This window comes from Bacillus mesophilum, assembly GCF_008923265.1.
In the GTDB taxonomy this organism is placed as follows: Bacteria; Bacillota; Bacilli; order Bacillales; family Cytobacillaceae; genus Cytobacillus; species Cytobacillus mesophilum.
Genome location: NZ_WBOT01000003.1, coordinates 346,029 through 461,371, shown reverse-complemented (window position 1 = coordinate 461,371; position 115,343 = coordinate 346,029). Strand labels below are relative to the sequence as shown.

Sequence of the window (115,343 nt, the reverse complement as noted above, 5' to 3'; positions counted from 1 at the left end):
CAATTGAGATGATTGGGAATTCGTTAACAAGCTCTTCGTAGAAGTTAACCATATCTTCAGAAGATAAACCTGTACGGCCTTCGCCTGCAAGATCATATTTGCTTGTTTCTTTGTTATAGAACTCAGAAGAAGCAACGTCCATTGCAAGGTAGATGTCCTTACCAGCTTCGTAACCAGCGTTTGTGATTGCTTCGATGATTACTTCAAGAGCTTCACGGTTAGAACCAAGGTTTGGAGCGAATCCGCCTTCGTCACCAACAGCTGTGTTTAAGCCTTTGCCAGAAAGAACTTTTTTCAGGCTGTGGAATACTTCAGCACCCATACGGATTGCTTCTTTGAATGTTGGAGCTCCAACAGGCATGATCATGAATTCTTGGAAGTCAACGTTGTTATCAGCATGAGAACCACCGTTGATGATGTTCATCATTGGAGTTGGAAGCTGCTTCGCGTTGAAACCGCCAAGGTAACGGTATAAAGGAAGTCCTACAGACTCAGCAGCAGCATGTGCAGCAGCCATAGAAACACCTAGGATAGCGTTAGCGCCTAGTTTGCCTTTGTTTTCAGTACCGTCTAGTTCGATCATTGTGCGATCGATGCCCACTTGATCTGTTACATCTAAGCCGATTACTGCTTCAGCGATAAGGTTGTTTACGTTATCTACTGCTTTTTGAACACCTTTTCCAAGGTAGCGAGAATTGTCGCCATCGCGAAGTTCTACAGCTTCGTGCTCACCAGTTGATGCACCAGATGGCACCATTGCACGGCCGAAAAAGCCTGATTCTGTTAACACTTCTACTTCGATTGTTGGGTTACCGCGAGAGTCTAATACTTCACGAGCATATACATGTTGGATAAATGGCATAATAATTCTCTCCTTTTTATATGAAAAATTAGTTTGGAAATACGTTTTATTTTTTAATAATGGTAGTGCCTGTCATTTCTGTTGGCTTCTCAAGACCTAATAGATCCAAAACTGTTGGTGCAAGGTCTCCAAGAATTCCATCCTCACGCAAAGTGACGCCTTCTTTAGTCACAATGACAGGAACCGGATTTGTCGTATGAGCGGTCATTGGATTGCCGTCCAATGTCACAACTTCATCGGCATTTCCGTGGTCAGCAGTGATGATTGCATGTCCGCCCTTAGCTACAAGAGCATCAACGATTTTGCCAAGACATTCATCAACTGTTTCTACAGCTTTGATTGTCGGCTCCAGCATGCCAGAGTGTCCAACCATATCCGGATTGGCAAAGTTTAAAATGATTGTATCGAAATTGTCGGCTTCAATCTCTTTTAACAGAGCATCCGTTAATTCATATGCACTCATTTCCGGCTGTAAATCATACGTTGCAACTTTTGGAGAATTAATCAGGATTCGTTCTTCACCAGGGAATTTATCCTCACGTCCACCGCTCATAAAGAAGGTAACATGTGGATATTTCTCTGTTTCAGCAATTCGAAGCTGTCTTAATTTGTTTTGCGATAATACCTCTCCTAAAGTATTATCCAAGTTTGTTGGTTTAAACGCAACAAATCCGTCAACTGTTTCACTAAAATGTGTCAAACAAACGAAATATAGGCTATTCGGATGCTTTGGACCTCTGTCGAACGATCTGAAATCCTTATTCGTAAATGTGTTGGAAATCTGGATCGCACGGTCAGGACGGAAGTTATAGAAAATAACTGCATCCTCGTCTTCGATGGCTCCTACAGGTGTTCCGTCTTCTTTTGTAATGACAGACGGAATCACGAACTCATCAAAGATTCCGTTGCGATAATTATCTTCTACTAAATCAAGGGCAGAAGAATAAGAAGGGCCTTCACCGTATACCATCGAGCGATAAGACTTTTCCACACGCTCCCAGCGTTTGTCGCGGTCCATAGAGTAATAGCGTCCAGAAATGGTTGCGAATTGTCCGACACCATATTCTTTCATCTTTTCCTCAGCAGCTTTAATGTATTTCTCAGCTGTTTTTGGACCTACATCACGTCCATCAAGGAAGCCATGCACATATACATTCTTTACGCCTTCTTCAGCAGCTAAACGAAGAAGTGCATATAAGTGTTCAATATGGCTATGAACACCGCCGTCAGAAAGCAAGCCCATTAAGTGAAGGTTCTTGCCCGTCTTTTTAACATGTTCAATTGCTGAAAGGAATGTTTCGTTTTTCTCAAAATTTCCTTCACGAATTGCAACGTTCACTCTTGTTAAGCTTTGATAAACAACACGCCCAGCACCAATATTCAAATGGCCAACTTCAGAGTTCCCCATTTGTCCATCCGGAAGTCCTACCGCTTCACCACTTGCAACAAGCTGTGCATGCGGATATTGATTCCAAAAACGGTCAAAGTTTGGCTTTTTAGCTTGAGCAACCGCATTACCCATTGTTTCGCCTCTTAACGCGAATCCATCCAGGATAATCAGTGCTACTGGTGATTTAGTCATTCTTGCCTGCCTCCAATAATTGCAGGAATGATTGTGCTTCTAAGCTAGCACCGCCAACAAGAGCACCATCAATATCAGATTCGCTCATGTATTCTTTAATGTTAGCAGGCTTTACACTGCCGCCATATTGAATGCGGACTGCATCAGCAGCTGTTTGAGAGAATTGTTTTGCTACTACTTGGCGAATGTGCGCACATACTTCATTAGCATCTGCTGCTGTAGAAGATTTGCCTGTGCCGATTGCCCAGATTGGTTCGTAAGCAATAACTGTTTCTTTTACTTGATCTTCAGTTAATCCAGCAAGAGCTTTTTCAACTTGATCACCAACAAGCTGATTTGTTTCTCCGTTTTCACGCTGTTCAAGCGATTCACCAACACACACAATTGGAGTTAGACCATGAGCAAATGCTGCCAATGTCTTTTTGTTAACAGACTCGTCTGTTTCGTTAAACATTTCACGGCGCTCAGAGTGGCCTAAAATGACATATTTTACACCAAGATCTTCAAGTGCAACTGGGCTTGTTTCACCAGTAAAAGCACCAGAGTTTTCAAAGTGCATGTTTTGTGCACCGATTTGTACAGCTGTACCTTTAGTGCTTTCAACTAAACGCTCTAAAAATAGTGCAGGTGCACATACAACTGTTTCAACCTTTTCTTGATCAGGAACTAGTCCGTTTACTTCTTCAATAAATGATTTTGCCTCGGAAAGTGTTTTATGCATTTTCCAGTTTCCTGCGATAATAGGTTTACGCATGGTGGGCACATCCTTTCATTCTATTTCAAGCTATTAATTGTTCACTACAGATTGTTTCCCGCTTCATGGCGATCTTCTACCTGGGGCAGGCGGTAAGCCTTTTGGCGCCTTACAGGCTCACCTTCTCCAATACCCGCAGGATCAGATCCAGTCTGCGAAAAAAATATATCTATATGAAACAGTCTTATTTATCGTTTAACGCTACTACTCCAGGAAGTTCTTTTCCTTCGATAAATTCAAGGGAAGCACCGCCGCCTGTAGAGATGTGGCTCATTCTGTCTGCTAAGTGGAACTTTTCAACTGCAGCTGCAGAGTCTCCGCCGCCGATGACTGAATATGTATCGTTTGCTTCAGCAAGTGCTTCTGCAACAGCTTTTGTTCCGCCAGCGAATTTGTTTAGTTCAAACACACCCATTGGTCCGTTCCAGATAACAAGTTTTGAATTTTGGATGACTTCGCTGTAAATTTCAGCTGTTTTCGGTCCAATATCTAACGCTTCCCAATCTGCAGGGATTTCTTCAATGGATACTACTTTTGTATTTGCATCTTCTGAGAAATCATCAGAAACAATTACATCAACTGGCATATAGAATTTAACGCCTTTTTCTTTCGCTTTTGCAATAAAAGAAAGAGCTAAATCCATTTTGTCTTCTTCCAAAAGGGATTTTCCGATTTCATGGCCTTGTGCTTTTACAAATGTGTATGCAAGTCCGCCGCCGATGATTAGGTTATCTACTTTATCAAGAAGGTTTTCAATAACACCGATTTTATCTTTTACTTTTGCTCCGCCAATGATTGCAGTGAAAGGACGCTCAGGATTGGACATTGCTTTTCCTAGTACAGCTAATTCTTTCTCCATTAGCAATCCGGAAACAGCTGGAAGATGATGTGCAATTCCTTCTGTTGAAGCGTGTGCACGGTGTGCTGCTCCAAATGCATCGTTTACATATACATCTGCGAGTTCAGCAAAAGCTTTTGCTAATTGAGGATCATTCTTTTCTTCACCAGCATAAAAACGAACGTTTTCTAATAATAAAACATCGCCTTCATTCATTGTTCCTACTAATTCTTTCACAGAATCGCCATATGCCTCATCTGCCTTTTTCACTTCTTTGCCAAGAAGCTCTGAAAGACGTTTTGCAACAGGAGTTAAACGAAGTTCTTCAACAACGGCTCCTTTTGGACGGCCAAGGTGGCTTGCAAGAATAACTTTTGCTCCTTGCTCTGTTAAATAATTAATCGTTGACAATGCTGCACGGATACGTGTTTCGTCTGTAACTTGACCGTCCTTCATTGGAACGTTAAAGTCTACACGGCAAAATACGCGTTTGCCTTTTAAATCAACATCTTTCACGCTTTTCTTGTTCATAGCAAAAGAACCTCCTATTAGAAGATTTAATAATCTTCTAAATATAATATTTGCTTTGCCAATAAGAAACTCGTACACCGGCAAGCCTAAAAAGCATGCCTGGGACGCAGTTTGCGCTAACTGCTTTTCATAGCCATATGCCCATGAAAAGACAACGGGGGAGAGGGATATGTTCCCTGCTCCCCCGTTCCCATTTATCATTATAGACATTCACATATGTTATATCCATTATGATGAGGTTAAATTAGCGTTAATATCGGTAAAATTAAAGACCTTTTTGAGCGATATAATCAACTAGGTCAACTACACGGTTAGAGTAGCCAGACTCGTTATCATACCAAGAGATAACTTTTACCATGCTGTCTTCTAGAACCATTGTAGATAATGCATCGATTGTAGAAGAAGCTGGGTTACCGTTGTAGTCGCTAGATACTAATGGCTCTTCGCTGTAAGCAAGAATGCCTTTAAGATCGCCTTCAGCAGCTTCTTTAAGTGCAGCATTTACTTCTTCAGCTGTAACGTTTTGATCAAGCTCAGCAACTAAGTCAACTAGTGAAACGTTTGGAGTTGGAACACGCATTGCTCCACCGTTTAATTTACCTTTAAGTTCAGGTAAAACTAGAGAAACTGCTTTTGCAGCACCAGTTGTTGTAGGAATGATGTTTTCAGCTGCTGCACGTGCACGGCGATAGTCTTTGTGCGGCAAGTCAAGGATTTGCTGATCATTTGTGTATGAGTGAACTGTTGTCATCATACCGCGTTTGATTCCGAACTTGTCGTTTAATACTTTAGCAAAAGGAGCTAAGCAGTTTGTCGTACAAGAAGCGTTAGAGATAACATCATGTTGTGCTGGATCATATTTATCATGGTTAACACCCATAACAACTGTGATATCTTCGTCAGTTGCAGGAGCAGAGATGATTACTTTTTTAGCGCCAGCTTCTAAGTGTTTAGCAGCGTCAGAACGCTTAGTGAAACGTCCAGTAGATTCTACTACTACTTCTACGCCAAGGTCTCCCCAGCCAAGTTGAGCAGGATCGCGCTCTGCGATAACTTTTACGCGTTGTCCGCCAACTACTAGATATTCACCATCAACTGTAACTTCTTCGTTTACTGTTCCGTGAACAGTATCATATTTTAAAAGGTGTGCAAGCATGTTTGCATCTGTAAGGTCATTTACTGCAACAACCTCTACATTAGGATTTTTTAAAGCTGCACGGAAAACCACACGCCCGATTCTACCAAAACCATTAATACCAACTTTTACTGCCATGAATAACTTCCTCCTTTGAAAGGATCATTTTTTATTTAAAGGTTTTACCCTTTTAACAACTGATTTGCAGCACCTTCATCCGTGATCAAAATAGTGGATTTCGGAGCTCTTTTCATATAAGCTGCAATGGCTTTTGCCTTTGAGCCTCCACCGGCAACAGCAAGGACATGCTGAATAGCAGTCAAGTCTGCGAGCTGCAGGCCGACCGTTTGAATTTTATGAACGATCTCACCGGCTTCATTGAAATAATAACCAAACGCTTCGCCAACTGCGTTTGCCGCAATAAGCTTTTTTACATTCTCACTGCTGGTTTTACGGCGTTCCGCCATTGTAATAGCATCTCCAATTCCGTGGAGAACCATGCATGCAGACTTAATCAAATGAAGAACCTCAGTGAAGTTTGGATCCTTAATCATAGACTCATACATTTCCTTGCTCACTTCGTCTGGCGCGTATAAGACTCGATGTTTTGAATCTGTATTTTCTGCCATTTGTGAACAAATCGTGTTTGCCTGATTTTTGACATCCTCTCCAATACCGCCTCTAGCCGGTACAAACAGCCAATTCTGGTCAGGTTTCGTCGGCGTCAGCATTTTTGCCACAGTTGACATGGTTGTTCCACCAGTCACACCGATGATATTCTCTCCATGCAAGGAGGATTTCATCCACTGTGCCGTCGCTCTGCCAAGTTCATTTTTAACCCAAGGAGCTTCGTCCGCGTTTCCGGAAACGATAATGGCTCTTTGAATGCCCAATTTATCGGCCAGCTGCTGTTCCATTTTCACTATACCCGAAATTTCTCTCATTATGCTGCGAAGTTCGACAAGTAATTTCCGACCATCTTCCGTAACGCTCATTCCTAAGCTGGCAACGGTAATCAAGTCCTGTGTTTTCAGGAAATCTACTTCACTGCGAAGTACTCGTTCAGTAAGCCCAAGACTCACTGCCAAGCTCCTTCTGCCCACAGGCTGCATTTGGTTTATGTACTCAAGAATGTGGTAGCGTTTCTGCATAACAGCAAGCAAATCTGGCAATAATTTTTTCTGGATATCAATTAGTGAGTACATCTCGCAGCTCCTTACAATCACCTGTTGGTCAATTTTAGTCCCGCATAGACATATTATGTCCCACCGACTGAAAAAAAAATCACGCTTGCTACAATTTGAATTTTAGCAAGAATGATTCTTGAATGCAACTAATATTGTCTTATTTTCTAGCCTATTTTTTAAAAATAACGTTTGTTCCAATTTTTGTTATAGCAGTTATAGCCTCTGTCTATTTAATTAGAGCTTCCTCTACTGTAAAACGATCCACTTGGCCATACTGAATCTCTTCTCCATCGACATAGACAACTGGAATCATTAAGCCGTATCGTTCTGTCAGCTCATCACTATTATCAATATCATATTCAATATATTGAAAGTTGAATTTTTCTTTTAATTCGATAATGATTTGTTTCGCTTTATCGCATAGCGGACATTTGTTTCGAGTGTATAAGGTTAACGTCTTATTCATAAGCAGTCTCCTTTCAATCATATCTCTTTCGTTTAGAAGAGGACGGAATCCCAAGCTGTTCGCGATATTTAGCTGCTGTCCTTCGGGAAATAACAAAGCCAGCCTCTGTTTTCAGCAAATTGGCAATCTCCTGATCTGAAAGTGGTTTTTGTTTATTTTCTGAGGAGATGAGCTTGTGAATCGCCGCTTTCGCCTCTTTAGATGAAGCATCAGCATTGCCTGCCGTCTTAATCATACTGACAAAAAAGCTACGCAGTTCAAATGTTCCAAACGGAGTCTGCATATATTTGCCTCTAACCGCCCTGCTCACCGTTGATTCATGGATTTCAAGTTCATCCGCAATTTCCTTCATCGTCATAGGCTTTAAAAAAGCTGATCCTTTTAGAAAGAATTGAGGCTGGCGCTCTGCGATCTTTCTTGTAACTTTTAAGATCGTTTCTTTCCTTTGTTCGATTGAGCGTTTGATCCATTGGTAATCCTGCTGCCGGTTCTGCAGGTAACGACCCACCTGCTGATCACCTGCACTATGAAGTTTCTTTGCATATCCTTCATTATAGGAAATACTAGGTACATTTTCATCATATAGCTGGATGTGAAGGCCGTTTTGTTCTGTATACACGATGACATCAGGTATGATATATGCTGGCTTTTCGGAAGCAAAGCTTGCTCCCGGTTTAGGATTTAACGTCTGCACGAGATCATAGACTGCTTGAATCTCTTTTACATCTGCTTTGATTTCCCTCGCTAACTGTTTCCATTTTTTATCTGCAAACAATTGAAAGTGCTGACGGATAATTTCTTCAGCCATTTCGTTGACTGGCACCAGACGCTCCAGCTGCAATAATAAACATTCCTGCAAACTGCGTGCACCAATCCCTGCCGGTTCTAAGTGCTGCAAGAGATCGAGCTGCTCTCGCACAGTTTCTCCATCAGCATCATAAAGCTCGGCAACCTGCGGCAAATTAATATTATATAAGTAACCGTTTTCATCAAGACTGTATATAAAATGAAGAATGATTTTTTTTTCCAGTTCTGTCAGATTGGCTGGAAGCTGCTGAATCAGATAATCATCCAATTGCTGAACATTTACAGCAAGCTGTTCAATCCATTTCTCTTTATCTTGATTTTGTTTAAGCTTTGATTTTTTAATTCGCTGTGCACGGGGATCCATTGTTTTCACAAAATTTGAGTTTAGCTCCATCAGGGGATTTTCCAGAGCCTTCTCTTCCAAAAAAGCAGTGAGCTCCTGGGAATTAAATTGCAATAGCTCAATAGACTGCTTTAACTCCTGGGTCATCGCTAACTTCAAGGTTTGCTGCTGCCATAAACCTGCTTTTAAATCCATTCTGCTTCCCCCTTCATTCCTATTTTACAGGAAGAAGCCCTATAATTGTATGGATAATTACTGACAGAGAAAAAGACCCAGAGAAACCGTTTCCAAAAAAACTCTATATTTCTATTTTGTTACAAATCAAAATTTTACAATGATTTATCTTTCATTTTATGGTATTATTCCATTGGGCAAATTTTACGAAAGTAAAAGACGCAAAGCCACGGGCCTAAAGTATGTGCTTGTACACATGCCATGGCAGCCGGGTTGCATATAAGTCGATCATTCCTTTTTAATTTGCCTAATACTGCTTTAAGAAGGGTGAACAATGATTTTTCCAACAGTACTCAGCAAGGACAAAGAAATTAGACACGTCGTCAAGGACCAGCACACATGCTTATGCGGACACAAGTACAATGTCTTTACGACTTTCACCAAGAACGATTTCAAGAAGATTCAGTTCAGAAAGAATGAAGTTATCACCTGTCCAGCATGCCGATCCATCATTGAATGATGGACCGGCATTTTTGATTTCTGCCCCTCTCTCTCGAAGCAATTTCAGCAAACTCATAGACATGCTAAAAGAATGTTGCAATGTTGTTCATATTATCCTATAATTAGTATTCGTAACGCTTAAGGAATTTGAGTGTTTACAGTACTTGATAATCTGCCCTCGTGGTGCAACGGATAGCACGTAAGATTCCGGTTCTTGAGATGGGGGTTCGATTCCCTCCGAGGGTGTATGAAAAGGCCATTGCTGAATAAAGCAATGGCCTTTTCTTGTTTAGAAGGATCGTTCTATTTTCTTCTTTACTCCTCTGAAAACAGGCAAGCAATTTTTTATTTTCCCACAAGGTGTTAAAAATATACAGGTTGGGTAAAATATAAAGTGGAATGTTCACAAAAAGTATTTAGAAATAGGTCAATCAAAATCTGTCGAACGATTTCGCTTTCCTAAAGGTGCGATTCTTTTGACCTTTATTGACCATTAGTGTATGATGAAACTACATAAAAATGGTGTATGTCTTACAGAATTAAGTCTGCACTATCCCTTAATTTTAAAGGAGGAATTAGAATGAATTTAATCCCTACAGTTATCGAACAAACAAACCGCGGGGAACGTGCTTATGATATTTACTCCCGCCTTTTAAAAGACCGTATTATTATGCTTGGCAGTGCAATCGATGATAATGTTGCCAACTCCATTGTAGCTCAATTGCTATTCTTAGAGGCTGAAAATCCTGAAAAAGATATTACATTATACATCAACTCTCCAGGCGGAAGCATCACGGCTGGCATGGCGATTTACGATACTATGCAATACATCAAGCCAAGCGTTTCTACGATCTGCACAGGTATGGCTGCTTCAATGGGTGCCTTCCTTCTTGCTGCCGGTGAAAAAGGAAAACGCTTCGCACTTCCAAATAGTGAAGTGATGATTCACCAGCCACTTGGAGGTGCTCAAGGTCAGGCAACTGAAATTGAAATTGCTGCAAAACGTATTCTTTTCCTTCGCGAAAAATTAAATACGATTCTTGCAGAGCGCACTGGACAGCCGCTTGAAGTGATTGCAAAGGATACAGACCGCGATAACTTTATGACAGCTGAAAGAGCATTAGAGTACGGCTTAATTGACAAAATCATTTCCCGCAATCCAAACGAAGCAAAATAATGGTTCAGAGTGAGGCACTAACATGTGCCTCACTTTTTTGTTCATGAAATTAGATTCAAAAAATTAGCAGCTGGACAAAATCTACTCCTCAGCTTCTAGTTCGCAAAATCTCCCACGAAAAAGGACACACTCCTAAGAATGTGCCCTTTCTTTCTATTGTTCTTGCTGAATGTATTTAGCCAATTGCTCTAGCGCTTCTTGTTCATCACTGCCGCTAGCCATTAATGTAATTGTGGCACCCGTGCTGACAGCCAGGCTCATCAAGCCCATTATACTTTTCGCGTTTACCTTTTTTCCATCTCGCTCCAGAAAAATATCAGCTGAAAAACGATTTGCTTCTTGAACGAATAATGCCGCTGGCCGTGCCTGTAAACCTGTTTTTAATTTTACCTCAACCTGTTTTTCCACCATAAAAAAATCAATCCTCCTATTGCTCGCTACTGGGGGATTGTAATATCACCCGCTTTTAGCTTTTCTGCAATTTCATCAATTTTACGAAGTCGGTGATTAATGCCTGATTTGCTGATATTTCCGCCAGACACCATTTCCCCAAGCTCTTTTAGTGTTACATCCTGATAAGCTACACGCAGTTCTGCAATTTCCCGTAATTTATCTGGAAGGATTTGCAGCCCTACCGTTTGTTCAATATATTTTATGTTTTCGACTTGGCGCAGTGCTGCACCAATCGTTTTGTTCAAGTTCGCAGTTTCACAATTTACAAGACGGTTAACCGAGTTTCGCATATCACGGACAATCCTGATATCCTCAAACCGCAGCAAAGCAGCATGAGCGCCAACAATATTTAAGAATTCGGTTATTTTTTCTGCTTCTTTTAAATACGTAATAAAGCCTTTTTTTCGTTCCAGTGTTTTACTGTTTAAGCCAAATGTGTTCATAAGCTCGCATAATGCATCATTGTGTTCCTTATATAAAGAGGCAATTTCAAGGTGATACGACGATGTTTCCGGATTGTTGACAGAGCCTCCGGCAAGAAAAGCTCCGCGAAGGTAAGAACGCTTACAGCATTTCTTTTTAACAAGCTCCTGGGCGATATCATGTGTAAAAACAAAGCCCTCACTTAAGATCTTCAAATCATCCAGGATTGTACTTGCCCCTTCAGCAAGACGGACAATATAGACATTGTTTTTCTTTAATCTCATTTTTTTACGAACAAGTAGCTCTACCTGTACACTATAATTCTTTTTAATTAGCGTATAGATTCTTCTGGCAATCGCTGCATTTTCCGTTTGTATGTCAACAACCAATTTACGATTGGAAAAGGATAAAGAACCATTCATCCGGATTAAGGCAGAGAGTTCAGATATACTGCAGCAGTCCTTTGTTTCAATATTGGTCAGTTCTTTTTTTGTTTCTGAAGCGAAAGACATTCCTCCACCCCCTACCTGGCACAATGTTTTAGATTAAAAACATTGGCACTGTATATACTACGCTTCAAAACGCTTTTTGGTTTCAGCTAAAAGCAAATGATAAAGAATATCTGCCACTTCCTGTGTATCATGGCGGATGATTCCGCCTTCATAGCTGACGATCTCACCTGGTATTACCTCAAGTCCTAACTCATGAAGCCGATCTACATCGTAAAAAACAGGCTTCGCCATTTCTTCAATATATTTTTCCTGCACGTGTGCAGGTATATTCTCCTTGTTAACGAGAATGGTATTCATAAATGCTGAATTCATATGATCATATATGGCTTTAACATGATCACTTGCCGTGTAATTATGAGTTTCACCAGCCTGAGTCATCAAATTGCATATATAGACTTTTTTTGCTCGTGAACGGCGTACCTCATTGCCTAGCTTCGGCACAAGCAGATTAGGCAGGATGCTTGTATATAGACTGCCTGGACCAATAATAATCATGTCAGCCTGTCTTATAGCATGGACCGTTTCAGGTAAAGGCTGGATTTGTTCAGGCTCAAGAAAAACCCGCTTAATTCTCTTTCCAGAGTACGGTATTTTGGACTCACCCGACACAATTGTGCCGTCCTCCATCTCCGCTTTCAAAATGACACTCTGATTAGCCGCCGGAAGCACTTTGCCTCGTACATTTAAAACTTTGCTCATCTCTTGAATGGCATGAACAAAATTCCCTGTAATCGATGTCATGGCAGCCAATATTAAATTCCCTAATGAATGACCTGCAAGTTCATTGCTTGTTGAAAATCGGTGCTGAAACATTTCCTCAATCAGCGGTTCAACATCAGAAAGCGCCGCTAACACATTGCGAATATCACCAGGAGGCGGAATATTTAAATCATCTCTCAGCCTGCCTGAACTGCCGCCATCATCAGCTACGGTTACAATAGCTGTAATATCAACAGGATACTTTTTCAGTCCTCTTAAGAGGACTGGCAGTCCTGTGCCGCCGCCAATGATGACAATCCTCGGCTGTCTGTTCATTTTGTCTTTTCCTTTCTCCTCTCAATGTCACGATGCGTAATTTTCGTATGATAATCCTCTTGAAAGAAGTGGCCCAAATATTCAGCAAGCGCAACAGAACGGTGCTGGCCGCCTGTACAGCCAATGGCAATGACAAGCTGTGATTTTCCTTCTCTTTTATAATGAGGAAGCATGAAACTCAGCAATTCAGTCACTTTTTCAAGAAATTTTGTTGTTTCAGTCCATTTCAGCACGTAGCTTGAAACCTCTTCATCTAACCCCGTTTTGGGACGCATATGGTCGATATAATGCGGGTTAGGCAAAAAGCGAACATCAAACACAAGATCCGCATCGATTGGAAGGCCATATTTAAAGCCAAAAGACATGACATTGACAGTAAAGATGGTTTTTTTATTCACTGAAAATTCCATTAGTATTTTTTCACGAAGTTCCCTTGGCTTCATAGAAGAGGTCTTATAAATAAGCTGTGCTCTTCCCTTCAGTTCTTCAAGCAGTTCGCGCTCAAGCTTAATGCCTTCAAGAGGCAGCCCTGATGGCGCCAATGGGTGAGACCTTCTTGTTTCCTTATACCTGCTTACGAGCGTCGAATCGTCAGCGTCTAAAAAAAGAATCTTAGGTGTGACCCATGATTTTTCAGCCAGCTCGTCTAACGCTTTAAAAAGGTGATCAAAAAACTCACGGCCGCGAAGGTCCATTACCAGCGCAACCTTATTCATCTTATTCCCGGATTCCTTCATCAGTTCAAGAAATTTTGGCAGAAGAGTTGGGGGCAAGTTATCAACACAGAAAAAACCGAGATCTTCAAAACTTTGAATTGCTACTGTTTTTCCTGCTCCAGACATACCTGTAATAATAACCATTTGTGTTTCATTTATTGAACCCGTACTCATCATTATTCCCCCCCGAAACTGCTTCGATTTTTATAGAACATTAACTAGGATCGAGCCTATAACTGATCAGTTCAAAATCTGGTGTATACGTAAATGTCCCGTAAATCATACCATTTCCATGAATCATGTAGTCCAAAATGTGATAATCACCAGCTGCCATCGGCAAATCTTTTATATCCTCCAGCTTATGCCATGAAAGCTTTCCTTCCTCAGACTCATCCACATTAAGTCCATCAGATTCCTGCGCCATAAAGGTGAACATCATCCATTCAGACAGCACCTTATCGCCATCCTTCATAATAAAAGTGAAAATGCCTTTTATATTCGGATTGCGCAAGTAAATACCTGTTTCCTCCCGAAATTCTCTAATGCAAGAATCTCTAACCGATTCTCCCGGCTCCATTTTTCCGCCAGGCGCAACCCACCAGCCGCGTCTCGGTTTTTGAAGAAGCAACACTTTATTTTCTTTTAACAATACACAATTGGTGACCCTTTGCACTACTTTCACCTGACCTTTATGACCGGGCTGCATTACCCAAAGCCCACATTATGCCGTTTTTATATTCCTTTTATTATACTATGTTTGCAGGACAGCGACAACGATTGACTGCCGCTGCCACAGCTTTTATCCATTTTCAGCTAATCGGTCTTGTTCTAAAACAGACAGCTCTAGACGAAGGTTTCTTTTTATTTGTATTTTATACCAAGTTATTTGAACGCAAAAAAAAGGAGCCCAGCTCTCACTGTGCTCAACAAGATTTATATCTTAAAAAGGGGGTCAATTTCTATTCTTATATTACCCGAAATTTGTTTCACTAACGTTACAGCACAGTTAAAACATAATGACTTTTTGTAAAGTCTAATCTAACATTTGAGTTTATGCTTTAAAAAACGTGCTGATCAAAGTTCCACAGACTATTTTGCTTCTGCTTTAAAACTCTCCTGCAGCTCTTCAACATAATGCTGAACACTTTGAGCAGCGATGCTTCCATCACCTGTCGCTGTTACGATTTGACGCAATGTTTTCTCACGAATATCTCCTGCTGCAAAAATGCCAGGCATTTTTGTTTCCATTCGCTCGTTTGTTTCAATATAGCCATTTTCATTTGTAATGCCAAGGCTTTCAAATGGCTTTGATAAAGGCACCATACCGATATAAACGAAAACACCGTCTGCTTTAAATTCTTGTTCTTCGCCATTCACAGTGGAAACAAGTGTTGCACTGCCCACTTTACCGTCTTTTTCATTGATTTCTTTTACCGTATGATTCCAGATGAAATCAATCTTATCATTGTCAAATGCACGCTGCTGCAAGATAGCTTGTGCTCGAAGCTCATCACGGCGGTGAACAATTGTCACTTTGCTTGCGAAACGAGTTAAATAAACTCCCTCTTCAACAGCAGAGTCTCCTCCTCCGACAACAACTAGCTCTTTGTTTTTAAAGAATGCCCCGTCACATACTGCGCAATAAGAAACGCCGCGTCCGCCAAGCTCTTTTTCTCCAGGAATGCCAAGCTTTTTATACTCTGCACCAGTTGTGATAATCACAGCACGGGCTTTATATTGCTTTGAGCCTGCAATAACTGTTTTATATTCGCGTCCGTCAATAATTTCTTTAATATCGCCATATGCATATTCCGCACCAAATTTCTTCGCATGATCAAACATTTTTGTAGAAAGCTCAGGTCCAAGAATATGCTCAAATCCAGGATAGTTCTCTACTTCTTCAGTGTTTGCCATTTGCCCGCCAGGAACGCCGCGCTCTAACATTAAAGTCGTCAGGTTTGCACGAGATGTATAAACAGCTGCCGTCATTCCGGCAGGGCCAGCTCCAGCTATAATGACATCATAAATTTTTTCTTCCGCCACAATACTTCCTCCTTATATAAAATGTGCAGGAGATTACCCAGCCGCAGTTTATGCTGCGCTTCTTATTTCCATACCCATTTATTAGCTTCTCCATCTAGCATGATCCTATAAAAAATCGGTTTGCACGTTTCTTAATCAGCCTGAATGGCTGATGCCAAGCATTTTTCGGAAGCAAATTTCACTGCCGATTATTTTTCTTAATCATATAAAAATGAGCAGATTTCGTCCAAAAATCTGCTCATTAAAGGAAATTATTTACCAATTTAATGTATTTTCCTAAAGTAGAAACGGAAATGCCATACTGTCCAGCCAATTGTGCCTGTGAAACTTTTTCACTGCGCATCTTTTTCCAAACATACTCAAGCGCGGCTGCCCAGGCTAACTTATTTTTAATAAGCACACTGTTTTTTTCCATTTCAATAAATACAGTAAACCACAGCAGATAAAGACCAGCTTCCGTTGTGCCAATCGGATGATGATTTTCATATAGCAGCTGGGCAATTTCATGCGCGCCAACTGCTGAACTCTTCGCTGAACCTGTTGTAATGTAGGAAACATACTCTTGTTCAAGGGCAGATAATTTCTGGTTTTTCTTAATGCCTGCCGATAAAAGCAGTTCATCCCTCTTACTAGAAACCGAAATTAAGAATAGAGCAAACATTCTTTCCTCTTTGTAATCACTCTTCAGCTTTTTTTGAATAGAAGAAGGATGATCTTCAAATCCATTTTGCTCTTGTTTCTCTTCGTTCCACGGCTCAAAGCCCTCTTTATCAGGATTCATTTCGACTGCTTTTTTCCAAGTAGAGCGGGCAATATCCTCTCTCCCGGTAAAATAAGCCGCATAAGACAGCCAATAATAGAATGGCCCATCACCGTCAAAACCTGATTTTTGCAGCTTCCGAAGCCATTGAAACGCCGCTTCATACTCACCGGTCAACGCAAAGGTTGCTCCAAGCTTAAACTGATGCTCAGCAGACATCGGCTTAATTTTCTTTAATGTTTCTTTTAACAGCTTGATCTCTGCAAAACTGCGCTGATAAAAGGCAAAAACAAGCCTGTTGCATAAAGCATGCAAATTCCCTGGATTCTCTTCCAGCACTTTATTTAAAATTTCGGAAGCCTTCTGCACTTCCCCTAAATAAAAATACGCAAGCGCCAGATTATTATAAGCGGACCAATATTCCGGATAATCTTCAATGACAGACGTTAAGATTTCAACTGCCTTTGGAAAATGGCCTGATTCCAGCAATTCTCTAGCCTGCTCCTGCTTAATAATAAGGTCATCCTGCTCATACAGATCCTCATCAAGTTCCTCGGCCTCCAGTGTTAATAAATCAAGCAAATCCTCTGTATCATCAGAAAACTCCCCATCATCATTTAACTCCAGATAAAGATTCGCATGCTGATAAGCATCCTTAAAAAAGCCCATATGAGCATAATTGTTAGCTAAAAAATAATGACACTCACTCATGTTTTCATCCAGTTCTTCCAGAATCATATGAAGCAGACGATTCGATTGCTGATGCTCACCCATCTCTGAATAAACAATCGCAAGCTGACATACAATCATCGGCTCACCCGGCTCCAGCTGCATGGCACGCTGTAAATACTTTGTTGCTTTATAAAAATCCCTGCGATGATAAGCCTTTACTCCTTTTGAAAAGTAATACTCACCCGAAGGATTAAACGACAATAACTTTCCCATCTGATGTCTCGCTTTAGAGTCTTTACTCATGAAATCCTCCATCATACATATTAACTGTAGTAGTATATCATATGTACAAGCATTAGGAGAAGGGCTTGGGGGATGTAATTTGGTTTGGGGGATTAGAAAAGAATAATAACTGATTCAATTCAGTATAAACTATAGTACACACGACTTCTCCCATTACCAGAATGAGGAAGATTCATCTTTTTCAGAAGTCTACTTGCTGTCTGCTCCGAATCCATGTAAGTAAATTCACGAAATTTTTGATTTGTCAGTGGTGAATCGAATAATAGGAAATAATCCTCCACTGCTTTGACATGCGCGTTTATATCTATCTTGCAGCAATTCGGGCATTTCCATGTCCCATGCTTGCGCTGCATTGGCGTGTGACCACAATCAGTACAGCGTACGCCCTTCTGTACATCCTCTTGAGTGAGCTGATTGGCCTTTAAAACATCATATGTTTCCCGACAATGAAGTTTTAACAGCATTTTTGCCATTTTCTTCACTGCATTCTGTTCATGAATGACAATGTGATACTTCATATTGAGGCGTTCAATTTCTTCAATTAGATATTGTGCATGAATCATTTTTGAGATCGCATATTTGGAATTTGTTTTCAGAATAGTAGAGGGTTTGCTGATTGTTACGAGGTACTCGACCGGCAAGTGGATTACTTTAGTTTTAAATACTTTTTCTAAATCTTGCTTTTGATATTTCGCCTGCTGTACCGGGTTTTGATAGCCTTTCACTTCTCCATCCGGTGTTGTTTGAATCAGCTGATTGCAATTAACATCAATAAAAAGTTCACCTGCCAGATTTTTGACTTCAATAATTAAGGCATACTTATCTGTTAATAGCAGCGTGTCAATCTGAAAGTAATCGGAGTTCATTTTCAATCTTAAACTGTGGAGAATGCAGTAATCATTTTTGGGTAATTTCCTCAAATAATAATCAATCGCCTTTTCTCCATAATAACCAGCTAGCCTCGATTTCAACTCCCCTTCTAAAATAACTCTTTTCTCAGGGGGCAGGGTTACTCTGTCTAATAAGGTTTGAATTTTAAGAATCCGAATGGGTATTTCCCTTTCTTTTATAATCAATTCATCACTTCCTTTAAGGTTATATTTGCTTATTGGTTTGAAGTATCCTTCCTTTTGGATAAATCCTCACAGAAAGTTCAAAAATGAGTTAGTTTTAGAAGGTTTTTTAAAATCACAATTTGATTTCCGATCGTTTTTTGGAATTACTGATTAAAATGCGTGTGGATTCTTGTTAAAATGCTTTTTCCAGCTCTGGAATTGGTTTTCATGGACCAGATTTCTGCTTTTTTGCTTGAAAGCTGCACTATTTCGAGCTTTTTGCTCCTTTGTTTAGTCCGTTTCTTTCTTGGGATAGGGAGTTCCTATCAAATTTTCTGCGTTTCCTATCAAAATATTTCTTTTTCCTATCAAAATTGTATGGTTTCCTATCAAACTTCTGAAGTTTCCTATCAAAATTTCCGGTTTTCCTATCAAATCGAATTTCCAGACGGAAAATTACCTTTTTTAGTTCAAATTTCTTCCTTTCCACCTGGTAACTGCATAATTTCGAGCTTTTTGCTCCTTTATTTAGTCCTTTTCTTTCTTGGGATGGGGGATTCCTATCAAATTTTCTGCGTTTCCTATCAAAATTTATTGGTTTCCTATCAAATTTTTGAAGTTTCCTATCAATATTTCCGGTTTTCCTATCAAATCGAATTTTTAGACGCTAAATTAACTTTTTCTAGTTCAAAATCCCACTTTTCCCTATCAAACCGCATCTCCCCCCAACAAAAAAACCGCCCGCTCTACTCAGCGGCCGGTTTCTCGTGTCTTTTCTCCAATACCTTCAATACGTCTCCAAATGGGAGGTCCTGTTCACGCAATAGGACAAGCAGGTGGTACAGCAGATCTGCGGATTCCCATTTCAATTCTTCTTTGTCACGGTTTTTTGCAGCGATAATGACTTCGGAGGCTTCTTCGCCCACTTTTTTCAGAATCTTATCTACGCCTTTTTCAAATAAATACGTGGTATAAGCACCTTCCGGGCGTTCAGCTTCGCGATCACGAATCACTTTTTCAAGTTTTCCTAAAATGCTGTAATCTGCGGGGGCATCTCTCAAAGCTTCCCCCTTATAAACACTCTCCTCAAAGCAGCTCTCTGTCCCTTTATGACAAGCAGGTCCAGCAGGCTGAACAAGTACGACTAACGCATCACGGTCGCAATCGAGTTTCATTTCTACGATTTTTTGCGTATTTCCGCTTGTTGCGCCTTTGTGCCAAAGCTCTTGTCTTGAGCGGCTAAAGAACCAGGTTTCGCCCGTTTCAAGCGATTTCTCATAGGATTCTTCATTCATATATGCGAGGGTCAGCACTTCTTTTGTCTCGGCATGCTGAACGATTGCCGGGATGAGTCCATTGCCATCAAATTCAATATTCATCGGATACACACTCCTCTTTGTTTCACACTTTCCTTCACTTCTGCTACAGAGGTTTCTTTATAGTGAAAAATAGAAGCTGCCAGAGCGGCATCTGCCTTGCCGTCCAGGAATGCTTCCGCAAAATGGTCAGCGTTTCCTGCACCGCCTGAAGCGATAACCGGCACGGTAACAGCCTCGCTGACCGCTTTAGTTAAGTCAATGTTAAAGCCCTTCTTTTCTCCGTCTGCATCCATGCTTGTCAGCAGCAGTTCGCCGGCACCTCTTTCGACCGCTTCTTTTGCCCATGAGATGACATCTCGCTCTGTCGCTTTGCGGCCGCCGTGTGTGTACACCCGCCAAGTGCCAATTTCTTCATCATACTTCGCATCTATGGCAACGACGATGCATTGTGAACCGTAAAAGCTGGCTCCTTCAGTAATCAGCTCTGGACGCAGAACGGCTGCTGTGTTTAATGAAACCTTGTCAGCTCCTGCCCGTAAAATGCGCTTCATATCTTCAAGCGAGTTGATGCCGCCGCCGACGGTAAACGGAATGGCGAGTTCAGAAGCAACAGCCTTCACTACCTCCACCATTGTTTGACGCCCTTCATGTGAGGCTGAAATATCTAAAAACACAAGCTCATCGGCTCCCTGTTCATCGTAAAAACGAGCGAGTTCAACTGGATCGCCAGCATCGCGGAGCTCCACAAACTGAATTCCCTTTACGACTCTTCCTTCCTTTACATCAAGACAGGGAATGATTCTTTTCGTCAGCATAACGCCACCGCCTCTTTCACTGAGAACCGCCCTTCATATATGGCTTTCCCAACGATGGCACCAGCAACTCCCTGATCTGCATACTTCTTTAAAGCAGCAAGATCTGCAAGACTGCTGACACCGCCTGAAGCAATTACCTTCTTGCCTGTTTCCGCTGCAAGCTCACAAACAGCTTCCACATTTGGTCCAGACAGCATACCGTCAGTAGCGATATCAGTAAATATAAATGTTTCCGCTCCGGCATCAGCGAAGGTTTTTCCAAGCTCAACTGCTTTTACTTCTGAAGTTTGGAGCCAGCCATGTGTAGCTACAAAGCCATTTTTCGCATCAAGTCCAACAGCAATCTTCTCTCCATATTTACGGATCATTTCAATCGCAAACTCTGGGTTGCTGACAGCAATGCTCCCGATAATGACGCGGGAAATTCCGCGATCCAGATAATGAACGATGTCTTCCTCCGTGCGGATTCCGCCGCCAATTTGCACTTTCGCGTGCAGCTTCTGTGCCGCTTCCACAACAAAACGGTCATTGATTCTTTTGCCGTCTTTTGCTCCATCAAGATCGACCATGTGAATCCACTCTGCCCCCGCATCAGCAAATGCTTTCGCCATGTCAAAGGGTGAATCTCCGTATACCGTTTCCTGATCGTAGTCTCCTTGCAGCAGGCGCACACAATTGCCGGCACGCATATCAATTGCGGGATAGATTGTAAAACTCATCTGCGGTACTTCCCTTCTCTGTCAGCTTTGTAAAATTACGCAATAACTGCATGCCCATCGCACTGCTTTTCTCCGGATGGAACTGCATGCCGAATACATTTTTCTTGCCCACTACTGCGGCAACATTTACATCGTAGTTTGCTTCAGCAAGCACAACGTCTGACTGATCAGCATCCACATAAAAGGAATGCACAAAATAAACATAGTCTTCATCTACACCTTGCAAAAGCGGAGAACCTTGATCAAAACGAAGCTTATTCCAGCCCATGTGAGGCACTTTATAAGGTTCTCCTTTGCGATCTACACCTGAGAAACGGATGACTTTTCCCGGCAGCAGTGAAAGACCATTCGTTAATCCGTTCTCCTCGCTGCTCTCAAACAGCAGCTGCATGCCAAGGCAAATTCCTAAAAACGGCTTACCTGTTTGTACATACTCGTGGATCATTCTCGTTAATCCGTTTTCGTTCAGAAGGTCCATCGCATCTTTAAATGCACCGACACCAGGCAAAATGAGGCCATCCGCCTGCCTTAATCTCTCATGATCGTCTGAAATAAAAGTTTCAACACCTAACCGTTCCAGTGCTTTTTCGACGCTGAACAAATTGCCCATTCCATAATCAATGATGCCGATCATTTACAACATTCCTTTCGTGGATGGAACTCCTTTTATACGAGGATCGATGGTCGTTGCCTCATCAAGAGCACGTGCCAGTGCTTTAAAAATAGCTTCGATAATATGATGCGTGTTTTGCCCGTAGTGTACGATCACATGCAAATTCATTCTTGCCTCTAATGCAAGCTTCCAGAGAAATTCATGAACCAGTTCGGTATCAAATGTTCCAACCTTCTGGCTCGGAAATTCTGCTCGCATTTCTAAGTGAGGGCGGTTGCTCAAATCAACCACTACCTGTGCTAATGCTTCGTCCATTGGCACAAAAGCATTTCCGTAGCGCTTAATTCCTTTTTTATCACCTAGAGCTTCCTTCAGTACATGACCTAGGCAGATTCCTATGTCCTCTGTCGTATGGTGGTCGTCTACTTCGGTATCGCCGTCAGCATTGACAGTCAAGTCAAATTGGCCGTGTTTGGCAAAAAGGTCCAGCATGTGGGTTAAAAAAGGCACTCCTGTTTGTAAATCACTTCTGCCTTCTCCATCTATATTTAATGACAATTGAATTTTTGTTTCGTTTGTATTTCGAGTGATATCTGCTGTACGAGTCATGTTATTTTCCTCCTATTTAAGCCGCGATTCAACGGCACGAGCATGTGCTTCAAGGCCTTCCATTCTGGCAAAAGCAGCAATATCTTCAGCATTCTTCCGCAATGCTTTTTCACTGTAGTAGATAATACTCGATTTTTTCACAAAGTCATCGACACTTAATGGACTAGAGAAACGAGCTGTTCCATTTGTCGGCAGTACATGATTGGGTCCGGCAAAATAATCACCCACAGGCTCTGAGCTGTATCTTCCCATGAAAATGGCACCGGCATGGCGAATGCTTCCCAGCAGTGTCATCGGCTCTTCCGTCAGCAGTTCCAGATGCTCAGGAGCAAGCTGATTCACCAGATCTACTGCTTCATCCATTGAATCTGTTACATAAATGGCACCGTAGTTTTCAATCGATGATGCGGCGATTTCTTTGCGCGGCAGGGTTTCGAGCTGCTTTTCTACTTCCAGTTTTACGTTTTCCGCTAACGTCATGCTGTCTGTAACGAGAATGGCACAGGCGCGTTCATCGTGCTCAGCCTGTGATAAAAGATCTGCAGCCACTTCTTTTGGAAAAGCTGTTTCATCTGCAAGAACAACAATTTCACTCGGTCCGGCAATCATATCAATATCCACATCTCCGTAAACTTCCCGCTTGGCAAGAGCGACATAAATATTGCCTGGTCCTGTGATTTTATCAACGGCAGGAATAGTCTCTGTTCCGTACGCAAGTGCTGCAATGGCCTGTGCTCCGCCAACCTTGTAAATCTCCGTTACTCCTGCTTCATTGGCTGCGACTAAAACAGCTGGAGGCAGCTTGCCTGTCGTGCGATCAGGAGGAGAAGTAATCACAATCTTACTGACACCGGCAACCTGGGCAGGAATCACATTCATCAGCACCGAAGATGGGTAGGCTGCTGTTCCACCCGGCACGTATAAGCCAGCAGAATCCAGCGGTGTTACCTTTTGTCCAAGCGTCGTACCATCGGCATCTGTTGTGATCCATGATTGGATTCGCTGTTTCTCATGGAAAGCACGAATATTAGCTGCTGCCCGCTGGATGATCTCCTTTTGCTCTTTCTCCAGAAGAGTGTAGGCTTCTTCAATCTCTTCAGATGTTGCCAAAATAGAGGACAGCGCTATGCCATCAAATTTTTCCGTATACTTTAGGACAGCTGCATTCCCATTTTTCCGTACATCAGCTATGATGCTCTGAACGGCAGCACGCTGCTCGTCCGTTCCGCTATCAACAGAACGCTGAATAGAAAGGTTCGCCGTTGCTTTTAATAGTTTCATCATGCGGGCTCTCCTTTTTGCTTAATAACCTCGCTTAACTTTTCCACGATTTCTGTAATGCGCTCGTCCTTGATCCGATAGCTGACGCGGTTGACAATTAATCTCGATGTAATGTGCTCTATCACTTCGTACTCAACTAGACCATTTTCAACTAACGTACGGCCTGTGGAAACGATATCCACAATTCTGTCTGCAAGACCAATCAAGGGTGCAAGTTCAATCGAGCCGTTCAGCTTAATGATTTCAACCTGCTCTCCCTGCTGACGGAAATAGGCTGCGGCCACATGCGGATATTTTGTCGCTACCTTTGGCGCCACTTCGTTCATTTTGGTATTCGGCAGACCGGCTACAGCCAGGTGGCAGGCACTTATTTTCAAATCCAGCAGCTCATATACGTCACGCTCTTCTTCGAGCATAACATCCTTCCCAGCAATCCCAAGATCAGCCACGCCATGCTCCACATATGTCGCCACGTCCATTGGCTTTGCTAAAATAAAGCGGAATTGAGCCTCAGGAACATCGATAATGAGTTTTCTGGAATCATCAAACTCTGGCGGCAAAGGGAATCCTGCTTTTCTGAGGAGCTCTGCTGCTTCTGTAAAAATTCTCCCTTTTGGCATCGCAATCGTCAGCAGATTATTCATTGCATTGACTCCTTTCCGCTTTTTCCTAATAAATAAACTATATCTTCATATTGCTTTGTATTGGCATCCAGATCGTGAACACCGCTTATATCCTGCAGCACGACCTTTTTCCCGGAAGCTCTTTGTTCACCTGCAAGCTGAAAGGCTTCTTTTCTTCTTTCTGCACTAAAAAAGATGGCGTAAAGAGGTTCAGCCGCTTTTGTCTCTTCTAACGCTTCGAGCAGCCGATTGAAACGGATCGCAAACCCTGTTGCACCTGTATTTTTGCCGAACTTACCCAGCAGTCCATCGTATCGGCCGCCATTGCCAATCGGGAAGCCAACCTTTTCTGCGTAGGCTTCATAAACAATCCCTGTATAATAGCTCATATGACTGACTTGCGTTAAATCGAACTTAACGATATCCTCATAGCCATAATCAGCTATGATATCCCAAAGCTGGCGCAATTCTTCAACCTCTTCTGTTCCCTGCCCATTTTCGAGGATATCAAAAGCAGCAGGTATGGTCTCATCCTGCCCTTTTAGATGAAGGAAACGAAGCAGGCGCTGCTTATCGATCGATGATAGAGATAGATTTTCAACATGCATCTTAAAGCCCACATAGTTTTTCTCATATAGGAACCTGGTCAGTGCCTCAACTCTTTCCTCTGTACCTACAATTTGCTGAAACAGCTTACGGACAAATCCTATGTGTCCAACAGATAATTGGAATTCCTGCAATCCCGCTGCTTTAAGAGCAGAAATCATAAGGGCGATTCCTTCTCCATCCGCACTAATGGTAGAGTCTCCTATACACTCAACCCCGATTTGTTCAAATTCAGCCGGTCTGCCGCCCTCTCTTTGCTGTGCGCGGTAAACATTTTCCGAGTATGCCAGCCGAATCGGGATATTCCTTTTTAACAGTTTCGAAGCTGCTACTCTCGCAATTGGAGCGGTCATATCCGGACGCAGCACCAAGGTGCGCCCCTGCTGATCAAGAAGTTTAAACAGCTGCTGCTCCATAATTGCGGATGCAGCTCCTACAGTTTCATCATATTCCAGTGCTGGTGTAGCTATAAATTGATAGCCCCAGCTTCTCATTTCATTTTCAACTGATGCACGGACATTTCGTTTTATTTCATAAAGCTTAGGCAAGGTATCTCTCATGCCTAATGGCTTTTCAAACATATATAATGGACTCATTCTGTCGTCACCTCTGCCAAATCCTTTAGTTCGCTACCATGCTAATAAAGTGAAGTTATTAGTTAGTTTACATCTGATAGTGTGAAGCGTCAATGAAAAACTCTTTGTTTTCGGAAAAATAAGACTAGGAGTGAAAGGAATCTATTAGAATACGCAAAAGAACCCTCTCCCAAAAGGAAGAGGGTTTTAATCAAGATCCATTTCCATAAATCTCATCGTTTGCCCAGCGTTCTGCCAGTTGTTCTTTTGTGTAAATAATCCGCATCGGGTTGCCGCCGACAAATACGCCTGCCGGCACATCCTTATGAACAAGCGTACCGGCTGAGACGATAGCGCCATCCCCAATTTTCACTCCAGGGAGAATCGTTGTGTTGGCACCAATCATCACTTCATCACCAATGACGACTTCTCCCAATCTGTACTCTTTGATTAAATACTCATGTGCAAGAATGGTTGTATTGTAGCCAATCACGGTGTTTCGGCCAACGCTTATTTTTTCCGGAAACATCACATCAAGCATCACCATTAAGGCAAAGGATGTCTGGTCGCCAATTTTCATTCTTAAAAATGTGCGGTAAAGCCAGTTTTTCAAACCTAATATCGGTGTATATCGAGCAAGCTGAATGACGACAAAGTTTTTCACAACCTTGAGAAATGGCACGGTTTTGTATACATGCCAAAGTGAATTGCCTCCTGTTACAGGATACCTTGTCGTTCTTCTCATTTGTTTTCTGCCTCTAAAATATCCAGTAAGTCTGCCATATTTTCCAGCATATAGTCAGGTTGATAAGTCAAGAGATGGTCTTTGCCTTTCACAGACCATGCAACGGCTGCTGTTTTTGTTCCCGCATTTTTACCGCCTAAAATATCATGATGATTATCTCCCACCATGATGGCCTCTTCAGGCTTTGAATTCAGCTGATCTAATGCTTTCAGCAGCGGCTCTGGATCTGGTTTGGCATTTTCGACATGATCCAATGCTACCACGACATCAAAAAATTGATCGAGATTGGTTAAAACAAGTCCTTTCTTTACAACACTCAAGATCTTTGTTGTTACGATCGCCAGCTTATAGCCTGACTCTTTCAAGGTCCTAACTGTTTCAAAAACACCTTCAAACTCTGTCACGAGCAGATCATGATTGGCAATGTTATAGCTTCTATAGACAGCGATCATTTCGTCTGTTTTTTCAGGATTCAGTTTCTGAAATGTTTCATGCAGAGTCGGCCCTAAGAATGGCAGAACATCTTCACGGCTGTATTTTCCCGGATAATATTGTTCCAATGTATGCAAAAAGGTAGAAATAATTAGTTCATTTGTATTAATCAGTGTTCCATCTAAATCAAATAGAATGGTATTTATCTTAGTGTTCATAGGTTGCTTCCTTTCTTTTTGACAAGTCCGCTTTTCTCCAAAAATACCCTACAGCGAGTGTAAGCACAATGGCGACCCCAAGCCGGATAAGCAAGAGCGGCAGCACGGGGATTCCAAGCGGAATAAAGATCAATGTATCCTCAACAACAGCGTGACACGCAACCAGGAATATAAAGGCAAGGGTGACATCCTTTCTGCTGACGCCATCCTCTTTTACAGCTTGAATCATTACACCTGCACCGAATGCCAGACCAAACAGCAGACCTGCTGCAAGAGTTGTAGATGTGTTCTCTTTCATCCCTAACATTCTTGTCACAGGTGCCATCCATTTTGAAAAGACAGCAAGCCATTTTAAATCCTTTAAAATTTGAATAACAATCATTAGCGGAATAACGATTAATGCCAGCTGAAAAATCCCTAAAGCAGCCTTTTGCAGACCGTCCAGTAAAATGGCGCCCCAGCCGGTTAACTCGGTCTCTGTTTGGGGAATAAACCCATAACGGGCCATTTCCGAGCCGCCCTTCCAAACAAGATTGATAATCAGAGCTGAAAAAAACGCGAGGCCAATCCGGACAGTAAGAATGACCCACAGCTTAACACCAACCTTTAAAGCTACTCCTGATTCAATCAGAAGATTATGTGAAAAGGACAGCATCACAGCAATAATAAATACTTCTTTTACAGTGAGATCCAATGTTAAGATCGCACCGATTCCGGCATATAAATTCAGCAAATTTCCTAATACGATCGGAATCGCCGCATCACCTGATAATCCGATGATATTCATAAGCGGGGTAATCAATGAAATCACCCATGGAAGCACCGGGGTGTATTGCAGCAGTGAAACAATTAATGTGACTGGAAAGATGACCTTTCCTAATGTCCATGTTGTCTTTAAACCAACAAGCAAACCTTTTTGTACAGATTGCAGCATATGATTTTACACACCTTTGTCGAGATAGCGTGCGTTTGCATAGCCTTTAACTCTTCTAAAAATGATGAGCGCAATAGCACCAACGACTAGAGCAGCCGAAAGCAATTGAGCAGCACGCAAGAAATCGGTAACCATTAAACTGTCTGTTCGCATTCCTTCAATAAAGAATCTTCCGATGGAGTACCAAATGACATAGGTTAAGAACAGTTCACCGCGGCGAAGATTTATCCTTCTGAGCAAAATTAAAAGAATAAAGCCAGCAAAATTCCAGAGCGATTCATATAAGAATGTTGGATGATAATAAGTACCATTGATATACATTTGATTCACAATAAAATCAGGCAAATAAAGATTTTCCAAGAACTGACGAGTAACCTCTTCGCCATGTGCTTCCTGGTTCATAAAGTTCCCCCAGCGGCCGATGGCTTGCCCAAGAATGATGCTTGGAGCAGCAATATCAGCGATTTTCCAAAAAGAAACTTTCTTTATTCTTGTAAATATGTACGCTGTAATGACAGCTCCAATGAGGGCTCCGTGAATGGCAATACCGCCATTCCAGATCTTAATAATGTCACCTGGATTTTGTGAATAATAGTCCCATTGAAAAATCACATAATAAATTCTTGCTGAAATAATCGCAATTGGAATCGCCCATAACATTAAGTCGGCGAAGATCTCTTTATCCAATCCGCGGCGGTCAGATTCACGCATTGCGATCACTAACGCAAGGGCAATTCCAATACCAATAATTAAGCCATACCAATTGACCGTGAGCGGCCCTATTTCAAAGGCCACTCGATTAAGCGGTTCTATATTTCGCTCCACTCTGTATTCTCCTCCTCTTATCTGTTCCTGCTTTTTATGTAATGAGACCCTTAACGATCTTCATGGTCTCCATCTTCAATAACATCTGACAGTTTATCCGTAAATTGCTGTGCAGCATTTACCCCCATTTTTTTCAGACGGAAATTCATGGCTGCCACTTCGATAATAACAGCTAAATTTCGGCCTGGCCGAACAGGAACTGTTAACCTTGTCACTTCGGTATCGATAATTTTCATTTTTTCTTCATCGAGCCCTAAACGGTCGTATTGTTTTTTCGGATCCCATATCTCTAAATCCATGACAAGCGATATTTTTTTATAGCTGCGGATCGCACCAGCTCCAAATAAAGTCATGACATTAATGATCCCAAGTCCGCGAATCTCGAGTAAATGTTCAATTAGCTCAGGAGAACTGCCGACAAGTGTATCTTCATCCTCCTGGCGAATTTCCACACAGTCATCCGCAACAAGGCGATGGCCTCTTTTCACAAGCTCCAGGGCCGTTTCACTTTTTCCAACCCCACTTTTTCCAGTGATTAAGACACCTACACCATATATATCAACAAGCACTCCATGAATGGCTGTTGTTGGAGCAAGCTTACTTTCTAAGAAGTTCGTCAGCATACTGGAGAAACGTGTTGTTTTTTGCTTTGTCCGCAATAAAGGAACGGCTTCTTTCTCCGATGCCTCTATCAATTCTTCCGGAATCTCCATTTCTCTCGTTACAATGATTGCCGGTGTAATATCTGAACATAATCGTTCAAGTCTGCCTGCGCGTTCTGATTTATTCAGTTTCTTTGTAAACGTCAGTTCCGTTTTTCCAATCAGCTGAATTCTTTCAGCTGGATAGTAATCAAAAAATCCGGCAAGTTCAATTCCTGGTCTTGAAATATCAGTCGTCGTGATGGGTCTGTTGATGCCTTCCTCACCACTAATTAATTCTAAATTGAATTTTTCAATAACTTCTTTCGTGCGAACCTTTGGCATAAAAACGCCTCCTTTTATCTCGCTAGCCTTTAACACGTTCTTAACGGTTATTATGCATCAATCTATTTTAGCATTTTTTTCACAAGAACCAAATCGCTGAGATTGTTTTTTGGTGTTTTTGCATGCTTTGTTGCCTTAGTAAAGCAGAGAGAGTGATTTCCACTCCATGGTACTCGCTTTCCGCGAGAGTGCAGATCCATAGAGGCAAGAGATTTTAAATACACAAAAACCCGAACCATCAGGCAGATTAATGAAACTCTGCTAGCAGTTCGGGTTTATTATTGGCTGAAATGCCTCGTTTGTTAGTCTTTTGCAAATGTGCTTTGGATGATAATGTTTGCGATGGACATGATGATGCTGACGATAAAGGCGGTTCCGAAGCCTGCCAGTTCAAATGAGCTGCCCATAATGCCATCCGTTATAAGCAGTGTAACCGCATTGATGACAAATAGGAATAATCCAAGTGTGAGAAATGTAATCGGCAGTGTCAGGATAATTAGAATCGGCCTGACCAGAATATTTAGGATTGATAGTACCACACTTGCAATGACTGCCGCTCCAAATCCCGATAAATAAAAGGAATCTCCAAAAAAACCTCCCATCGCGATAAATAGAACTGCATTTATGAGAATTCCTACTAACCATTTCATTCGCTACACCTCTTTTAACAGCATTGCTGCAGACGAAAGCACTTATTCCAGCTGTCTTTTTATATAATTGCGGATTTTTTTACAGATATAGAGCCTGTTTTTGAATCAGCAAGGAGCCTTAATCCGCTGACAGGATCCTTCAATGAGCGAAAGCGCAGATTCTTTTGAATGACTTCGCTCTTCTCTTCTATGACTTCAATGCCATCCAGTTCTACATTGAAGCTGCCCAGATTTGTCTTTAACTCCCCATTTACAGCAGTAAATTCTGGAACAAATAACTCAATATTTCCTGTCGTTACTTTTGCCTCAAGCTGTTCACAGCCTGTTCCTTTTATTGTGCAATGAATATCTCCATGGAAGGTTTGAATGTCTGCCTTTTTGCAGCTTCCTTCAATATGAACCACTCCATTAATCGTTTCGATTTCGAATTCGTCTACTGTACTATTCGAAATATGGATTTGGCCATTAGCTGTTTCAACCTCTGCATATTTCCCCTGCAGACCTGCTACATTAATTTTACCATTTGCTGATTTTGCTTTAAAGCTTTCCGCATATAAGTTTTCACCATCTATCGGACCATTAAACATGCGCACTTTAATGTTTTCATATTGTGATTGAGGAACATAAATGGAAGCTTCAAGCTTCATCCATTTTTGCTGCGCTGAAAAACGGAGCTTCTCTCCTTCAACCGCAAATAGTACGTCTTTTAAGAATTTCTGGCGGGCTTCTTCCTGTGTTTCGACTCGATAAACCTTTGCGTTACACTCGATCCTAACATCCTGCTGCTCCCAAGGAATTAACTTAATTCCCCCGTTTGCTACATCGATGTCTATGTTCTTTAAATATACATTCGAATATTGAAAAATATGCGTAATATCAACGGACTGGCCAAAATTCAGATCAAAATCTGCATCCTTAATTTTCTTTAATGCTGAATCGACAAAATCAATGATTTTCACTTTTGCGCTATTAAACTTTTCATTTAATGGATCTTCTTTTTTCGCTTCTTCAAAATGGACTTTATTGCTTAATTCCGGAAACATGTTCTGTTCTTTCTCTTGTGCTGTTTTGCTTGATTTTTCTAGCTCTTCAAGAAGAATAAGTGCTTCATCAACCTTTAGCTTTCCATCCTCAACCATTTTTAATATACGTTTTCTTTCTTCTTGCATGGGAATCCCTCCATATTTTATAAACTTTTATTCTTTAAATAAGATTCGTGTGGTGTCCACTGCATGTTACTCTCTCTCAGTGCGGAGTCATGTACAATTTTGTTTCAATCACATTATTTCTCTAAAATGAGCTTTTATAAAATACGCTAAGCAGACAACAATCTTCTATATTATTAAACAGTAAAGACTTTAATTCCTTTAATAATATTCCAAATAACTACAATAAAAGATAATAAAAGACTTAGCAGCAGGGCTCCTAGAAAAAAGAACGGAATTTCATTTGCACCTGATGTAAACGTCGGCTCCATGAATACTGCAAAGAGTAAAAGCGGCAATGAGAGAAGCGGAATGATATGTGATATAAACGCTTTTTTGGCATGCTCTTTTACACTTTCGCTGTCTGTTGCAAAAAATAAAATGAGCGGAAAAATAAATCCAGCAAAGAAAATACTAAAATAGCCTAAGGCTGAAAGAATTTTATCGGTATCCATTACATTCATCTCCCTTTATCTCTTTGTACGGCATAAGTTCAAAAAAGTTTCAGTCATTTTCATTTCTATGACATTTTTCCTGTTTTCTACGAGTGACATTCTTAAAAACAGGGTAGGGTAAAAAGGTGTAATGACCTACTGGGACAGGGATCTGAAAGCGATTTATTTCTCGTTGACAAATCTGTATATACAAGTTAGAATGAAACCGTAATCATAATTTGTATATACAAGTTTAGTTTTTTAAGAGGGAAACATTTTGATAAAAAGTTAGGGGGATAAAAAATGAGCAAGTACAGCGAACCTGCTAAACGGCTGTTAGACGAAATCGGAGGAAGCGAAAACATCTCAGCTGTTACCCACTGCGCAACTCGGATGAGATTTGTGCTCGTTGATCCAAAGAAAGCTGATGTTGAAAAAATTGAAGCAATCCCAATTGTAAAAGGTACTTTTACACAAGCTGGTCAGTTCCAAGTTATCGTAGGTAATGAAGTTTCGACATTTTACAATGAGTTTGTGAAAATGGCGGGTGTTAGTGACACTTCGAAAGATGATGCCAAAGTAGCTGCAAAGAAAAATATGAACTTCCTGCAGCGAATGATCGCTCATTTAGCTGATATCTTTACTCCATTAATTCCAGCCCTTGTTGTTGGGGGATTAATCTTAGGTTTCCGTAATATTATTGGTGAAATAAAATTACTTGAAGACGGTACTCTGTCGCTTGTTGAGACATCACAATTTTGGGCAGGCGTGCACTCATTCCTTTGGTTAATTGGTGAAGCAATCTTTCATTTCCTTCCTGTTGGTATTACATGGGCTGTTGCCCGTAAAATGGGAGCATCCCAAATTCTCGGTATTGTGCTGGGGATTACGCTAGTATCTCCGCAGCTTCTTAATGCTTACGGTGTGGCAGGTGCAGAAACCGGGGATATACCTGTATGGGATTTCGGTTTTGCCCAAATTGAAATGATCGGTTATCAGGCTCAGGTCATTCCTGCGATCCTAGCAGGACTTCTTTTCTCCGTATTGGAAATTAACTTAAGAAAAGTAATACCAAATGCTATTTCAATGATTGTTGTGCCATTTTTATCATTAGTGCCGACTGTGTTACTTGCACATATCGTGTTAGGACCTATCGGCTGGCAGATTGGTACCTTTATTTCAGATGTCGTATACGCGGGATTAACATCCGCATTTGGCTGGCTGTTTGCTGCATTGTTTGGATTTGTTTATGCACCATTAGTTATTACAGGCTTGCATCATATGACAAATGCAATCGACCTTCAGCTAATGAGTGTGTTAGATGGTACACCATTATGGCCGATGATTGCACTATCTAATATTGCACAAGGTTCTGCTGTATTGGCAATGATCTATATTAACCGTAAAAACAAGGAAGAAAGACAGGTTTCCGTTCCAGCAGCGATCTCTTGTTATCTAGGTGTTACTGAACCTGCTATGTTCGGTATTAACTTAAAATACGGCTTCCCGTTCTTAGCGGCGATGATTGGTTCCATGGTAGCTGCAGTAATTTCCGTTGGAAGCGGCGTAATGGCAAATTCGATTGGTGTCGGCGGATTGCCTGGAATTCTTTCCATCCAGCCTGTACACATGGTGATGTTTGCAGTAGGAATGGTTGTCGCAATTGTTATTCCATTCCTGTTAACGGTCGTTTTCTCGAAAATGAACTTTGGAAAAATCCCTTTCCAAAAGAGAGCATAAGAAAGAAAAGTTTTGGCGGTTAACCCTAAAACCCAAACATATAAAAAATCAGCTAGGCTCTTATCGCCTAGCTGATTTTTTTATGCATTCGCTGCACTCGCTTCTTTTTCTTGTATTTCTTTTTTCATTCTCTCCCGATCACGTTCGAGGATTGGCTTTAAATATTTGCCTGTATAGGAACCAGGTGCTTCTGCTACTTTTTCCGGCGTTCCGGCAGCAACAATTGTACCGCCTTTGTCCCCGCCTTCTGGTCCGAGGTCAATGATATAATCAGTTGCTTTAATAACATCAAGATTGTGTTCAATGACTAAAACAGTGTCGCCATTTTCCACAAGACGCTGCAGGACGACTAGCAATCTGGAAATATCATCAACATGCAAACCTGTTGTTGGTTCATCTAAAATATAAAGAGATCTTCCCGTTGAGCGGCGATGCAGTTCCGATGCAAGCTTGACACGCTGTGCTTCCCCTCCTGAAAGGGTTGTTGCCGGCTGGCCAAGTTTGACGTACCCTAAGCCGACATCAAAAATGGTTTGCAGTTTCCTGCTGATTTTCGGAATATTTTCAAAGAATTCTAATGCATTTTCCACTGTCATATCAAGAATATCTGCAATGTTTTTGCCTTTATATGTGACTTCCAGCGTTTCACGGTTATATCGTTTGCCGTGGCACACTTCACATGGTACATACACATCAGGCAGGAAATGCATCTCAATTTTAATAATTCCATCTCCACGGCATGCTTCACAACGGCCGCCTTTGACATTGAAACTGAAGCGGCCCTTTTTATATCCGCGCACTTTCGCTTCATTTGTCGAAGCAAAAACATCACGAATATCATCAAAAACGCCCGTATAAGTGGCTGGATTGGACCTTGGTGTCCGGCCGATTGGCGACTGATCAATATCAATAACCTTATCCAAATATTCAACACCATTAATTTCTTTATGCTCACCAGGTTTGCTTTTCGCATTGTGAAGCTTCTGAGCAAGACTCTTATGAAGAATTTCATTGATCAGTGTACTTTTGCCTGACCCTGAAACCCCAGTAACAGCCACAAATGAGCCGAGTGGAAACTTAAAGTTTACGTTATTAAGGTTATTCGCCTTCGCACCCTTTACCTCAATGTATCTTCCATCATTTTTTCGTCTTTCAGCAGGCAGCGGTATGAACTTTTTTCCTGCTAGATATTGACCTGTCAGTGAATTGGGATCATCCATGACTTCTTGCGGTGTGCCGGCTGAGACAATTTGACCGCCGTGAACGCCAGCACCAGGGCCAACATCGATTAAATAGTCGGCCGCCATCATTGTATCCTCATCATGCTCCACAACAATCAGCGTATTCCCAATGTCACGCATATTTTTTAAGGTTTCAATTAGACGATCATTATCGCGCTGATGCAGGCCAATCGATGGCTCGTCCAATATATAAAGAACCCCTGTCAGTCTCGAGCCGATTTGAGTAGCGAGACGAATCCGCTGAGCTTCTCCGCCCGATAATGTTCCGGCCGCTCTGCTGAGTGTCAGGTAGTCTAGTCCAACATTGATTAAAAAGCCAATACGCTCTTTGATTTCTCTTAAAATCAAGTTAGCGATTGCCATCTCTTTTTCTGTTAAAGTGAGATGTTCAATGAAATGGTAGGCTTCTTGAATGGAGAGAGCCGTTACCTTTCCGACATGTTCCCCATTAATTAAGACAGCCAGGCTCTCAGGTTTTAGACGATAGCCTTGACATGAAGGACATGAATGCTGAGCCATATACTTTTCCATCTGCTCCCGGATGAAATCGGAGCTTGTTTCTTTGTAGCGGCGCTCAATATTGGGAATGACTCCTTCAAAATTGACATAGCCTTCACGGATTTGTCCGAAATCATTTTCATAGCGGAAATAGATTTTATCTTTCCCAGAACCATATAAAACCCGTTCAAGCTGATCTTTCGGCAAATCTTTTACAGGAATGCCCATATCAATTCCATAATGATTGCACACTGCTTCTAGAAGCTGCGGATAGTATTGTGAGCTTGTTGGCTCCCAAGGGGCAATTGCCCCTTTATTTAAAGGAAGATCCCAATTCGGAATGACAAGTTCTGGATCGACCTCAAGCTTAGATCCTAACCCATCACATTTCGGACAAGCACCAAAGGGACTGTTAAAGGAAAACATTCGAGGCTCAAGTTCGTCGATCGAGAAGCCGCAATGCGGACAAGCGTGGTTTTCACTGAAAAGCAATTCCTCTTCCCCAATGACATCTACAAGTACTTTCCCTGAACCAAGCTTTAAAGCAGTCTCCATTGAATCCGTTAAGCGGGCTGTTACGCCATCCTTCACCACGATTCGGTCAATCACAACTTCAATCGAGTGCTTTTTGTTCTTTTCAAGCTCGATCTCTTCCCCAAGGTCGCGCATTTCACCGTCAACACGAACACGGACAAATCCTTGTTTTTTCACTTCTTCTAAAATTTTTACATGTGTTCCTTTTCTTCCAGATACAAGTGGCGCCAAAACTTGGAGCTTCGTTCTCTCCGGATACTCCATAATGCGGTCAACCATCTGTTCAATGGTTTGCGAAGAAATTTCGATTCCGTGGATGGGACATGTCGGTCGGCCAACACGAGCGAACAGAAGCCGCAAGTAATCGTAAATTTCTGTAACTGTTCCGACCGTTGAACGCGGGTTTCGGCTAGTCGTTTTCTGATCAATTGAGATCGCTGGTGATAAACCATCAATCGCATCGACATCTGGTTTATCCATTTGCCCTAAAAATTGACGGGCATAAGCAGACAGCGACTCTACATAGCGGCGCTGTCCTTCTGCATAGATCGTATCAAAGGCGAGCGACGACTTTCCGGATCCTGAAAGTCCTGTTAAGACAACAAGCTTATCTCGCGGGATGGTGACATCAATATTTTTCAAATTATGTGCTCGGGCACCTTTTACAATCAGTTTATCCATTGCCATAGGGTCATCATCCTTCCGCCTTTAGTTCAAGTATTAGATCGCGAAGTTCAGCTGCACGCTCGAAATTGAGGTTCTTTGCTGCATCCTTCATCTCTTTCTCCATTTCGCTTAACAGCTTGTCGCGTTCTTTTTTGTTCATTTTGCCAAGCTTTGCCGGTGCATTATATTCTTCTGTTTCCTCTGCCGCATGTGTTGCTCGAATGACATCACGGATATCCTTCTGGATCGTCTGCGGAGTGATACCATGCTTTTCGTTGTATTCTTCCTGTATAGAACGGCGGCGCTTCGTTTCGTTTATGGCTATATCCATTGATTTCGTGATTTTATCAGCATACATAATAACATGGCCTGCTGAATTTCTCGCTGCACGGCCAATCGTTTGAATCAAAGATCTTTCTGAACGAAGGAAGCCTTCTTTGTCTGCATCTAAAATTGTCACTAATGATACTTCCGGAATATCCAATCCTTCTCTTAGGAGGTTGATACCTACAAGAACGTCGTATTTCCCTAGGCGAAGTTCACGAATAATCTCAATCCGTTCAAGGGTTTTTATTTCAGAATGCAGATACTGTACTTTAATGCCGATTTCCTTTAAATAATCAGTAAGGTCTTCTGACATTTTTTTCGTCAGCGTTGTGATTAAGACACGTTCATTGCGCTCGACTCGTTCATGAATCTCACCGATCAGATCATCAATCTGTCCTTCAATCGGACGGATATCAATTGTAGGATCGAGCAATCCGGTTGGACGGATAATCTGTTCAATCATCTCCGGTGTATGCTCCATTTCATATGGTCCAGGAGTTGCCGATACGTACACAATTTGACTGATATGCTCTTCAAATTCAGGGAAAGTCAATGGTCTGTTGTCCATCGCTGAAGGCAGACGGAAGCCATGCTCAACCAGAACGTTTTTACGGGCCTGGTCACCATTAAACATCCCGCGCACTTGAGGAATGGTTACATGAGATTCATCGACAACCAGAAGGAAATCCTTCGGGAAGTAATCGATTAATGTATATGGTGTTGAGCCTGGGGGCCTTAAAGTCAGATGACGGGAATAATTTTCAATTCCTGAGCAAAAGCCCATTTCTCTCATCATTTCTAAGTCATAACGAGTTCTCTGCTCGAGTCGCTGCGCTTCAAGCAAACGGTCATCTTCTCTTAAGACTTTTAGGCGCTCTTCCAGTTCTTTTTCAATATTCTCAATGGCTACGCGCATTTTTTCTTCACGCGTTACGAAGTGAGATGCCGGGAAGATGGCAACATGCTCGCGTTCACCGATAATTTCGCCAGTTAGCGCATCCACTTCACGAATCCGGTCAATCTCATCGCCAAAGAATTCAACGCGAATGCAATGTTCATCCTTTGATGCCGGGAAAATCTCAACTACGTCACCGCGCACGCGGAATGTACCGCGCTTAAAGTCAATATCATTGCGTTCGTACTGGATATCCACTAATCGATGAAGAAGCTGGTTTCTTTCGATTTCCATTCCTGTTCGCAAAGACAAAACAAGCTCCCTATACTCTTCCGGGGAACCTAAGCCATATATACATGATACACTCGCAATAATAATGACATCCTGTCTTTCAAAAAGGGATGAGGTTGCAGAGTGCCGAAGTTTATCTATTTCATCATTTATACTTGCATCTTTTTCAATAAATGTATCTGTTTGCGGAACATATGCTTCCGGCTGATAATAGTCATAATAGCTGACAAAATATTCTACCGCGTTATTCGGGAAAAAGTCTTTAAATTCGCTGTAAAGCTGTCCTGCTAATGTTTTATTATGAGCGATGACAAGCGTCGGTTTATTTACTTCTTTAATGACGTTTGAAATCGTAAATGTCTTTCCTGTACCTGTTGCTCCAAGCAGTGTTTGATGTTTCTTGCCAGCACGGATTCCTTCAACGATCTTTTGAATGGCTGCTGGCTGGTCTCCCTGTGGAGAATACTTGGATACTAATTCAAATTGGTCCTTCACTCAAAATCCTCCCGTTCAAATCCGTAATTGAAATCAGCTACTGTACAAATGCACATACTTTCAATTTGCATAAGGACCACGCTGCTGCATTTGTCAGTATTTAACTTCCATATCCATAACATCATTCTACCACAAACTCTCCTATACAAACCAACAATATGCGAACGGATATTCGTTTTTTTTATAATTCTTATGTTCTTTGATTCTTTTTGCCAATAAAAATACGAACAGAGCTCTTAATCAAATGATTGATTAGGCACTCTGTTCGCATGGAATGTTCAGGTAGTTGACTTTTTTAACTTGTTTTTCATCACTTGTGCATACCAAAATCCAACGGTCAGTGAAAATGCATCAATGACAATCAGCCAATAAGAGTCTGTATACCCTTTGTACACAGAAGCTGCAATTAAGGCCACAGTCAAGACTAGTCCGATGACGCGATTATATGTCACTCTTGTAAAAAATAAGACCAATAAGCCCGGCAGGATAAATGCTGATAAGTATTTTAATGCCATATATCTACACCTTCTTTGTTCACAAAATGTACACACTCTTACAATAGCTCTTGTTCTCTTTGAAAACAAGTATTTTATGGTGGTGTTGGAGATGCTAATAATGAAGAACATTTAGATGGAGGGTTATCTATGGCACGAAGACGACGCCCGCTCGTACCTGAAGCGAGGTCTGGACTTGATGAATTGAAGAGCAAACTGATGGGTACACAAACCGGAGAAGAAGCAAAATATGAAGCCGCAAAGGAAGTAGGTGTTCCTCTTCAAAAGGGCTATAATGGAAGACTTACATCTGTGGAAGCCGGACAGGTTGGCGGCAGACTCGGCGGCAGCATGGTAAAAGAACTCGTCCGTTTGGCGCAGGAGGAACTGAAGAAAAAGGAATGAGAAACTTTTAATAAGAAAGCTGCTGAATTTCCTCAGCAGCTTTCTTATTTTAAACCGGCAATTAGGCTGACCTAACCGCAGGCTCAGCTTTGACAAACTTAATAAAGATCAGACGAACGAGCGGCCCCATTATTAGAATCTGAAGCGGCAATGCCATCAGCAGATTTTTACCGAACACTGCTAGATATGACATAAAGATTTGATCAGAAATTCCGTTATGCAGACTGGACATAATCAAACCATAAATAGACATAAAAAACGCCATTCCTAAAACCATACAAACGGATATGGCCAGGACTTTGAAAATGGCCTTGTTTGTATTGGCCGTCAGTTTCATTGCAATTCTCTTCGCCATAGGACCTACTAAATATAAATCAAGGATAAGTGCAATGATAAAGCCAATGGCAAAGTTTGCTGCAGCATCCATAAACGTCATTTTTCCTAATGTGCCGTTCAGATAAAAATTATAAAATGTCATAACCAATACCATTCCAAAACACATCATTAAACCAAATTGTACACTTTCTTTTTTCGTTGTTGGCAATTCCATCATCCCTTCTTTTTAACACTTTCTGATTATACTTATAGGGAAATCCTCTTCGTAAGTGAACATTTTGTGAACAATTGGTTAGGACACTGTTTTTTTTACATGTTTTTATTGACATCATTTAAAACTCTAAGTAAAAAAAAAGAGCCCTGCATTCATGCAGAGGCTCCTTTAATCAAATAGGTGGTATTTCCGATTGGGCCAATTTTCTGGTCCTAAAAAATTTCACTGTATTAACGAAAATGGTTTTAGCGACAGCATACGTTGGCACTGCAAGAATCATACCGAGGATTCCGGCTAGATTACCTGCAACAAGCAACAAGATTATAATCGTTGCTGGATGCGTATTTAAGCTTTTTCCTAAGATTAAAGGTGAAAGGACATTTCCTTCAATTTGCTGTGCTACCACAATTACGATTACAACCAGAATTGCTTTACCAGGTGAGTCAAATAAGGCAACAATAACAGCTGGGGCTCCGCCTAAAAACGGTCCAACGTAAGGAATAATATTTGTTACAGCCACAATTAAGGCCATGACCAGCATATAAGGCAAATCAATAATCCAATAACCGATTAGAGAAAGTGTACCGACAAACAGTGCTACCGTAATCTGACCTTGGATATAAGAAGATAGTGTGTTAGCTGTTTCTTTTAACGTTTTAATTCCTTCTTCACGGTAGCCGGCAGGAAAGAATTTTGCAATAGCCGCAGGAAACTTCTCTCCGTCCTTCATCATATAAAATAGAAGGAAAGGAACCGTCACAATGGTAATCGCTATATTGGTGACTACACTGAAGATACCAGAAATCCCTGATGTAATTCGATCAGGAAGCGTATTGGCATATTCGGTAACTCTCCTAATGATTTCTTCTTGTGTAATATATTGCTGTGTTGTAATCCACTGGAATTCTTGTGTTTCGGATAGGGAGTCAAAGAATTCCTCCGTTTTTTCCACATAGGTTGGCATATCATTGACAAGTGCAGCGATCTGATTGGAGATCATAGGAACGAGGTTGCCAACTGCGAGCACGACAACACCGATCACCGCTGCATAGATAAGGAGAATTGCAACAACCTTTGGAATCTTCCACTTATGTAATCTCTGCACGAGCGGATTGAGCATAAAAAATAGAAAGCCAGAGATGATAATGGGGAAAAACAAGGTAGATACAAAGATTCCTACTGGCTGAAATAAAAAAGAAATCTTAGTTGAAACATAGATAATGGTTAAAATAATTAAAAACTGTAAAGCCCAAAACTGAAACTTCTTCTTTGGCACATTCTCACCTTTTTCTGCAGCATTTTGAACTATTATACCAAAATGCCAGTGAGAAGGCACTTTAAAGCATATGAAGAAAAGGTGTAAATATAGATTTGGTGTAAAGAACTGGTTCAACAATAAAAATAAGGACCTTTTTAAAAGGCCTTATCCCCTGAACACTTTATCATTCATTTCTACCTTAGTATTTCTTCTCCTCAAACCACTTCGCAGCCGCGAGCACTTCATCTAACGTTAGCTGATGGCCGCGATTTTCCCAATGCAGTTCAACAGAGGCGTTGGCTCCTTCGAGCAATGATTTAAGATCCTCTGATTCGCTTGATGGGCAAATCGGGTCATTTGTACCTGCTGCAATGAAAACGGAAGTTCCTGTTAGGTCAGGCAGCTGAATGCCTCTTCTCGGTACCATCGGGTGATGCAGAATGGCTCCCTTCAAGCTGTCAGCGTAATGGAACATTAAACTAGCGGCAATATTGGCTCCGTTTGAATAGCCTACAGCAATGATATTTTTGCGGTCGAATCCGTATTTTTGTGAGGCTTCATCCAGAAATTCATATAATTCTTTTGTACGGAATTGCAGATCCTCTTCATCAAATACCCCTTCAGCCAGGCGTCTAAAAAAGCGCGGCATGCCATTCTCCAGCACATTCCCCCGTACACTTAACACTGAAGCTTCTCCATCAATTTTTTCAGCAAGCGGCAATAGATCTAATTCATTCCCACCCGTGCCATGCAATAGCAGTAAAACGGGTTTAGTAGGATTGGTGCCTTTTTCAAAAATATGCTTCATAAACTTCTCCCCCATTCTATTGATCAAGATCTCTTATTTCAATCGGAATAAGTGATTGCTCTAGTTTGCTTCTATATTGTTCATATTGCTCAGGGAGCTTCAGTTCTGTTCCCATTGTTTCTAAAGATTCATCGTGTGCAAAGCCAGGCGGATCTGTAGCAATTTCAAAAAGAATCTCTCCATACTCACGGAAATAGATGGCATTAAAATAGTTGCGATCCTGAACAGGCGTCACTCCTAAGCCTTTGCTCTCAATATATTGTTTCCAGTCTAATTGATCCTCGTCATCCTGCGCACGCCAGGCAATATGATGGACCATCCCTACACCCATTCGCCCTTTACCGCTGGAAACCTTCTTAACATCGACAATATTTCCGATCGACGCACTTGATTGAAAACGGATATATTCATCATTTTCAGCGACCTTTTCCAGTCCCATGACTTCTTCAAGCACCTCAGCTGTTTTTAAAGGATATGCTGAAAAAAGAATTGCACCTGCAAAGCCTTTAATACCTTTATCTGCCGGAATGCCAGACTGTTCCCATTGATTCAGTTCACCGCTTGCCCGCTCAACCAGCTCAAGCTTCAGCCCATGCGGGTCCGTAAACGCTAATATCTCTTCACCAAAACGCTCTGTTTTTTCAAAGGAAATCCCCAAATGTACGAATCTTTCTTCCCAATACGGCAATGCCCCGGATGGAACAGCATAGCTGGTTACGCCAACCTGTCCGTCGCCAATTTTTCCCGGATATGCATTTGCCCATGGGAAAAATGTAATGATGGTGCCTGGATTGCCGTGTTGATCACCAAAATATAAATGATATGTGCCCGGATCATCAAAATTAATCGTCTTTTTAACAAGTCTAAGCCCTAATACACCATGATAGAAATCTACATTTTCCTGCGGATGCCCAACAATGGCCGTAATATGGTGAATGCCTGCTGTTGCTTTTTTCAAAGCTGCTCCCTCCTTTTTCTGTACAACTCTAGTTCTTATTTTGTTTTAAATTCTATTTTAGCTAAAGCAGAAGCGGTGCTGTTCATTTCACTTTCTGTCACTTCTTCAAATAACACTTTTATTGCTTTTTTATAGGAAGGATATATTTCGTTCATGAGCCGCTGCCCTTCTGCTGCCATTTCAACATGAACGACTCTGCGATCCTCTTTGCAATCACTGCGCATGACATATCCTTTTTCAACAAGCTTATCAATAACGTAGGTCATTGATCCGGCAGCAAGATACACGTTGCCGGCAATTTCATGTACGGTCTGTTTGCCATGCTCGTATAATACCTCAAGAACAGCAAATTCAGTCGTGGTAAGCGAGAATTCCCGCAAAAATTGCTTTAAAAAATCCTGAATCGCTTTAGATGTTTTTAAAATCGAGACAAAAACTTCATTCATTAAGCTTGCCTCCTTTATTACACTTAATTAAAATATCTTGAATATGAGATAATTATATTGCAGATAGTTGAAGCTGTCAATATAGTCGGTTTGTATGAGGTTGCTATGCGATTTTTGATGGGCGGGAGCAGAATTAGTTATGTAATCCGTTCTGAAAAAGTGTTTTTTGAAGGAATGACTCCAAAAAGGGAAATTTACTGCGATTTCTGTTGGAAACCTCACTAATTTTAGTCTGTAAAGTGTAAAATATCCGCGGTTATTTTCATTTATCCGCCGCTAAAAATTTTTAACCGCCGTTATTTTCATATATCCGCCAAAAACAGCATTTTATCCGCCAAACCCCTGCCACACGGCCAAATTAGCACGCAAAGTAAAAAGGACGGCCTCACAGCCGTCCTTCACCAAAGCCACATTATTTCACCTTAAATGCCAAAATCAGATTATTTAACTTAGCCGTGTTTCCTTCTAAAGTAGCGATGCTTCCAGCTACTTGTTCGATCGTACTGCTGGATTGCTGAGCTGTTGCGGCAACTTGTTCAATGCCTGCAGCAGATTCTTCTGAAATGGACGCGACCGATTCAATTGCTTCGTTAATTCCTCTCGAATGATCAAGAATTTCATATAAAACAGCAGACATTTCCGCAATTTGAACACCTGTGTTTTTAATAGATTCTTGAACAGCTGTAAAGGATTTACCTGTTTCAACAATGCCGCTTGTGCCGTCTGTTACAAGGTCATAACCTTCCTGCAGAGATGAAACGACAAGCTCTGATTCACTCTGTATGCCTGCAACGATTTCGGTAATATCGGCAATGGAATGTGAAACCTGTTCAGCAAGCTTACGCACTTCATCAGCAACCACAGCAAAGCCTCGGCCGCTTTCACCAGCCCGCGCCGCTTCAATGGCAGCATTTAATGCCAATAAATTTGTCTGCTCGGCAATTCCTTGAATCACATGAACAATTTGCGATATTTCCCTCGTGCGCTGATCTAAGCCTTGTACCATCGCCAAAGAGTTTAGCATTTTTTCATTTATTGCATTCATTTTGTTAATAGAATCGTCCATATATTCACTGCTTTTATCTGTGCTTTTAATGGTTTCATCTGTCAATATTCTTGCGTCCTCACCTTTTAAAGCCGCATTCATCAACTGTGTTGCAAAATGATTCATACTCTCACTAAGAGTGCTTGAAGAGTTCGCCTGTTCCTCAGCTCCTTTTGAGAGTTCCTCCATCGTCATCGCAATCTGCTGGCCACCAGCTTTAACTTCCTCTGAATAACGGCGCAGATCTTCACTTTGACTGGTCACCTGGTCGGACACGGATGCTATATTTCCAACAATCGAGCTCAGATTGTTGTTCATTTCATTAATTGACGCCACAAGCTGGCCGATCTCGCCTTTATCTCTCGTCAACATAGGCTCCGTTGAAAGCTCTCCACTTGCAATCGCCTTCATACGAGCCGCAACTCGTTTGATTGGGTTGGAAATATTCTGTGCAGTTACAATCGCAATAACAAGACCTAATATGATAATGAGTGCAGATACACCTAATCCAATCAAATTAATGGTTTCTCCATATGAGAGGAGAGTATCTCCACTTTCTAAAATTTCCGCTTCTCTGAGGGCAGCCAATTCTGTCAGCTGCTCTGTTAGTTCACGGGCTGCAGGCTGAACTTCCCCCACTAATAATTGTGTTGCACCATCTCTGTCACCAGAATCATATGTAGTAAACACTTCATTTTCAACCAGCGCTGTCCAATTCTGATAATCTGTCCTTAACTCTTCAATCTTGGGATTATTTGAGATTTGAAGAATTTTATCAAACTCCTCCATACTACTGTAGTGATAAGAAGAAAACTCCTCCTTATGCACACTATCTCCATATAGCACGTACCCTCTTACGGCTGAAACACCTTGCGCAATATTTGTTAAAAGAGTTTCATCAGCAATTAATAACGGAAGGTCTTCTGAGACGACCTCTTCAGTTCGATCGTTCATAGAAGATACGGTCCAAAAATTATAAACAGACTGTGCGATACTCAGCACAATAACCACTAAAAATCCTAGTATTAACTTCCCTCGTATCGTTTTCATAGTTTCTCCTTTAATGAAAAATGAATAAATTTCTCCACCTTTATTATCGGCAGAAAGCGGAAACAATTGAGTAATATTTTGAAGAGAAAGGAAATTTTCCAAGGAACAGAATAGCTTTCATTCTAACGCAAAAAAGCTAGTATTCTTGAAAGAATACTAGCTCAGTAAGCACAGGGAAATTTATGATCGATGCAGCTGCATTAAACGACTGATATTATTATTCACCGGCTGCTCTGAGTTCAAAACTTCTATGACTTTTCCTTCCTTCATAAAAAGAATTTCACTGCCGATTTCTGCAGCAACATCCATCATATGTGTTGAAAAGATAATAATCGTACCGTTTCTTTTAAGCTCAGTGAGGACTGCTAAAAATTGATCTACCCAATATGGATCAAGCCCATTTGTTGGTTCATCCATAATGAGTAATTTAGGATTGGAAAGCAATGACTGGCCAAATAGAAGTCTTTGCTTCATTCCTTTTGAGAGACTCTTAACAAGCATGGAACTTTTATTGGATAATCCAATCTTTTCAAGCACCTCACCAACCCGATCCTTATGAATGCGTCGGATGGAGGCATAAAATTGGAGAAATTCTTTTACAGAAAGCGTATCTTGTGCCCGATAATCATCCGGCATAAAACCGATTTGCTGTAAATATTCTTTTCTCTTCGATTTGGGATTCACATCCCCAAGATACACATTCCCTTCTTCAGGGACTGAGATCCCTGCCAGAATGTTAATCATCGTGCTTTTTCCGGCTCCGTTGCCTCCGCACAGGACGATACAGCTTCCCGGTTCAGCCTGGAAAGAGGTTGTATGAAGGGCCACTTTTTCTTTATACACTTTGCTGATGCCATCCACAATGAACTGACTCATGCCTGCCTCCTCCGCTTTAAAACAAATGCAGATGTAAAAACACATGCTGCAGATAAAACAATTAAGTAGTTAAATAACATAAAAAGCGAAAACGGAGATTCCCAAAATTTCACGAGACCGTCATATGGCTGCCCAAATACAGCTCCTCCATCTAAAGTAATCACATAGATGACGCGGAGCAATTCGGCCGGATTTAGAAACAATGAAATCTTCATCAGCGGCGAAATCCATGGATAGGGAAATAAACTTAACACGTTGATCCAAGCGATGGGCCACACCATGATCAGGAAAAACCAAATCCCTACAGATATCGATAATGATTGCCACCTTGTTGAGACAAAGGAACCGACCGTAAATCCAATTACCAGAAAGATATACATTAATAGAGCGGAAAATACATAGAGCAGCATAACCCACTTTAGCGTAATTCCCCCGCCCGTCAGCAGCGAGATGACAATACTGACGCCAAAACTGAACGTAAAAACAGTGATCTGAGAGATAAACTGTCCGGCAATTTTCCCCAGTACATATTCCAGCGTATTAATAGGATAGGTGCTAAGCAGGCGCCACTGTCCATTTTCCATCTCAGCTGAGATGGAAAATGAACCGGCTAATAGCATAAACAGCGGAATAATATATAAAGCTATATTCATGACCGTGCCCGTCATATTCGTATATAACGTGAGGGCAGGTACACTTTTCTGCAGCATAAATAATAACGTCAGCACAGCAATCCACAAAATACTAAAAGAATAATAGGAACGCTGCCTGATTGTCGTATAGATTTCGGATAAACAGAAATTCTGCATCAAGACCATCCTTTGTTTAGGTTAACCGGGAAAATTAATGAGTGGATTCTCCCTCTTCCGTATGGCTGTCTGAATCCATTTCACCATGTCCGTGATCACCTTCATGATCATGACCATGACCTTCCATCATTTCATGATTCATCTGCCAATCATGATCAGCAAGTGCATCTGCTGCAATTAATTCTCCAGCATTTTCAGCGATAAATTCATCTGCGGAAGCTTGATCTTCAAATGAGATCATATTATAAGCCATTGGTGTCTTCACATCCATGTTGTACACATAGTAAGCGTCCTCAGATTGAATCCATTCCTCATTGTTATAATCTCTTACAAATGTTGCTGCAATTTCTTCATCTGGGTTTTCATCCAGCCACACATACATACAGCCAATATCATCAAATACATGTGATAAACCATCTTCCATAACAACTTGTGTTGCGAACTGGTTATCCATTACCGACATATTGCAGACTGGGCATTTATCTGTTTCCTCATTAATGGCTCTAGGCTGAACCTCATCACTTCCGCAGCCCATCAGCAACACGCCAATAACAACACTTAATAGTGAAAAATAGATTACTTTCTTCATAAACTTCTCCTCCATTTTTGTATAAATATGAAACTAACTAGGATAAAAACAACACCGACAAACCACAAAATGATTTGTTTATCATTTTTTTGACCATCTTCAGAGCCTGAATAAACCATTGAAGGCTCCAAATCCCTTAATAATTCATCTTCTGGTCCATTAAATACTTGTTTTAACAAAGTAATGCCTGGATGCTGGAAAAACAATTGGTACTCTGGAATTCTTTGAACAAGCGCCATGAAGTATGGGTCCGCCGCATGCGGAAGTTCACTCACCCCATCTCCGTCTATATCTAATTTAAGGGCAGCATTCCAGTAATTATTTTTAATAATATTATTAGCGCTCTCATTCGCTTGGGTATCATTCACATTTCCACTAAAGGTATTTGAGACTAATGAATTGTCGCTGGAATTCTTCCACTGCGCGCCAATCGTATTAGATTGAAAAATGTTATTCGCTATAGTTGCATTTGAGGAATCCTCAATGAAAGCTCCTACCCTATTCGAAGCAAATAGATTATTCTCTGCCACTACATCCGAAGTTAAGTACAGCAATAATCCCTGTGAATTGACATTTTGGTTATTAAAGGAGAAATCATTGTTCTTGATCAGCACATTCTGAGCCTCCATCACCATGGCTCCTGTAAAGTTATGCTGCGATTGATTCTGTTCAATAGTTGTATCATCTGTGAACATTAAGTGAATACCATAACGCGCATTCTCAATGACATTTTGAATAATCGTATTTCGATGACTTTGCTCCATATAGATTCCATCTAAAATAGTGTCGATTTTCATTTCTCTGATGGTGCTATCATTTGTTTTCCAGAGGTCAATGCCATTTTCCTTCCTCGTGCCCATAATAGCACTATCTTCAACGACAATCTGATTTGCCTCAAAGAGCTGGATACCCATTTGTGATGACTGGATCTCTAAATTGCTCAAGTGATGCTGTCCTCCCGTGACATATACAGCAGCCAGATCTCCATTGTCTTCATTGCACTGTTCAACCAAGACGTTGCTTAATTGGACTCCCTCACTTTTTATTGTTACAACGGGAGCATTTTCGCATGAATTAATTGTTACATCGCGCTCGCCGATTAAACTCAATGGTTTATCAATGGTAATGTTTTCTTCATAATACCCTGGTGGAATCATAACAGTGCCGCCAGCTTCCGCCTCATCAATCATTGCTTGTAAAGATGGTCTTTCTGCTAAGATGGAATATGGGAATAGCAGTATACATAACGCTATGAAAAGTATGTAGGTGATCTTCATTTATAACCCCCTTTTCAATTCTATTGCATTATTGACAAGAGAATCCTTATCAAAACATGATTTTTATCCATTATAATCTGGAAAAGTGAAGAAATAATGAAGTTATCTTGAAGACTTTTAAAATTTGAAGGGTTATAAAACTTCTCTTTATAGGGGTTAGTAAGGATTAAGAAGCTTAGATACTATACAGTACTACTTTAGTTATCAAAACAAGTCCGTTCCATTGCGCTGCAGACCCTCGCTTTCCGCGGGGAGAAAGCTGAGCCTCCTCGTAGCTATCGCTCCTGTAGGGTCTCAGCCTTTCCTCTACGGCCCGCAGGAGTCGAGGGTCCTCCGCTCCATTTCACTCATGTTTAAAAATTGTGGTTTTCAAAGAAAAATAAAATTACTTTTCTAACATTCTCTCTTTCCTTCTACTATCAGCCATCGTCTGCTCATGCTTCAATAGCCATTCTTTTCTCCACAAGCCGCCTGCATAGCCTGTGAGCTTTCCGCTGCTGCCGATGATTCGATGGCAAGGAACTGCGATGCTGATTGGATTTTTGCTGTTAGCCATCCCTACCGCTCGCACAGCTTTTTCGTTGCCGATTGCAACCGCAATTTGTTTATAGGAACCTGTCTTACCATAAGGTATTGTTGTCAGCGCATTCCACACCTTCTTTTGAAATTCAGTACCGGCAAAATCAAATGGAAATGAGAATTCCATTCTTTCTCCTTTAAAGTATTCATCCAGCTGCTGCAAGCATTGTTCCATTGCTGCTGGAACAGTTTCTGAATCCACTGGATTTCCTGCTTGCTCCTCAGAGAATAAAATGGAGACAATCCCCTGCTCTGTTCCAGTAATTTCAATCAATCCAAGCGGTGATTGGTACGTGATCATTTTCGTTTCCATCCTTATGTCCTCCCAAATATTTGACTTCCTATTTATTAATAACAATCGATACTTTATATCCCGCATGTTTGCTCAAGCTTATTAAAAATTCATCTAGACTAGTGTTGGATGAAAATTTGCATTCTAGAATATAGCAGCTTTCTCCACTTGTTTTGTAGTTGTTTAAGACAAATTCCTTCTGCTCTTTCACAAAATCAAGGTAAGCCTGGTGGTGTGGACTGCTCATAAAAATATGTATAATTGCATGTACTGAATTGCCCAGCTTCTCTTCATTTATTTTAATCGTATAACCTTCAATCACGCCAAGATCCTCCAGCTTTGCAACCCTGGCAGAGGCAGCCTGACCCGTTAAGTGGACTTTCTCCCCTAACTCTTTCATTTTAATTCGGCTATTCTTAGCTAGTTCCTCAATGATTTTAAAATCCGTGTGATCTAACATCTATTCAAATCCTTTCAATAATCAAGTGAAATGGCAAAAAGACTTGATTTTTTCTCTGTATGTCAGAAGTGTCCACATTATAAACTATAAGTACATTATATAAAAAGGAGAATGATCATGAATATAAAACAAATTCGAAATGCAACCATTGTTGTTGAATATGCTGGCAAGAAATTTTTAATCGATCCATTTTTAGGCGAAAAAGGGGCATACCCGCCGTTCCCAAATTCGGCAAGACAGGATCAGAATAATCCGTTAGTGGATTTACCATTTTCCATTGAAGAATTGCTGGATCAGACAGATGCTGTTATTGTAACTCATTTGCACCTTGATCACTATGACCCTGCTGCAAAAGAAGCTTTGCCTAAGGACATAAAAATGTTTGTGCAAAATGAAGAAGATGCAGAAGTAATGAAAAGTGACGGCTTTCAAAATGTAGATGTATTAACGGAAAGCACAACATTTGAGGGCATTTCATTAATTAAAACAAAAGGGGAACATGGCAGAGGCGAGATTTTAAAAATGGCCGGCCTTGTATGCGGAGTTGTATTTAGCAACCAAAGTGAAAAAACATTATATGTAGCTGGAGACACTGTTTGGTATGAAGGAGTCAAGGAGACCATTGATACACACAAACCTGAAATTATTGTAGTAAACGCTGGGGACAATCAATTCCTTCAGGGCGGATCACTCGTCATGAGCAAAGAAGATGTGTACGAAGTGCATAAGGCAGCTCCAAGCAGCAAAATTATCGCAAGCCATATGGAAGCCGTAAACCATTGGGCACTATCAAGAGAAGAATTAAAAAGCTTTGTAAGAGAAAAAGGTATCTCTGATCTAGTATTTGTTCCTGATGACGGTGAGGCATATACATTTTAATATTTCAAGGCTGGGACATAAACCCGAACAATTAGCAGATATGTAAATTGTTCGGGTCTTTTTGCTGCTTTTAGTTAGATCGTGTTTTGTCCAAAGAAGACAGGGTAGTAATACTACTAAAACGCAAAGTTAGGAGATTCCGCTATGACCCAGCAGCAATATGAAGAATGCATCAAGGCCTGTTTAGAATGTATGGAAGCATGTAATGTGTGCTTTGACGCTTGTTTAGAGGAAGATAACGTTAAAATGATGGCCGATTGCATCAGGTTAGACCGTGATTGTGCAGATCTATGCGGTTTAGCTGTGAAAGCAATGCAAACCAACAGCCCGGCCGCAAAACAGATTCTTGCTCTTTGTGCGGAAATCTGTGAGAGATGCGGAAACGAATGTAAAAAACACGATCATGACCACTGCCAAAAATGTGCAGAGGCATGCTTTAAGTGTGCGGAAGTGTGCCGCAGCACGGCAGCTTAAAATACAAGAAGCACAACATTCTAAAGTATCTGCTGCTTTAGGATGTTATGCTTTTTATTAATGGATGCTCTGAAACCGCCTTAAGGGTAATCCTGCTCTCCTTTATCGTTCCATTTTAAACGCTTCACTATACATCTCACGGAGCTCAGCTGCATTCTCTTCCCATTTAACCTGCTCTCCGTTGATGATCTGCCCAAAAGCATCAAGACAGCGATGCCATCCTGCTGCGGTCGGAACCACCCATGAAGGATCCTCAAATGTATGAACAAAAGTCATTTGGCATCCGTTATTTTCTTCTTGCAATGAGATTCTTATTAAATCAGAACCGCCCTCATGAAAAGCAAAAAGGCAGGGTACTTCAAACTCGGTAATACTTCCCTTATATGCTGTTCCTTCTCCATCATCAAAGGCTATTTCACCGCCAAACCTAACATCCATCTCACCAGTTGCAAAAGGGTACCACTGTGTGAATGAGCCAGGATCGGTTAGAACGGCGAAAACCTCTTCTTGTTTTTGAGAAAAAGACCGTTCAAACCTTAAAGAATAACGACCGTTTGACTCATGTAATTCTCCATTTTCACTCATATTGAATCCTCCTTCTATTTACGAAAATAGCAGCTGCATTGATGGTTATATTGTATCAAAGAACAAGAACAAGCCCAAAATGATCCTATAAAAAAGCCCCTTCAAGCTTATCATTTGAAGGGACTTGGATGACTATTTAGTAGATTTGAAGTGTTAGCAGGCTTCCATCTAATTTTGCTGTACTATGCCTAAATATTTTTGTTGAAATTCTAGCACCCTATAGTTTAAGTGTCATTATTCGCAAACTTGTAAAATAAATAGTTACATCTCCTTTTTTTCAATCGCCATACGCAAGTGTGAGATAACTCCAAGAAGTAAAACTATCGAACAAACCATTTTTTCAAAAGGTGTTCCAAACAATTGTTGTATAAATCCAAAAGACCAAAGCGCAACAAAAAACCAACATATAAGGGTTATTCCTCTTTTGTATTTATTTAGTTTAAATTTTCCAACAAACAACGTAAAAACCATACCAATTATAGAAATAACGGTATTAACAACAGATATAGGCAGCTGTTCAGCAAATGATTCAGACCTTCCACCATTAACCCATGTGAATGGGATACTTTTGCTTATAATAAGAAAGTGGATTAAGATCGTCAAAGAGTAAAAAATAATTCCCATAAATACAGCAGTTTTTATATTCATTTCCCTGAGTTTTTTTAAAATAAAATCACCTCATATATCTTCCTGTTTTCATTTTATTTAATCCAGTAAACTATTATTCCTATATCTCTTACAATCTGACAGGTAACTGAAAGGAAGATGTTGGAGAGTTATTAAAATTCATCATTATTCTTAAACAGAACAAAAAATATCGGCTAATCTTGTTGAACTAACTTGTCCCATTTCTACCATACGCAAGGTTTCACTTATTACAGGAATGCTGTCCCTTTGGTTATATAAGAATCAGGAAGCTTATTCCATGATCGCGCTCGTTAAAGGAATAACTAGAGTTAGAGATATAGTTCCATTTCAGTATTCTTATTAGTAAAACCCATTTTCTTGTAAAGCGGTTCGCCGTCTTTAGTAGCATGCAGCCAAATACGCTTAACACCACTATTTTTACTTTCATTTATACAATTTTCAAGCAATCTTTTCGCCAAACCTTTCCCACGATATTCAGGAACAGTGTACATATTAAGTATGTAGGCTTCAATCCCTTGTGGATTTTCTAAGTAAGGTGGTCTTTTAAATAAAACCATTCCACTAATACTTATAACTTGTCCATTCATTTCTGCCATATAGGATATGAATTCATTGTTTAAAAGTGCCTTCTGTAAATACTCTCTTGTTGAATTCTCCATAAGTACTTCTTCTTGTAGAGAATTCAACTCACCTGTTTCTTTTAGTAGGGCTAACCGTAAACTTATTACTTTATCAATATGTTCAAAGGAAACCTTTATATAATTAAACATTAAAAACCCCCCTTTATTTTAATCTTCCTAAAGTAATATTCATCTTATAGAGTTAACTTTCCTTCTTCGACAATCGGGCCCAATTGTTGAAAAAAGGGTAATTCATTACAGAATGTAACTCTCTGAACAACAACAGCTCTTTACTACTCTAATTCACAGTGTTTTCATTATACGTGGAATCATTATAAAAATTGACCAATATATGTAAACAACATTCCTTGAATTTACTTGCCTTATTAAAATTGCACACTAAATCCTTTAAATCTATGAATTCCAGTTCCCTACATTACTTGATCTTTTTCTTTAAGTACTTTAACTGCATTTCCCACTTCTTGTAAAAGATTTGCATCAAAACCTATAGTATTATGTCCTCCATAAACCTTTGTTACATTGGGAACATTGGCTATACACTGGATTTCCTCATAAAGCAAATCACCTGTAAATAGATAATCATTACTATTTTCTAAAATTGAAATATGTTCTGGAGTATGGTAGATAGTCAACATTCTATTGCCTGTCTCTATTTCATCACCTTCATTTAACAAACCTATACGTTTACCCTAAAAGGCTTTATACATAGGTATCAGGTAACCCATTAACTTTAATTGAGTAATCTTGCTTTTCATTTCTTGGGGATAAAATTTCTGTATCTTAATCACTATAAAAACACACCTCTAATAAACAGCATCATAATAAATTCAACATTTTACGTAAAAGACGTGATATCTCTATACAAGTACAGCCTAAAAATTGATCCTTTTCCACATCCGATATCGATGATTTTTTTCTTTATCTTTTTGTATGGTCCCCTGTATTGTTCTTTGAATATTACCTCAAATATAATTTTCATTTTATGTAGAAAGAAATGAAGGTCTATGGTAAAATCACATTAGGAAAATAAAGGCAATGTAACCTTTGGGTTCAACCTAGCTGAAAAGTGGGTTGGACCCTTTTTGTATTCTTAAAGCTAAAGGAGGACTTTTGATGTTGAAAACAGAAAGGCTGTTGCAGCGGCTGGATGAGATCGGCAAATCGCTCGAAAGTAAAGGGGGTGCACTATTATTGTTAGGGGTCGGTTCCGTTGGAATTGAAACTATCAGGCTGGACGATTATTCAGATTTGGACTTCTTTGTCATTGTAAAGCATAAGCAGAAAAGCAGATATATCGATAATTTAGATTGGCTAGAAGAAGTTCACCCTTTAGCTTATTCTTTTAAGAATACGGAGAATGGCTATAAAATTCTGTTCGAGGACGGCATCTTTGGTGAATATGCGGTATTTGAGGAATCGGAGCTGGTTAATGCTTCTTATACGGAAGGAAGAGTCGTTTGGCAGAATCCCTCCTACAACAATACGGGTCTTTCAAAACCTTCCAACCCAATACCCAGCCCCCAAAAAGAGTCCTTGGATCATCCTTTGAACGAAGCTTTAACTAACCTCTATGTGGGACTGGGCCGCTTTGCCAGGGGAGAGCGCCTATCAGCGGTGAGGTTCATTCAAGGTTATGCTGTGGATAGGATTTTATCCGTACTTCATTTGATAGAGCAAGAGGTGGACTACTTTCCCGATCCTTTCGGAAACGAGAGGCGTCTGGAAAAAAGATATCCTCTTTTCGCAGGAAGAATTGCAGACATGATACAGGGATATGACCGTGTACCTGAATCTGCCCTTCATATTTTAAGCTTCATAGAAGAAGTGTATCCTGTTAATCAAAAACTAAGCGAAGAAATACGACGTTTAGCCAAAATATCCTGCCGCTAACAAAGAAGTTGAATCTTATCATCTAAAAATAGTCCATTTTCTATCATTACTTGTTTTGCACATACAGAATAGAGCGAAAATAACCTCTCTAAAAAGAGCCAAATTTCTCAATCAGAACTTTGGCTTATTAGTTATATCTAGAAAGTCTGTTAAACAAACTGCTGACTAGACTGTTTACAAAATACTCACAACGTAACAATAGGCTTCCATTTATAGTTTTTTATCTATTAATGAAGATCTAGTTGTAATGGAATACGCTCTAATGCATCTTTTACCACCAAAACCAAAGGTATTTACTCTAATTAAACAAACCTGACCCTTTTGTTACATAATAAAAGCAGGCTGATTTGGCATCAAGCGCCTAATTCACAATTATAAAAGCCTCCAATATAACACCAACCCCACAACTCTTTGGTATAGTAGCTTCCTAAGTCTTAAATAGGAGGAACAAAAATGATTTTAACCGTCCAGAACCTATCCGTCACATACGGTACTAAAAAAGCTATCGACAACATTAGTTTTAGCATCGAACCTGGGGAGGTAATTGGCTTACTTGGGGCAAACGGTGCTGGGAAATCCTCTGCCATTATGGCGGTGCTTGGTATTGAGAAGAGTAATTACGAAGAGCTCACAATGCTCGGAAAGTCACCAATTCTCGATCGCAAGGAAGTCTTTCAAGAGGTGGGTGTACAGTTTCAAGAAACAAATTTCCAAGATAAACTAACAATACTTGAAGCATGTGAACAGTGGGAGTCGCTTTATAAGCAAACTGCTGATGTGCCTCTACTTTTACAAACATTTGGTCTAGTTGGTAAGGAAACTCAACTTGTAAAATCTCTTTCAGGGGGAGAACGTCAACGCTTATCAGTACTGCTGGCATTAATTTCAAATCCTAAGCTTGTTTTCTTAGATGAACTTACAACAGGATTAGATACGAAGGCTCGACGCATGCTTTGGAAACAGCTTTTAGCCATGAAAGAAAAAGGGCTGGCAATTGTTCTAACATCCCACTACATGGACGAGGTCGAGGCCTTATGTAATAAAATCTTAATTTTAAAAGAAGGAAAAACGGTCTTTCATGGCACAATCCAAGAGGCAATCCACGCAAGTGAGAAAGCTACACTAGAAGACGCGTATTTACATTATGCGGGCGAGGAGGATTGGATATGAGCACATTTATTACCTTTTTAAAAATTGAGGGGAAGCTCGTTTGGAAGGGCATTGATATTCTTATTTTTGGGATTTTCTTCCCTATCATTTTAGCCACACTATATGGTTATTTACTGAGTAAAGAAGACTTAGCTGGTCCTTCCAATTTTGAATTATCGTACGCAGCTGTTATTACGATTGGTGTACTGGCAACAGGAGTTATGGGCGTTCCACTGACAATTGCAGACTACCGGCACCGAGGGATTCTAAAGCGATTCCAAGTAACACCTGTGTCACCACTCCAAATATTATTGGCTCAAGGGCTGATTCAGCTTTCTTCAGCAGTTGTCTCATTTATTGGTGTCACACTTGTTTATCATCTATTATTTGATTATGAACTAAAAGGCTCTTGGGCAATATTCCTTCTGACCTACACTTATGTCATTATAGCGATGTATAGTATCGGGATTTTTATTGGAAGCTTAGTACCTGACCAAAAGTCAGCAAATGTTTGGAGCTCTGTTGCTTACTTTACGATGTTACTGTTTTCAGGAGCAACAATTCCGTATGAATCCATGCCTCGATTCTTCCAATGGATAATGGACTTTTTACCACTATCTCATGGAATTCATTTATTAAAGCAGGCAAGTACAGGAGAGTCACTAACAGATGGTCTAATTCATATCGTGATTTTGGCTTTATGTATTGTAATTGGATTATGTGGAGCGATTAAATTTTTCAAATGGAAGTAGGTGTGCCAGTGTACAAAACAAAAGAAATTGCAGCACTTGTTGGGATACACCCCAACACTGTGCGCATTTATGAGGACTGGGGCTTTATATCCCCAGTTCCAAGACAAGCAAATGGCTACCGGATCTATTCAGACATCCATTTATTTCAGTTAAAGGTCGCACGAACGCTCTTTCGGTGTGAAATTGTACAAGGAGATATTCGAAAAAGAGCTCGTGCAATTGTATATGCTTGCGGTAAAGAAGAATTTACGAAAGCTAAAAAACTTACAAGAGAATATCTTACCAGTTTAGAACGCGAATATGTTCATGCCTTATCTGCTACAAAAGTTGTTGAGAAATGGTTGAGAGAAAGTCCTGCTGTAAGTAAACATACTTATTCCCGAAAGGAAGTTGCAATACTTTTAGACGTTACATCTGAAGCCGTCCGAAATTGGGAACGTAACGGACTCATTACCGTTCCGAGACTGGACAATGGTAACCGGGCATATGGTGAAAGGGAACTTGAGCAGCTGCAAGTTATTCGCAGTTTAAGAAGTGCCCATTACTCCATTAATGCTATTTTACGTTTACTGAACCAAATTCAACAACCTAGTCCTGATATTGTAGCGATTTTAAATACACCAACAGATGGAGAAGATATTGTGTCAGTAACGGATCAATTAGGTAAATCATTGCTAGATGCCATAACAGATGCAAAAAGTACATTGGCTTTGTTTCATGAGAAACATACTTTTCAATAACAGGAATTAACATAAGATCTACCTGTAGAATAAAAATTCAGGCAATTTGACAGTTTAGCTGAATTTCAAGTAACCATAAGCTGGATGATCACTCTCTTGTGTAGTGCACATTAATGGATAAGTCCCCCCTTCTTTGAAGGGAGTATTATAAATAATAGAACTGAAGCAAAAACCGCAATAATCCCATTCAAATAAAAAGAGGTTTCAGCTCCAAATGTCTGCCATAGCCAACCTGTAAGTAATGAAGCTGGAAAAAGTCCAATCCCTGTAACCATTGAATAAAAACCGAGTGCTGTCCTTTAGCTCCAGAAGTTGCAAGGTCAGCTACTAGTGCTTTTTCAATACCTTTTGCCTTTATTCTTCATCATTAATTTCGTTATCGCCAACTTCGTCCTCTCCAGGCTGATCTGTACCTGGATTGACTTCTTCACAGCCTGTCACAATAGTTCCAAGAAATGTGGCAAGAAGCAATGCAAGCAAAGCTTTTCGCATATGGTTACCCCCCTTAAAAAAAGAAATCTTCTTCTTTGATAGCATTTCTCCCGACAAGAAAACTATACAATAATTTCTCAAAAGAATAAGAGTACACATGTATTGAATAATATTTACTTTTTCCACCTAATTCGGCAGGAAAATGTGGATGTACAACGCTAAGGTAAATCCAATTAAAAAAGCCCAACTTTTCTGCAAATCATGATTAGAAAAATTGAACTCTTCAGTTACTTCATTTATTTATTGAATTCATTAATTGGAGGTAGTATTCAGGTTTATGAGTCTTATTTAGGTTATACCAAGAATGTAAAGTATCTGGTGCAAATACATCTATTATTTTCAGTACCTCCATTGCAAATTCCAGAGGAGCTATTCCTGATGCAGTAACTAGATTCGCATCAGATACAACAGACCCCAACTCATAGAACTTTTCTCCTTTATAGTTAGGACATACCATTTTAGTATATTCTAAGTTATTACTTGTATGCTTTCTAGTATCTAAGTATCCCATATTAGCGAGGCCCTCAGTTGCACCACAAATTGCAGCAACAATAGTGCCAAGCTTTAAAGCTTGGCCTATTCTTTCCAAGATAGGCTGATGAATTTTTTCGCTCCAAGTAGTCCCTCCTGGTAAAATTAAAAGATCTTTACTCTCAAGAGTACATTCATCAAGAGAAATATCTGGTTTTATGTTCAGTCCTCCCATAGTCGTAATGATCTCTTTATTAGCTCCTACTGTAATTACTTTTAAAGGTGCTAAATCTTTTTTAAAATATCTTCCTGAGTTTAGTTCAGCAATTAAATGTCCATATTCCCAGTCTGACATTGTATTAAATACATAAAGATAAACATTTTTTGTTTGCAACCAATAACACTCCCATCACAATTAATAAAACTATTATAAAATAACTTCCCTGACGGCTAACGTCAGGGAAGTTATCATACTTGATGATATTTTATTAATTCCGACAGAACTTCAATAAGTCGCTTCTTAAGACTTATTGGCTCAATAACTTTAATAGATTTATTGTACGGTAAAAGTAAATAAGGTACATATGTATGTAACATATCTTTTTCAAGAAGAAAAACAGCTTGATTTGAAGTCCGTTCTTGTAAATAATGTCCTAAAAACCAATGTTGGCAAATATCAGCCAAAACACTTTTATCCCCAGTTATAACCAAAGAAATCTCTTCCTTATCTGCTATTGCTGGCAGAAGACTTTTTATAAAAAAATCACGTGCTGAAAACTTTTCTGGCCGGTTAAACTTATTTTCGGTTATCATGAGGCTTTCAATTCGATCTGCTCTAAAACTACGGATATCATTTCTAAGATGACAAAATCCAATCACATACCACTTATTATTCCAATAGATAATTCTGTACGGATCGACCAGTCTATCATTTAATTGCTTTTCACCATTTTTATAGTAGAGAATTTTTACTGAGTAACCGTCAGCTATGGCCTGCTCCAACTCCTTCAAAAAAGGTTCCTTAGAGAGTGAATTTAATCGACTTATTACTTCAAGACTAGTTAAATGTTGGTTTCTCTTTGTTTCCTGCTCTTGATTTGAGTATTTACTTAGTTTTGAAACGGCCCTATTTAGTGCTTCACCTCCATAATATCCGGCCTCTTCTGCAAAAACAGCAGCGTGAAATAGTGCAGTTTGCTCCTCAGCATCGAAAAAAAGAGGAGCATCAATAAAATTGTTCATTAAAGTGTATCCACCGTTATGTCCTGGTTCTGAAATTATAGGTACACCACTTGTTGAAATTGTATCAATATAACGATACACAGTCCTAATATTCATCTCTAACTTTTCAGAAATTTGTTTCGCAGTAATTTTTTCACCTGAACGAAGCATCCATAGAATTGCTAACATATTGTCTATTTTAGGCATATAAACCCACCTCTATATGAAGTTTATTGCTATTATATACTCCTATTTTTTGGTATAACTCATCAACTGTTCCTATCCGATAGCTTTCTATATTATGAAGCCTAGACACATTTGAATTTCATAAATATAATTTACAGTCATATTTCCTTCTTTATATAGCTTCACCGCATAATTCATCCCAGCATGGTTTTTATGATATTTTGCTTCTTATTGTATGTTTAAAATGTATTTCGTCATAAAGATCTCCTAACATCCCAAACGGCTAATATTACTATTTTTTGTAGTACCTTCTTAAACTAAACTGCCTAATAAAAGAAGCTACCCCAATGGCAGCTTCATCTTTATTATAAACACCTGTTTATGTGAATGAAAAAAATCCACTAAAGGAAGTAACAAAAGTAAATAATTTAAGACTCCTTAGGGAATTATAATTATCAACTTAAAGATCTATTATACGGAGTGATTTTATTGAATGAACAAGATCTTCTTCAATCCATTTTTGAATATAAAGAAAGGATTAGTACACTGCGTATAGATCACTGGATGAAATATTCTAACTGGAAGACTTGGTATTTTTGGTTTAATATAATGTCTATTATAATTCCCCTAACCATTCTTTATTTTAAAATAGATAGAAAACGATTATTTGAAGTCTGTTTTTTCGGGTTTATAGTACATGTTACCTGGTCAAATATCGACAGCATATTATCTCAAAATAACTACTTGATACATCCCCATGGGTTCACACATTTTCTTCCTATGGGTATAACTGTTACTGCAGTCTTATTACCTGTTTGTTTTATGCTCCTATACCAATCATACTCAAATAAAAATAAGAGTTATTATTTATACACAATTATACTTTCAGCTTTTTTTGCTTATTGTTTTGGTTACATATCAGAGAAGGTAGAACTGCTAATTATGTATAAGGGAATGAAGTTGACTTACCTTTTTCTGATTGACATTGGAGTTGCCTACTTAGCTTTCTGGGTTACCAAGTTATTCATTACAATTAAAAAGCAAACGTCAAAAAGATAATTCTTTAAAAATTTAAAAATACTATTAAGTAAATAAGAAGTAATCATGAAATTACAAAAAGGCATAAATCTTATAATTATGCGGAAAATAAACTAAATATTATAGCATTTACAGTCACCATTCTCTTCCGTTTAGAAAGAAAAGGATTATCTAAATTTCGCATTAACTTATAAGCTCATAATGAACTGTTCTCCTATATTGCCAACTTTCCTTTTACCTGTATCAACAAATCCTGCATTTTTATATAAATTCTGAGCAGGAATGTTTTTATGATTAACTGCTAAGATAATTTCATCACAATGATTAAAATAAGCGATTACGTGCCTTCTACGATTTAAAACTGAAGAAGGTAAGCCTTATAAAGTAGCCATTATTGCATGTGCTAATAAGCTTTTACACTGGATTTATGCGATGTTAAAAACGAAAACTCCATTCCAAAAAACTATTTAGTAACAGCATTTTCCTATACAACTAAAAACTTCCAAATTGAATCAGGAGGGTTATTTGAGTTGTGCATTTTTAGTATAGCATTTAGTGATTATAAATTTAAAATATATTTATTGACAAACTATTAGCTGGTTTTGTTACATAACAAAAGCCGCCTGATTTGGCAGCTGATCACAAACAAGCTCTATATAGTTGAAATATCTATCTTTTATCTAAGGTGATTTAGTTGTACATTTTTTTTTGCCATTGTTCTAAAATATCCACTATTTTTCCCCTTAAATTTAAACATTTATTTTTGTACAATAACCTGAAATAATATCCTCGCAAAAAATTTATTATAATGGATTTTTTTCTAGAAAATGCTAAGCTGTATCCTTCTTTTTCAAATACATTATTTAGTTCATAAGAAATTTTTATTACCCAATCTCCCATTTCACCCTCAGTAACGCCTTTCTCTTGAAGTGCTTCTACTGCAAAAATGAGCCTTTCCTCTTCCTCATCAACAAATGGCAATTCTATTGTGCTATCTTTAAACAAACATAGTTTGACTGTTTCCAAGCACAAGTCAGATAGATTAATATTAAATTTAGGGTGACTTATAGCTTCTGTTAGTAAATCCGCACCATGTGCTATACTATGTGCCCATCCTTTTCCGGTCACATAGCCACGAATATCCTCTTCAAGTTTCAAATATTTAATACTATCCAAAATAGTTTGTTTTAAAATCTCATCTGACAAAAAATGTTTTTCCCTATCTTTCTTTACCACCAATACAATTACTAAAGAGGAGAAGGAGCGTGTAAATACTGAGTCATTTCCTTTTTGACCAATATTCAAAAATAGGTTGCGAAGACAAACCTCAAGAATATGATTCATTTGTTTTATTGTTAAATAGTCTTCAAGAATAAGTTTTCCAAATGAAGTATAAATTAGATGATCTCTAAGTTCTCCATCGATTGAACCTATATTATTCAACATTCTCTCGATAAGATCATCTATATTGCTGGATTGTAAAGTTTTTTCTAGATTTGATAGTTCAGACTTTAATGTCATACGCACACCACACTACTTATTTTATATATTGATATTTAACCCTTCTAATATTGTATATATTTGACAAATATTTCGTTTCTCCTTCTTTAGTGTGGCAGCACTGTGTGCAATTTCATTTCCAATACAATCTCGATAAATTTAATCTCTTTTTAAACCAACTCAGAAAAATCTAAATAGCCTCACCCATAGGCTGCTTATAAGAAATTGACTCATTGTATATCCTAGATTTATTCTTAACACGTTCGAAGATCAACTCTTTACTATCAATTAATAAGACTTCATGTAAGAAAAATTTTTAGTTCCTTTAAAACCTTGGAAATATAGGTACTGTCATGAGGTACGAAATCATCTTTACTCACGTATCGATCTACTTCAACTTTTTCCATTTTTTCATTTAATACTATACCTTTAGCTTGAACACTATCTATTTTTTCTAACCATAGTTGCTCAAATAAATCTAATTCTATCATCATTATTCCGGATACTTCTTCCATTTGGAATTTATACTTAATTTCTGACTCATCTGGGATTATATATAAGAACACATGTCCAAATTCCCTATCAATTATATGATCCTGAATGATTTCACCAGGTATGTTTCCGATAGAAATTAAATCCTCTATTGTTACATTTACACCTAACTCTTCATGCACTTCTCTAATACCATCAGAAACACTTTCATCTGCTTTTAAATGTCCAGCTGCAGATATATCTAACATATTAGGATAATCTTTCTTTTGATTACTTCTTAACTGAAAATGAATAAAATATTTATGATCTAATTTACTCACTAACCAACAATGGAATGTCTCATGCCACAAGCCTTTACTATGAACCTCCTCTCTAGTAGATGTTCCTATGTATTTTCCTGTCACATCAAAAATCTTTAACAGTTCTCTATCCATTATGTCACCTTTTATTCAATTGAATTTTTTCAATCTACAACTTCGCTTAATAATGCTTTAACACATGCAGACCATTAGATGATTACCATCAGGATCTTTGAAATTAAACCAATGATTATTCTCAATTTTTGTTGTTAATTCGACACCCTTACCTTTCATAAACTCATATGCTTGTTCTATATTATTAGTATTTAAATGAAACGGTGGAGTATTAAAAATATTAACCTCGGAAAAAATCTTGCTGTCTAATACAATGCCTGTTCCTTTCATTGGAACAATATATAAATGGCCGAATAATATCTCTCCATCTGCTGAGAGTCCTAATATGTCACAATACCAATTACGAGCCTCTTCAATGTTACTTACAGGAATAAATATTGTACCAACTTGATTTAATATGGGATTCATATATTACCTCCAAATCTCGTTATATTTCTAATTCGTCATGTATTTAAATATCCCCTTCTTATTAAACTCACTGCCCCTATTTCTACATATGAAAAAAGGCATCCCTTTTTAAGGAAAGCCCTATTAGTGAGAAAGTATTATATTTTCACCATATGAATTCAGATGATTTCAAACTTCAGTTATTTCTGTACAGACTGCCAATCGCAAATTGTTATGAATCGTCCATCAAGGAGAATGTCTATCGACTCAAAGTTCTAGTGGCTTAGGTCGCCTACCATGCCGTCACCATCACGATCATCCATATATTTGTACAACCAGAGTTATATTAAGGTTATAGGAATACATTGCTTGATTTTAAAGGAACCACACATAATAGATATATCTAAAATGTGTGATTTAATTTTGATTTTTTTTCAACTAACGCACCGGTAGTTGAAGTACATTGCTTCACAAATTTGTCCTTAGCCTTTTCTTTTAATATATATAATTTTACTACCGAATTAGTCTTTAATTTTCAGTCCTAATAATTTCGATAACCCTATAGCTTGATTTGAAGAAACTTCGCATCCTACTAAGCCTTCCATAGATACATTAATTTGTTCAAAGGTACATGTACTTATATCAACGCCTTTAAGCATCGTTTGTGTAAAGTCAGCATCATTAATATCACAAAGATTAGTTACAATTTTATTGAATTTTGAATTAAAAAAATTACAGCTTCTTAAAGATGACTTTTCATAACACACCTGTTTTAAACGTGTTTCTGCAAAGTTACTTAAATTTAAGTCACAGTTTTCAAAAAGAACGTTCCCTAGACTAGCTTCTGATAAATCTAAACCCAAAAGCTTACATTCTTTGAATTCAACTCTATGTATATTACCTCCACACAAACGCGCATTGGATAAATTACAATTGTCGAAAACCACATCTGTCATATCTATGTTCATAAAAGTGCAATTTACTAAATTGACGTTTTTAAAAATAACCTTTGATAAGAAAAGTCTATCTAGTGTTTCATTGTCTACTTGGGAATTTTTGATGGAACAGTTTACTAACTCAGGTTCTTCCTCATAAAAAATGTCATGGAAATTAGCATTTTTTACGTCAGTTGAGATTTTCGGTTTTTCAATCTTTATTTTCATTACCTTATTACACCTCTAATTAATTTTCTTTGTATTCTTTATGATAGATACTGTACAAGAGAATTAACCGGTTTATAAGTCTTTATTTTTTAAAGCAATTGTGTGCAACACGATTTTCGATTCAGTGGAACGCATTGAATAAAAACTGCCCCGTTAGCGACACAAAAAAAGGCTTCCCTTTTTGTTAAGGAAAGTCCGTTAAGTTAAGTACGTTCTCTCACACAGTTTTTTCCTTATGTAAAAACGAACCTTTGATTCCTGGAATGCTACCTAGTTAAATGACTGTTTATAAATAAAGTTGATCAACATGGTCTTTCTTTTATAATATAGACTTATTTCTTCACATATTTCAGAGCCAAAAAATTATTTATTCCAATTTTTTTAGCTACCTTCTGTGGAACAGCCTTCCGTTTATACTCCTCAAAACCCATTTTTTTATATAAATTCATTGCCGGAGCATTCGTATCTGCGACTTCTTCAATAACGTAATTGTTATACGGTGTATTTTCTATAATATAATGGATGATTTGAGATGCTACACCCTGCCCCCTGAATTCAGGAGCTGTTCCAACAAACTCAACTGATCCAGTATTTGGAGGGAAATTTTTATAAGGAGTTTCGAATTCCTTTTTTAAAAAAATCCCTGCCAAACTTCCTTTAAAGAAACCGAGATGCTTTCTCAACTCTTTATTATTTAATTTTACTGATTTTTTTGTTCCATCTGTACATGCTGTAACTCCAGCAATTTCTCCATCTGCTATAGCTACAAAAAATTGATCTAAAATAAACATATGAGCAAAAGCCTTTGCAATAACGTTTTTATCTTTAGAAAAAAAGACAAGCCATTGTGTAAAACCTTCCGCAAAAATTTCAGACATTTGAGTCCTTACATCTAAATCAATTTCATCAGCTTTAACAATTAGAAATTTATTAATTCCGGATATCATTTTGCAAATTCCTTTCATTTTATAATGATGAATATACTTTCAGGTTAAAATTCAATTGATATATATTTATTAATATTCAACAATCCAGAAATATACTAAAAAAAGTGATGATTTCTTTCTGAACTTGATATGAAGGAAGTCTTACCTATTCGTTTAATCAAAAAAACTACCAATATAATAATTTTAACCTTACGCCAAAAACACTTTGGAAACCACAAGTATATTTGACCTCTTAGATAATTCAATAATAAAGTGCTGTTTTCCTTCTTGCACTAACCTCCCTCAATAAACAAACACTTATCTCCCCTTTAGCGACATAAGAAAAAGGCTTCCTTTTACTTAAGGAAAGCACCAGTTAGTTGAAGAAGACTTCATTTTCAAATCTCACTAATGTTTTTTCAGGTATACTAATTTTGTCTATGTCAAAATTTTTTAATTTGAGAGTTAACTCTCCTTCCCGTTCTTCATCTTCTTCCCCAACCCAACAACTATATAGTTCGAAATAATCCCCTTTTACGAGAAATTCATCCATAATTTCACAGAGTCTGATAAGCTTTTGCTTTGATTCGTTACGAACTCTTTCGTTTGTATATTCCGAAATGTTAATTCCCCAATCAGTTGAAACCTCGTAAACATAAGGGGTAGTTAATTGGTGTTCCCTAACAGCTATTCGGTGGCTTTCATCCGAATAACAAAATTCACTCTGACATAGTTGGAGACTAGGTAACCTCCATTTTGAATATACAATAAATTAATGTAATTTTCCGGTAAATGCACGTTAAAAATGTTTTCTGCTAATTCTATATCATCCTTTGTTAATGGTTCCAAAACAACATGAACATCATAACTTTTTTTCCATATTTTCATATTTCTCACCTTCTTATAAATGTCTAATCATATTCTATCAAAACTCACACACTTGCAATAAATTCCACCCTCAACAAACATACCCCTATTGCAACACAAAAAAGGCATCCTTTTTTAAGGAAAACCTTATTAGTGAGAAAACGTTATATTTTCACCTTACAAATCTAGTGAATTGACCATTAGCTTCAGATTTCTGTATAGACAGCCATTCGCAAATTGTTATAAATTGTCCAACAAGGAAATGTTTTTTCGTATATTTATTTTGCCTTAAAGTTCTATTGCCTTACTCGCCTACCATACCGTCACCATCACGATCATCCATATATTTGTACAACCAATGATCACTCATTATTGGCATGCTGAATCCTGCTGCTTTTGCTTCTGCGATTGTCACCTGTCCATTACCGTTTGTATCAATCTTAGAAAGATCTCCTTCAATTGTTGAAGAACTAGGTGAGTCGGACTCGGTGTCTTTATTTCCAATTAATCCAAGTGATTCGTTTACTTTATCAGGGTTCACATTGTCAAATGAATCCGTAATGACATTTCCGTTTATTGTATAGGTATACTGATAACTCGAAGGAATCTGTGTTTCTGTATCATGGTAGGTAATAATCGCTTCGAAATCAGTGGCACCGCCTGCCTTGCGGATCGTATCTTCTAAATAAGCTTGGTCACCATGTCGGTTGAGCGTACTGTCTTGTGGTGTAATATTATAAGCATTCGATACCCCTCCGAGAGAATCAGCAATGACATGTCCTTCATCTAAAACATCACTTTCGACGCCAGGAACCTTTGCTTCATCCGAATAGTAGCGGCCAGACGATAATACAGGCTCCTTACTGTCATCTTGTAGAATGATTTCGTCAGCAATAACACGCACTAATTGTCCATATTCATTCGTAAATGCCCAATATTCACGGTCCCCGTAACCAATGTCAACGACGACATTCGATTTACGTTCTCCAGACAAATCACCCCCATCTACTTCCATGAGTTCGTATCCTGCAAATCGTTCATCATTTGCTTGGATTACTGTTTCTTCTGCTGGTTCATCCTCCACCGTAGTGACAATTTCTTCTTTTTCACTATTTTTATTTGTCTCAACTGTTGTAACTTCTTGTGAATCTGTTTCTATATCTGTGGTGGCTGAATGATCCTGGTTCGTACAGCCAACCATGATGATGGCCGTTAAAAGTAATATAAAATAATTCTTTTTCATTTTTAGTATTCTCCTATGAGTTTCATGTTGTACATTCTAAAAATATTGGAATGATAGGGTAGAATATGTTTTTAACATTAACCCGTTGATAATAGTATATTCCAAGATTAACTTTATTTCAGTAGTTATTTTGTTGGAAGTGATGCGGCGAATACACATAAATAAAGAACCCCCTCAATAATTGAAGGGGCTCGAAGTTTTTCATTATGTTTGTAATACCGAAAGATTAAGAATCTTTTCCGATTATTAATTAAAAAAACACTTAATCAAACTGCTTCATTTCCCCACTTCTTCTCATTCTGCACAAACAGAATGCCAAGTTCATGGTGATCACCTTCATAGAGGGCGCGCTGGACGAAGCGCACTTCGCCGTTGACGTCTAGAACTTCGAGTTTGCAGTGGGCACGGTTTTTTTGCAGTGCTTCATAAAAGCCATTTTCATTTGAGACCTTTACGCCATTCACTTTTGTGATCATTTCGCCAACCTGCAGAGCCATTTTGCTTGCTGGAGTGTTGGGAATGATCCCTAAAATCATGAGCGCATGATTTTGCTTGGAGAAATAGAATGTGGCATTGTCTTCTTGAACCCTGTTGCGGAGCGCCAGAATTTCCCGGCCAAGGATCGCCCCTGTAATAGCCGCTACTGCCACAATTGGATACCAATAGGCCGCAATCGAAGTTAACAGCACAAGTGCACCAAGAACCGTAATTCTTCTGCCTACATTTTTTACAGCCAATTTTGGCAGTGAGCTTTGGATATGCTGGTAAAAACCAACGGCAAATGGCACTAGAATCAGAGAATAGACATTATCTCCGATTGAAAAGACTGGCCACCATTCAAACGAAGTCTGCAGGGCATCTCCTGGAATCAGAAGGAATACCGGCACCATCCATACTCTCTTTACTTCATGAGCACCAACAATCTGGCCGCGCTTACTCTTCATCAGCCGCGGTGATGTGCCTTTGCTGCCGTTTCTCGCAATTAAAATCCCTTCTCCGATCAGCAGCAAACCAGCCAAAACAGCCACCGCTGGGAAAATAATAGAATCTCCTTCAATAACAGATTGAAGCCAAGAAGGAATCGGCCATTTCTGCTGGACAGCAATCGTTGTCAGAAAGAACGCAAAGCCCAGTGTATAAACCGGCGATAACCATCTTACCTTCCCTGTTAATGAAAGCAGCACGGTTAAAGCAGCTGCGAACACAACCGTTTCAAGAGGTACAGCCAATCCTGCTCCTATCATAATGATCGAAAAGATCAGGCCCAGCAGCAAACCAAGAGGCAATAACTGCCTCAGTTCATAATAGGCATTTTCGGCACGCACTGAAAAATCTCTTCTTTCTTTTTTGACACGAGAAACCCCAAGCCATGCGGCATAAAAGAAGAGCAAATAAAATACCGGATTCAATAGCAGCTTGGCCGCTCCTTTTCCTATTTCAACCAGCCATAATTCAGCCATTGTTCCACCAACCTCTATATTCTTAATAAACTGCTTATTCGTTACATTCATCAACGTTTCATCTTTTTCTATATGTATTATATTCTACCAAATTGCTGCGACAAAACCTATTGATAATTCTATGGATCTGCAATTAAAGAAAACTTCCCAACTGACAAGTCTTGAAAGGACGGCTTTCCTAACTTAAGCCATTACGACGAGTCTTCTTCCTCGCTGCTCATTTATACTTTTGGATACTATAAAATATGACAGGCCTCGCCATTCCCATGTCGGAAAGGAGCGAGGCCTGTCGCGTTGTTATTGTTACTGCGCTAAATATTTCAGTCCAGCCTGAAGCTGCAGATCATTATTTTCGTTTTTAATCTCTTCTAAAACAGCCTGCTGTAAGGCTTGTGCCGTTTTTCCATCGATCTCTCCACTCGTTTCAAGATCATGCATACGCTGAAATGCCCGGACAGCAACCTCTGTTTCGGTGCTGAAATAGCCGTCCGCTCTGCCTGGTTCGAACCCTAATGCTGTTAAAATTTCCTGAGCGAACTGAACCTCTTCTGAATTCATATCCATTTTTAAGGTTTCTTCTAGCTGTAGCGGATGGGTTCGGTATAAATCAGGCTGAGTTACCTCAAGTGTCGGTTCAATTCCTTTTTTATGAATCCAATTGCCATCTGGTGTCAGCCACTTGAAAAGGGTAAGCTTGATGTTACTTCCGTCACCCATTGCCATCGGCTGCTGAACGGTTCCCTTGCCAAATGTTTTTTCTCCGATGAGCGTGTATCCGCCTGCTTCCTGTAATGCGCCAGCCAGAATCTCAGAGGCAGAAGCACTGCCTTTATCAATTAACACAGCGATCGGATAATCTTTTTTCTCTTCTCTTTCTGAAAAATAGGTGGAGCGTTCACCATTGCGCTGTTCAATTTGAACGAATGGTTTTTCCTTTGTGACAAGCTCGCCCAGTATTTCTTCGACTGATGTGAGAAACCCGCCTGGATTTCCGCGCACATCAATCAATAGGCCTTCCACGTCCTCTTTTTCCAGCTTTTTCAACTGATCGGAAAACTCACTTGCTGTATCCTCTGAAAAAGAGGTAATCTCCATATAACCAATCTTTTTTCCATTCTCTTTTTTCACTTCTGAGTAAACGGTGATCTGCGGGATCTCGTCTCTTTTCACTTCAATCTGCAAAGGCTTGTTCAAACCTGTACGGGCAATTTCAAGCTTCACCTTGGTCCCTTTTTCGCCGCGAATCTTTAAGGTCGCTTCATTCAGATCTAAGCCTTCAACACTGTCGCCATCTACTTTTAAAATCTCATCATCTGGCTTTAACCCTGCTTTTTCTGCAGGCGAGTCTTTAAAAGGAGAAACGATAACGATCTTTCCGTCTACCTTGCTGACTTCTGCTCCAATTCCTTCAAATGAGGATTCTAACGCTTCATTGAACTGCCGTGCACTTTCCTCGTCCATATAGACAGAATAAGGATCATCTAAGGTAGCGAGCATTCCCTGAATCGCTCCCTCTGCGAGCTCTTCACTTTCAACCTCTTCTACATAGCTATTTAAAATTAACTGATAAGCTGATTCCATTTTTTCAATATCAAACGTTACCGCACTATTTTCATTTGCTCCGGAATGAGTCTTGGCCTTTTCAGCATCGATTTCTTCTCCAGCGTAATAAGAAATCCCTATATATGTTCCTCCTGCTCCAGCAAGCATAGAACTGGCTACAATAGCTGCGATCCATCTTTTTCTCATGTAATCGTCCTCTCTTTTGTCCAATAGCTGTCACTCAGGCATAGTAATTCTGCAGCATTTTCTACAAACCAATATATGAACAAGAAGGACGAGTTATGATTATTAAAGGTGAGAGGGGGTAAATGAATAGTAGAAATACAAAGCGGTTTTAAGACTTTAGCAGTTCTCAAAAAAATAAAAACGGAAGAAGCATCGCCTCTTCCGTTAAAACGTATATTTTTACAATGGAACAATTCCAACCGGATTAATAGCGTTTGATTTTGACGCATTCCACTCGCCGCGGTGGAGTTCAAAATGCAAATGCTGGCCATAAGACTGGCCTGTGTTCCCCATGTATCCAAGCTGCTGTCCTTTGGAAACAACAGCACCTGAGCCAACTGATCTGCTGCTTAAATGAGCGTAAACTGTTGTATAAACAACACCATCAATCGAATGGGCAACGAAAATTGCATTTCCATAGCTGGAAGAATAATAGGAACGAATAACCACACCATCAGCTGCTGCTACAACCGGAACACTGCCTTTTGCAGCAAGGTCAATACCGTAGTGGAACGTACCCCAGCGCGGACCGAATCCAGAAGACAAACGGCCAGCAGATGGACGTGTGAACGCACCGCCTGATACCGGTGGTGCAGATACTTGCTGTCCTCCGCCTGAAGATGATGATGAAGATCCGCTATTATTCTTCTTAGCAGCAGCTGCTGCAGCGGCTGCCTGAGCTGCTTTTCTTGCCGCTTCCGCCTGACGCTGCTTTTCAAGCTTAATTGCTTTTTGAACAGCTGCCGTTTGAGCAGCTAAAATTTCTTTCTGCTCTTCAAGATCAGTGATTTCAGCATGCTTTTGCTCCTCTTTCTTTTCTAGAGAAGCCATTAGCTTGTCCTTTTCACCTTTTTGGCTGTTCAATTCCTTTTGAAGCTGCTTAAGATCTGCAAGCATTTTTTCAAGTGAAGCAAGTTCCTCTTCTACAGCATTTTGCTTTTCTTCTAAAAGCTCTTTATCTGCCTGATGCTCTTCTAAAATACTTTGATCAGCTTCCATAATGGTTGCAACCGCACCAACACGATCAATGAAGTCACTAAAGCTTTGCGCTCCCATGAGAACATCGATATAGCTGACAGCACCGCCCGTTTCCTGGAATGAACGAGCACGATCCTTCAGAAGTTCATTTCGTTTTTCAATCCGCTCTTTCAAAACTTTAATTTCTTCCTGAAGCTTTACAATCTCTTCTTTTGTCTTCGTAATCTGTTCGTTTTTTTCAGTGATTTTTGTTTGAGCATCACTGATGGCTAGATCTAATCGTTTAATCTCTGCCTGAACATCCTTTTGTTCCTTTTGTAACTGTTCAATTTCAGAGCCTGCTTTATTTATGTCAGTTTCTACACCCGAACGTTCCTGCTGTAGCTTTTCCTGTTCTTTTTGCAGATTATTGATTTTGCTTTCCGCAAAAGCTTGATTGGCTGGAGTGCCTATCGCCAAACCGCCTGCACCTAACATAGCAGCCATTGATAGAACTAGTAAACGTTTTTTCTTCACTTTTCTTTTCTCCCCTCGTACAAATACTGATGATATCGGTCCCGCGCCAAGTTAGATTCAATTTGTCTTTGTCTAGATTCAAATACTTTTAGAAAAGCCCAGAAAATATTTCATAGAAATTTTGTGTTCTATGTAAAGAAAACGGCCTAATGGTCAGAAAGTATATAAAAGGGAAGAGTGCGATTTTATACAACCGCATCTCTTCGTTTCTATTAAACTTTTAAGAATTTACGGACAGACATTAAGCTTCCCCAAATACCAATTAAAGCACCCATTAAGATTAGAAGGGCTGAAACTTGGAATACAAATGGGTTAAATTCTAAGAGCTGGATAAAGTGACCGTCCAGCCTTGGTGCAATATAGTCATACGCATAGGAATAGGATGTTGCGATCAACGCGATCGGAAGGATCGATCCCAGTATTCCAAGCCATAAGCCTTCAAGGAAGAACGGCCAGCGAATAAATGCGTTTGTTGCACCGACAAGCTTCATAATTTCGATTTCCCGTCGTCTTGACACGATCGTAATTTTAATTGTGTTTGAGATTAAAAACATGGCTGTGAATAGGAGCCCAATAATCAGCACTAAGCCGACATTTCGGCTCACATTAATGAACGAGAATAGTTTTTCCACTTCGCCTTGTCCATATTTTACTTTTGATGCATACGGCAGTTCTTGAAGTTCTTCAGCAACTGTCATCGTATCTGTCGGATTTTTCGTCTTTACGACAAAAATATCATTCAATGGATTGTCTTGTTCAAACAGTTTAAAAGCTTCCCCGTCTTCTCCAAGACTATTGATCATGTTATCTAGCTCTTCTTCTTTTGGAATAAAAGCAATAGAGCCCACTTCTGATATTTGTTCAATTTGTTCCCTTAAAATCTGCTGATCTTCTTCTGTAGCTGCAACATCAATATGAACACGAATTTCTACATCTTCTTCAATTGAAGTCGCCACATTATTAAGGTTCATCATAATGACGAAAAATACGCCTACTAAAATTAAAGTGACTGTTACCGCACTAGCTGAAGCAAAGGTCATCCACCCATTGCGGGCAAGACTTTTAAAACTTTCACGGAAGTGACGGCGCAATGTTCTAGACTTCATAGCCGTAATCACCTCTTTGCTCATCGCGGACAATTTTTCCGCCCTCAATTGCGATGACACGATGTTTAATCGTATTTACAATATCTTTGTTATGAGTTGCCATGACCACTGTCGTTCCCCTCGTGTTGATCTCCTCAAAAATGTTCATGATTTCCCAAGATGTATCAGGGTCAAGGTTTCCAGTCGGCTCATCTGCGATTACTAGCTTTGGTGCGTTCACAATTGATCGGGCAATTGACACACGCTGCTGTTCTCCCCCTGAAAGCTCAGTTGGCAGCATTCTAACTTTATGTTTTAAATTCACAAGATCCAGCGTGTCCATCACACGTTTCTTAATGTTTTTCGGCTGTTCTTCAATTACTTCCAATGCAAACGCAACATTTTCATAAACGGTTAATGTAGGAAGCAGTTTGAAATCCTGGAAAACAACTCCTATATCTCTGCGCAAATTCGGAACCTTACTATTTTTCAGCTCACCAAGGTTCACGCCATTCATAAAAATTTTCCCGCTTGTTGGCTTTTCTTCTCTATACATCATTTTTATAAAAGTTGATTTCCCAGCTCCGCTCGGTCCAACTACATAAACAAATTCGCCTTGCTTTATATGAACATCTATTCCATTGGCTGCTGTTACACCATTAGGATACCTCTTATATACGTCTTGCATTTCAATCATCTATATCACCTAAAATATGTCTTAGTTTTATTATTCTTGCAGATAATTCACCAAAATACGACATCTATCGACATAATGAGAGAAAAAAGAACACATTCCTTGTTCTATTTCTCACAGACTTCATTATAACATCATACTTTGTCAAAATAACGGAAAAAATTATTACATTTTCTTTTCATTTATATCCTGGATTCCTACTATTTTCCTAAATTAATAATAAAAGATTCAATAAATCGACGGTATTCTCCTTCTTTCTTCCTCTTTTTTCTTTAATTTTTTGATGAAAGGTGTAAATAATTGAGATATCTGTTAGAGGGATGGGTATAGAGATACGAGAGTTTTGTAGAGTGGAAAAGCAGATTATGGGAATAACAGGTTTTAATAAAGAGTTTTTAAGAGAGCAGTAAATTTTATTCCGTAAACAAATGTCCAACTTTTGGAAATAAATTTAAAAGCCACAGAGATAATAGAATAGATGATTGAAATGTACGAAAATAGTTTTAGAATGATCAAAAATCTTGGAAAATGATTGAAACCGGTTAGCTGTTACATAATAAAATTAAGAGAAAACCAATAAAAAAACGCCCTGCTGGACGTTTTTCTTCTATCTTTTACTTTTTAGCAGCAAGCCATTCTGCAACTGTGGTCGCATCTTCACCAGTCAGCTGGCCTTTAGGCATCGCGCCTTGACCGTTAATAATGATATTTTCAATTTCTTCTTGTGATAGTTTAGATCCTACAGTCTGCAAACCTGGTCCAGCTCCGCCTGAAAGATCCTGCGCGTGGCATTGAGAACATTTTTGATTGTATAGCTTTTCTGCATTGCCGGCATCTGCTGTTGTTGTTTCTCCACCAGATGTGTCGGTACCGCCTGTGTTCTCAGAAGCGTCGTCACCGCCGCCGCATGCAGCAAGTACAAGAGCCGATCCTAATAATAATGCCAATAGCTTCTTTTTCACCTTAAACTCCCCCTCAGGAAATGAATCCATAATACAGTTATATTATACCAATACTAGTCCCTTTTGAAACCCTCGCCAAGTACCTCTGCAGCATCCGTTACAATGATAAACGCAGACGGATCAATCGTTTTCACCAGTTGTTTCAATTTTGTGAACTCCGTCTGATCAACTACACATAAGAGAACAGGACGCTCATGATCGGTATAACCACCGTATGCAGATAGTTTTGTCACACCACGGTCTATTTTATTCAGAATCCCTTCACGAACTTCGTCTTGTTTTTCTGTAATAATAAGAGCCATTTTCGATCTGCCGAAGCCTACCTGAACCAGATCGATCGTTTTACTTGTAACATACAGACCGATGAGTGCATATAACCCCTGCTCAATATTAAAGACAATGGCAGCTGATAAAACAATCAGTCCGTCAATTAAGGCAACACAGGTTCCTAAAGATAGACCCGTATACTTATTAATAATTTGTGCGGCAAGATCCGTTCCGCCCGTAGATGCTTTTCCTCTAAAAACAATGCCTAGACCAAGCCCCACGCCAATTCCCCCAAATAAAGAAGCAAGCAATGGATCACTTGTCCAAGCTTCCCAATCGTTCGTCAAGAATACAACAAACGGCAAGAAGATCGTCCCAGCCAGCGTTTTCGCCCCAAACTGTCTGCCGAGCAAAATGACTCCTGCAATAAACAGAGGAATATTAAATGCCCACTGCACATAGGCAGGTTCCCAGCTCACAACAGCATCGAGAATCGTACTGATCCCGCTGACTCCGCCAGAGGCAACCCGGTTTGGCAATAAAAAAACATTAAAGGAAATCGCCACTATGGCAGACCCCAGTAATACAAATGCATATTCCATCACCCAGGCTAAGGGTGATTTTTTCCCAGTCAAAGCTGCTCTATTTTTTCTTCCCATATTCTTCTCCCTCTAACCTCTTTTATGTGCTCCATTTGCTATGGCTTCCAATACAGGAAACCTGCACCAGGCCTCATTTTAGCATGCACCTTCCTACTTTGTGAATGCCAGCGGACTACTGTGGTAAAGAGGTGAATGAACTCAGTATGATCGGAACTTGACTCATTTTTATAGCTTTTGTTTTCTTTGGAAAAATATGAGCGGGGGCAGGGATGAAAATTCCTTTTTGGAGAATTTATAAGTAGAGGTATTCCACCTGTGAATAGGAATAGGCAGGGAGAATGGATCGCCTTTCAGAAAAAGGGAGGATTTCCGCTCATTACGAGAAATAGCCTCATTTCCTAAAAGTGGTTCTCCAACTCCAAGTCTACACCTCCATAAACGCCACATTTACCGCCTTCATTTTTCATAACTCAAAAAAAATAAGACCTCTGCAGTTTTGGCCGCAAAGGTCTTATTTTTTAGCTCAAGCGCGAGCGCAGGTAAGCATTAATAAAGCTGTCGAGGTCTCCGTCCATAACACCTTGGACATTTCCTGATTCTGTGCTCGTACGGTGGTCCTTTACCATGGAATATGGGTGGAAGACGTATGAGCGGATTTGGCTGCCCCAGCCGATTTCTTTTTGCTCGCCGCGGATTTCGGCAAGCTCTTGCTCCTGCTCCTCAATTTTACGCTGATAAAGCTTAGCTTGGAGCATTTTCATCGCACGTTCACGGTTTTTGATTTGTGAGCGTTCCGTTTGGCATGTAACAACCACGCCTGTTGGCGTATGCGTAATCCTGACGGCTGAGTCTGTTGTATTGATATGCTGACCGCCGGCACCGCTCGCCCGATACGTATCAACTTTTAAATCCTCCGTGCGGATATCGATTTCAATTTCATCATTGAATTCAGGCATAACTTCGCATGATACGAAAGATGTATGGCGGCGTCCGGATGAATCGAATGGTGAAATACGGACAAGACGGTGTACGCCTTTTTCTGCTTTCAAATAGCCGTATGCATTATGGCCTTTAATCGCAAGCGTTACGCTCTTGATTCCCGCTTCATCTCCAGGCAAATAGTCGAGCGTTTCCACCTTGAAGCCTTTTTTCTCTGCCCAGCGTGTATACATACGAAGAAGCATGGAACCCCAGTCTTGTGATTCGGTTCCGCCTGCCCCTGGGTGAAGTTCAAGGATTGCATTGTTTTTATCATATTCTTCGCTTAAAAGCAGCTGTAATTCAAAGTCGCTTAAGCGCTTCATTAAATCCTTCATTTCGCTTTCTAGTTCTGCCTGCAGCTCTTCATCGCTTTCTTCGCGAACAAGCTCATATGTTAATTCAAGATTTTCATATGTTTCATTTAAATCGTGGAATTCATTGACTGCATCTTTTAATGCATTGGATTCACTGATGACTGTTTGCGCCTGCTGCTGGTCATCCCAGAAATTAGGCTGAAGCATCACATCATCCAGTTCTGCAATACGTGCCTCTTTGTTTTCTAAGTCAAAGAGACCCCCTAAAGTCCGCTAAAATTTTAGCTGTTTTTTCAAGTTCATTCCGAATATCTGCTAATTCCATTTACGTCACCTCATTATTTTTTTCCATCATACATTATATCCTACCAGAAACAAAATGGTACACGTCGATTTCAAAACGATAAGCCGGCAAAGACTATGCCGGCTTCTGAATTCTTTATTTTCCTGCACCGCAGCAGTTTTTATATTTTTTGCCGCTTCCGCAGATACATGGGTCATTACGGCCCACATCCATCTGCTTCACAACTGGTTTTTTCTTCAGCTTTTCGCCGCCATCCTCTTTTGGATTGACTGCTTGGCCTTTCGCTACTTCCTGACGCTCCAGGTTATTGTGGATTTCAGCTTTCATGACTAATCTTGAAACTTCATCCTCAATCGAAGTAATCATATGCTCAAACATCGCAAATCCTTCTTGCTGATACTCACGAAGCGGATCGATTTGTCCATAAGCACGAAGATGAATTCCCTGGCGAAGCTGATCCATCGCATCGATATGGTCCATCCATTTTGTATCTACCGTTCTCAGCACGATAACCTTTTCGAATTCACGCATTTGATCGGCAAGATGTACTTCTTTTTCGTCATATTTTGCTTTTACTTTATCTAAAAGAAGCTTTACAATTTCTTCGCTGTCCTTGCCCTGCAGCTCAGCAACTGTTAAATCTCCTTCATTTAAAAGATTTCCATTCACATAGTCAATTAAACCTTGCAGATTCCACTTTTCCTCTTCTTCATGAGCAGGAGTAAAAGCTTCAACATTGCGCTGAATGGACGTAGTCATCATTCTCTCGATGATGTCTCTTAAGCTCTCAGCCTCAAGCACTTCGTTTCTTTGTGTATAGAGGATTTCGCGCTGCTGACGAAGCACATCATCATAAGAAAGAAGCTGTTTACGAGCATCGAAGTTGTTACCTTCCACTCGTTTCTGCGCAGACTCTACTGCTCTTGACACCATTTTGCTCTGGATCGGCTGTGTATCATCCATGCCAAGGCGAGCCATCATTGACTTCATATTGTCAGAACCAAAGCGGCGCATTAGCTCATCTTCCATTGATAAGTAGAATTGTGTGACCCCTGGATCTCCCTGACGTCCTGAACGTCCGCGAAGCTGGTTGTCAATACGTCTGCTTTCGTGGCGCTCTGTTCCAAGTACCGCAAGTCCGCCAAGTTCTTTTACGCCTTCACCAAGTTTGATGTCGGTACCACGGCCCGCCATGTTCGTCGCAATCGTGACCGCGCCTTGCTTTCCGGCATCAGCAATAATTTCTGCTTCTCTTCCATGGTTTTTCGCATTCAAGACATTATGCGGAATGCCTTTCTTCGATAAGTATCTAGAAATGATTTCAGACGTTTCAATCGCAACCGTACCAACAAGCACAGGCTGTCCATTTTTATGGCGTTCAGCAATATCTTCGCCAACCGCACGATACTTGCCTTCCATCGATGCATAGATTAAATCGGCACGGTCATCACGGGCGATCGAACGATTTGTTGGAATAACGACTACGTTCATATTATAGATATTGCGGAATTCTTCTTCCTCTGTTTTCGCCGTACCAGTCATACCGGCAAGCTTTTCGTACATACGGAAGTAGTTTTGGAAAGTGATGGTCGCAAGTGTCATGCTCTCATTCTGAATTTCCAATCCTTCCTTCGCTTCAATTGCCTGGTGAAGCCCGTCACTGTAGCGGCGCCCTTTCATTAGACGGCCTGTGAATTGGTCAACAATGACAATTTCGCCTTCCTGCACAACATAATCCACATCAACATGCATGCTGGAATGGGCTTTTAACGCCTGTGTAATATGATGGTTCAGTGACACATGAGAGATATCGAATAAGTTCTCGATTCCAAACGCCTTTTCTGCCTTTGTCATCCCTTCTTCTGTCAGCTGAACACCTTTTGTTTTTTCATCATACGTGAAATCTTCCTCTGCCTTCAATCTGCTGACAAACGCATTTGCCTGGATATACAGCTGAGTAGACTTTTGCGCAGAACCAGAAATAATAAGCGGTGTACGCGCTTCGTCAATTAAAATGGAGTCGACTTCGTCAATAACAGCATAAAAAAGCGGACGCTGTACCTTCTGCTCTTTATAAAGCACCATGTTATCACGCAAGTAATCGAAGCCAAGCTCATTGTTCGTGCTGTACGTAATATCTGCTAAATAAGCAGCCTGTTTTTCTTCCTTTGTAATGCCATTTAAGTTTAATCCAACCGAGAGCCCCAGGAATTCATAAAGCTGTCCCATCTCAGTCGCATCACGGCTTGCCAAATATTCATTGACTGTCACCACGTGGACACCTTTGCCGGCAAGCGCATTTAAATAAACAGGCAATGTGGAAGTAAGTGTTTTACCTTCCCCTGTTTTCATCTCAGAAATATTGCCATCATGAAGGGACGCGCCCCCCATCAGCTGTACCTTATATGGATATAGGCCCAGCACGCGTTTTGCTGCCTCACGGACAACAGCAAAAGCTTCTGTTAATAACTCATCTAGGGTTTCCCCTTTTTGATAGCGGCCTTTAAATTCTTCAGTTTTTGCCTTTAATTCCTCATCAGAAAGCTTTTCCATACTTGCTGCCAGTGCTTCTACCTGATCAGCCGTTTTTTCAAGACGTTTTATTTCACGTTTGTTTTGGTCAAACACTTTATTTAAAATTCCAAGCATTAAAAACGCTCCTTTAATAGAAAAGTAAGATCGAAATAAACCTCCGCAGCTTGTCTGCTGTGAAGTGAGCGAATACAATTATCCTTCTCTTATGTCAATCATTTTAAGAATGCGAGGATGAAGCGTATAAGCTGAGTAAATCTGCCTGTAAAAGGCAATACGATCCATAGCAGATAAAAAAATCGCTCCGCCAATGAACATTTCACTATAAATACGATTTCTTTCCCTATTAATATTACCACTTACACTAGGGAGTGACAACTTATGTAAGAAGGCTGAAGAAATGTTCACGGTTACACCTTTGGACATTGTATGAATAAATAGTCTCTTTTGCAGCTGAATGCGTTTTAAACCATGTGGAGGTGATATAGATAGGATAAATGAGGATTCAAAATCGCAAAAAACAATATAAAGGAATTCAGGTGAATACATGCTTAAAAATGTTAAACGAAAAGAGTATGAAGGCGGAATTGATATAGAAATCGACCAGGGAAGATTTAAAATTCAGTTTGCTCAATACACCTATATCATTCAATGGATTGCGGATACCGTAATCGGCTGTTTTTTTATCATCGGAAGTATCTTAAACTTGCTAAATGTACCTTCTGTTTACCCTAACTCAGCATACCTCATCGGCAGTCTGGCCATGATCGTCCGCCCCATCATTCGGGTGTTTCGTCATATTAATATAAGGAGACTTACTCAAGAAGATGAGGAGAAAAATGATACTAGTCTTGAAGAACCCGATCAAAGCAGCGATGGACAAGTGTATAAGGGTTAAAGGAACTCTCCACCTATACCTTAAGCTGCTAAAAAGAACAAGCCATAGATAAGGCCAATGGCAATGACATACGCTGGATGCACCTTCAGTACTTCTAATAATAGAAAGGCTGCACCGCCAATCAAAACGGTTTGCCAAAGACCTGATCCCTCCCACGAGGAATAGAAAAACTCAAGTGTCATCACACCTAAAAGAACGGCAATAACTGGCCGAATATAGACGGTCAGGCGCCGCACTTTCGGAGACTCCTTATGTTTCATCAATAAACTCAGCAGAGTAAGCATGAGGATCAGCGATGGTGCAACTGTGGCAAAGACAGTAATCAAGGCACCTATTATCCCAGCCTGCTCATATCCGATATAACCGGCCATTTTCGTTGCGATTGGCCCAGGAAGTGTATTGCCAAGGGCCAGCATCTCACTGAACTCGCTAACTGTCAGCCACTGATAGCGGTCGACCACTTCCTTTTCAATCAATGGAATGGAGGCTGGTCCCCCGCCATAGCCTAAAATTCCAGGAATAAAAAAAGCGAGAAACAGCTGTATATAAATACTCATCTTCCTTCACCTTCCTTTTTGTAAAAATGCTGCTGCGATGAGCACTCCAATCAGAATGGCCGGATGGATATGCAAAAGTTGCATGCAAACGATCCCTACTGCAAGCAGGAGAATGGTCCCCCTCCAGCCTAATGTGGAGGTTCCCGCACTTTTAATGAAATCCCATGTTAGACTTCCGAGCATGACAGCGACGATCGGTACCACAGCCTGCGACATCCCTGCGACCATTGGGTTGTTTTTGTAGGCGTTTAAAGCGGTAAGCACAACAATCATAAGGATTATCGTCGGGACAGTTGTGGCTGCAACAGCATTCAGCATCCCGATCCAGCCGCCCATGCGATAACCGATATACCCAGCCATTTTCGTAGCAATCGGTCCGGGCAGAGCATTCCCGAGCGCTAACACATCTGCAAACTCATCACGGTCCATCCACTTATAGCGTTCAACTGCCTCCACGTGCACAAGAGGAATCGAAGATGGCCCGCCGCCATAGCCTAATAGCCCCACTTTTAAGAACGCCAAAAATAATTGCAGCTGTATTTTCATATGTCACCACTTCCACCGTCTTTTACCTTTAAATTGTTCTGGAAACCCTTTTTCATACCGCTAAATATTTGACAATTTCACGTTTTTCTAATAAAATAAAAGTATAATTTAATAGTTGTTCTCCTAAAGGGGAGTAGCTTTTACAGCAGGGTCGTCATTTCAGAGCATATGCTCTCGGTTCTGTTGGCAATTTCTAAAATTGTTAGCCAGACCTTTACCAGATGGTAGAGGTCTTTATTTATGACCTTTGCCGTCTATGGCAAAGGTCTTTTACTTGTTGCAGGCTGCGTTTTCTTTACACAAAATTGACAACAAAATTTGCCAATGGATAGTGGACAACGACAAACTAGAACTTTAAAATGAGGTGGAGAAACGATGAAAAAGAAAATTAGATTTTCACTTGAGGAACTAACAAAGAAAAACAAAGAAGAACTGTTAAAAAATCAAGTAGAGCTTGAGAAGATCGAAAAGAAAATTGATGAACGCTACAGCAATTCAAAATAATATTTCAGGAGAGAGAGTACACTTTGATGCTACAAAAATACATGTGCATGCTTGGTATCGGATCGGCCAAAATTGACTTAGTTTTGCCCAAATATGAATTCACAGTTGGCGAAAACATTGAAGGACAATTTAACATCGCCGGCGGCTTTATCTCACAGCCGCTCAAACGAATTGAATGCGATCTTATTATGCATTGTGAAAAACGAGAAATAGATGAAGTCATTGGAAGTTCTACTATTCTGACTTCAAAAATTATTAAACCTAAACAAACCCAGTCGATCACCTTCAGCTACCAGTTGCCGGAAGAATTGCCCGAAACATCTGTTAACCCGCAATTCAAATTTCGGACAAGACTCATCTTCCATGAAGGCGTCAAAAGTGCTGACACAGATAATATCGTCATTAAAACGAATGATCCAGAGGTTTACAAATCGCCAGTCCGGATAAATTAATAAGAACTATTTTTAAATACAACTAAAGGGGGATACTTATGAGGTGGATGAAACGAGTAAAATTCATCTTTAAATTTTGGAAGTTTATCCCTTTCTTAAAAGAGTACTTTCTATCACGGGAAGTTTCCATGGCAAAGAAAGTACTGCCCGTCGCTGGAGCAGTTGCCTATATTCTCCTGCCCTTCGACATCATTCCCGATTTCCTGACGATCTTCGGTGTTACCGACGACATCGTCTTAACCACCTTTCTCCTGCAGCAAATGATTAAAATGGCACCAGAAAGGCTGAAAGAAAAGTATAAAGTGCTGAATGATTAATAGTGGAAGAGAGCCTGCGCGGTGCGGGCTCTTTTTTATTTGGGGTGAGGTGCAGATTTTTAGCGTTGGTGGGTATTTGGGGGATTTATGAAGAGATGTATAATCTAGATTCTTAGGAATATTTGGTGGTTGGTATTGAGATTAGAGGGGAAACGCACTGCTATATTCTAGTTTTTGGGAAATGAGGGCGTGATTTATTGGGTAACACACCTGCATTATCTTTAATTTGGTAAATTGTGTCGTGATTCGGTGAGAAATACACCCCTTTACTCCAGTTTCTGGTAAACCGTGTCGCGATAAAGCGAGAAATACACTCACTTACTCCAGTATCTGGTAAACCGTGTCGTAATAAGGCGAGAAATACACTCAAACAATTCAGCATCTGGTAAACCGTGTCGTGATAAGCGAGAAATACCTCCTACAATCCAGTTTCTGTAACCTTTTGTCCTAAAGCGAAAAATACACCTCTTTACTACAGCATCTAGTAAAATGGTGCCTTAATAAGACGAAAACTACACCTTCACAAGGTAATAAATCCATCCCGAATTTTCCAACCATTCTGCATACTAACTCCCCTCCCCTCATATCCATAATCCTTCTCTACCCCCAGCAAAAAATCTTTTCTAGAAGTCAGACAACCTATTAAAAAACCAAGTGATTCTGCCGATATCATCTAAGTAAAACGTCTCATTATACATCAGGAGGATGAACTTGAAAAAAATTACTATTGCAATCATGATAATAGCAATATTCCTTGCAGGCTGTTCAAGACAGTCAACAACAGAGCAAGCTGAAAAAGAATATAAGATTGGAATCATGCTATCCGATGCTGGCCTGGGAGATGAATCTTTTAATGACTCCGCTTTTCAAGGGCTTGAACAAGCGCGTGATGAACTTGGTGTTCTTTTTGACTATAAAGAAGCTGCCGATGGAAATTACGAAGAAAAGATTACAGAACTTGTAAAAGAAAAATACGATCTAATCATCGGACTTGGATTTTCCGTAAAGGATGCATTGGAGAGTGTTGCAAAACAATATCCAGAGCAGCAGTTTTTACTAATTGACGAACAGTCTGAGCTTGAAAATATCATTTCCTTAACATTTAAAGAGCAAGAAGGCAGCTTTTTAGTAGGAATGGTAGCAGCAATGGCCAGCAAAACAGGGAAAATTGGTTTTGTCGGCGGAGTCGATACCCCGCTCATTCACCATTTTGAAATGGGCTATATCGACGGTGCAAAGCATTATAATCCAGAGATTGAGATTGTTACCGAGTATGTCGGTTCATTTGATGATGCCGAGGCAGGCTCTGCCATCGCTGCCGATTTTATTAAAAATGATGTTGATTTCCTTTACCATGCAGCTGGCTTTTCAGGCTTTGGCATGATAAAAAAAGCGGAGGAAGCTGGAGTTTTTGCAGCCGGTGTTGACTCTGATCAATTTTTCATCGCTGAGAAAACAGTTGTGACATCCATGTTAAAAAATGTGAATACAGCTGTTTTCCAAATTGCTCAGACATTACAGGAAGAAGGAAGCATCTCTGAGAAAAGCTACTTATTTGGCTTATCAGAAGAAGGCGTGGGATTGGCACCAATCCGCAACATCACTCTAACGGCGGAACAACAGGCTGCCATTGAAAAGGCGCAGGAAGAGATTGTTTCTGGCAAAATCACCGTCACTTCCGAAAAGGAGAACAGCCAATGACATTACGAAACCGCCTATTAATCAATATATTAATTCCGATTATTCTTTCGATCGCTATGATCGGTTTTATCATTTACCAAACAGTCGATATTCAGACGACAGCTGAAGACGATACTGCCCTGCTTCTCTCTGTAAAAGAGCTGGAACAGAGTTTAGTGGTCACAAGCCAGTCCTTAAACAACTATACGTTTTTAAGCAGCGAGGGGAATAAAAACGAAGCAATCTCTATGCTTGAAGAAACCGGTGCAAACTTAGCCGAACTATCATCGATGGCAAATGTAAAAGGCCATCAGGAGATTATCGCAAAAATCGAAACAAAATTTACTGCATTAAACGAAGCAACAGATGCCGGCTTTGCTGCCAATAATGGCGCTGAAATAAAAAAACAGTCGATCCGAATTTCCGGTATTCTAAACGATATGTTCCTTCTAAAAAAGGAAACAAATGAATGGTACAAGCAAATGAACGCAGAAACAACAGAAAAAGTTGCCATGATCACTACTTCTGCATTGATTGGAGCAGTGCTTTTAATCATCCTTACAGCGATTTACTCGTGGGTTGCAGCACGGAATATCACCAGACCGATTCATCGACTTGTGAACTCAGCAAAAATGGTTGCTGCAGGAGACTTAACAGCCGATGTTTCGAGCCTGACTTATAAAAAGAACAGCCGCAATGAACTGCACCAGCTGACAGAAGCTTTTTCAATTATGATCATCAGCTTAAAAGGAACCGTGCAATCCATTGACTCGGTTGGAAAAAATGTCGGCAGGTTTACCGAAGATGTGACAAGCTATATGCAAAGCTTAAACGAAGGCAGCAAACAAGTTGCGGTCTCTACTGATGAACTCGCGAAAGGAAGTGCAACCATTTCCGAGGATATTCAAGCAACTGCATCACTTATGAGCTCCATGACCGACCAATTTGAAACGGTCAAACAGACGAGTGAACAATCTGCTGAAAGCAGTAAAGAAGCATTATCAGCTGTACAATCCGGTCGCAGCTCACTTCAGAAACAAGTCGAGATCGCAGATAAAATCTCTGCCTCATCCAGAGAAATCAAAGAATCAGTTAGTGAGTTTTCAAGATTTACAACTGAGATTGATGGTGCGGCCAAAACAGTTAGTGCCATCGCTGAGCAAACGAACCTGCTTGCATTGAACGCCGCCATTGAAGCAGCTCGTGCCGGTGAGGCAGGAAAAGGCTTTGCTGTTGTAGCAGATGAAGTTCGAAAACTAGCAGATGAAACGGCGAAAGCCACAAGCCTGATCACTTCCATGGTCAGCAATATTCAAAACGGAATTACCGTTATCTACGATGCAACCGAACATGGACACGGACTTTCAACACAACAATCCCAATCCATGTCTGAAACAGAACAATCTTTTGAATCAATTTCTGCTCACGTATCGGGCATCAACGCCCAGGTGCAGCGCTTAAACGAAGATATGGAACAAACCAATGCCATGAGCCAGCAAGTAAACTCAGCCATTGAAAACATATCCGCCGTCACAGAAGAAACTGCCGCAGGAACCGAAGAAATCTCAGCCTCCACTGAAGAACAGCTTCACGCCTTCCAGCAGGTAAGCGAAAAAGTCGCTGAACTGCAGGAAATGACAAACGTATTGACGGCAGAATTAGAGAAATTTACGATTTAATGAGGAAAGAGTCCGGCGGGTGTCGGGCTCTTTTTTTATGTGGTTGTACTATTTGATTGCGGGATTTTTCCGGCAAACTAATATGGTTTCCGGTTTGATTTTGGGGTTTCCTATCAGTATAGAGGATTTTTTAGTAAACTGGTTTGTCTCTTATCAGGGTGAGGACGTTTTTTATCAAACTAGGCAGTTTCCCTATCAGATTATGGATTTTTCTTATTAAACTTGGTTGGTTTTTAATCAAAAACTTGAATTTTCTACTTCAAATCTGTTTACTATCCTATCCAACCTTTGATTTCCCCCGTCCACTGCTCTATTCCTATCAAATTTTTGCTTTTTCCTATCAAAATATCTCGGATTCCTATCAAAATTTTTCTCTTTCCTATCAAACTTTTCCGGTTTCCTATCAAAATTCTGCTTTTTCCTATCAAACCGCCTATTTCACTCACATTCCGGCTTTATTCCTTTCCACCCATGGAAATCGGATCATTTCCCGAAAATTATCGATCATTTCCCAAGTCTTTTCGATCATTCTAAATGGCTTTTCAGTCTATTCAACAAAGTTCTTAATCAATCTTCCCAAGTTTTCGATCATTTGTCCTTTTCAGCTGGTACATTTAAGATTCTTTTATGTAACAGCAACAAAAAAAAGAGGCACGACTCCAAGTCGGCCCTCTTTTTTCCATATTTTATTGAGCTTCGATTAAACCGTAACGGCCATCTTTTCGTTTGTATACTACATTTGTTAAATTAGTTTCTGCGTTCGTGAAGACGTAGAAGCTATGGCCAAGCATGTTCATTTGCAGGATGGCTTCTTCGCTGTCCATTGGCTTCAAGTCGAAGCTCTTTTGGCGGACAACTTCCAATTCTTCTGTATCATCTTCTTCAATGGCTGGTGCACCGCCGTCATCCGTTGCGGCAAATAGTGCGTTGATGTTGCCTTTTTCACGGAATTTGCGGTTTACTTTAGTTTTATGTTTACGAATTTGGCGTTCAAGCTTATCTGTGATTAAATCAATGGCTGCGTACATGTCCATATGTACTTCCTCGGCACGGAGCACAAGGTTTTGCATTGGAATGGTTACTTCTACCTTTGATGATTTATCATTATACGTTTTTAAATTGACATTTACATTTGCGTTAGGAGTTTCAGTAAAATACCTTTCCAATTTAGCAATTTTCTTCTCAACATACTCTCGAATTGCTGGAGTTACCTCAATGTTTTCACCACGAATGTTGTAATTCATATGTGAACTCCTCCTTTTCAATGGGCAATAATGACTGCTGGGTTCTACGGGGATCCCCGTAAAAAACACCATAATAGCTTTCCCTAACAGCCTCGTCTTATGAGAAAACTTCTTCTTTTTGAAAAACATTTTCCCTTTAAAAAAGACTATGTATTACATTTCTATTTTACCCCAACATATTCCTGCTAAAACCGAAAAAGAATTAGAAGAATTTTGTCGAATTCGTGAAGATTATGGGAGCAGAAGGGAATGCTTTCAATTAAAGGCATCCTGATTTCTTGAAGTCATTTAAGTTTGCTTAAGGGAGAAGTCCTTAAAATAGGTATTAATCTCATCTTTTAATTGTTTAGGATCTGTAAAAACCCAATTCTCTTCCACTTCTGGAAGGTTTCCCAAAGTTGCTTTTACACAGTAGGGATAATGTAAATCACTGTCATATAGCACTATTTTCTCCAAGACAATTTCATGCTGAAAATAATTGCCATAGTCATAAACATACGTCAATTTATCATCTTCAAAACAAGCCACTGTGATAGGAGTTCTTCACTGTCATTATATTCATCGTTTCTTCGATCGAAAATCTCTCCGTCAAATTCTTTCGGTCGTATTAAAATGGGCAAACTGCCTACCTTTATTCCCTTGACCTTTTTAGGCTCAAATCCATGCAAAAATAAACCTTCCCAATTAAAAGCAATTTTAATAACTTCATGAAGGTCAGCAAATGTCATATCTTTCTTTACAAGCACTCTTCTCCAACACGGAGGTTTGGTATCTTTTAATAGGATTTTTAATTGGCAGATCATCTGTACAGTTCCTCTCTACTGCCTTTTCCATTAGTAAGCTATATGAGAGGGAATCTAAACAATCAATCTATAATAATGAGGTTTTTTCCTTGAAGTAATTTTGGTCGTAGAATTACAGTAACTTCTGATCTGATGGTAAAATTACTGACGATTGTATTCACGGAGCTTTTTTTCATGCTGAACTGTCTTCGCTGAGATAAAGTCAACGGTTTCCTGCATTTCAGACATTTCTGCGCGAAAGCCGCCCATTTTTTTCTCAACCCGGTCTAGTCGTTCTTCGATGCGATCGAAGCGGGTGTCTACTTGGTTAAAACGTGCTTCCATTTGTTCAAATCTGGCATCCACTTGTTTAAAACGAGCATCTACTTGTTCGAATCGAGCATCTACTTGTTCAAAACGAGCATCTACTTGCTCAAATTTTTCATCCATTTTACGAGAGTGTAAATTTAGGGCATTTAGAATTTCCTTTAACATTGTTTCCTGATCCATGTTTTCACCGCCTTTAAAAATAGTATATCTTCCAAAGCATTTTCAATCAATCCACTGTGTGCGTGTTCACAATATTTCCATAGAAAATGGAATGGGACAAGGAACCTGTCCCCATGACCAATCCCTCCAAAAATATCTCGAATTCATATATTTGCATTATCGAAATATAATAAGTATCATGGAATTGTAGACATACTAATAAAAAACATAAGCAAAGGGGTAATAGATATGAGTTTTTCAGGTAAAGTCGTTTTAATTACAGGGGCAGCTGGCGGAATTGGAATCGCCGCAGCTAAAGCATATGCGCAAGAAGGAGCAAAATTGGCATTAGTTGATTTATCGAAAGAAGCATTAGATAAGGCCGCACAAGAGATTAACGCAAGTGATATGCTACTTCTGACTGCTGATGTGTCAAAAGAAGAAGATGTTAAGCAATATGTGGAAGATACTAAGTCTAAATATGGACGCATTGATGTCTTTTTAAATAATGCAGGGATTAATGGAGCGTTTGCAACTATCGATGAACAGACTGCTGAAAACTACCAAGCTGTTTTTGGCGTTAATGTGATGGGAGCATTCTTTGGTTTAAAATATGTATTAAAGGTAATGAAGGAACAAAAAAGCGGTGCGATTGTAAATACAGCATCCAATGGCGGCCTTATTGGTGCTCCAGGGATGAGTGCATATGCAGCTTCGAAACATGCAGTCATTGGCTTAAATAAAACAGCTGCATTAGAAGCAGCACCATTTGGTATTCGTGTGAATGCTGTTGCTCCATCTGGAGTTGATACAGCGATGATTCACGCGATTGAAGCCAATACAATGCCAGGAAACGAAGAGGAAGCTGGAAAGCAATTTAAAGCCAGCGTTCCGATGAATCGTTATGCAACTGCAGAGGAAATTGCCAAATTAATGGTGTTCCTATCTTCTGAGAGTGCTTCATTTATCACGGGTGCTTATTACCGAATTGATGGCGGACAAGGAGCAACATCTGCGTAATAATTCATATCTCCTATATATGAAAAAGTGAAATCAATTTATTGATTTCACTTTTTTAGTGTGTTCTATTTACCAGTATTCAATATAAAAACGTGGATCAAGGAACCTGTCCCTCTAACCCAAAATAAAAAAGCGGGTCAAGGAACCTGTCCCCCTGACCCACACAGTTAATGAAGCCCAAATTGATAAATCCCCATTCCCGCACCAACGACTAGTGATAGGAGGATAACTAAGGCAGGGTGAACCTTTAATTTTTCTAAGAGGAAGTAGCTTCCTCCAATAAGGATGACGGTATAAAGCGCGCCTAAACCGATCACTGAATCTTTCACAAAATCAAAGGTCATCACGCCTAAAAGAACGGCGATAACCGGTCGTACAATAACAGAGATGCTCTTCACTTGTGGTGTGTCTTTGTATTTCAATAGAATGGCCATCAAAACCAGCATCAGGATGATGGAAGGGGCAATGGTTGCAACTAAGCCGATTAAACTGCCTAGAATGCCGCCCTCAGTATACCCAATATAGGCAGCCATTTTTGTCGCAATAGGACCTGGCAAGGAGTTTCCGACGGCTAATACCTCACTAAATTCCTGTGTAGTCATCCAGCCGTATTTCTCAACCACTTCATTTTCGATTAAGGGAATAGATGCCGGACCTCCGCCGTAGCCTAATATTCCGGGAATGAAAAAAGCAAGGAAAATTTCCCAATAGTTCATTCTATGACCTCCTCTTTGGAAGGAAGACATAAACAATGAGCATTAAAATAAGAATGGCTGGATGCAAATTTAGCACTTCCATCAGCAGAAGAGCAAGAAAAATAAGGATTAATCCTTTCACCCAGCCCAGTGACTCCCCTGACTTTTTCGCGAAATCCCAGGTCATGACAGCCAGCATAACTCCTACCACTGGAACAACAGACAGTGACATAAACTGAACCCACGGAATATCTTTAAATTCCTGCAGCAGCTGCAGCAAAAAAATTATAGCAATGGCTGTTGGCCCGACCGTTGCAAGCAGGGCTGCCAGACAGCCCACAATGCCAGTTACACGGTAGCCAATGTAACCGGCCATCTTTGTCGCAATGGGACCTGGCATCGTATTGGCGATCGCAAGTGTATCTGCAAATTCTTCTTCATCCATCCACTGATATTTTTTAACCGTTTCTTGATGCACTAAGGGGATCGACGATGGCCCCCCGCCAAATCCCAATATTCCAACACGAAAAAAGGCAGCCATGATATCCCAGTTTCTTCTCCAATATGGGCGTGGAGCGGGAGATGGTGATTCTAGCGGCTGCTCTTTTGCCAGTGCATTTACCAAGCCGCTATTGCTCCATCAGTACGTGATTCTGTTCCACCCTGAAGCACTCCTGTTTTCGGATCTCTCCAGATGATTTGGCCACGCCCAAAGCTGCCTCCATCTGGTGTTACATGCACTTCATGTCCTTTTCGGGCAAGTGCCTGCACTAAGTAGTTCGGAAATTCCGATTCCACATGGACAGTTTTCCCCTTCATCCACTGCCACCTTGGCATATCTAAAGCTGCCTGCGGATTTAGCAAGTAGTCGACTGTGTTCGTGACAACCTGAAAATGTCCTTGCGGCTGCATGTATCCGCCCATTACTCCAAACGGACCAACTGCCTGGCCATCTTTTGTTAAGAACCCAGGAATGATGGTATGATATGTTCTCTTGCCAGGCTTTAGCACATTTGGATGTGTCTCGTCTAAGCTAAAGTCATGGCCACGATTTTGCAGGGAGATTCCTGTACCTGGAATGACAATGCCTGAGCCAAAGCCCATATAATTACTTTGGATATATGAAATCATGTTTCCTTCCTCATCCGCAGCCGCTAAATAAACTGTGCCGCCCTTTGGAAGCTCATATGGTTTGGGATCTGCCGCAGTATCTGAGATCACTTTACTTCTCTTCTCTGCATATGTATCGGATAATAATTCTTCAGCGGAGATTGGCATTTCATCTGGTTCCGTGATAAACGCCTGGCCATCCGTAAATGCCAGTTTCATTGCTTCAATCTGCTGATGCAGGGTTTCTGCATTTTGCCATGCTGGAGGTGATAATTTTTTAAATACATTTAAAGCCATTAAAGCTACCATTCCCTGACCATTCGGCGGGATTTCCCACACATCATAGCCTTTATAATTAGTTGAAATAGGTGTAACCCATTCTGGCTGAAACTTACTTAAATCACTTTTTGCTAAAAATCCGCCATGCTTTTTCATGAATGCTTCTATTTTATCTGCCAGTTCTCCTTCATAAAAAGAACGAGCATCCGTTTCACCGATTGATCTCAAAGTAGAAGCGTGGCCTGGAGATTTCCAGACCTCCCCGATCTCTGGAGCTTTTCCATCAGGTGCAAACGTGTTAAACCATTCTGCAAATTCCTCTGTTGTAAATTTTTCTTTAAAACGGTTATAAGCCAGCTTCCAATACTTCCCTAAAATCGGTGTAAGAGGATATCCTTCTTCAGCATAGCGAATAGCTGGTGCTAAACTTTCACCTAATGGCAGTCGCCCAAATTTCTTAGACAGTTCTGCCCATGCCGCCGGAACTCCCGGTACCGTGACTGGGACTACCCCGTGTACAGGCATTTTATCATGCCCCAGTTCTTTTACTGCCTCAACAGAGATCGACTCGGGAGATGGACCGGATGCATTTAAGCCATGCAGCTTGTCTTTTATCCATACAAGAGCAAAGGCATCTCCGCCAATTCCATTTGATGTTGGTTCTACTACTGTTAAAGCAGCGGCTGCTGCAATCGCTGCATCAATCGCATTGCCTCCCTTTTGCAGAATTTCTAAACCTGCTTGTGCAGCAAGAGGCTGTGATGTCGCAACCATACCTTTTTTAGCAAAAACCGTATGGCGCTTTGAAGCAAAGGGGTGATGTAAAAAATCCATGTTGGTTCCTCCTCGATTGATTTTTTGAGTACAAACTGATTAGTATACACTCGAATGAGACGAGCTAGAGTTAAAGACACCCCCTGCTAGTTAGCAGGGGGATGTGATTGTTATAGAGATCCTGCAAAATCTTCTGAAATTCGGCGGGTTAACGAATTTGTCCCTACGTCCCACTGTTTGGGTTAAGGAACCTGTCCCCTCTGCCCCACTGTTCTGGGTCAAGGAACCTGTCCCCATAACCCACTCACCTCACTGTATAGGCTGCCCTGCAAAATGACACGCAGCGAAGTGGTTTGGTTCATATTCAACCCACGCTGGTTTTTCAGATGAGCATTTTTCTGCTGCAATGGGACATCTCGTATGAAATGGGCAGCCGCTTGGCGGATTTGCAGGGTTTGGCAAGTCGCCCTGCAAACGGACCCGCTTGCGCTTGGCATTAACGGATGGCCTTGGAATAGCCGATAGCAAAGCCTGTGTGTAAGGATGCAATGGCTTATTGAATAGATCAGCTACCGTGCCTAATTCAACTGTATTTCCTAAATACATAACCAGTACCCGATCGCAAAAATAGCGAACGACCCCTAAGTCATGGGAGATGAATAAATAGGAAAGCTGATATTTTTCCTGTAAGGTTTTAAGCAGCTTTAATACTTGTGCCTGCACAGATACGTCCAATGCTGAAACAGCTTCATCGCAAATGACAAAGGATGGGTTTAGAGCAATTGCCCGTGCAATTCCAATCCGCTGGCGCTGTCCGCCGCTGAATTCATGCGGATATTTGTAAAAATGCTCTTCTTTCAAACCAACCTCTACAAGCAAATCAATAACCGCTTTGCGTTTTTCCTTTGCAGACATGTCAGTTTGCATGGTAAATACTTCTTCAAGCGCATGCCCAATCCGCTGCCGAGGATTTAGTGAAGCAAAAGGATCCTGAAAGATCATCTGCATTTCTTTTACAAACTTTAATTTCTCTCTTCTTTTTAGATCCTGGATTTCAGTATCCTGGAAAACAATTTTGCCTTCTGTCAGCTCTTCTAAGCCTAAAACGGCTTTGCCTAATGTTGATTTGCCGCAGCCGGATTCACCTACTACACCTAAACTTTCACCCTCAAACAGCTTTAGAGAGACATTTTCTACAGCTTTCACATCACCCTGTTTCCGCTGCAGAATTCCGCCTTTAATCGGATAATATTTTTTGATTCCTTCGAGTTCCAGGAGCACCTTTGGCTCGTGTTTAGCATTTGTTGTCTCTTTCTGTTCAGCGACCGCCATTAGTGCACCTCCGTCTCTAACCAGCAGCTAACCTTATGTGTATCAGATACATTTATTACCTGCGGCTCTTTGTTTCTGCAGATATCAGAAGCAAATTTGCATCTGGCATGGAATCTGCATCCTGTTATCTGTTCATTTAAGCTCGGGAGTGAGCCGGGAATCGGCTCTAATTCGAAATCAGGATCGTCTACATTTGGGACAGAATTTAACAGTCCAATGGTGTAAGGATGTTTAGGATTATTGAAAATTTCTTCAACCAATCCCTCTTCGACTTTCTTTCCTGCATACATAACCATCACACGGTCTGCCACTTCTGCCACAACACCCATATCATGGGTAATCATCATAACACCCATATTCAGCTTGTCTTTTAAGTCATTAATAAGATCTAAGATTTGAGCCTGAATCGTTACATCCAAAGCAGTCGTGGGTTCATCCGCAATAAGGAGACCTGGATTACACGATAAGGCAATGGCAATCATGACACGCTGCCTCATCCCTCCGCTCAATTCATGCGGATATTGGTCTATTCTTTTTTCTGGATATGGAATCCCTACTTGTTTTAAAAGTTCAATTCCTTGTTTTGTTGCTTCGCTTTTTGATAGTTTGTGATGAAGCATGAGCGGTTCACGTATTTGGAAGCCGATCGTCAGCACTGGATTTAAAGCGGTCATTGGCTCCTGGAAAATCATTGAGATTTTATTCCCGCGAATCTGGCGCATTTTTTCGGCCGGCAAATTATGAATCGGTGCTCCTTCATAAAGAATTTCCCCGCTTGTAATTTTTCCATTGCTCGGCAATAGACCTATTACCGAGAGGGAGGTAATACTTTTGCCGCAGCCTGATTCTCCAACAATACAAAGTGTTTCTCCCTTTTTCAGTGAAAAGGAGACATCACGCACAGCAGGCAGCTGCCCGTCTGCTGTGCGAAATTCAGTCACAATGTTTTTGACTTCAAGTAATGTCTCTCCCATACTAGCAACCTACTTTCCTGTAACTTTCGAAACGTCCCATTGTCCAGTTGGATCAAGAATTAATCCTTCCAGGTTATCACTAAGTGCCGCTGTAACCACATCATGGTACATAATCACAACTGCATCGTCTTGAAGCATTAATTCATTCGCCTGATTTAAAATATCTAAACGTTCATCTTGATCTGTAGTTGTTCTTGAAGCTTCTACTAACTGATCAAATTCCGGGTTATTATATTGCGCACGGTTAGACGAGCCAATATTATCGCTATGGAAGTTAGGGTATAACAATTCTGAACCATCAGCTGTTACATTGGACCAGCTTAAGAATGTCAGATCATAGTCACCTGCACGCGCAGTATCTAAGAATGCTGCCCATTCCATTGTCTCAATTTGCACATCAAATCCAGCTTCCGCTAATTGTGCCTGTACAACTTCAGCCATTAGTACAAAATTACCTCTGTTGGCAGCCAGTAATTTAATTGGACGATCACCATAACCATTTTTCTCTACTAGTTCTTTAGCTGCTTCAAGGTCAAATGCCGTTCCTGCAGAATCAGCAGACTCGTTATAACCAAATACCTCTGGTCCGATGACACTGTCACTTCTTACACCAAGTCCATTTAACTTTGTAATAAAAGCATCACGGTCAATCGCACTTGCTACCGCTTTTCTAAATTCCGGATCTTGATTTTCTTCATTGGAGAAATTGAAAGTTAAATAGTATTGTCCTGTTCCATTTGCTTTTTCAATATTTACGTTTTTCATGCCTTCGATTCGGCTAACTTGTTCAGTTGGAAGCTTATCAATAAATTGCACTTCTCCTGCTTGCAGCATTGAAATAGCTGTTGAAACTTCAGGTACAACCTTTAAAATGAATTGCTTTACTTTTGGTGCTCCGTCACGGTAATCAGGGTTAGCTTCTAATACAACTTGGTCACCAGGAGTCCAGCTGACAAACTTGAACGGACCTGTACCAACGGGTTCTTTCATTAGATCTTGCTTTTGATCAGCTGTTGGACTTACAATTGCTGCATTTGAGTGAGATAGAGCTGCTAAAAACGGTCCATATGGATATTTCGTTTTGATTTCGACTGTGTAATCATCTACAACCGTGATCGTATCAACCGGCTCTAATAAACTTGCACGAGGAGCAGCTGTTGCCGGATCACGTAATTTATCAAATGTATATTTAACAGCTTCAGCATTAAAATCTGTTCCGTCGTGGAATTTAATTCCTTCTTTTAAATTGATCACCCAAGTCAGTTCATCTGGATTTTCATATGACTCTGCTAACACCGGTGTGAAATCTTTTGTTTCTGAATCTCTTTTAAATAGTGTTTCATAGACATGTTCATTTACATTGGAAGACGCTGAGTCATTTGTCATAATTGGGCTTAAACCAACTGCATCTGTTAGGGAAGCATATGTTAAAGATTCAACTTCCTCTGAGCCTCCGCCAGATTCACTGCCAGATGATGAAGATGACTCACCACCTGAACATGCTGCTAATAAAAGTGCTGCCATGATTGTAAATACAAGCAACCAATTCTTTTTCTTCATTTTAAATCCCCCTATTTTTAAATATCCATATTTGGATCAATTGCATCTCTTAAGCCATCCCCTACCACGTTAAAGGCGAATACGGTTAACATAATCGCAATACCCGGGATAATGGTTAAGTGCGGCGAACTCCACATGAAAGCTTGTCCCTGTGAAATCATCGCTCCCCATTCAGGTGTGGGCGGCTGGGCGCCTAGTCCAAGATAACTTAATGATGCTGTTGATAAAATCGCCGTAGCCATCCGCATGGTGGCAAATACAATAATCGGTGCAAAAGCGTTCGGCAGGATATGCTTAAACATAATCCGAAGGTCAGATGCTCCAAGTGATTTCATAGCCATGACATATTCCTTCTCTTTAATAGAAAGAACAGAACCTCTGACAATTCTTGCACAAGTCGGAATCGACCAAATACTAATCGCAATAGCCACATTGACCAAGCTTGTTCCCAATATTGCGATAATTAACATTGCAAGCAGAATACCTGGGAATGAGAATAGCAAATCGACAATTCGCATAATAATCCCATCCAGCTTTTTGTAATAGCCGCCAAGCATACCTAGAATCGTTCCCCCAATAAGTCCCAGCGTTACAGCGATTAATCCTACGACTAAGGAAATTCTTGCGCCGTATACAATCCGGCTCCATACATCACGTCCATAGTTATCGGTACCTAACCAATGATCTTCACTAAGGACAGGAAGCTCACTCGCATTGATATTCTGTTTTACAGGGTCATGGAAAGTGATCAGTGGAGCAAAGATTGCCATTCCTATTTGAAGAATAATAATAATTAATCCTGCGACTGCTAACTTATTTTTTAATAGCCGCTTCATCGTTACCACAAAGGTTCGCTCTCTTTTGATTTCCTTATTGACACCCGCACCCGGCGCTGTTGCTAATTCAGCCATCGTCATCCCCCTTTCTTATTGAAATTTAATTCTTGGATCGACGTATGTATAAACAATGTCAACAATCAGGTTTACTAAAACAAATAATGTTGCGACAAGAAGAACGGAGCCTTGTACCATCGGGAAATCACGGGCTGCAATCGCATCAATCATCAAACGCCCTACCCCGTTAATGGCGAACACTTTTTCCGTAATAATTGTTCCGCCCAAAAGAGCTCCAAAGTTCAAACCAATGACAGTAATAACAGGAATCATCGCATTCTTTAACGTATGTATCCAAATAACCTGACCCTCTTTAACTCCCTTAGCCCGAGCTGTGCGAACATAATCTGCTCGAACCACTTCAAGCATTGAGGACCTAACCATTCTGGCAATCATCGCTGCTGATCCCGTTCCTAACGTGATAGCCGGCAAAATTAACTGCTTCATCCCTTCAACCGTATACCATGGATCCGCTAGCCCAGCGACTGGCAGCCATTGGAGATTAACGGAGAACACAAGGATTAATAGTGAACCAAGCCAGAAGTTCGGAATGGAGATTCCGCCTAGAGCAAACGTTGTGGATGTAACATCCAGCCAGCTGTTATGCTTCAGTGCCGAGATTAACCCTGCAAAAATACCGATTATGACCGCTACGATCATACTGGCTACTGCCAATTTAAAGGTATTTGGGAATCGAATCGAAATGGCTTCCGCAACAGACTGCTTTGTTTGGTACGAATAACCTAAGTCCCCTTGGAAAATACCAGCCAGATAGTTGCCATATTGAGTGAGAAACGAATCATTCAAACCGAGATTATCTCGAATGGCTTCTAAATCTGATTCTGTGGCTGTTGGCCCGGCAATCATGGAAGCTGGATCTCCTGGCGCTAGATACATAGATGAAAAGACCAAAAACGAAATTCCGAATAATAGAAATACCAGTTGAAAAAACCTTCTGACAATCATTGAAATCAATTTCAGCCCCCCTTTTTTACCATTTGTTAATTGATTTCTAATTTTCAATTACTTAATGTTTAGAATTGTATAAAAGTGATTATATGACATACAAAACGAAAAATCTACATAAAATACGAATTTTTTTAACAATTTTGTCATATTTATTTTCTTTAAGGTATAATAATTCATTTTTTGATTTCTAAAAGATTGTAAATAGTCAAAATTACTTATGTTTCGATAGGCTAAATGAAAAGGATTACATTCCTTTTAATGGATACAGAAAGATAGGTAATATTCTTCATTGATTTCCTTTTGTAGGGTGAGTTTACATAGAGGAAAGAGGGGGTGGGTGATCTTCACTGCATGGCACTCGCTTTCCGCGGGGCGGGTGGTGAGCTTCCTCGGCGCTGCGCACCTGCGGGATCTCACCTTCCCACTCGTCCCACAGGAGTCTCGCACCATTCCGTTTCGATCAACGGGCATATTGCTAAAATAATCCCATTTACAAGTAGAATTCATATACAACTTTAAATCAAAGCAAAAAAAATAAACCCATTCTCTACAATGGGTCTATCATCTAAAGTTTTAATCCTCTTCTGCTTTTAAATCTGCGCAGCAGGATTTGACTGTCTACTCTTGTAATACCTTTTAATGCGTAAAGTTCTTCGTTAATAAATCTTTCTAATGCATCAAAATCGTCTACCAGGACGTGTGTGTGCAAGGTAGAGGGTCCCGTCATTTGATAGCAGCTCGCCACACTTGGGTTTTCTGCTAACGCTTCTGCTACCTTCACTAAAGAATTAGGTTCACAGTCGATATTAAAAAAAGCTGATACCCCTTTTCCAAATTTCCCGCTATTAATCACAACTGTAAACTGCTCGATCACTTCATCATCTATTAATTTATTCACTCGTTCTCTAACAGCTACCCGCGAAAGACCTAATTCCTTCCCAATATCCACATAAGAAAGCCGCCCGTTGTGAACCAGCAACTCTAGTATTCTCTTATCAACTGCATCCATAATGTACCACCTTTGTTTACCTGTAATTAACAGTATTATATGAAAATTCCTTATAAAAAGAAATAGTGCGGGGAAATATGCTGAGTCTTTATGGTGAAGATGCTAGATTATAAATTATTTTAATAAAATAAGATACTTTAATTTTATAGCCTTTTGCTGGTTATTGAAAGATGAACGTTTCGTAAGGTTTTGTAGTTGATAAAACTTAAATTACTACTTTTAAGTAGTTCTAAGCATAAACTTCTATATAAAGATTTAATTCACCTTACTTCGTATGCAGATTACTTTTTCACCCTATTCTTTTTGCCACCTTCATTCCACAGACAGTCTGCAAATCTCCATTAAAATCTAACGAAGAAATCATTATATCAAAATAACGAAGAAAAATTACTATTAAGATAACAAAACAGCCCGAAGGAAACCCCTCCGGACTCTTTTTATAAAACAACATATGGTTTTAACTCTTGCTGAATCATGACGCTCCATGCTGCGAAGGCTGGGTAGAGCTGTTCGCGGATGACAGTTTGTTTGACCTGTGCATTGTCGAAATTTCCATCCAGCAGTTCTGCTTTTTCCATGACCACGTCAAATACTTGCAGTACTTTTTGAATCGATGGGTAGTCTTGAAAAAGGATGCTCAGCTGCTCGTTAACTGTCAAGATTTGCGGCAGTGCTTGGAAAACATCCGCGAGCAGGACATTTCCCTCTGTTTTCTCCAGGTTTGTAAAACTGTCGACGATATATTCAAATGCTTCCTCAACGGTGTTCAGTACTTCTGTATACTCTTTGATGAGGACATGCTGATCTTCCGTTATTTTTAACAAAAAGGTTCACCTATTTTCTTTTATCGTAGAATATGCCATCCTGCTGTGCCAGCGATTGATATGGGTTGGCATATTGCCTCTTTTTTTGGCGCTGTGCTTTAAGTCTTTTTATATCTTCTTTGATTGTGTTTTGCTGATCTGCCATCAATTTTCTAATTTCTGCGTCTTCTCGAATAAGCTGTTCCTTTTGCTGCTGAACAGAGCCATCAGAAAAGTCCACGTTCATTAAAACAGTATTTCTTTTATCCAAAAGCTTATTGATATCTGCCAAATAAGCCTCGCGTTTTTCGTCTTCTGGAAGACCTTTGCGCAGCATCTGCAAAAGGTCTCCGTTGCATAACAAGAGATCCTGAATGGAGGACACTATTGTTCACTTCCCGCCATTTGCGGCTTTTTCTGGGTTTGCATCATTTCTTTCCACGTGTTGCGCAGATCAAGCACCATCTCTTCTGCTTCCTTCAGAGCGGTCAGGTCACTATGTGTGTTAGCATCAACGAGCTTGCGGAAAATAAAATCGTACAGACGCATTAAGTCTTCAGACATTGCCACATCACGATTTAGGGTAACCATAAATTCCTGAATAATCATTTGGGCACGCTGGATATATTCATTTTTCTTTTCAATGTTTTTTTGCTCAATCGCCTGTTTGGCCTGGCTCATAAATTTTAAGCAGCCATTATATAACATCAAGCTTAATTCAGCTGGTGATGCTGTATTAACCGATGTCTGCTGATATTTTTGGTAAGGATTTTTAACAGCCATTCTGATCACTCCTCTATTATTATGCGTTTGTGCTCATGCCTAACTGTGACATCATATAATTCATTTGATCGTTCATCCTCTGCATTGCCGTTTCCATTGCGGTAAACTGCTTCCAGAAGCGATCTTCTTTTTCCGTTAAACGTGCTTCCATATCGGTAATTCTTGAATTAATCTCGTCTAAATTTTTGCCAAGCGTAAACTGGCTGTTGGTTTGCATGCCATTACCAGCACGCTGTGTAATTGTTGTGATCGTATTAGACAAAGAATCACGCAGACGGCGGGCAATTCCCTGCTCACTGGAAGTAGGACCATCCGCTGCGAATAAATTATAGACACCATCCGCATCTTTTTCGAGGGCTTCCTTCAGTTTTTCCTCATTGATCTGCAGCTTTCCGCCATCCAGGTAGTTGGCGGTTGTGGTGATGCCGATAGCGGATAGTTGACTGAACATGCTATCACTTTGGCCTGCAACCGGTGTGTAAAAGTCGCTGCGCATCTTATTTAAAAGACTGCTTAGAGTTTGGTCATTTCTAAGTAATCCACTTCTTGCTTTATCTTCCCACTTTTCAATCTCATCATCTGACAGGGCTTCTCGTTCCTCATCCGTTAGTGGGGCATAATCACGAAATTTTTCTTCCTTCATTTTGCCTTGAAGTTTATCGATTAGCTCATTATAATCTTCTACAAACTTTTTTATGTTGTCTAAAGCCTTGGAAGTATCATTCTGAACAGATACGGTAACAGGTGGGTCACCTACTGTTGAATCGAATGTATCCTTTAATGTAAATGTAACCCCATTAACGGTAAAGTTATTAGATGTGCGTTCTGTTTCAAGACCGTTTAGGGTAAATTGTGCATTTACTCCTCCCGCCTCATTCGCTTCAGACAACTGTAAGCCAGTTGTTAGGAAACTACCAGTAAATTGAATTTCATTGCCCGCTTCATTAAAATTACCAGTTTTTGTACGAGTCATAGTGACCTTATCAGAGAACTCATCATAAAACATATTCACACCAAGCTCAGATTTATTAACCGTATCCATAACTTTAGTTAAGGTAACTTTCCCATCAAACTGAAAGGATTCCGATACTTTTTCACCAGATTCATTATATGTGGACATTTCAAAATCAAAATAATTATGATGATAAGAGGCCTCAACACGTGAACCCGAATCAAGTTGCGTTCCAAATGTTAGTTTTCCTGTTTCTTTGTCTAAGTAAAACTCGTCTTCACCTAGATTATCAGGACTATCAGCTTGTGTGAACATTCTGCTGTTTTCAATTGGGTTTCCGTTTGCATCTTTTTGAATGTTTCCATCAGCATCTTTTACATAACTTTTAACTGTAATGGCGCCACTTGTCAGATCAGTAATTCCTACGTGTGAAAGATTAACTTCGTTTCCTGTGTTAGATAATGTAACTGTATCTTTCACAACTGAAGTATAACTAACATCAATTTGGCTATTAGCAGACAGTTCATTGCTAAAGCTCATTTTACCTGTAGACTTATCAACGAACACCTGGTTTTCTCCCGCAGTTAAATCTTCAATATTCTCCACCACAGTATAGTCTGTACCTGAAACACTTACAGACTTTATTTCTTCAATGGATCCTGAAAGTGATTTTTTTAGGCTAAAATCCTTCCCAGCAACATCCACATTAACTTGTTCATTAATACTATCACCTGTACTCTTCCACTCAAATGCACCATTCTGCAATTTATCTTGCATAGAATACAACTTGTCTGTTGTACTGATCTTATCAGTTTGTGAGGCAGATATTTTATTTGCACTTGAATTTGTAGCAGATGTCGCTAATTGTTTCACCTTTGAAAGCGTATACGATACATTCCCCGATGTTGATTGCGCAGTCGCTGTTACCTTATCAGCATTTGAAGAATTTGTAATCTTTGTTGTGTAAGTAGATTGTAAACGCATATTTAGCGTCTTATCTCTAAAACTTGTTAATAATAAATTCATTTCTCTATATGAATCCCGCTGCCATTCTATTGTTTGCTTCTTTTGCTTTAACTTATCAACAGGCAGTCGCTCTACACGCATCATATCTTTAATAATACTTTCTGTATCTAATCCGGAGGCGATTCCTCCAAAACGTATACTAGGCATCTATATCGTTCCTTTCTTCCGCTCTTATTTCATCTATGTATTATATCGGCAATAAAATGAGAACTTGAAGAAAAAAAGAAGGAACAATTGTCCCTTCTTTTGGCAGCTTATATCTTCTTATCTATTAATACACCTAAAAAGTCTGTCATCTTTGCGATCATATCGAGGAACTCCTTAGCAGGAATCTCCCGCACAACCTCTTTTGAATCAGAATCAATGACTTCAACGTAATAGCGGTTTAAATCTTCATGGAGCTGGAATTTTACAGAAGTAAAATTGGGCTCTAAAAAATTGTTTGTATCGTTAATTTTTTCTTCTAAATAATTCTTCGATATCTCTTGTTGATTTTCTTCTTTTTTTTCTGTCTCAGCAAAAGGCTTCACTGGCCCTGCTTGTTCTGTTTTATCTGTTTTTTGAACAGTCGGTGCAGATAAAATGGACTTTAACCCCACATCAGCTTCTAACTTCATCCTAATCTCCCCTATACAACACTATACGCTAACAAATTTTCTTAATTATTTGATAACTCAACTAGTAAAAAAGAGACTCTAGTAACCTAGAGCCCCTTTTAGAAGTATAGCCTGTTTTTATCCTAGTAATTGAAGGACAGATTGTGGCTTTTGGTTTGCTTGTGCAAGCATTGCTTGAGAAGCTTGGGAAAGAATGTTTGTACGAGTCATTTCCATTACTTCTTTAGCCATGTCTACGTCACGGATACGAGATTCAGCAGCTGATAAGTTCTCAGAAGCATTACCTAAGTTAGAGATTGTGTGCTCTAAACGGTTTTGGATAGCCCCTAGAGAAGAACGCTCAGCAGATACTTTTTCAATCGCATCGTTGATTGTAGTGATAGCAGCAGATGCATTTTCGTGAGTAGAAACGTCAAGAGCTGCTTCTGCTTTAACATCGTTTGTACCGTTAGTTACACTGTTAGTTGCAGTGAAACCTTGTTGTCCTGCATTCCCAGTGATACCTAGAGCAGCTGCTCTCATATCGTTGATGTTAAGGTTAATTGATTGACCTTGGTTTGCACCAATTTGGAATTTAGCATTGAAGCCAGAACCTTGTGCTCCTGCTCCAACTACTTGCTCAACATTTTCAATTCCACCTGATAAATCTCCTGCATTACCACCACTAGCAGTATCTAAAGCAGCTAAGAATGAAGAAGTTGTATCTACCGCAAAGTCTTTACCCGTTTGCGAAATTAATTGAAGTTCATTATCTTTAGAAAGAGAAGCAGTTAATTGACCATCTAAGCCAGCTTTTTGAAGGCCTGCATTGATGTCTTTAATTAACTCAGCACGACCCTTATCAGTATCTAAATCGTAAGCTTTGCCTTCTTCTAATTTAACATCAATCTGTTTTACATCAACATCAGCAAAATCATCAGTTCCGATTTTAACACTAATTGTATTATTAGAAGAAGTTAATTCAGCTAAATCACCTGATAGTGCGTCTGCACCTTGCATACCAACCTTTTCAATTGTAGTTGGATCACCTTTAACTTCACCAGCATCTAATGCAAGACCACCAATAGTCGTAGTTGCTCCAATTTCAATAGTACTTGTTGAACCTTCAGATTTTGCAGTAATTTTAATTTGACCACCATCATTTTCAATGTCAACAAGTTCTGAAAGTTTTACTCCACCAGAAGTTAAATCTTTAAGTTTAGAGATTGCATCGTCTTCATCGTCACCAGTTTCAATAGCTGTCATGTTAGCAAGGTCAAAAGTTCGTCCGTCTACTTTGATTGTACCTGCAGTTGCACCAGCATCTGAAAATGTTCCAGTAGTAGTGATTTCAGCACTTGTAGCTTCAGTAATTTTTTCCCCACCAGTAGTATCCATTCCACCATTAAGGATCTTCTGTGTATTGAACTCAGTAGTGTTACCGATACGGTTGATTTCAGAAGTAAGTTGGTTCATTTCTTTTTGGATTTCTTCACGGTCAACTTCTACGTTTGTATCGTTACCAGCTTGTGTAGCAAGCTCACGCATACGTTGTAGGATGTTGTGTGTTTCTTGAAGAGCACCTTCAGCTGTTTGGATCATAGAGATACCATCTTGAGAGTTACGACTAGCTTGGTCTAAACCGCGAACTTGTGCGCGCATTTTTTCAGAGATTGCTAGACCTGCAGCATCATCACCAGCGCGGTTGATGCGAAGACCTGAAGATAGTTTTTCCATAGATTTTGCGTTTGCACCTTGGTTAGCGCCCATTTGACGGTAAGTGTTCAACGCTGAAATATTATTGTTGATAATCATTGTGTGTTTCCTCCCTGAGTTTAAGTGTCCCACATCCATGTGGTAGTTTTAGTTTAGCTGGGCTGAAGGGCGGCCGTCCCTTCAGCTTCTATAAATTATATCGGCATATTGTTTAATAGTTTTACAGTTATTTTTACTTTTTTATTTTTTATTTTTTAGGAAGTCTAACAAGTTGGTTGGAAGGTTAGAAGCTTCACTATTTTCCTTCTGAATCTGCAGGTAGATCTCTTTCCGATGTATGTCTACATCTTTCGGTGCATTGATGCCAAGCTTTATTTGATCACCGTCAATTGACAGAACGGTAAGTTCAATCGAATCATTGATAATAATAGACTCATTTCGCTTTCTTGTTAGCACTAACATCAGGATTCCTCCTTTGTTGAGGCAGAAAAAAGTAAATGCTTTGTTTTATACTGAACATCATTAAGAATTAACTGTTTTCCTTCATTTTTCTTTACATTAATAACGATTGGACCTTTCAGATTAGCAGTAGAATCTGAGAATGGCTCTTTTAATGTAAGGATCACAAAGGTTGCAACATCGTTAGGACTTTCAATTTGTAAAGAATCAACTATCGCTTCAGGCAGCTCGTATTGATAGTCTGGAAAGAAAGGATACGGATCAACAACAACAAAGGCTAACTCTGCTGTTTGGGTTGATTGAAGGATAAAATATGGCATGTCCTCTAGAAAAGGCAACAATGCAAATTGTGTTTCATCCTGGAAGCCAGGGATACCACTGTGAAATTGAATAACTTGGTTCTCATTGATTTCTTGTTCGCCCTGATATTTCGTAGCTAATTTCACCATCTGTCACCTCTTATACATACTTGTCCATCTGAAGGTTTACAAATTCCAGATCAAACGATTCTTTTTGCTGTAAGTAAATTTCTGCTCGCCAATTCTCATGTTGGATAATTGGTTTGTTTGCAGTTACATCGATTCTGGGTTTATGGGGGGTGAAATTCACATCCACCTCGCCTGGGTCATAATCAATCTTCACTCGAAAAGGTGTTTTAGGCAAATAACCGATTCCTATCTCTTTCAGAGGCGTATTGCTCTTTTGCTTGGAAATTTGTGCAACCGCATTAGCACCATTTTCAATCTGCATCATTTGGTCGCCTTCACGAGCTCTTCTTGCTACTCCAGCAGAAAGCATTTGCTTTGCTTGCTCAGCCCATTCTCTCGTTCTTCTTGCAGCACTTTTTTGGTCAACGTCCGCAAACGCTTCGCTTTGATCAATATTCAACTCTGATTTTCTGTATTGAATGTCGAGTGTAGCTGCAGGCTGTTCGATATGCATATCAGCTTGCGGCTGCTGAATCTTCATATTTGGCTGATAATAATTAATGCCTATGCTTGCATTCGTTTGATGCACTTGCAAAGATGGCATGTTCATAGTCTCACCACTTTTATCTTAAATAGTAAGAAAAGCTATCAATATTTGATAGCTTAACGTAAAAAGTCAATTAGAGATGGTTGTATAATCTTTGCACCTACAGCAAGAGAAGCACGGTGCAATGTTTCTTGAGATGTTAGTTCGATGATTGTTTTTTCTGCGTCAATATCTTCGTTTTCAGACATGGTTGATTTAGCGATAATCTCTTGAGAGGAAAGGCGGCTTTCAACCATTTCCACACGATTGTAACGAGCGCCGAGTTCCGCTCTTTCAGAGATAATTTTATCAACATGACCATCCAAAACACCAATTGATTTACTTAGATCATCACCTGTGGTTTCTGGTGATTTTAAATCTGACACAAGTTTCCCAAGATCAGAGAAGAAATCAAGAGAGAATACATTTTGAGGGGTTATGTTAACATTCAAGTTAACCCCCTTTGAAACTTCAATATTCACATCTTTTTGGTTAACTGATACCGCGCCAACTTCCTTTGCGATATAGTCACCAGTTACTGGGACCTCTACTTTTGCTCCGCTAGCATCAATGAATCCTCCGCTAATATCATTCCACAGCAACTGTGTTCCATCTTCAGCAAAAAGGGCATAATCTTTAGCGTTGTTTGCATCAATAGTAGATAAATCTACTTCCTGATCAATCTTACTTAAATCAACTGGTTTTCCAGAAGTATCAGATCCGTTAAATATATATTTATTATTGACTCTAGTATTCGCAATAGACTCCAAATGATTTCGAAGCTGGTCAACCTCACTTGCGATTGCTTGACGCTGTTTTTCTTCATAAGTATCATTCGACGCCTTAACAGTAAGCTCCCGAATCCTCTGCATCACAGAGTTCACTTCATCCAAAGCTGCATCCCCATTATCCATCCAGTTATAAACTTCTGAAAGGTTCCGGTTAAACTGCTCCACTTCAACTACCTGAGAACGATAGCGCATGCCTTTCATCGCAACTACAGGGTCGTCTGAAGGACGGCTTACTTTTTTACCAGTTGTAAGCTGCTCTTCAAGCTTACCAAGGTTTTTATAGCTGTTTTGTATATGCCGCAGCGAGTTGGCTGATAGCATGGATTGTGTTACGCGCATTTAGTTTCCTCCTTATCTGCCGACTCTGCCCATGCCGTTGATTACTGTATCAAGCATTTCGTCGATGGCAGTCATTTGCCGTGCGGCAGCGTTGTAGGCGTGCTGGTATTGAATCATATTGGTCATTTCTTCATCCAGGGAAACCGAGCTAACAGATGAACGGTTATATTGGACTGTGTCTACTAGATTTCCTGTATTACGGACCATGCGGTTGGCTTCTTCTGTATCTACACCCATTTGGCCGATGATTCCTTGATAGAAGCTCATGATGCTCGATGTTGAGCCGTTGAATTCCATATTGCTGTCTTTCACATTGGCAAGTGCTAATGCATTTGAACCGTCTCCGACAAAGGATTGATTGGAAGGATTCACACCCGTTCCCTCAAGGTCAAATGACCAGCTATCGCCAGCGCTGAGATTTTTAATCGTAGATGTATCTAATTTAAGACCGAATAATTCCATGTTCTCCGGTACATTCTGATTTTCATGCCCAGCAATTGGGTTGCCAGTATTCATATCAGTTGCTGTATATGTCCACTGTCCACCATTATATGAAACTTCTATTTTCACCTGATCATGGACAACAGGTGGTGTATCCGTTGAAGTGACACCTGCAAAAGCACCAAGAACAGTTGGATTGCCAGTCGAAGTGTTTGCTCCTCCAGCCGTAATGCCGCCGCTGAACATTTTTCCGCTTGATGATGCGGCAATATTATTCAGTTCGTTTTTAATATCATCAGAGATTTTCAACTTGGAAGCTGCACCTTCTGGTGACCGCAGCTCGCCCCCTTCAAAAGTGAAGAAGTCAAAGCCTTGTTTTGCACCATTTTGAATTTCAGTAATGCTCCAGCCGCTGTTATGAACAGCATTAAAGGCATTGGCAAAACGGAAAGCCATTAGGTCAAGGTTTTCTAGCATTTTTGGATATTCGCCCACTTGAGCTCCGGTTGCATCCATATATCCAAATGATTGCACCTGTGAAAGCAGTTGTCCGTTTGAAGTGAAATCTGCAGCAGCTATTTCTTTGTTGCCGACTGTGAAGCCAGTCACTGCTCCAGATTCTTGATCCTTTTTAACGGTCATTTCGTTAATGAGGTTATTTTTCCCATCAACAAGTGTGCCAACTGATTTGCCATTACTGTTTAAAATTTCAATCGTATACTTGCCTTCAGCCATACTGCTGGCCATGCCGCCGCTCGGTGCTGGAGTAACTTTAATATTCACTAACCCAGATAGCTGATCAACAAGCGCATCTCTAGCATCGTACAGATCGTTTGGCAGGTAGCCGTGCGGTTCAACGTCACCGATTTGGTTATTGATGTTTTGGATCTGTCTGATGAGAGAGTTAATTTCTTTCACAGAGTGATCAATTTGATTACCCAGGTCTGTTTTTTGGGCTTGAATCTGGCCTGATAGATAGTTGAACGTCTCAGCTACTGCAATTCCGCGCTGTCTTACAACCGATCGTGCACCAGAGTCTTCCGGCTGAACGGAAAGATCCTGCAGAGAATTCCAGAAGCGATCAAGCGTTTGAGCCAACCCATCCTCGGAAGGCTCGTTCATCACGTCTTCCATTCGTGTTAAAGCCTCACTGCGGGAACTCCAGTATCCAAATTTATTGTTTTCACTACGAAACTGTGAATCTAGGAATCCTTCGCGGATACGCTGTACAGAGCCAGCTTCAACACCTGTTCCCATTTGCCCTGGCAGTAGCGGACTGTTCATGCCGATGGATGGATAGGCTTCCGTCTGGTTGAAGTTAACACGCTGACGGGAGTAGCCTGGTGTGTTTGCGTTTGAAATATTATGTGCAGTCGTATATAAAGCACCCTGCTGCGTGAAAAGTGCGCGGCGTGCTGTTTCTAACCCCATAAATGATGATCTCATCGTTATCCTCCGATCGCTGTAAGGCTACGCACGTGAATTGAACATGCCCTTTTGCGGTTTAGACTGGTTACTCTTTGGATTTGTATAATTAAAGTTCTGCACAGATTGCGGCTGCAGAAGACTCATAGACATATTGACGAATTGCAGTGATTGGTAAATGAGCTGCTGATTAAGCTGATTGCGCTCCTGCAGTGCTTCCACTTCTTTTACCAGACTGTCCTTCAAGGTTAAGGCTTTATTTTTGATATCTTCCTCTAAGAAAGGAAGACAATCTTCAAGCGTTGGTTTTTCCTGCTGAACAACCTTGCTGCAGGCAGCTTGCCGCAGCTGCTCCATTTTTTCAATCGCAGCAACATGGGACTGCTCGTCCTTCAGCATTTGATCAAGGGCAGGCATGTCGCCAGCCTTTATAATGTCGGTCTTCTTAATCGCAAGCTCATTAAGACTTTTGTGCAGCTTCAGCAAATTTTCCATAGCTGTTATAAGAGCAGTGGCAGACATGCGCTTCCCTCCTTAATGTTTTGTGTAGTAGCTGACGATGCTTTTCGCAATATCTTTTGGATTCGGTTTGTAGTTGCCGTTTTCAATTTGAATTTTCAAATCGTCAATTTTCGCCTGGCGGGCCTGTGTTGTTGAAGATGCCTGCTGCATTTCTTTTGCTGCAGAAGAGATCTCAATTTTATCAGACGCAGATGCCGCATTTTTGCTTGTTTGATCGATTTTGTTCATCTGGCGTTTATACGGATTCATTCCTGAAGTTCCAATATTATTGATTTTCATTGTTTATCACTCACTTTCGTTTCCGTGCAAAATGATTCTTACTTCTATTATCGGTGAAAAACGCAGATTTTTAAATATTTCTTAGCATTTAGTAAAAATTACTTATCTATACATGCTGATTTTATTGCATATAAAGTTTCTGCGTGTTGTTTTCCGCTGCAGGGTACTCGCTTTCCGCGGGTGAGAGATGAGCTTCCTCGGCGCCTTGCGCCTGCGGGATCTCATCCTTCTCACTTCTCCCGCAGGAGTCTCGTACCCTTCCGCTCCAAACAACAAACCCAAATAGAAAAGAAAAGCAAGTAAGAATTGTGACTTTTTCCCTACTCGCCTCACTTTGCTGTTATTTCAATTTGTCATCGAAGACAAAGTAGGTGCCTTGTTTGTCGCGTTTTTCGATGTCTTTTTTGCGTTCTTCTTCGGTTTCGTGATTTTGCAGTTCTTTGCGCAGGGAGACTGCACAGCTTGAGCAAATTTTCCCTTCGCGGATGGATGTGCCGCATTTTTCACAAGGATAGCCAAGGTTCGGGAACTGTGCCAGTTTCAGGCGCCCAGTTTTAATAAATTTGAGGATCAGTGTTTCCTCCACGCCAGTTGCCTCGACAACCTGGTTCATCATGGCTGTGCGATTTTCACGTTTGCGAATGTATTGGTAAACCGTTTCATATGCTTTTTCTTCTTCGTTGTAGCAGTTTTGACAAATGTTTCGGAATTGATTCATGACAAAGAGTGCATCACATTTAGGGCAATTTGATAGTTCAGCCATTGTTTCCACCTCTAATTTTCTTATCTCCACTAGATCAGTTATGGACTCTACCCGCGCGCGACGGTCAGTGAAGTTACCGTCTTGGCACCAGCCTCCTTTAAGAGAACGGCTGCATGCCGCAATGTAGATCCTGTTGTATATATATCGTCAATTAAGACAATTTGTTTACCGGATAAATTTGTCTGTTGAGTTAACTGAAACACCTGCGGTAGATGAATACGGTCATGTCGGGATTTTTTCGACTGCTTTTCAGAGTGTTTTCTGGAGAGGAGGTGAAATGGTTCTTTTCCTAATGAAAGAATGAGGGCTTCGGATTGATTAAATCCCCGCTCATAAAGGCGCTCGGGACTAAGCGGGACAGGTACAATGAGGTCGTATGTTAAGGTTTGGAGCTTGTGTTTCAGCAAGCTTGCAAACGCAGCTGCCACAGCATAATCACCTCTATATTTAAAAAGTGCGATCAGTTCCTTACAATAATCATTATACATCAGCACCGAAATATTACGATCCAAAACACCGGACCACACTTCGTTTTCCTCCCATCGCAGACAATCCAGACACATTCCATCCTGCTGGTATCGGTTTTGCCCGATCGGTCTCGAACAGAGACGGCAAACCTCGCCAGTGATCATTTCTAATTTCTCTAAACACTCATGGCATAATACAGAATCTTCCTCCTTCGCAAACAAACTATGCCAGCTCACCGCTTTCTTTAATTCAGCTCCGCATCCCAGGCAAAACATAATCAATCAGCCCTTTCTCAAACGCTTCTTTATTCATGCCGTTGATCTGCCTGCATGCCTTATTCATTGCATTTGTTTTTCCATAATGAAAAAAAGTGATATTTCCGTTCGGCTGGCTCGCACTTCTTCCTGCCCTGCCGGAAATCTGCACTAGGGCGCTTTCTGTAAAAATGCGATCCTCCGCGCCAAGCACCGCAACATCTACACCAGGAAAAGTAACCCCTCTCTCTAAAATCGTTGTCGTCACAAGCAGCGGTGTTTCCTTGTTCCGCATCCGCTGTACTTTTTCTTTTCTTTGCGGGTCCTCCGCATGGACCGCTTCAATACGTGCATCAAAGTTTTTCATGTATGGAAGCAGTTTTTCCATCAGTTCAATTTTAGGCAGAAAAAGAAGAGCGGGTGTTTGATCTGCTAGTCGCTTCGTAATCCATACTTCTACAATTCGGGGAAGTTTTCTGCGCTTTAAGGTTTTCTCCCAATTGCCGCACCACTTCAGTTCAGGCACTGGCAGAGGATGGCGGTGGTAGCGGCCGGGTATGGTCACAAAAGGACGGGTTCCTCGCTTGCATTCATTTTGCCATTTTTCGTTCGGGGTTGCTGATAGGTAGATGAGGGACGAAACTTTTTTGCGTGCGTTTTGAGCAGCACGCTGTAAGGATACGTCCGCTGAGTATGGAAAGGCATCGACTTCATCGATGATGATCGTGTCGAACGCGCCACGGAAGCGGAATAATTGGTGTGTGGTTGAGATCGTTAAGACGCTGTTTTCATTGCGGTCTTCACTTCCTCCATAAAGAGCCGCCACTTTGATATCAGGGAAAACAGCTTGAAGACGCGGGCTGAGCTCGAGGACAACATCTGTACGTGGCGTCGCGATACAAACACGTTTTCCTTGTGTTAGTGCCTCCTCAATGCCAGCGAAAAGCACTTCCGTTTTCCCTGCTCCGCAAACCGCCCAAACGAGCAGCTCTCCGTTCACTTTGATTGCCTCGGTGACTTTTTTTGAAGCATGTGCCTGCCCTTCGGAAAGCGTTCCTTCCCATTTCAGTGGTACTGATTCTTTTCGCTGTATTTGAGGACCTGTCCATGTTAAAAGGGGTGTGCAGCTGCTGACCCTGCCCATAATGATGCATTGCCGGCAATATAAGCATTCTCTTTCGCCGCAGCGGGCACAAGGAAATGCTGCAAATTGATGCCTGCTGCTGTTTCCGCAGCGCGTGCATTTTGATTTACCTTTCTCGATGCTGATTCCTTTTTTGTAGTGGATATAGCCATTTTCATAATGTTCATGGAGTTGTTCTTTTGGAAAGGGTAGTTCGTCGTGAAGGAGCATTCGGCCTTGCAGAAAATGTTGAAGGTTTTGGCTGAAAGAGTAACTTGGGTTTGTTTCTGGCTGCGGGATTTGGGTGAGTGCTATGATGGGTTTGCTGTCTGGATCTGTGGAGGCTGCAAGCTTTAGTTTGTGGTCTTGCAGGATAAATTTCAAGGAGTTCACCTCTTTTTATGTTTATTTTAGCATGGATTTGTGTGGTGGTCAGTTTTTAAGAGGTGGGGATTTAGGATTCGTAGCTAAAAAATATATCCGCCTGTTATTTTCAAATATCCGCCACGCCAAACTCCAAATCGAGTACCTCCGCTTCCCAAAAATAAGCGACACCAAACATGCGTCAGCCGCCAATCCTAGACAACAAAAAACACCACCCCCGCCCAGCGGAAATGGTGCTTTCTCATTTTCTATTTCTTCACCCAGCCAAGTCCCATCGAAC

119 protein-coding genes, 1 tRNA gene, 5 pseudogenes and 1 riboswitch (2 of these 126 cut by a window edge) are annotated in these 115,343 nt (G+C 40.3%); of the genes and pseudogenes, 19 read left to right on the top strand and 106 right to left on the bottom strand.

The window, feature by feature from the left end:
* From eno to F7732_RS22645, 9 genes are all read right to left on the bottom strand, one after another.
* Positions 1–862: the 5' portion of a phosphopyruvate hydratase gene (eno, locus tag F7732_RS11855; protein WP_151574080.1), read on the bottom strand. It extends 434 nt beyond the left edge of the window; 862 of the gene's 1,296 nt are visible here — the first part of the coding sequence; it begins with the start codon at positions 860–862; the stop codon falls past the left edge of the window.
* A 46-nt stretch (positions 863–908) separates the two neighbouring features.
* The gene (gpmI, locus tag F7732_RS11850) at positions 909–2,444 is read right to left on the bottom strand and encodes a 2,3-bisphosphoglycerate-independent phosphoglycerate mutase (RefSeq protein ID WP_151574078.1); all 1,536 of its coding nucleotides are present in this window, start codon (positions 2,442–2,444) and stop codon (positions 909–911) included.
* A complete protein-coding gene (tpiA, locus tag F7732_RS11845; RefSeq protein WP_151574076.1) occupies positions 2,437–3,198 on the bottom strand; it encodes a triose-phosphate isomerase in 762 nt (253 codons plus the stop codon). The genes gpmI and tpiA overlap by 8 nt, the downstream gene beginning before the upstream one ends.
* Positions 3,199–3,382: 184 nt before the next feature.
* The gene (locus F7732_RS11840; RefSeq protein WP_151574074.1) at positions 3,383–4,567 is read right to left on the bottom strand and encodes a phosphoglycerate kinase; all 1,185 of its coding nucleotides are present in this window, start codon (positions 4,565–4,567) and stop codon (positions 3,383–3,385) included.
* A 265-nt stretch (positions 4,568–4,832) separates the two neighbouring features.
* Positions 4,833–5,840: a type I glyceraldehyde-3-phosphate dehydrogenase gene (gene gap / locus F7732_RS11835; RefSeq protein WP_151574072.1), complete on the bottom strand. Its 1,008-nt coding sequence runs from the start codon at positions 5,838–5,840 to the stop codon at positions 4,833–4,835.
* A 44-nt stretch (positions 5,841–5,884) separates the two neighbouring features.
* Positions 5,885–6,907, bottom strand: a complete 1,023-nt coding sequence (locus F7732_RS11830; protein ID WP_151574070.1) for a sugar-binding transcriptional regulator — start codon at positions 6,905–6,907, stop codon at positions 5,885–5,887.
* Positions 6,908–7,115: 208 nt separating this feature from the next.
* On the bottom strand, positions 7,116–7,355 hold the full coding sequence (locus tag F7732_RS11825) for a glutaredoxin family protein (RefSeq protein WP_151574068.1): 240 nt from the start codon (positions 7,353–7,355) through the stop codon (positions 7,116–7,118).
* A 13-nt stretch (positions 7,356–7,368) separates the two neighbouring features.
* Positions 7,369–8,700 (bottom strand): RNA polymerase factor sigma-54, encoded by a 1,332-nt coding sequence (gene rpoN / locus F7732_RS11820; protein ID WP_151574066.1) that lies wholly within the window; start codon positions 8,698–8,700, stop codon positions 7,369–7,371.
* A 165-nt stretch (positions 8,701–8,865) separates the two neighbouring features.
* Positions 8,866–8,960: riboswitch (cyclic di-GMP riboswitch) on the top strand.
* 122 nt (positions 8,961–9,082) lie between these two features.
* Complete coding sequence (locus tag F7732_RS22645; RefSeq protein WP_161598871.1) at positions 9,083–9,280, bottom strand: hypothetical protein; 198 nt, start codon at positions 9,278–9,280, stop codon at positions 9,083–9,085.
* A 74-nt stretch (positions 9,281–9,354) separates the two neighbouring features.
* Here F7732_RS22645 and F7732_RS11815 point away from each other — a divergent pair.
* Positions 9,355–9,426 (top strand) — tRNA-Arg (locus F7732_RS11815).
* Positions 9,427–9,760: 334 nt separating this feature from the next.
* On the top strand, positions 9,761–10,357 hold the full coding sequence (gene clpP, locus F7732_RS11810; RefSeq protein WP_066442629.1) for an ATP-dependent Clp endopeptidase proteolytic subunit ClpP: 597 nt from the start codon (positions 9,761–9,763) through the stop codon (positions 10,355–10,357).
* A 153-nt stretch (positions 10,358–10,510) separates the two neighbouring features.
* Here clpP and F7732_RS11805 read toward each other — a convergent pair whose 3' ends face one another.
* From F7732_RS11805 to F7732_RS11690, 24 genes are all read right to left on the bottom strand, one after another.
* Positions 10,511–10,768: an HPr family phosphocarrier protein gene (locus F7732_RS11805; RefSeq protein ID WP_151574064.1), complete on the bottom strand. Its 258-nt coding sequence runs from the start codon at positions 10,766–10,768 to the stop codon at positions 10,511–10,513.
* Between the two features lie 26 nt (positions 10,769–10,794).
* Positions 10,795–11,745: a DNA-binding protein WhiA gene (gene whiA, locus F7732_RS11800; protein WP_151574062.1), complete on the bottom strand. Its 951-nt coding sequence runs from the start codon at positions 11,743–11,745 to the stop codon at positions 10,795–10,797.
* 57 nt (positions 11,746–11,802) lie between these two features.
* Entirely contained in the window at positions 11,803–12,780 is a 978-nt protein-coding gene (locus tag F7732_RS11795) for a gluconeogenesis factor YvcK family protein (protein ID WP_151574060.1), read from the bottom strand.
* Positions 12,777–13,670, bottom strand: coding sequence for an RNase adapter RapZ (rapZ, locus tag F7732_RS11790; RefSeq protein WP_066442625.1), 894 nt, complete (start codon positions 13,668–13,670; stop codon positions 12,777–12,779). The genes F7732_RS11795 and rapZ overlap by 4 nt, the downstream gene beginning before the upstream one ends.
* Before the next feature lie 40 nt (positions 13,671–13,710).
* Positions 13,711–14,169 (bottom strand): NUDIX hydrolase, encoded by a 459-nt coding sequence (locus tag F7732_RS11785; protein WP_151574502.1) that lies wholly within the window; start codon positions 14,167–14,169, stop codon positions 13,711–13,713.
* A gap of 416 nt (positions 14,170–14,585) precedes the next feature.
* Positions 14,586–15,539, bottom strand: coding sequence for a thioredoxin-disulfide reductase (gene trxB, locus F7732_RS11780; RefSeq protein ID WP_151574059.1), 954 nt, complete (start codon positions 15,537–15,539; stop codon positions 14,586–14,588).
* A gap of 241 nt (positions 15,540–15,780) precedes the next feature.
* Complete coding sequence (locus F7732_RS11775) at positions 15,781–17,274, bottom strand: tetratricopeptide repeat protein (protein WP_151574057.1); 1,494 nt, start codon at positions 17,272–17,274, stop codon at positions 15,781–15,783.
* Between the two features lie 119 nt (positions 17,275–17,393).
* Positions 17,394–18,350, bottom strand: coding sequence for a nuclease-related domain-containing protein (locus tag F7732_RS11770; protein WP_161598870.1), 957 nt, complete (start codon positions 18,348–18,350; stop codon positions 17,394–17,396).
* Positions 18,351–19,075: 725 nt separating this feature from the next.
* Positions 19,076–19,708: a bifunctional phosphoribosyl-AMP cyclohydrolase/phosphoribosyl-ATP diphosphatase HisIE gene (gene hisIE / locus F7732_RS11765; RefSeq protein ID WP_151574053.1), complete on the bottom strand. Its 633-nt coding sequence runs from the start codon at positions 19,706–19,708 to the stop codon at positions 19,076–19,078.
* Positions 19,705–20,463 (bottom strand): imidazole glycerol phosphate synthase subunit HisF, encoded by a 759-nt coding sequence (gene hisF, locus F7732_RS11760; protein ID WP_151574051.1) that lies wholly within the window; start codon positions 20,461–20,463, stop codon positions 19,705–19,707. The genes hisIE and hisF overlap by 4 nt, the downstream gene beginning before the upstream one ends.
* Entirely contained in the window at positions 20,457–21,182 is a 726-nt protein-coding gene (hisA, locus tag F7732_RS11755; protein ID WP_151574049.1) for a 1-(5-phosphoribosyl)-5-[(5-phosphoribosylamino)methylideneamino]imidazole-4-carboxamide isomerase, read from the bottom strand. The genes hisF and hisA overlap by 7 nt, the downstream gene beginning before the upstream one ends.
* A complete protein-coding gene (gene hisH / locus F7732_RS11750) occupies positions 21,154–21,816 on the bottom strand; it encodes an imidazole glycerol phosphate synthase subunit HisH (RefSeq protein ID WP_151574047.1) in 663 nt (220 codons plus the stop codon). Before hisH ends, hisA begins: the two co-directional genes overlap by 29 nt.
* Complete coding sequence (hisB, locus tag F7732_RS11745; RefSeq protein ID WP_151574046.1) at positions 21,817–22,404, bottom strand: imidazoleglycerol-phosphate dehydratase HisB; 588 nt, start codon at positions 22,402–22,404, stop codon at positions 21,817–21,819.
* A 12-nt stretch (positions 22,405–22,416) separates the two neighbouring features.
* Positions 22,417–23,685, bottom strand: a complete 1,269-nt coding sequence (gene hisD / locus F7732_RS11740; protein ID WP_151574501.1) for a histidinol dehydrogenase — start codon at positions 23,683–23,685, stop codon at positions 22,417–22,419.
* Positions 23,685–24,329, bottom strand: a complete 645-nt coding sequence (gene hisG, locus F7732_RS11735; RefSeq protein WP_151574045.1) for an ATP phosphoribosyltransferase — start codon at positions 24,327–24,329, stop codon at positions 23,685–23,687. Before hisG ends, hisD begins: the two co-directional genes overlap by 1 nt.
* On the bottom strand, positions 24,326–25,510 hold the full coding sequence (locus F7732_RS11730; protein WP_151574044.1) for an ATP phosphoribosyltransferase regulatory subunit: 1,185 nt from the start codon (positions 25,508–25,510) through the stop codon (positions 24,326–24,328). The genes hisG and F7732_RS11730 overlap by 4 nt, the downstream gene beginning before the upstream one ends.
* Before the next feature lie 190 nt (positions 25,511–25,700).
* On the bottom strand, positions 25,701–26,234 hold the full coding sequence (locus tag F7732_RS11725) for an acyltransferase (RefSeq protein ID WP_151574043.1): 534 nt from the start codon (positions 26,232–26,234) through the stop codon (positions 25,701–25,703).
* Positions 26,231–26,884 (bottom strand): pyrophosphatase PpaX, encoded by a 654-nt coding sequence (gene ppaX, locus F7732_RS11720; protein ID WP_151574042.1) that lies wholly within the window; start codon positions 26,882–26,884, stop codon positions 26,231–26,233. The genes F7732_RS11725 and ppaX overlap by 4 nt, the downstream gene beginning before the upstream one ends.
* The gene (locus tag F7732_RS11715; RefSeq protein ID WP_151574041.1) at positions 26,874–27,818 is read right to left on the bottom strand and encodes a nucleoside recognition domain-containing protein; all 945 of its coding nucleotides are present in this window, start codon (positions 27,816–27,818) and stop codon (positions 26,874–26,876) included. The genes ppaX and F7732_RS11715 overlap by 11 nt, the downstream gene beginning before the upstream one ends.
* A gap of 6 nt (positions 27,819–27,824) precedes the next feature.
* Positions 27,825–28,643 (bottom strand): prolipoprotein diacylglyceryl transferase, encoded by an 819-nt coding sequence (gene lgt, locus F7732_RS11710; RefSeq protein ID WP_151574040.1) that lies wholly within the window; start codon positions 28,641–28,643, stop codon positions 27,825–27,827.
* Positions 28,644–28,693: 50 nt separating this feature from the next.
* A complete protein-coding gene (gene hprK, locus F7732_RS11705; protein WP_151574039.1) occupies positions 28,694–29,629 on the bottom strand; it encodes an HPr(Ser) kinase/phosphatase in 936 nt (311 codons plus the stop codon).
* A 302-nt stretch (positions 29,630–29,931) separates the two neighbouring features.
* The gene (locus F7732_RS11700; protein WP_151574038.1) at positions 29,932–30,279 is read right to left on the bottom strand and encodes a phage holin family protein; all 348 of its coding nucleotides are present in this window, start codon (positions 30,277–30,279) and stop codon (positions 29,932–29,934) included.
* Positions 30,280–30,338: 59 nt separating this feature from the next.
* A complete protein-coding gene (locus F7732_RS11695) occupies positions 30,339–31,448 on the bottom strand; it encodes a DUF4097 family beta strand repeat-containing protein (RefSeq protein WP_151574037.1) in 1,110 nt (369 codons plus the stop codon).
* A gap of 173 nt (positions 31,449–31,621) precedes the next feature.
* Positions 31,622–31,939: a magnetosome magnetite crystal formation protein family gene (locus F7732_RS11690; RefSeq protein WP_151574036.1), complete on the bottom strand. Its 318-nt coding sequence runs from the start codon at positions 31,937–31,939 to the stop codon at positions 31,622–31,624.
* Positions 31,940–32,221: 282 nt separating this feature from the next.
* On the opposite strand from F7732_RS11690, the gene treP reads away from it, so the two are divergent.
* A complete protein-coding gene (treP, locus tag F7732_RS11685; protein WP_151574035.1) occupies positions 32,222–33,658 on the top strand; it encodes a PTS system trehalose-specific EIIBC component in 1,437 nt (478 codons plus the stop codon).
* A gap of 80 nt (positions 33,659–33,738) precedes the next feature.
* Here treP and uvrA read toward each other — a convergent pair whose 3' ends face one another.
* The 3 genes from uvrA to F7732_RS11670 form a co-directional block, all read right to left on the bottom strand.
* Positions 33,739–36,618, bottom strand: a complete 2,880-nt coding sequence (gene uvrA / locus F7732_RS11680; protein ID WP_151574034.1) for an excinuclease ABC subunit UvrA — start codon at positions 36,616–36,618, stop codon at positions 33,739–33,741.
* A 7-nt stretch (positions 36,619–36,625) separates the two neighbouring features.
* Entirely contained in the window at positions 36,626–38,605 is a 1,980-nt protein-coding gene (uvrB, locus tag F7732_RS11675; RefSeq protein ID WP_151574033.1) for an excinuclease ABC subunit UvrB, read from the bottom strand.
* Positions 38,606–38,883: 278 nt separating this feature from the next.
* On the bottom strand, positions 38,884–39,120 hold the full coding sequence (locus F7732_RS11670) for a CsbA family protein (protein WP_151574032.1): 237 nt from the start codon (positions 39,118–39,120) through the stop codon (positions 38,884–38,886).
* A 129-nt stretch (positions 39,121–39,249) separates the two neighbouring features.
* On the opposite strand from F7732_RS11670, the gene F7732_RS11665 reads away from it, so the two are divergent.
* Positions 39,250–39,504, top strand: a complete 255-nt coding sequence (locus F7732_RS11665) for an alpha/beta-type small acid-soluble spore protein (RefSeq protein WP_151574031.1) — start codon at positions 39,250–39,252, stop codon at positions 39,502–39,504.
* Between the two features lie 61 nt (positions 39,505–39,565).
* On the opposite strand, the gene F7732_RS11660 is transcribed toward F7732_RS11665, so the two are convergent.
* The 12 genes from F7732_RS11660 to F7732_RS11605 all read right to left on the bottom strand — a co-directional run bounded on the left by F7732_RS11660 (position 39,566) and on the right by F7732_RS11605 (position 50,501).
* Positions 39,566–40,048: a DUF2798 domain-containing protein gene (locus tag F7732_RS11660; RefSeq protein ID WP_151574030.1), complete on the bottom strand. Its 483-nt coding sequence runs from the start codon at positions 40,046–40,048 to the stop codon at positions 39,566–39,568.
* 178 nt (positions 40,049–40,226) lie between these two features.
* Positions 40,227–41,330, bottom strand: coding sequence for an AI-2E family transporter (locus F7732_RS11655; protein ID WP_151574029.1), 1,104 nt, complete (start codon positions 41,328–41,330; stop codon positions 40,227–40,229).
* 181 nt (positions 41,331–41,511) lie between these two features.
* Positions 41,512–42,120, bottom strand: a complete 609-nt coding sequence (locus F7732_RS11650; protein WP_151574028.1) for an alpha/beta hydrolase — start codon at positions 42,118–42,120, stop codon at positions 41,512–41,514.
* Between the two features lie 16 nt (positions 42,121–42,136).
* Entirely contained in the window at positions 42,137–43,078 is a 942-nt protein-coding gene (locus F7732_RS11645; protein WP_151574027.1) for a ring-cleaving dioxygenase, read from the bottom strand.
* Positions 43,079–43,113: 35 nt separating this feature from the next.
* The gene (locus tag F7732_RS11640; protein ID WP_151574026.1) at positions 43,114–43,524 is read right to left on the bottom strand and encodes a MarR family winged helix-turn-helix transcriptional regulator; all 411 of its coding nucleotides are present in this window, start codon (positions 43,522–43,524) and stop codon (positions 43,114–43,116) included.
* A gap of 412 nt (positions 43,525–43,936) precedes the next feature.
* Positions 43,937–45,619 (bottom strand): methyl-accepting chemotaxis protein, encoded by a 1,683-nt coding sequence (locus F7732_RS11635; protein WP_151574025.1) that lies wholly within the window; start codon positions 45,617–45,619, stop codon positions 43,937–43,939.
* A gap of 180 nt (positions 45,620–45,799) precedes the next feature.
* On the bottom strand, positions 45,800–46,495 hold the full coding sequence (locus tag F7732_RS11630) for an ABC transporter ATP-binding protein (protein ID WP_151574024.1): 696 nt from the start codon (positions 46,493–46,495) through the stop codon (positions 45,800–45,802).
* Positions 46,492–47,304: an ABC transporter permease gene (locus tag F7732_RS11625; RefSeq protein WP_151574023.1), complete on the bottom strand. Its 813-nt coding sequence runs from the start codon at positions 47,302–47,304 to the stop codon at positions 46,492–46,494. The genes F7732_RS11630 and F7732_RS11625 overlap by 4 nt, the downstream gene beginning before the upstream one ends.
* A 34-nt stretch (positions 47,305–47,338) precedes the next feature.
* Positions 47,339–47,893, bottom strand: coding sequence for a nitrous oxide reductase accessory protein NosL (locus F7732_RS11620; protein WP_151574022.1), 555 nt, complete (start codon positions 47,891–47,893; stop codon positions 47,339–47,341).
* Positions 47,890–49,170, bottom strand: a complete 1,281-nt coding sequence (locus F7732_RS11615; protein ID WP_151574021.1) for a right-handed parallel beta-helix repeat-containing protein — start codon at positions 49,168–49,170, stop codon at positions 47,890–47,892. The genes F7732_RS11620 and F7732_RS11615 overlap by 4 nt, the downstream gene beginning before the upstream one ends.
* Before the next feature lie 385 nt (positions 49,171–49,555).
* Positions 49,556–50,062, bottom strand: a complete 507-nt coding sequence (locus F7732_RS11610; protein WP_151574020.1) for a methylated-DNA--[protein]-cysteine S-methyltransferase — start codon at positions 50,060–50,062, stop codon at positions 49,556–49,558.
* Between the two features lie 28 nt (positions 50,063–50,090).
* Entirely contained in the window at positions 50,091–50,501 is a 411-nt protein-coding gene (locus tag F7732_RS11605; RefSeq protein ID WP_151574019.1) for an Lrp/AsnC family transcriptional regulator, read from the bottom strand.
* A gap of 117 nt (positions 50,502–50,618) precedes the next feature.
* Between F7732_RS11605 and F7732_RS11600 the strand changes: the two genes are divergently transcribed.
* Together F7732_RS11600 and F7732_RS11595 are read left to right on the top strand one after the other, a co-directional pair.
* A complete protein-coding gene (locus tag F7732_RS11600) occupies positions 50,619–51,380 on the top strand; it encodes an MBL fold metallo-hydrolase (protein WP_151574018.1) in 762 nt (253 codons plus the stop codon).
* Positions 51,381–51,524: 144 nt separating this feature from the next.
* Positions 51,525–51,854 (top strand): four-helix bundle copper-binding protein, encoded by a 330-nt coding sequence (locus F7732_RS11595; protein WP_151574017.1) that lies wholly within the window; start codon positions 51,525–51,527, stop codon positions 51,852–51,854.
* A 102-nt stretch (positions 51,855–51,956) separates the two neighbouring features.
* On the opposite strand, the gene F7732_RS11590 is transcribed toward F7732_RS11595, so the two are convergent.
* The 4 genes from F7732_RS11590 to F7732_RS11575 form a co-directional block, all read right to left on the bottom strand.
* Complete coding sequence (locus F7732_RS11590) at positions 51,957–52,439, bottom strand: SRPBCC family protein (protein ID WP_151574016.1); 483 nt, start codon at positions 52,437–52,439, stop codon at positions 51,957–51,959.
* Between the two features lie 261 nt (positions 52,440–52,700).
* On the bottom strand, positions 52,701–53,087 hold the full coding sequence (locus F7732_RS11585; RefSeq protein ID WP_151574015.1) for a hypothetical protein: 387 nt from the start codon (positions 53,085–53,087) through the stop codon (positions 52,701–52,703).
* A 308-nt stretch (positions 53,088–53,395) separates the two neighbouring features.
* Positions 53,396–53,857, bottom strand: coding sequence for a GNAT family N-acetyltransferase (locus F7732_RS11580; RefSeq protein WP_151574014.1), 462 nt, complete (start codon positions 53,855–53,857; stop codon positions 53,396–53,398).
* A 281-nt stretch (positions 53,858–54,138) separates the two neighbouring features.
* Positions 54,139–54,402, bottom strand: a complete 264-nt coding sequence (locus tag F7732_RS11575) for an MBL fold metallo-hydrolase (protein ID WP_151574013.1) — start codon at positions 54,400–54,402, stop codon at positions 54,139–54,141.
* A 439-nt stretch (positions 54,403–54,841) separates the two neighbouring features.
* Between F7732_RS11575 and F7732_RS11570 the strand changes: the two genes are divergently transcribed.
* The 4 genes from F7732_RS11570 to F7732_RS11555 all read left to right on the top strand — a co-directional run bounded on the left by F7732_RS11570 (position 54,842) and on the right by F7732_RS11555 (position 58,259).
* A complete protein-coding gene (locus tag F7732_RS11570) occupies positions 54,842–55,618 on the top strand; it encodes a hypothetical protein (protein WP_151574012.1) in 777 nt (258 codons plus the stop codon).
* Between the two features lie 453 nt (positions 55,619–56,071).
* Positions 56,072–56,788, top strand: a complete 717-nt coding sequence (locus F7732_RS11565) for an ABC transporter ATP-binding protein (RefSeq protein ID WP_151574011.1) — start codon at positions 56,072–56,074, stop codon at positions 56,786–56,788.
* The gene (locus F7732_RS11560; protein WP_151574010.1) at positions 56,785–57,519 is read left to right on the top strand and encodes an ABC transporter permease; all 735 of its coding nucleotides are present in this window, start codon (positions 56,785–56,787) and stop codon (positions 57,517–57,519) included. The genes F7732_RS11565 and F7732_RS11560 overlap by 4 nt, the downstream gene beginning before the upstream one ends.
* Positions 57,520–57,527: 8 nt before the next feature.
* Entirely contained in the window at positions 57,528–58,259 is a 732-nt protein-coding gene (locus F7732_RS11555) for a MerR family transcriptional regulator (protein WP_151574009.1), read from the top strand.
* Positions 58,260–58,613: 354 nt separating this feature from the next.
* Here the strand turns inward: F7732_RS11555 and F7732_RS22640 are convergent, their stop codons facing one another.
* The 4 genes and pseudogenes from F7732_RS22640 to F7732_RS23060 form a co-directional block, all read right to left on the bottom strand.
* Positions 58,614–58,751 (bottom strand): hypothetical protein, encoded by a 138-nt coding sequence (locus F7732_RS22640; RefSeq protein ID WP_161598869.1) that lies wholly within the window; start codon positions 58,749–58,751, stop codon positions 58,614–58,616.
* A 232-nt stretch (positions 58,752–58,983) separates the two neighbouring features.
* Positions 58,984–59,616 (bottom strand): type 1 glutamine amidotransferase family protein, encoded by a 633-nt coding sequence (locus F7732_RS11550; protein ID WP_151574008.1) that lies wholly within the window; start codon positions 59,614–59,616, stop codon positions 58,984–58,986.
* A gap of 74 nt (positions 59,617–59,690) precedes the next feature.
* Complete coding sequence (locus F7732_RS11545) at positions 59,691–60,650, bottom strand: helix-turn-helix transcriptional regulator (RefSeq protein WP_151574007.1); 960 nt, start codon at positions 60,648–60,650, stop codon at positions 59,691–59,693.
* A 62-nt stretch (positions 60,651–60,712) separates the two neighbouring features.
* Positions 60,713–60,851, bottom strand: a pseudogene (locus F7732_RS23060) (helix-turn-helix domain-containing protein); the annotation flags it as partial.
* 342 nt (positions 60,852–61,193) lie between these two features.
* Here F7732_RS23060 and F7732_RS23465 point away from each other — a divergent pair.
* Positions 61,194–61,688, top strand: a complete 495-nt coding sequence (locus F7732_RS23465; protein WP_420837693.1) for a CBO0543 family protein — start codon at positions 61,194–61,196, stop codon at positions 61,686–61,688.
* 167 nt (positions 61,689–61,855) lie between these two features.
* Here F7732_RS23465 and F7732_RS23055 read toward each other — a convergent pair.
* Positions 61,856–61,996: pseudogene (locus F7732_RS23055) on the bottom strand (N-acetyltransferase); the annotation flags it as partial.
* On the opposite strand from F7732_RS23055, the pseudogene F7732_RS11535 reads away from it, so the two are divergent.
* Positions 61,996–62,138: pseudogene (locus F7732_RS11535) on the top strand (IS110 family transposase); the annotation flags it as partial. The pseudogenes F7732_RS23055 and F7732_RS11535 sit on opposite strands and share 1 nt — an antisense overlap.
* A gap of 219 nt (positions 62,139–62,357) precedes the next feature.
* On the opposite strand, the gene F7732_RS11530 reads toward F7732_RS11535, so the two are convergent.
* The 16 genes from F7732_RS11530 to secA all read right to left on the bottom strand — a co-directional run bounded on the left by F7732_RS11530 (position 62,358) and on the right by secA (position 81,279).
* Positions 62,358–63,188, bottom strand: coding sequence for a DUF2785 domain-containing protein (locus F7732_RS11530; RefSeq protein WP_151574006.1), 831 nt, complete (start codon positions 63,186–63,188; stop codon positions 62,358–62,360).
* A gap of 278 nt (positions 63,189–63,466) precedes the next feature.
* Positions 63,467–64,093, bottom strand: a complete 627-nt coding sequence (locus F7732_RS11525) for an NUDIX hydrolase (RefSeq protein ID WP_240056603.1) — start codon at positions 64,091–64,093, stop codon at positions 63,467–63,469.
* 57 nt (positions 64,094–64,150) lie between these two features.
* Positions 64,151–64,501, bottom strand: a complete 351-nt coding sequence (locus F7732_RS11520; RefSeq protein ID WP_151574004.1) for a VOC family protein — start codon at positions 64,499–64,501, stop codon at positions 64,151–64,153.
* A 500-nt stretch (positions 64,502–65,001) separates the two neighbouring features.
* Positions 65,002–65,643 carry a pentapeptide repeat-containing protein gene (locus F7732_RS11515; protein ID WP_151574003.1) on the bottom strand — a complete coding sequence of 214 codons (642 nt, stop codon included), beginning with the start codon at positions 65,641–65,643 and terminating at the stop codon, positions 65,002–65,004.
* A 332-nt stretch (positions 65,644–65,975) separates the two neighbouring features.
* The gene (locus tag F7732_RS11510; RefSeq protein ID WP_151574002.1) at positions 65,976–66,590 is read right to left on the bottom strand and encodes a GNAT family N-acetyltransferase; all 615 of its coding nucleotides are present in this window, start codon (positions 66,588–66,590) and stop codon (positions 65,976–65,978) included.
* Between the two features lie 666 nt (positions 66,591–67,256).
* Entirely contained in the window at positions 67,257–67,457 is a 201-nt protein-coding gene (locus F7732_RS23460) for an SMI1/KNR4 family protein (protein WP_420837689.1), read from the bottom strand.
* 283 nt (positions 67,458–67,740) lie between these two features.
* Positions 67,741–68,679, bottom strand: a complete 939-nt coding sequence (locus tag F7732_RS11505; RefSeq protein WP_151574001.1) for a DNA/RNA non-specific endonuclease — start codon at positions 68,677–68,679, stop codon at positions 67,741–67,743.
* Positions 68,680–68,945: 266 nt separating this feature from the next.
* Positions 68,946–70,139 carry a PDZ domain-containing protein gene (locus F7732_RS11500; RefSeq protein ID WP_151574500.1) on the bottom strand — a complete coding sequence of 398 codons (1,194 nt, stop codon included), beginning with the start codon at positions 70,137–70,139 and terminating at the stop codon, positions 68,946–68,948.
* A 303-nt stretch (positions 70,140–70,442) separates the two neighbouring features.
* Complete coding sequence (locus tag F7732_RS11495) at positions 70,443–71,888, bottom strand: S41 family peptidase (protein ID WP_151574000.1); 1,446 nt, start codon at positions 71,886–71,888, stop codon at positions 70,443–70,445.
* Between the two features lie 219 nt (positions 71,889–72,107).
* Positions 72,108–73,391: a murein hydrolase activator EnvC family protein gene (locus F7732_RS11490; RefSeq protein ID WP_151574499.1), complete on the bottom strand. Its 1,284-nt coding sequence runs from the start codon at positions 73,389–73,391 to the stop codon at positions 72,108–72,110.
* Between the two features lie 242 nt (positions 73,392–73,633).
* On the bottom strand, positions 73,634–74,527 hold the full coding sequence (ftsX, locus tag F7732_RS11485) for a permease-like cell division protein FtsX (protein WP_066442579.1): 894 nt from the start codon (positions 74,525–74,527) through the stop codon (positions 73,634–73,636).
* Complete coding sequence (gene ftsE, locus F7732_RS11480; RefSeq protein WP_066442578.1) at positions 74,517–75,203, bottom strand: cell division ATP-binding protein FtsE; 687 nt, start codon at positions 75,201–75,203, stop codon at positions 74,517–74,519. The genes ftsX and ftsE overlap by 11 nt, the downstream gene beginning before the upstream one ends.
* 611 nt (positions 75,204–75,814) lie before the next feature.
* Positions 75,815–76,162 (bottom strand): cytochrome c551, encoded by a 348-nt coding sequence (cccB, locus tag F7732_RS11475; RefSeq protein WP_066442577.1) that lies wholly within the window; start codon positions 76,160–76,162, stop codon positions 75,815–75,817.
* Between the two features lie 53 nt (positions 76,163–76,215).
* Entirely contained in the window at positions 76,216–77,088 is an 873-nt protein-coding gene (locus F7732_RS11470) for a YitT family protein (RefSeq protein ID WP_151573999.1), read from the bottom strand.
* Between the two features lie 461 nt (positions 77,089–77,549).
* Positions 77,550–78,651, bottom strand: a protein-coding gene (gene prfB / locus F7732_RS11465) for a peptide chain release factor 2 (RefSeq protein ID WP_151573998.1) whose coding sequence is annotated in 2 segments (ribosomal slippage) — positions 77,550–78,578 and positions 78,580–78,651 — 1,101 coding nt in all. Because the reading frame shifts where the segments join, the coding sequence is not laid out codon by codon here.
* Between the two features lie 114 nt (positions 78,652–78,765).
* Positions 78,766–81,279, bottom strand: a complete 2,514-nt coding sequence (secA, locus tag F7732_RS11460; protein WP_151573997.1) for a preprotein translocase subunit SecA — start codon at positions 81,277–81,279, stop codon at positions 78,766–78,768.
* Between the two features lie 430 nt (positions 81,280–81,709).
* Between secA and F7732_RS11455 the strand changes: the two genes are divergently transcribed.
* On the top strand, positions 81,710–82,060 hold the full coding sequence (locus F7732_RS11455) for a YrhK family protein (RefSeq protein WP_151573996.1): 351 nt from the start codon (positions 81,710–81,712) through the stop codon (positions 82,058–82,060).
* Positions 82,061–82,080: 20 nt separating this feature from the next.
* Here F7732_RS11455 and F7732_RS11450 read toward each other — a convergent pair whose 3' ends face one another.
* Complete coding sequence (locus F7732_RS11450; RefSeq protein ID WP_151573995.1) at positions 82,081–82,617, bottom strand: chromate transporter; 537 nt, start codon at positions 82,615–82,617, stop codon at positions 82,081–82,083.
* Between the two features lie 6 nt (positions 82,618–82,623).
* Positions 82,624–83,163 (bottom strand): chromate transporter, encoded by a 540-nt coding sequence (locus tag F7732_RS11445; RefSeq protein ID WP_151573994.1) that lies wholly within the window; start codon positions 83,161–83,163, stop codon positions 82,624–82,626.
* A gap of 375 nt (positions 83,164–83,538) precedes the next feature.
* Between F7732_RS11445 and F7732_RS11440 the strand changes: the two genes are divergently transcribed.
* The 5 genes from F7732_RS11440 (at position 83,539) to F7732_RS11420 (ending at position 87,795) form a co-directional block, all read left to right on the top strand.
* Positions 83,539–83,667, top strand: coding sequence for an FbpB family small basic protein (locus F7732_RS11440; RefSeq protein WP_151573993.1), 129 nt, complete (start codon positions 83,539–83,541; stop codon positions 83,665–83,667).
* 26 nt (positions 83,668–83,693) lie between these two features.
* Positions 83,694–84,119, top strand: a complete 426-nt coding sequence (locus F7732_RS11435) for a sporulation protein (RefSeq protein ID WP_240056622.1) — start codon at positions 83,694–83,696, stop codon at positions 84,117–84,119.
* 38 nt (positions 84,120–84,157) lie between these two features.
* The gene (locus F7732_RS11430) at positions 84,158–84,436 is read left to right on the top strand and encodes a YkvA family protein (RefSeq protein WP_151573991.1); all 279 of its coding nucleotides are present in this window, start codon (positions 84,158–84,160) and stop codon (positions 84,434–84,436) included.
* A gap of 705 nt (positions 84,437–85,141) precedes the next feature.
* Positions 85,142–86,137, top strand: coding sequence for a BMP family lipoprotein (locus tag F7732_RS11425; RefSeq protein ID WP_420837688.1), 996 nt, complete (start codon positions 85,142–85,144; stop codon positions 86,135–86,137).
* Entirely contained in the window at positions 86,134–87,795 is a 1,662-nt protein-coding gene (locus F7732_RS11420; RefSeq protein ID WP_151573989.1) for a methyl-accepting chemotaxis protein, read from the top strand. The genes F7732_RS11425 and F7732_RS11420 overlap by 4 nt, the downstream gene beginning before the upstream one ends.
* A 686-nt stretch (positions 87,796–88,481) precedes the next feature.
* On the opposite strand, the gene hpf is transcribed toward F7732_RS11420, so the two are convergent.
* The 4 genes from hpf to F7732_RS11400 all read right to left on the bottom strand — a co-directional run bounded on the left by hpf (position 88,482) and on the right by F7732_RS11400 (position 90,331).
* Complete coding sequence (hpf, locus tag F7732_RS11415; RefSeq protein WP_151573988.1) at positions 88,482–89,039, bottom strand: ribosome hibernation-promoting factor, HPF/YfiA family; 558 nt, start codon at positions 89,037–89,039, stop codon at positions 88,482–88,484.
* Positions 89,040–89,327: 288 nt separating this feature from the next.
* Positions 89,328–89,543, bottom strand: coding sequence for an IS1096 element passenger TnpR family protein (locus F7732_RS23270; RefSeq protein ID WP_161598868.1), 216 nt, complete (start codon positions 89,541–89,543; stop codon positions 89,328–89,330).
* Positions 89,540–89,842 carry an IS1096 element passenger TnpR family protein gene (locus F7732_RS23265; RefSeq protein WP_151573986.1) on the bottom strand — a complete coding sequence of 101 codons (303 nt, stop codon included), beginning with the start codon at positions 89,840–89,842 and terminating at the stop codon, positions 89,540–89,542. The genes F7732_RS23270 and F7732_RS23265 overlap by 4 nt, the downstream gene beginning before the upstream one ends.
* A 141-nt stretch (positions 89,843–89,983) precedes the next feature.
* Positions 89,984–90,331, bottom strand: a complete 348-nt coding sequence (locus F7732_RS11400; RefSeq protein ID WP_151573985.1) for a hypothetical protein — start codon at positions 90,329–90,331, stop codon at positions 89,984–89,986.
* 228 nt (positions 90,332–90,559) lie between these two features.
* Between F7732_RS11400 and F7732_RS11395 the strand changes: the two genes are divergently transcribed.
* Positions 90,560–91,330 carry an SDR family NAD(P)-dependent oxidoreductase gene (locus F7732_RS11395; protein WP_151573984.1) on the top strand — a complete coding sequence of 257 codons (771 nt, stop codon included), beginning with the start codon at positions 90,560–90,562 and terminating at the stop codon, positions 91,328–91,330.
* A 167-nt stretch (positions 91,331–91,497) separates the two neighbouring features.
* On the opposite strand, the gene F7732_RS11390 is transcribed toward F7732_RS11395, so the two are convergent.
* From F7732_RS11390 to F7732_RS11260, 27 genes and pseudogenes are all read right to left on the bottom strand, one after another.
* The gene (locus F7732_RS11390) at positions 91,498–92,046 is read right to left on the bottom strand and encodes a chromate transporter (protein WP_151573983.1); all 549 of its coding nucleotides are present in this window, start codon (positions 92,044–92,046) and stop codon (positions 91,498–91,500) included.
* Position 92,047: 1 nt separating this feature from the next.
* Positions 92,048–92,566 (bottom strand): chromate transporter, encoded by a 519-nt coding sequence (locus F7732_RS11385; protein ID WP_151574498.1) that lies wholly within the window; start codon positions 92,564–92,566, stop codon positions 92,048–92,050.
* A gap of 77 nt (positions 92,567–92,643) precedes the next feature.
* A complete protein-coding gene (locus F7732_RS11380) occupies positions 92,644–94,248 on the bottom strand; it encodes a gamma-glutamyltransferase family protein (RefSeq protein WP_151573982.1) in 1,605 nt (534 codons plus the stop codon).
* A 249-nt stretch (positions 94,249–94,497) separates the two neighbouring features.
* On the bottom strand, positions 94,498–95,520 hold the full coding sequence (locus tag F7732_RS11375; RefSeq protein WP_151573981.1) for an ABC transporter ATP-binding protein: 1,023 nt from the start codon (positions 95,518–95,520) through the stop codon (positions 94,498–94,500).
* Complete coding sequence (locus F7732_RS11370) at positions 95,520–96,494, bottom strand: ABC transporter ATP-binding protein (protein ID WP_151573980.1); 975 nt, start codon at positions 96,492–96,494, stop codon at positions 95,520–95,522. Before F7732_RS11370 ends, F7732_RS11375 begins: the two co-directional genes overlap by 1 nt.
* Before the next feature lie 9 nt (positions 96,495–96,503).
* A complete protein-coding gene (locus F7732_RS11365; protein ID WP_151573979.1) occupies positions 96,504–98,054 on the bottom strand; it encodes a glutathione ABC transporter substrate-binding protein in 1,551 nt (516 codons plus the stop codon).
* Between the two features lie 17 nt (positions 98,055–98,071).
* The gene (locus tag F7732_RS11360) at positions 98,072–98,971 is read right to left on the bottom strand and encodes an ABC transporter permease (protein ID WP_420837687.1); all 900 of its coding nucleotides are present in this window, start codon (positions 98,969–98,971) and stop codon (positions 98,072–98,074) included.
* A gap of 9 nt (positions 98,972–98,980) precedes the next feature.
* Positions 98,981–99,922, bottom strand: coding sequence for a nickel ABC transporter permease (gene nikB, locus F7732_RS11355; RefSeq protein ID WP_151573977.1), 942 nt, complete (start codon positions 99,920–99,922; stop codon positions 98,981–98,983).
* Positions 99,923–100,481: 559 nt separating this feature from the next.
* Positions 100,482–100,925: an Lrp/AsnC family transcriptional regulator gene (locus F7732_RS11345; protein ID WP_066442554.1), complete on the bottom strand. Its 444-nt coding sequence runs from the start codon at positions 100,923–100,925 to the stop codon at positions 100,482–100,484.
* Positions 100,926–101,362: 437 nt separating this feature from the next.
* Positions 101,363–101,749: a DUF8042 domain-containing protein gene (locus F7732_RS11340; RefSeq protein WP_151573975.1), complete on the bottom strand. Its 387-nt coding sequence runs from the start codon at positions 101,747–101,749 to the stop codon at positions 101,363–101,365.
* 10 nt (positions 101,750–101,759) lie between these two features.
* Positions 101,760–102,113 carry a flagellar protein FliT gene (fliT, locus tag F7732_RS11335; protein ID WP_476727084.1) on the bottom strand — a complete coding sequence of 118 codons (354 nt, stop codon included), beginning with the start codon at positions 102,111–102,113 and terminating at the stop codon, positions 101,760–101,762.
* Complete coding sequence (gene fliS / locus F7732_RS11330) at positions 102,113–102,511, bottom strand: flagellar export chaperone FliS (protein ID WP_151573973.1); 399 nt, start codon at positions 102,509–102,511, stop codon at positions 102,113–102,115. The genes fliT and fliS overlap by 1 nt, the downstream gene beginning before the upstream one ends.
* 19 nt (positions 102,512–102,530) lie before the next feature.
* On the bottom strand, positions 102,531–104,636 hold the full coding sequence (gene fliD, locus F7732_RS11325; protein WP_151573972.1) for a flagellar filament capping protein FliD: 2,106 nt from the start codon (positions 104,634–104,636) through the stop codon (positions 102,531–102,533).
* Between the two features lie 107 nt (positions 104,637–104,743).
* Entirely contained in the window at positions 104,744–105,106 is a 363-nt protein-coding gene (gene flaG / locus F7732_RS11320; protein ID WP_151573971.1) for a flagellar protein FlaG, read from the bottom strand.
* Positions 105,107–105,223: 117 nt separating this feature from the next.
* A pseudogene (locus F7732_RS23455) lies at positions 105,224–105,688 on the bottom strand (flagellin); the annotation flags it as partial.
* An 810-nt stretch (positions 105,689–106,498) separates the two neighbouring features.
* Positions 106,499–106,900: pseudogene (locus tag F7732_RS23450) on the bottom strand (flagellin N-terminal helical domain-containing protein); the annotation flags it as partial.
* A 141-nt stretch (positions 106,901–107,041) separates the two neighbouring features.
* Positions 107,042–107,263, bottom strand: a complete 222-nt coding sequence (gene csrA, locus F7732_RS11310) for a carbon storage regulator CsrA (protein ID WP_151573969.1) — start codon at positions 107,261–107,263, stop codon at positions 107,042–107,044.
* Positions 107,263–107,709, bottom strand: coding sequence for a flagellar assembly protein FliW (gene fliW / locus F7732_RS11305; protein ID WP_420837686.1), 447 nt, complete (start codon positions 107,707–107,709; stop codon positions 107,263–107,265). Before fliW ends, csrA begins: the two co-directional genes overlap by 1 nt.
* A gap of 10 nt (positions 107,710–107,719) precedes the next feature.
* Entirely contained in the window at positions 107,720–108,298 is a 579-nt protein-coding gene (locus F7732_RS11300) for a DUF6470 family protein (protein ID WP_151573968.1), read from the bottom strand.
* A 53-nt stretch (positions 108,299–108,351) separates the two neighbouring features.
* Entirely contained in the window at positions 108,352–109,404 is a 1,053-nt protein-coding gene (gene flgL / locus F7732_RS11295; RefSeq protein WP_151573967.1) for a flagellar hook-associated protein FlgL, read from the bottom strand.
* A gap of 12 nt (positions 109,405–109,416) precedes the next feature.
* Positions 109,417–111,291: a flagellar hook-associated protein FlgK gene (gene flgK, locus F7732_RS11290; RefSeq protein WP_151573966.1), complete on the bottom strand. Its 1,875-nt coding sequence runs from the start codon at positions 111,289–111,291 to the stop codon at positions 109,417–109,419.
* A gap of 24 nt (positions 111,292–111,315) precedes the next feature.
* Complete coding sequence (locus tag F7732_RS11285; protein ID WP_151573965.1) at positions 111,316–111,792, bottom strand: flagellar protein FlgN; 477 nt, start codon at positions 111,790–111,792, stop codon at positions 111,316–111,318.
* Positions 111,793–111,804: 12 nt separating this feature from the next.
* Positions 111,805–112,071 (bottom strand): flagellar biosynthesis anti-sigma factor FlgM, encoded by a 267-nt coding sequence (gene flgM / locus F7732_RS11280; RefSeq protein ID WP_151573964.1) that lies wholly within the window; start codon positions 112,069–112,071, stop codon positions 111,805–111,807.
* 340 nt (positions 112,072–112,411) lie between these two features.
* On the bottom strand, positions 112,412–112,834 hold the full coding sequence (locus tag F7732_RS11275; protein ID WP_151573963.1) for a TIGR03826 family flagellar region protein: 423 nt from the start codon (positions 112,832–112,834) through the stop codon (positions 112,412–112,414).
* Positions 112,835–112,881: 47 nt separating this feature from the next.
* Complete coding sequence (locus F7732_RS11270; protein WP_240056601.1) at positions 112,882–113,577, bottom strand: ComF family protein; 696 nt, start codon at positions 113,575–113,577, stop codon at positions 112,882–112,884.
* Positions 113,552–115,063 (bottom strand): ATP-dependent helicase ComFA, encoded by a 1,512-nt coding sequence (locus F7732_RS11265; RefSeq protein WP_151573961.1) that lies wholly within the window; start codon positions 115,061–115,063, stop codon positions 113,552–113,554. Before F7732_RS11265 ends, F7732_RS11270 begins: the two co-directional genes overlap by 26 nt.
* A gap of 248 nt (positions 115,064–115,311) precedes the next feature.
* On the bottom strand, positions 115,312–115,343 hold the end of the coding sequence (locus F7732_RS11260; RefSeq protein WP_151573960.1) for a DegV family protein. Its footprint extends 808 nt past the window's final position; the window shows 32 of its 840 coding nt (coding positions 809–840); its start codon lies beyond the right edge, outside the window; its stop codon occupies positions 115,312–115,314.

Excerpts from the sequence above, each read along its gene's own strand:
- F7732_RS23265 (WP_151573986.1), bottom strand. The coding sequence starts at position 89,842 with ATGATCTGCCAATTAAAAATCCTATTAAAAGATACCAAACCTCCGTGT.
- F7732_RS11345 (WP_066442554.1), bottom strand. The coding sequence starts at position 100,925 with ATGGATGCAGTTGATAAGAGAATACTAGAGTTGCTGGTTCACAACGGG.
- F7732_RS11420 (WP_151573989.1), top strand. The coding sequence starts at position 86,134 with ATGACATTACGAAACCGCCTATTAATCAATATATTAATTCCGATTATT.
- F7732_RS11725 (WP_151574043.1), bottom strand. The coding sequence starts at position 26,234 with ATGAGAAGAACGACAAGGTATCCTGTAACAGGAGGCAATTCACTTTGG.
- F7732_RS11395 (WP_151573984.1), top strand. The coding sequence starts at position 90,560 with ATGAGTTTTTCAGGTAAAGTCGTTTTAATTACAGGGGCAGCTGGCGGA.
- F7732_RS11390 (WP_151573983.1), bottom strand. The coding sequence starts at position 92,046 with ATGAACTATTGGGAAATTTTCCTTGCTTTTTTCATTCCCGGAATATTA.
- F7732_RS11515 (WP_151574003.1), bottom strand. The coding sequence starts at position 65,643 with ATGAAAATAAAGATTGAAAAACCGAAAATCTCAACTGACGTAAAAAAT.
- F7732_RS11380 (WP_151573982.1), bottom strand. The coding sequence starts at position 94,248 with ATGGATTTTTTACATCACCCCTTTGCTTCAAAGCGCCATACGGTTTTT.
- F7732_RS11585 (WP_151574015.1), bottom strand. The coding sequence starts at position 53,087 with ATGAATATAAAAACTGCTGTATTTATGGGAATTATTTTTTACTCTTTG.
- hisIE (WP_151574053.1), bottom strand. The coding sequence starts at position 19,708 with ATGAATATTGAATTTGATGGCAATGGACTCATCCCGGCAATCGTTCAG.
- F7732_RS11545 (WP_151574007.1), bottom strand. The coding sequence starts at position 60,650 with ATGCCTAAAATAGACAATATGTTAGCAATTCTATGGATGCTTCGTTCA.
- flgM (WP_151573964.1), bottom strand. The coding sequence starts at position 112,071 with ATGAAAATCAATAATATTGGAACTTCAGGAATGAATCCGTATAAACGC.
- F7732_RS11285 (WP_151573965.1), bottom strand. The coding sequence starts at position 111,792 with ATGTCTGCCACTGCTCTTATAACAGCTATGGAAAATTTGCTGAAGCTG.
- fliW (WP_420837686.1), bottom strand. The coding sequence starts at position 107,709 with ATGGTGAAATTAGCTACGAAATATCAGGGCGAACAAGAAATCAATGAG.
- F7732_RS11695 (WP_151574037.1), bottom strand. The coding sequence starts at position 31,448 with ATGCAAGAAGAAAGAAAACGTATATTAAAAATGGTTGAGGATGGAAAG.
- ftsX (WP_066442579.1), bottom strand. The coding sequence starts at position 74,527 with ATGAAGTCTAGAACATTGCGCCGTCACTTCCGTGAAAGTTTTAAAAGT.
- F7732_RS11580 (WP_151574014.1), bottom strand. The coding sequence starts at position 53,857 with ATGTTTAATTATATAAAGGTTTCCTTTGAACATATTGATAAAGTAATA.
- F7732_RS11775 (WP_151574057.1), bottom strand. The coding sequence starts at position 17,274 with ATGAGTAAAGACTCTAAAGCGAGACATCAGATGGGAAAGTTATTGTCG.
- F7732_RS11730 (WP_151574044.1), bottom strand. The coding sequence starts at position 25,510 with ATGAGTCCATTATATATGTTTGAAAAGCCATTAGGCATGAGAGATACC.
- F7732_RS22640 (WP_161598869.1), bottom strand. The coding sequence starts at position 58,751 with ATGCGAAAAGCTTTGCTTGCATTGCTTCTTGCCACATTTCTTGGAACT.
- tpiA (WP_151574076.1), bottom strand. The coding sequence starts at position 3,198 with ATGCGTAAACCTATTATCGCAGGAAACTGGAAAATGCATAAAACACTT.
- F7732_RS11505 (WP_151574001.1), bottom strand. The coding sequence starts at position 68,679 with ATGAAAAAGAATTATTTTATATTACTTTTAACGGCCATCATCATGGTT.
- F7732_RS11640 (WP_151574026.1), bottom strand. The coding sequence starts at position 43,524 with ATGAATGAAGTTTTTGTCTCGATTTTAAAAACATCTAAAGCGATTCAG.
- ppaX (WP_151574042.1), bottom strand. The coding sequence starts at position 26,884 with ATGAACACTAAGATAAATACCATTCTATTTGATTTAGATGGAACACTG.
- F7732_RS11600 (WP_151574018.1), top strand. The coding sequence starts at position 50,619 with ATGAATATAAAACAAATTCGAAATGCAACCATTGTTGTTGAATATGCT.
- F7732_RS11525 (WP_240056603.1), bottom strand. The coding sequence starts at position 64,093 with ATGGATAGAGAACTGTTAAAGATTTTTGATGTGACAGGAAAATACATA.
- whiA (WP_151574062.1), bottom strand. The coding sequence starts at position 11,745 with ATGTCTTTCGCTTCAGAAACAAAAAAAGAACTGACCAATATTGAAACA.
- hpf (WP_151573988.1), bottom strand. The coding sequence starts at position 89,039 with ATGAATTACAACATTCGTGGTGAAAACATTGAGGTAACTCCAGCAATT.
- F7732_RS11690 (WP_151574036.1), bottom strand. The coding sequence starts at position 31,939 with ATGGATACCGATAAAATTCTTTCAGCCTTAGGCTATTTTAGTATTTTC.
- F7732_RS11605 (WP_151574019.1), bottom strand. The coding sequence starts at position 50,501 with ATGTTAGATCACACGGATTTTAAAATCATTGAGGAACTAGCTAAGAAT.
- hisB (WP_151574046.1), bottom strand. The coding sequence starts at position 22,404 with ATGACTCGTACAGCAGATATCACTCGAAATACAAACGAAACAAAAATT.
- F7732_RS11495 (WP_151574000.1), bottom strand. The coding sequence starts at position 71,888 with ATGAGAAAAAGATGGATCGCAGCTATTGTAGCCAGTTCTATGCTTGCT.
- F7732_RS11570 (WP_151574012.1), top strand. The coding sequence starts at position 54,842 with ATGTTGAAAACAGAAAGGCTGTTGCAGCGGCTGGATGAGATCGGCAAA.
- flaG (WP_151573971.1), bottom strand. The coding sequence starts at position 105,106 with ATGAAGTTAGAAGCTGATGTGGGGTTAAAGTCCATTTTATCTGCACCG.
- F7732_RS11370 (WP_151573980.1), bottom strand. The coding sequence starts at position 96,494 with ATGGGAGAGACATTACTTGAAGTCAAAAACATTGTGACTGAATTTCGC.
- F7732_RS11510 (WP_151574002.1), bottom strand. The coding sequence starts at position 66,590 with ATGATATCCGGAATTAATAAATTTCTAATTGTTAAAGCTGATGAAATT.
- F7732_RS11500 (WP_151574500.1), bottom strand. The coding sequence starts at position 70,139 with ATGGCTGAATTATGGCTGGTTGAAATAGGAAAAGGAGCGGCCAAGCTG.
- F7732_RS11530 (WP_151574006.1), bottom strand. The coding sequence starts at position 63,188 with ATGACATTAAAGTCTGAACTATCAAATCTAGAAAAAACTTTACAATCC.
- F7732_RS11610 (WP_151574020.1), bottom strand. The coding sequence starts at position 50,062 with ATGGAAACGAAAATGATCACGTACCAATCACCGCTTGGATTGATTGAA.
- F7732_RS11440 (WP_151573993.1), top strand. The coding sequence starts at position 83,539 with ATGAAAAAGAAAATTAGATTTTCACTTGAGGAACTAACAAAGAAAAAC.
- F7732_RS23460 (WP_420837689.1), bottom strand. The coding sequence starts at position 67,457 with ATGAAAATATGGAAAAAAAGTTATGATGTTCATGTTGTTTTGGAACCA.
- F7732_RS11840 (WP_151574074.1), bottom strand. The coding sequence starts at position 4,567 with ATGAACAAGAAAAGCGTGAAAGATGTTGATTTAAAAGGCAAACGCGTA.
- ftsE (WP_066442578.1), bottom strand. The coding sequence starts at position 75,203 with ATGATTGAAATGCAAGACGTATATAAGAGGTATCCTAATGGTGTAACA.
- flgK (WP_151573966.1), bottom strand. The coding sequence starts at position 111,291 with ATGAGATCATCATTTATGGGGTTAGAAACAGCACGCCGCGCACTTTTC.
- F7732_RS11300 (WP_151573968.1), bottom strand. The coding sequence starts at position 108,298 with ATGAACATGCCATCTTTGCAAGTGCATCAAACGAATGCAAGCATAGGC.
- F7732_RS11630 (WP_151574024.1), bottom strand. The coding sequence starts at position 46,495 with ATGAGTCAGTTCATTGTGGATGGCATCAGCAAAGTGTATAAAGAAAAA.
- F7732_RS11435 (WP_240056622.1), top strand. The coding sequence starts at position 83,694 with ATGCTACAAAAATACATGTGCATGCTTGGTATCGGATCGGCCAAAATT.
- F7732_RS11430 (WP_151573991.1), top strand. The coding sequence starts at position 84,158 with ATGAGGTGGATGAAACGAGTAAAATTCATCTTTAAATTTTGGAAGTTT.
- F7732_RS11700 (WP_151574038.1), bottom strand. The coding sequence starts at position 30,279 with ATGAAATGGTTAGTAGGAATTCTCATAAATGCAGTTCTATTTATCGCG.
- F7732_RS11665 (WP_151574031.1), top strand. The coding sequence starts at position 39,250 with ATGGCACGAAGACGACGCCCGCTCGTACCTGAAGCGAGGTCTGGACTT.
- F7732_RS11625 (WP_151574023.1), bottom strand. The coding sequence starts at position 47,304 with ATGCAGAATTTCTGTTTATCCGAAATCTATACGACAATCAGGCAGCGT.
- F7732_RS11520 (WP_151574004.1), bottom strand. The coding sequence starts at position 64,501 with ATGAATCCCATATTAAATCAAGTTGGTACAATATTTATTCCTGTAAGT.
- hisD (WP_151574501.1), bottom strand. The coding sequence starts at position 23,685 with ATGAAACTATTAAAAGCAACGGCGAACCTTTCTATTCAGCGTTCTGTT.
- gap (WP_151574072.1), bottom strand. The coding sequence starts at position 5,840 with ATGGCAGTAAAAGTTGGTATTAATGGTTTTGGTAGAATCGGGCGTGTG.
- F7732_RS11270 (WP_240056601.1), bottom strand. The coding sequence starts at position 113,577 with ATGTTTTGCCTGGGATGCGGAGCTGAATTAAAGAAAGCGGTGAGCTGG.
- F7732_RS11375 (WP_151573981.1), bottom strand. The coding sequence starts at position 95,520 with ATGGCGGTCGCTGAACAGAAAGAGACAACAAATGCTAAACACGAGCCA.
- F7732_RS11670 (WP_151574032.1), bottom strand. The coding sequence starts at position 39,120 with ATGGCATTAAAATACTTATCAGCATTTATCCTGCCGGGCTTATTGGTC.
- F7732_RS11795 (WP_151574060.1), bottom strand. The coding sequence starts at position 12,780 with ATGAACAGACAGCCGAGGATTGTCATCATTGGCGGCGGCACAGGACTG.
- F7732_RS11450 (WP_151573995.1), bottom strand. The coding sequence starts at position 82,617 with ATGAGTATTTATATACAGCTGTTTCTCGCTTTTTTTATTCCTGGAATT.
- hisA (WP_151574049.1), bottom strand. The coding sequence starts at position 21,182 with ATGAGTTTTACAATCTATCCCGCAATTGATATGCGTGCCGGCAATTGT.
- F7732_RS11590 (WP_151574016.1), bottom strand. The coding sequence starts at position 52,439 with ATGAGTGAAAATGGAGAATTACATGAGTCAAACGGTCGTTATTCTTTA.
- flgL (WP_151573967.1), bottom strand. The coding sequence starts at position 109,404 with ATGCGCGTAACACAATCCATGCTATCAGCCAACTCGCTGCGGCATATA.
- hisG (WP_151574045.1), bottom strand. The coding sequence starts at position 24,329 with ATGAATAATCTGCTGACGATTGCGATGCCAAAAGGGAGAATTTTTACA.
- F7732_RS11385 (WP_151574498.1), bottom strand. The coding sequence starts at position 92,566 with ATGGCTGCCTTTTTTCGTGTTGGAATATTGGGATTTGGCGGGGGGCCA.
- F7732_RS11595 (WP_151574017.1), top strand. The coding sequence starts at position 51,525 with ATGACCCAGCAGCAATATGAAGAATGCATCAAGGCCTGTTTAGAATGT.
- F7732_RS11635 (WP_151574025.1), bottom strand. The coding sequence starts at position 45,619 with ATGAAAACGATACGAGGGAAGTTAATACTAGGATTTTTAGTGGTTATT.
- rpoN (WP_151574066.1), bottom strand. The coding sequence starts at position 8,700 with ATGGATTTAAAAGCAGGTTTATGGCAGCAGCAAACCTTGAAGTTAGCG.
- F7732_RS11445 (WP_151573994.1), bottom strand. The coding sequence starts at position 83,163 with ATGAAAATACAGCTGCAATTATTTTTGGCGTTCTTAAAAGTGGGGCTA.
- F7732_RS11360 (WP_420837687.1), bottom strand. The coding sequence starts at position 98,971 with ATGACGATGGCTGAATTAGCAACAGCGCCGGGTGCGGGTGTCAATAAG.
- F7732_RS11565 (WP_151574011.1), top strand. The coding sequence starts at position 56,072 with ATGATTTTAACCGTCCAGAACCTATCCGTCACATACGGTACTAAAAAA.
- secA (WP_151573997.1), bottom strand. The coding sequence starts at position 81,279 with ATGCTTGGAATTTTAAATAAAGTGTTTGACCAAAACAAACGTGAAATA.
- hisH (WP_151574047.1), bottom strand. The coding sequence starts at position 21,816 with ATGATCGGCATCATTGATTATGGAATGGGCAATTTGTTCAGCGTCGAA.
- F7732_RS11560 (WP_151574010.1), top strand. The coding sequence starts at position 56,785 with ATGAGCACATTTATTACCTTTTTAAAAATTGAGGGGAAGCTCGTTTGG.
- gpmI (WP_151574078.1), bottom strand. The coding sequence starts at position 2,444 with ATGACTAAATCACCAGTAGCACTGATTATCCTGGATGGATTCGCGTTA.
- F7732_RS11825 (WP_151574068.1), bottom strand. The coding sequence starts at position 7,355 with ATGAATAAGACGTTAACCTTATACACTCGAAACAAATGTCCGCTATGC.
- F7732_RS11470 (WP_151573999.1), bottom strand. The coding sequence starts at position 77,088 with ATGGGAAGAAAAAATAGAGCAGCTTTGACTGGGAAAAAATCACCCTTA.
- F7732_RS11425 (WP_420837688.1), top strand. The coding sequence starts at position 85,142 with ATGAACTTGAAAAAAATTACTATTGCAATCATGATAATAGCAATATTC.
- F7732_RS11650 (WP_151574028.1), bottom strand. The coding sequence starts at position 42,120 with ATGAAGCATATTTTTGAAAAAGGCACCAATCCTACTAAACCCGTTTTA.
- F7732_RS11275 (WP_151573963.1), bottom strand. The coding sequence starts at position 112,834 with ATGGCTGAACTATCAAATTGCCCTAAATGTGATGCACTCTTTGTCATG.
- csrA (WP_151573969.1), bottom strand. The coding sequence starts at position 107,263 with ATGTTAGTGCTAACAAGAAAGCGAAATGAGTCTATTATTATCAATGAT.
- F7732_RS11615 (WP_151574021.1), bottom strand. The coding sequence starts at position 49,170 with ATGAAGATCACCTACATACTTTTCATAGCGTTATGTATACTGCTATTC.
- uvrA (WP_151574034.1), bottom strand. The coding sequence starts at position 36,618 with ATGGCAATGGATAAACTGATTGTAAAAGGTGCCCGAGCACATAATTTG.
- F7732_RS11715 (WP_151574041.1), bottom strand. The coding sequence starts at position 27,818 with ATGCTGCAATCTGTACAAAAAGGTTTGCTTGTTGGTTTAAAGACAACA.
- rapZ (WP_066442625.1), bottom strand. The coding sequence starts at position 13,670 with ATGAGTACGGGTTCAATAAATGAAACACAAATGGTTATTATTACAGGT.
- F7732_RS11455 (WP_151573996.1), top strand. The coding sequence starts at position 81,710 with ATGCTTAAAAATGTTAAACGAAAAGAGTATGAAGGCGGAATTGATATA.
- fliD (WP_151573972.1), bottom strand. The coding sequence starts at position 104,636 with ATGCCTAGTATACGTTTTGGAGGAATCGCCTCCGGATTAGATACAGAA.
- F7732_RS11830 (WP_151574070.1), bottom strand. The coding sequence starts at position 6,907 with ATGTACTCACTAATTGATATCCAGAAAAAATTATTGCCAGATTTGCTT.
- hisF (WP_151574051.1), bottom strand. The coding sequence starts at position 20,463 with ATGCTGACGAAAAGAATCATTCCCTGTCTTGATGTAAAGGAAGGAAGA.
- hprK (WP_151574039.1), bottom strand. The coding sequence starts at position 29,629 with ATGCCAAAGGTTCGCACGAAAGAAGTTATTGAAAAATTCAATTTAGAA.
- F7732_RS11365 (WP_151573979.1), bottom strand. The coding sequence starts at position 98,054 with ATGAAGAAAAAGAATTGGTTGCTTGTATTTACAATCATGGCAGCACTT.
- F7732_RS11805 (WP_151574064.1), bottom strand. The coding sequence starts at position 10,768 with ATGGTGGAAAAACAGGTTGAGGTAAAATTAAAAACAGGTTTACAGGCA.
- clpP (WP_066442629.1), top strand. The coding sequence starts at position 9,761 with ATGAATTTAATCCCTACAGTTATCGAACAAACAAACCGCGGGGAACGT.
- F7732_RS11400 (WP_151573985.1), bottom strand. The coding sequence starts at position 90,331 with ATGGATCAGGAAACAATGTTAAAGGAAATTCTAAATGCCCTAAATTTA.
- F7732_RS11490 (WP_151574499.1), bottom strand. The coding sequence starts at position 73,391 with ATGGCTGCTATGTTAGGTGCAGGCGGTTTGGCGATAGGCACTCCAGCC.
- treP (WP_151574035.1), top strand. The coding sequence starts at position 32,222 with ATGAGCAAGTACAGCGAACCTGCTAAACGGCTGTTAGACGAAATCGGA.
- F7732_RS23465 (WP_420837693.1), top strand. The coding sequence starts at position 61,194 with ATGAAATATTCTAACTGGAAGACTTGGTATTTTTGGTTTAATATAATG.
- F7732_RS11620 (WP_151574022.1), bottom strand. The coding sequence starts at position 47,893 with ATGAAGAAAGTAATCTATTTTTCACTATTAAGTGTTGTTATTGGCGTG.
- fliS (WP_151573973.1), bottom strand. The coding sequence starts at position 102,511 with ATGGCTGTTAAAAATCCTTACCAAAAATATCAGCAGACATCGGTTAAT.